This is a genomic window from Serratia sp. SA088 (genome assembly GCF_049065515.1).
Classification (GTDB): Bacteria; Pseudomonadota; Gammaproteobacteria; order Enterobacterales; family Enterobacteriaceae; genus Serratia; species Serratia nematodiphila.
Genome location: NZ_JBAKGW010000002.1, coordinates 554,513 through 669,855, shown reverse-complemented (window position 1 = coordinate 669,855; position 115,343 = coordinate 554,513). Strand labels below are relative to the sequence as shown.

The window sequence follows — 115,343 nt, the reverse complement described above, 5'->3', positions numbered from 1 at the left end:
AGCTACGCGCCTGAGCAACAAGATGACGAGAGCGCATTGCAGGAAGCCGAGCTGAGCAAGGCGTTTGCCGAGCAGCAGCACCAACGCTACGGCGAAGGCTATCAACAGGACGACAAAGAGGCGCAGCAAGAGGCCGCGCTGCGCCAGGCGTTCGCCGAGCAGCAGCAGGCGCGCTACGGCCAGCAAGCACCTGCTCCGCAGGCACCGGCCACCAGCCCGATCGATACCCGCAATGCTTTCAGCTTCTCGCCGATGGCGGATCTGGTGGACGATGGCCCGAGCGAGCCAATGTTCACGCTGTCCCCGCAGCTTGAAGAGCGCATTGAACAGCAAAGCGAGCAAGAGGACGATGTGCCGTTCGGTCAGTTTGAGCCTGTGGCGCCTGCGGCTCAACCTCAGCAATCGCATCAGCCGCCTCAACAATACCAACAGCCGCAGCAATACCAGCAGCCTCAGCAAGCTCAGGCCGAGCAACATCCGGCGATGGACAGCCTGATTCACCCGTTCCTGATGCGCAACGATCAGCCGCTGCAGAAGCCGACCACGCCGCTGCCGACGCTGGATCTGTTGACCGAAGCGCCGAAAGAGGTGGAGCCGGTCGATTCCTTCGCGCTGGAACAGAAGGCGCGCCTGGTGGAGGCCAGCCTGGCCGATTACCGCGTGAAAGCCGACGTGGTGGACATCCTGCCGGGGCCGGTCATCACCCGCTTCGAGCTGGATCTGGCGCCGGGCGTTAAAGCGGCGCGCATTTCCAACCTGTCGCGCGATCTGGCGCGCTCGCTGTCGACTTCGGCGGTGCGCGTGGTGGAAGTCATCCCCGGCAAGCCTTATGTCGGTCTGGAGCTGCCGAACGCCAAACGGCAAACGGTGTATCTGCGCGAAGTGCTGGATTGCCCGGCCTTCCGTGACAATCCGTCGCCGCTGTCCATCGTATTGGGTAAAGACATCTCCGGCGAACCGGTAGTGGCCGATCTGGGCAAAATGCCGCACTTGCTGGTCGCCGGTACCACCGGTTCCGGTAAGTCGGTCGGGGTCAACGCCATGATCCTGAGCATCTTGTATAAGGCCACGCCGAAAGAAGTGCGCTTTATCATGATCGACCCGAAAATGCTGGAGCTGTCGGTTTACGAAGGCATTCCGCACCTGTTGACCGACGTGGTCACCGACATGAAAGACGCCGCCAACGCGCTGCGCTGGTGCGTGGGTGAAATGGAACGCCGCTACAAGCTGATGTCAGCTCTGGGCGTGCGTAACCTGGCCGGCTACAACGAGCGCGTCGATCAGGCCGAAGCGATGGGGCGTCCGATCCCGGATCCATTCTGGAAGCCGACCGACAGCATGGACATCACGCCGCCGGTGCTGGAGAAAGAGCCGTACATCGTGGTGATGGTCGACGAATTCGCCGATCTGATCATGACGGTGGGCAAGAAGGTCGAAGAGTTGATCGCTCGCCTGGCGCAGAAAGCGCGTGCGGCGGGTATCCACCTGGTGCTGGCGACCCAGCGTCCGTCGGTGGATGTGATCACCGGCCTGATCAAGGCCAACATCCCGACGCGTATCGCCTTTACCGTGTCGAGCAAGATCGACTCTCGCACCATCCTCGATCAGGGGGGCGCCGAGTCCTTGCTGGGCATGGGTGATATGCTTTATCTGGCGCCGAACTCCTCGATCCCGGTGCGCGTACATGGCGCATTCGTGCGCGATCAGGAAGTGCACGCGGTGGTCAAGGATTGGAAAGCGCGCGAGCGGCCCCAATATAAAGAGGGCATTCTCAGCGGCGGTGAAGACGGCGAGGGCGGTGCCGGCGGCGGCATGGACGGCGACGAAGAGCTGGATCCGCTGTTTGACCAGGCGGTGGATTTCGTGGTGGATAAACGCCGCGCCTCCATCTCCGGCGTACAGCGCCAGTTCCGTATCGGCTACAACCGCGCGGCGCGCATCATCGAGCAGATGGAGGCGCAGGGCATCGTCAGTGAGCAGGGGCATAACGGCAACCGCGAGGTGCTGGCGCCGCCGCGGCATGACTGATGGTTTAGCCGTTGCAATTCAATAAGAAAGGGCCGCTTAAGCGGCCCTTGTGCAAAGAAGCGTAAACCCGTTTCTTCTCGGAACATTGGCCTACCGGCCGATCGCCGGCTTCAGGTAAAGTAACGGGAGTAAAGGGTTGATTGACCCGCATGGCGTCGCCCTGCGGTTAACGCATTTCATAAGGTATCTGGAATAATGAAAAAACTGTTAGTTGCCTGCTGTCTGCTTTCGGGATTCGCTGCTACCTCCGTGCTGGCCGACGCCGCACAGGATCTGCAAAGTCGCCTGGCGAAGGTGAACAGTTTCCACGCCAGCTTCTCGCAAACCGTGACCAGCGCCGAAGGCGCCGCGGTGCAACAGGGTGAAGGCGAGCTGTGGGTGAAGCGGCCGAACCTGTTCAACTGGCACATGACCTCACCCGATGAGAGCGTGCTGGTCTCCGATGGCCAAACCCTGTGGTTTTACAACCCGTTCGTCGAGCAGGTGACGGCGACCTGGTTGAAGAACGCCACCGGCAATACGCCGTTTATGCTGATCACCCGCAACAATGCCAGCGACTGGAAACAGTACAACGTGAAGCAAAAGGGCGATGATTTCGAGCTGACGCCGAAATCCGCCAGCGGCAACCTGAAGCAATTCGCCATCAGCGTGACCAACAGCGGCACCATCCGCAGCTTCGCCGCGGTGGAGCAGGACGGCCAGCGCAGCGCTTATACGCTGAAAAGCCAGCAGAACGTCACTGCCGATCCGGCCAAATTCAAATTTACCCCGCCGAAGGGGGTGACGCTGGACGACCAGCGCCAGTGAGGTGCAAGTGAGTAATAATCTGTCGCTCGATTTTTCCCAGAACGAGTTCCAGCCGTTGGCCGCGCGCATGCGGCCGACCACGCTGGCGCAGTATATCGGCCAGCAACACCTGCTGGCCGCCGGCAAGCCGCTGCCGCGCGCCATCGAGGCCGGGCAGCTGCACTCGATGATTTTATGGGGGCCGCCGGGCACCGGGAAGACGACGCTGGCAGAGCTGATCGGCCGTTATGGTCAGGCGGACGTCGAACGGATCTCCGCCGTGACCTCAGGGATCAAGGAGATCCGCGAGGCGATCGAACGGGCGCGGCAAAACCGCGACGCCGGCCGCCGCACTATTCTGTTCGTCGATGAAGTGCACCGCTTCAACAAAAGTCAGCAGGACGCCTTCCTGCCGCACATTGAAGACGGCACCATCACCTTTATCGGCGCCACTACCGAAAACCCGTCGTTCGAATTGAACTCGGCGCTGCTGTCGCGCGCCCGCGTGTATCTGCTTAAGGCGCTGACCGCCGAAGATATCGGCCAGGTGCTGGATCAGGCGATGAACGACAAGGCGCGCGGCTTTGGCGGCCAGAACGTCGAGCTGCCGGCGGAAACGCGCCGCCTGCTGTCGGAGTTGGTGGGCGGCGATGCGCGCCGGGCGCTGAACAGCCTGGAAATGATGGCGGACATGGCGGAGATCGACGCCAAAGGCGTGCGGGTGCTGACGCCGCAGCTGCTGAAAGAGGTGTCGGGCGAGCGCAGCGCGCGCTTCGACAACAAGGGCGACCGTTATTACGACCTGATTTCCGCGCTGCATAAATCGGTGCGCGGTTCGGCGCCGGACGCCGCGCTGTATTGGTATGCGCGCATCATTACCGCCGGCGGCGATCCGCTCTATGTGGCGCGCCGTCTGTTGGCGATCGCCTCTGAAGACGTGGGCAACGCCGATCCGCGCGGCATGCAGGTGGCGATCGCCGCCTGGGATTGCTTCACCCGCGTGGGGCCGGCGGAGGGCGAGCGCGCCATCGCGCAGGCGATCGTGTATCTGGCCTGCGCACCGAAAAGCAACGCGGTTTACACCGCGTTCAAGGCCGCCATGCGTGACGCCAAAGAGCAGGCCGATTATGACGTGCCGGAGCATTTGCGCAACGCGCCGACCAAGCTGATGAAGGAGATGGGGCTGGGGGCGGAGTACCGTTACGCCCACGACGAACCCAACGCCTACGCCGCCGGCGAGAACTACTTCCCGCCCGAAATGGCCCATACGCGCTACTACCAACCGACCTCGCGCGGGCTGGAAGGGAAAATCGGCGAAAAGTTGGCATGGCTGGCTGAGCAGGATCAAAATAGCCCGACAAAACGCTACCGCTAGCGTGGCCGTTGCGGTAAGGTTAGCGGGTATCACTCTTCTTTTATGCGGCTATAAATCAGCCGCATAGAACAACAACACTTCTTTCAATAACAACAAGCACAGGATTAGCATGCTCGATCCCAATCTGCTGCGTAATGAGCTAGACGCAGTCGCCGTCAAACTGGCTCGCCGAGGCTTTAAACTCGATCTGGATCTGCTGCGTTCGCAGGAAGAACGCCGCAAAGTTCTGCAGGTAGAAACTGAAACGCTGCAAGCGGAACGCAACTCCCGATCGAAATCCATCGGCGCGGCCAAAGCGCGTGGGGAAGACATCGAGCCGCTGCGTCGCGAAGTGAACGAGCTGGGTGACAAGCTGGATGCCGCCAAGGCGGCGCTGGATGCGCTGCAGAGCGAGATCCGCGATTACGCTCTGACGCTGCCTAACCTGCCGGACGACGCGGTGCCGGATGGTAAAGACGACAGCGAAAACCTGGAAGTCACCCGCTGGGGTGAACCGCGCCAATACGACTTCGCGGTGCGTGATCATGTCGATCTGGGCGAAATGGCCGGCGGGCTGGATTTTGCCGCCGCAGTTAAGCTGACCGGTTCACGCTTCGTGGTGATGAAAGGGCAAATCGCCCGCATGCACCGCGCGCTGTCCCAGTTCATGCTGGATCTGCACACCGAGCAGCATGGCTACCTGGAGGCCTACGTGCCTTATCTGGTCAACCACGCCACGCTGTATGGCACCGGCCAGCTGCCGAAGTTCGGCGAAGATCTGTTCCATACCCGCCCGCTGGAAGAAGAAGCCGACAGCAGCAACTACGCGTTGATCCCAACGGCGGAAGTGCCGCTGACCAACCTGGTGCGCGACGAGATCGTGGAAGAGGAATCTCTGCCGCTGAAGATGACCGCACACACGCCATGCTTCCGTGCGGAAGCCGGTTCTTACGGCCGCGACACCCGTGGTTTGATCCGTATGCACCAGTTCGACAAGGTTGAAATGGTGCAGATCGTCCGTCCGGAAGATTCGATGGATGCCCTGGAAGAACTGACCGGCCACGCGGAAAAAGTGCTGCAGCTGCTGAACTTGCCTTACCGCAAGGTGCTGCTGTGCACCGGCGACATGGGCTTCGGCGCGTGCAAGACTTACGATCTGGAAGTGTGGCTGCCGGCGCAGAACACCTACCGCGAGATCTCGTCCTGCTCCAACATGTGGGACTTCCAGGCGCGTCGCATGCAGGCGCGCTGCCGCAGCAAGGCCGACAAGAAACCGCGTCTGGTTCACACGCTGAACGGTTCCGGCCTGGCGGTCGGCCGTACGCTGGTGGCGGTGCTGGAAAACTACCAGCAGGCCGACGGCCGCATTCAGGTGCCTGAAGTGCTGCGTCCTTATATGGGCGGCCTGGAATATATCGGCTGAACAGCCAATCACTAGAAAAAAGCGCCTGCGGGCGCTTTTTTTATGTCGAGAATTCAGCCTTTCGCCAGCGCGTAGGCTTGTTTAATGTAGTCCGCCAGGTGCTTGCTTTTCACTTCGGCGGGCGAGTGAAGCTTGATGTGCCGCCGATATTGGCCGTTGCCTTCAAGTTGCTGATAGCGATCTTCCAGTCGGTGCCCTTGGCCGAATTCCACCGTGACGTGATTGCGGTAGGCGAAAACGCCGCAGAAAAATTGAGTATGCGAGAACATGATGCCGCCGTATTTGACCGATTCGCTGACGCCACTGCCGCTCACCGTGGCGATCCGGCGCACCTGTTGTACGATCTCCAGCAGCTCGCCGTGCGTGCTGCCGATGTCCGCCAGCAAGGTCTCGACCGCCGCATTATTTGCCTGACTCATCTCGCTTCTCCGTCGTTAAATCCGCTCTGCGCTGAGCATAGCGCTTTTTCACCCGCTTAGCCGGAAACAAATCGTGCGCTGGAATGATAAGAGGCGATTGACTTTTTTATCGCCAGTGGCATGATGCGCGCACTCTCATTGCGCGTTCGGTCACAATTTCACTATGTCCGCTTACTCCCGCCCAGTGCTCCTGTTGCTCTGCGGCCTGTTGTTGCTCACGGTATCCATTGCCGTTTTGAATACGTTAGTGCCTCTTTGGTTAACCCATGCTCAGCTGTCGACCTGGCAAGTGGGAATGGTCAGCTCCTCTTATTTCAGCGGCAACCTGTTGGGCACGTTGGTGGCGGGCAAACTGATCCAGCGCGTCGGCTTCACCCGCAGCTACCATCTCTCCTGTTTGTTGTTCGCCGCCGCGACCGCCGGCATGGTGCTGTCGATCGATTTCTGGAGCTGGCTGGGCTGGCGCTTCTTCGCCGGCGTCGGTTGCGCCTGGATCTGGGTGATTGTGGAAAGCGCGCTGCTGCGCAGCGGTAATCTCAGCAACCGCGGCCAACTGCTGGCGGCCTATATGATTGTCTATTACCTCGGTACGGTGACCGGCCAATTGCTGTTGAGCATGACCTCGACCGAATTGCTGCACGTGGTGCCGTGGGTGACCGCCATCGTGATCAGCGCCATGCTGCCGATGCTGTTCGCGCGGGTCAACCGCCATGAAGACGAGCCGCAGCAGGCGGCGGTGTGGTCTATGCTGAGACGCCGCAGCGCGCGCCTCGGCATCAACGGCTGCATCATCTCCGGCATCGTGCTCGGTTCGCTGTACGGCCTGATGCCGCTGTATCTCTCCCATCAGGGCATGAGCGACGCCAACGTCGGCTACTGGATGGCGCTGCTGGTCAGCTCCGGCATCGTCGGCCAATGGCCGGTCGGACGCCTGGCCGATCGTTACGGGCGCCTGCTGGTGCTGCGCATTCAGGTGTTCGTGGTGATCCTCGCCAGCGTGGCGATGCTCGGCAACTACGCCATGGCGCCTTCACTGTTCATCCTCGGCTGCGCCGGCTTTACCCTGTATCCGGTGGCGATGTCCTGGGCCTGTGAGAAGGCGCTGCCGCACGAGCTGGTGGCGATGAACCAGGCGCTGCTGATGAGCTACACCATCGGCAGCCTGCTGGGTCCGTCGATGACGGCGCTGCTGATGCAGAACTACTCTGACCGCGTACTGTTCGTGATGATCGCCGCCGTGGCGCTGGTTTACCTGCTGATGCTGCTGAAGAAGCAGAAGCCGGATCACCATCACACGCCGTTCGCCGCCGCCTGAGCATAAAAAAACCGGCTATGAGCCGGTTTTTCTTTGGCGCTGCGCCAATCAGTAAATCACTTTGTGGCCGTAGCTTTCCAGGATGCCTTTGACGCGATCCATGGTCTCGGCCTTCGGCGGATGAACGCCGTCCAGCTTGTACTCTTCCCCCATCGCCACCCATTTGTGCTTGCCCAGCTCGTGGTAGGGCAGCAGCTCGATTTTCTCGATGTTGGTCATGTCTTTGGTAAACTCGCCCAGCAAATGCGCCGATTTGTCGTCGTCTGACCAACCCGGCACCACCACGTAGCGGATCCAGGTGCGCTGGTTGCGTTTCGCCAGGTAGCGGGCGAATTCCAGCGTGCGATGGTTGGAGACGCCGACCAGATTCTGATGGATCTCATCGTTCATCTGTTTCAGATCCAGCATCACCAGATCGGTGGTGTCCAGCAGCTCGTCGATCACCGGATCGTAGCGGCGCACGAAGCCGTTGGTATCCAGGCAGGTATTGATGCCTTCGGCATGGCAGGCGCGGAACCAGTCGCGCACGAATTCAGCCTGCAGGATCGCTTCGCCGCCGGATGCGGTCACGCCGCCGCCGGAAGCGTTCATGAAGTGGCGGTAGGCCACCGCGTCTTTCATCAGCTCTTCGACGGTCACTTCTTTGCCGCCGTGGGTATCCCAGGTGTCGCGGTTATGGCAATAGAGGCAGCGCATCAGGCAGCCTTGGAAGAAGACGATAAAGCGGATCCCTGGCCCGTCGACGGTGCCGCAGGATTCGAAGGAGTGGATGCGACCAGTTACTGACATTGCGGGGTTTTCTCCAATATTGACTGTCAAACGCAGTCTAAAAATAGGCGCGTGGCCGCCGGCCAGGTATCTGCGATGCAGTGGCGGAGTGAGCCCGCCACCGGGGGTAATGATGCCTGTCGGCCGGTCAGTTGCCGGATAACTGTTTTGCCGGCTATCCATTCAGTATAGATGTCCGGCAAAACAGACTCGTACAGAGTCAGGGGAGAGCGGTGGGAGAAAAGGGCCGGCAGAACCGGCCCTGACGTTGCTACCGAGCGGTTTCCCGCCCGGCTGGCGCATTACATCGTTTGAGTGAAAGTACGAGTAATGACGTCCTGCTGTTGCTCTTTGGTCAGCGAGTTGAAGCGCACGGCGTAACCGGAGACGCGGATGGTCAGCTGAGGGTATTTCTCAGGGTTTTCCATCGCGTCCAGCAGCATTTCGCGGTTCATTACGTTGACGTTCAGGTGCTGGCCGCCTTCGATGGAGGCTTCATGGTGGAAGTAACCATCCATCAGGCCCGCCAGGTTGGCTTTACGCACGTCGTCGTCTTTACCCAGCGCGTTAGGCACGATGGAGAAGGTGTAGGAGATCCCGTCTTTCGCGTAGGCAAACGGCAGTTTGGCTACCGAGGTCAGGGAGGCTACTGCGCCTTTCTGGTCGCGGCCGTGCATCGGGTTGGCACCTGGGCCGAATGGTGCGCCGGCGCGGCGGCCATCCGGGGTGTTACCGGTTTTCTTACCGTACACCACGTTGGATGTGATGGTCAGTACGGACTGGGTCGGTACCGCGTTGCGGTAGGTGCGCAGTTTCTGAATTTTCTTCATGAAACGCTCAACCAGGTCGCAGGCGATGTCATCGACGCGGGCGTCGTTGTTACCGAACTGCGGATACTCGCCTTCCACTTTGAAGTCGATAGCCAGGCCGTCTTCGTCGCGAATGGTGGTGACTTTCGCGTACTTGATGGCGGACAGGGAGTCGGCCGCCACGGACAGACCGGCGATGCCGCAAGCCATGGTGCGATAAACGTCACGGTCATGCAGCGCCATCAGCGCAGCTTCGTAGCTGTACTTGTCGTGCATGTAGTGAATGATGTTCAGCGCGGTCACGTACTGCTTGGCCAGCCAATCCATAAAGTGGTCCATGCGCGCCATGACTTTGTCATAGTCCAGCACTTCGTCCATCATCGGCGCTTCTTTCGGGCCGACCTGCATTTTCAGTTTTTCGTCAACGCCGCCGTTGATGGCGTACAGCATGGTTTTCGCCAGGTTGGCGCGGGCGCCGAAGAACTGCATTTGTTTGCCGACGATCATCGGGCTGACGCAGCAAGCGATGGCGTAGTCATCGTTGTTGAAGTCAGGGCGCATCAGGTCGTCGTTTTCGTACTGAACGGAAGAGGTGTCGATGGACACTTTCGCCGCGAATTTCTTGAAGTTCAGCGGCAGCTTCTCAGACCACAGGATGGTCATGTTCGGTTCCGGAGACGGCCCCATGGTGTACAGGGTGTTCAGGAAGCGGAAGCTGTTTTTGGTGACCAGGGTACGGCCGTCGACGCCCATACCGGCCAGGGACTCAGTCGCCCAGATTGGGTCGCCGGAGAACAGCTCATCGTACTCAGGGGTACGCAGGAAGCGCACCATCCGCAGTTTCATCACCAGGTGGTCGATCAGCTCCTGCGCTTGCTCTTCGGTCAGTTTGCCCGCCTTGATGTCGCGCTCGATGAACACGTCGAGGAAGGTGGACACGCGGCCGAAGGACATGGCGGCGCCGTTCTGGGATTTCACCGCGGCCAGGTAGCCGAAGTAGGTCCACTGCACCGCTTCTTGCGCGCTGGTGGCTGGGCCGGAGATGTCGTAACCGTATTTGGCGGCCATCTCTTTGATCTGAGCCAGAGCGCGATGCTGTTCAGCGATCTCTTCGCGCAGCTGGATGGTCATTTCCAGGTCTTCGCCGTTTTCCAGTTTTTCCTGCAGCGATTTGAACTGGTTCAGCTTGTCGGCCATCAGGAAGTCGATACCGTACAGCGCAACGCGGCGGTAGTCGCCGATGATGCGGCCGCGGCCGTAGGCGTCCGGCAGACCGGTCAGCACGCCGGATTTACGGCAGTTCAGGATGTCTTTGGTGTAAACGTCGAATACGCCCTGGTTGTGGGTTTTGCGGTATTCGGTGAACACTTTTTTCAGCTGCGGATCCAGTTCGCGGCCGTACACTTTGCACGAACCTTCGACCATTTTGATGCCGCCGAACGGGATCAGCGCGCGTTTCAGCGGGGCGTCGGTCTGCAGACCCACGATGGTTTCCAGCTCTTTGGCGATGTAACCCGCGTCGTGAGAAACGATGGTTGAAGCAACGTTGGTGTCGAAATCAACCGGCGCATGAGTGCGGTTTTCCAGTTTGATCCCTTCCATAACCTTGTCCCACAAGGTGGTGGTGGCTTGAGTAGCGCCAGCCAGGAAGGATTCGTCACCCTCATAAGGCGTGTAGTTTTTCTGGATGAAGTCACGAACGTTGACTTCATTCTGCCAGTCACCCTTGCTGAAACCTTCCCAAGCGTTGGCTAATTTCTCGTTAAGTTCGGTCATTGTACACCTACCTTTGATTGTGGATTTCTAACTCTGCGCGCGGTTACTCACAGCTTAGTGCTGCTCGCGGCCCCCGCGCAGATAAATTACCCAGTAAGTCAACCCAACCAGCAGACCACCGCCGATGATGTTACCGAGGGTGACCGGAATCAGGTTGTCGATGATGAAGTTGCTTACTGTCAGATGAGCGAATTGCTCAGGTACCGCCCCTACGGCTTGCCAGAATTCCGGCGTGGCGAAGTGTTTGACCACGATGCCCATAGGGATCATAAACATGTTGGCGATGCTGTGCTCGAAGCCGCTGGCGACAAACATCCCGACCGGCAGCACCATGGCGAGCATCTTGTCGGTCAGGGTGCGGCCGGAGTAGCTCATCCAGACCGCCAGGCAGACCATCAGGTTGGCCAGAATGCCGAGGCACACGGCTTCGATGAAGGTGTGATGCAGCTTGTGGTCTGCGGTTTGCAGGACATTCAGGCCCCACTGGCCGTTGGCGACCATATACTCGCCGGAGAACCAGATCAGCGCCACGAAGAACAGCGCGCCGACCAGGTTGCCGAGATAAACGTTCAGCCAGTTGGCGCCCAGCTGGCCCCAGCTGATGCGGCCGCTGGCCTTGGCGATGACGATAAGCACGGTAGAGGTGAACAGGTCGGCGCCCGACACCACCACCAGCATTAACCCGAGAGAGAAGCAGATGCCGCCGACCAGTTTCGCCAGCCCGAAAGGCACGCCGGCGGTGCCGGTGGTCGCCGTGATGTAGAAGACGAAGGCGATGGAAATGAAGACACCGGCGGTGATCGCCAAATAAAACGTTTTCAGCGGATGTTTGGTGGCTTTATACACGCCGGCATCTTCAGCGATTTTCGCCGTTGCCGCAGGTAAAATCAGATCGAAGGGGCTGTCAGTTTTCAAACTAACTCTCGCTCTTAAGGGTTAAAACAACGCAATGAGATACTAGCAAAGCAGTATAGGGGAAAATTTGATTTGGATCATAAGGCGGGGAAGTAGAGCGGTGAAATGGCGTGTTTTTTGTGTGGTTTTTATGGTTAATTTATTGATTTTTAATAAAAAACAATTTTTTAATGTTTGCAAATTTTTTTGAATCCACCGAGTGGTCGGCGTGGAGTAAAGTTAAATTTTTAGGCGTTTTGTCGCCGCGCGGCGTTGAAAGTTTAATTATCGGTTAATTATTATTTCACCGTCCGGCAACAATTGACGGTTTATTTATTTTTATGGTCGTTTAACCACCTATTTCCCGGCGAAAAAATAAAACCGAATGCGTTGAAATAAACCGCAAAATTGAAAACGCCGCAACGGAGTGCGGCGTTTGGCAACAGGGGTACTCCCAAAATGGCAGTATCCCCTGATGATGCTTAGGCCTTGGCCCAGTGGCGGCGTTTGGCCGCCTGCAGCTTCTCGTAAGCCGCCAGCAGCGCCTGATGGGCCGGCAGCGCCTTCAGATCGGCATCGACGGCGAACAGCCCGTTGAAGCGCTCTTCACCGCTGATGGCGGCGGAGGCGGCGTCGACCGCTTCCTGGCCGTACATCTTCACGAACGCGGTATAGTACTGCGCCGCTTCGCGTTCAGGCTCCTGCGCCAGCAGCAGCAGCGTTTGCAGGCAGCGGTAGTAGTTGCTGCGCGCCGGGCTCAGCACCGAGGCGTTGAAGTCCTGCGTCCATTCGGTCCAGATCAGCGCCTGATCCAGATCGCCGCCCGCCAGCGCCAGCATCGATTTCAGCTCGCCCACGCGCAGGGTATACCAGGCGTTGTCTTTGCCGCTGGCAATGCCCAGCAGTTCGCGCACGCGGGTGAAATCGTCCAGCCCTTCGTCGTCCAACTGCTCGATCAGCGCCAGGTATTCTTCCGGATCCCACTCGCTGCCCGGCAGCGCCAGCAGCGTATCGCGCAGGTGCGCGCCCATGCTGTTGTTAGCCAGCAGCAGGTCTTCCGCCGGGTAGATATCGGACATGCCCGGCACGATGATGCGGCAAGCGTAGACGCCCAGGTGCTCGTAGTCGGCGATGTACACTTCCGCGTCTTCCTTGTCGAAGATGCTCATCAGGGTGGCGAACTCTTCCTGCGTGCTGCCGCTGAAGTTCCAGTCAACGAACGGGTAATCGGCATCCTGTTTGAACAGATCCCAGGAAATCAGGCCGCTCGAGTCGATGAAGTGCGTTTCCAGGTTGGTGTGTTCCGCCACTTCTTCGTCATCGAAGGTCGGCGCGGTGAACACGTCGAGATCTTTCAGGCTGCGGCCCTGCAGCAGTTCGGTTACCGTGCGCTCCAGCGCCACGCCGAAGTCCGGGTGCGCGCCGAATGAAGCGAAGCAGGTGCCGTTGGTCGGGTTGAACAGCACCACGCAGATCACCGGGTAGTTGCCGCCCAGCGAGGCGTCATAGGAGAGGATCGGGAAACCTTCCTCTTCCAGCTTGGCGATAGCTTCCACCACGCCCGGGTAGCGGTTCAGCACCTCGTCCGGGATCGCCGGCAGGCTGATGGATTCGGCGATGATGCGGTTTTTCACATAACGCTCGAACACTTCCGACAGGCCCTGCACGCGCGCTTCGTTGGCGGTGTTGCCGGCGGACATGCCGTTGGAAACATACAGGTTGCCGATGATATTCATCGGGATGTACACGGTTTGCTGGTCGGACTGACGGGTAAACGGCAGTGCACACACGCCACGATCGGCGTTGCCGGACTGCAGATCGACCAGATCGCTGGCGCTCAGCTCTTGCTGCGGATCGTAGAAGGCGTGCAGACGTTCGTCGAGGATGCCGGCCGGCAGCGCATCGTCTTCAGGGATCGGGAACCATTTCTCATTCGGATAGTGCACGAAGTCGCCTTCGGCGATCTGCTTGCCCAGATAGAAATCGGCGAAGAAGTAGTTGGTGGACAGGCGCTCGAAATATTCACCCAGCGCGGAGGCCAGCGCGGCTTTTTTGCTGGCGCCTTTGCCGTTGGTGAAGCACAGCGGGCAATCGCGATCGCGGATGTGCACCGACCACACGTGCGGCACCGGGTTCAGCCAGGAGGCTTCTTCGATGTTGAAACCGAGATCGCTCAGTTTCTGCTGGAAACGGGAGATGGAGTCTTCCAGGGCGGCGTCTTTACCGGGGATAAAAGTTTGCGTCATTGTCTTCACTTTTTGCGCGTACTAAAAACGCGCAATGATACGGGGTTTTACGCTGGAGCTCCATGTATTCCTAAAGCGGTGGCAAAGTCACAGTTTTTTTAAGGATAAAGGCCATAATTCAGCAAGTTATCTGTCACGGAGAAATCTAATGAAATCAGTGAAACTCAGCGCGTTAACCCTCTTGTTGACCGGTGTCAGCGCCTCGGCGCTGGCGCTGCCCAACATCACCCTGCTGGCGACCGGCGGCACTATCGCCGGCGGCGGCGATTCGGCGACGAAATCCAACTATACCGCGGGCAAACTGGGCGTCGAGGCGTTGGTCGATGCGGTGCCGGCGCTGAAAGATATCGCCAACGTGCAGGGGGAACAGGTGGTGAACATCGGCTCGCAGGACATGAACGATCAGGTCTGGCTGACGCTGGCGAAGAAAATTGACGCCGACTGCGGCAAAACCGACGGCTTCGTCATCACCCACGGCACCGATACGCTGGAAGAGACGGCCTATTTCCTTGATTTGACGGTGAAATGCGACAAGCCGGTGGTGTTGGTGGGGGCGATGCGGCCGGCGACGGCGATGAGCGCCGACGGCCCGTTCAACCTGTATAACGCGGTGGTGACGGCGGCAGATCCGCAATCGGCCAATCGCGGGGTGCTGGTGGCGATGAACGACACCGTGCTGGACGCGCGTGACGTCACCAAGACCAATACCACCGCCGTGCAGACCTTCCAGTCGCCAAACTACGGCCCACTGGGGTATATCCACAACGGCAAGATCGATTACCAGCGCTCGCCGCAGCGTAAGCATACCCGGGAGACGCCGTTCGACGTCAGCAAGCTGAACGAGCTGCCGAAGGTCGGCATCGTCTACAACTACGCCAACGCCTCCGATGCGCCGGCCAAGGCGCTGATCGCCGAAGGCTATCAGGGTATCGTCAGCGCCGGGGTCGGCAACGGCAACCTGTATAAAACCGTGTTCGACACCCTGGCGACGGCGGCGCACAACGGCGTGGCGGTGGTGCGTTCTTCGCGCGTGCCGACCGGCGCCACCACCGAGGATGCGGAAGTGGACGACGCCAAGTACGGCTTCGTGGCCGCCGGCACGCTGAATCCGCAAAAGGCGCGCATTCTGCTGCAGCTGGCGCTGACGCAAACCAAAGACGCGAAGCAGATCCAGCAGATGTTTAATCAGTACTGATCGTTTCCTCTCCTGCGGGGGCCATCCGGGCTCCCGCAGCCATGTTGGCTGAATACAGCATAAAACACCGCGTTAACCCGCTGAATTTCCCCATGTCACAGGGTTTTATCGTCCAAACAATCGCGACGGCCGCAGAGCCTGTCATCACCCGGCACGGCCGTTTGCCGCCGACGGGCGAATAAGCGTTGCAGCCATGGGGCGTGAGTGATAAAACCGATGGGTTGGTTAACGCGAGCGTTAACTTCGGGCGTCTTTTCGACAGGTCGCTTTTCTGCGGCGAACAGTGAATGTGGTGAGGGGAAATGACTCAGGTTTATAATTTTAGCTCTGGTCCGGCGATGCTGCCGGTGGAAGTGTTGCGTCGTGCGGAACAGGAACTGTGCAACTGGCACGGCCTGGGAACGTCTGTGATGGAGATCAGTCACCGCAGCAAAGAATTCATCGCCGTTGCCGAGCAGGCGGAACAGGATCTGCGCGATCTGCTGAAAGTCCCCTCCAACTATAAAGTGCTGTTTTGCCACGGCGGCGCCCGCGCGCAGTTCGCCGCGCTGCCGCTGAACCTGCTGGGCGACAAGGCCACCGCCGACTATATCGACGGCGGCTATTGGGCGCACAGCGCCATCAAGGAAGCGGAAAAGTATTGCGCCCCGAACGTCATCGACGTGAAAACCCGCATCGACGGCCTGAGCGGCATCACGCCGATGAAAGAGTGGCAACTGAGCAACGACGCGGCTTACGTGCACTATTGCCCGAATGAGACCATCGACGGCGTGGCCATCGATGAAACGCCGGACTTCGGCGACAAAGTGGTGATCGGCGATTACTCCTCGACCATCCTGTCCCGCCCGCTCGACGTCAGCCGTTTCGGCGTGATTTACGCCGGCGCGCAGAAAAATATCGGCCCGGCCGGCCTGACGCTGGTGATCGTGCGCGACGATCTGCTGGGCAAGGCGCGCAAAGAAGTGCCGTCTATCCTTGATTACACCGTGCTGGCCGAGAACGGCTCGATGTTCAACACCCCGCCGACCTTCGCCTGGTACTTGTCCGGGCTGGTGTTCAAATGGCTGAAAGAGCAGGGCGGCCTGGTGGAGATGCAAAAACGCAATCAGGCCAAGGCCGAGCTGCTGTACGCAACCATCGATAAATCCGACTTTTACCGCAGCCAGGTGGCGATCGCCAACCGTTCCTGGATGAACGTGCCGTTCCAGCTGGCCGATGCGGCGCTGGACAAGGTGTTCCTCAGCGAAGCCGAGGCCATCGGCCTGCAGGCGCTGAAAGGCCACCGGGTAGTTGGCGGCATGCGCGCTTCTATTTACAATGCCATGCCGCTGGCCGGCGTCCAGGCGCTGACCGACTTCATGGCCGACTTCGAACGTCGTCACGGTTGATTCCGGCAGCCCGCCAGGCGCGGGCGGCCTCAGGCTGTTGTCCTTTTGCATTAAAGCGGCTCCGGCATTATTCCGGAGCCGTTTCGTTTATCAGAATTGGAGAGTTTTGTTCACATGGTGGATTCCCTGACGTTACAACCGGTCGCCCTGGTCAATGGCACCGTCAACTTACCCGGCTCGAAGAGCGTTTCTAACCGCGCTCTGCTGCTGGCGGCGCTGGCGGAGGGAACGACCCGGCTGACCAACCTGCTGGACAGCGACGACGTGCGTCATATGCTGAATGCGCTGCAGGCGTTGGGTGTGAACTACCGGCTTTCCGCCGACCGCACCGTGTGTGAAGTGACCGGCGTGGCCGGGCCGTTGGTGGCCAACCAGCCGCTGGAACTGTTCCTCGGCAATGCCGGCACCGCGATGCGCCCACTGGCGGCGGCGCTGTGCCTCGGTGAAGGCGACGTGGTGCTGACCGGGGAACCCCGCATGAAAGAACGCCCGATCGGCCATCTGGTGGACGCGTTGCGCCAGGGCGGGGCGCAGATTGATTACCTCGAACAGACCGATTACCCGCCGATTCGCCTACGCGGCGGTTTCCAGGGCGGCGATGTCACCGTTGACGGCAGCGTCTCCAGCCAGTTCCTGACCGCGTTGCTGATGACCGCGCCCCTGGCGCCGCAGGATACGCAGATCCACATCAAGGGCGAGCTGGTTTCCAAGCCGTACATCGACATCACGCTGCACCTGATGCGCACCTTCGGCGTATCGGTGAGCCACGACAACTACCGGGTATTCCATATCCAGGGGCGCCAGACGTATATCGCGCCGGGCGATTACCTGGTTGAGGGCGACGCTTCTTCCGCCTCTTACTTCCTGGCGGCGGCGGCGATCAAGGGCGGCACCGTGCGCGTGACCGGCATCGGTCGCAAAAGCGTGCAGGGCGACACCAAGTTTGCCGACGTGCTGGAGAAAATGGGCGCGCGCATCACCTGGGGCGACGATTTCATCGAGTGCAGCCGCGGTGAACTGCGCGGCATCGACATGGACATGAACCACATTCCCGACGCGGCGATGACCATCGCCACCGCAGCGCTGTTCGCCGAGGGGCCGACCACCATCCGCAATATCTACAACTGGCGGGTGAAGGAGACCGACCGTCTGGCGGCGATGGCCACCGAGCTGCGTAAAGTGGGGGCGGAAGTGGACGAAGGCGAAGACTACATTCACGTCGTGCCGCCGGCCAAACTGCAGTTCGCCGAGATCGGCACCTACAACGATCACCGCATGGCAATGTGCTTCTCGCTGGTGGCGCTGTCGGATACGCCGGTCACCATTCTCGATCCGAAATGCACCGCGAAGACCTTCCCGGATTATTTCGAACAGCTGGCGCGCATCAGCCAGCCGGCGTAACCCGTCAAATCGTTTATTTTAAGGCCCCTTTGCGGGCCTTTATCGTTTTTAACCTTTGGCGACCGGCGTTTCTTCTATACTTTTTCGCGGTTATGCGCTTATTTTCAACAACCGGATAGTTCCAGGGTAACAGATCGCCGTAGGGCAGCGTATAATACGCCACCGTATTTGCCCCTGATTGGGCAGGTGACAGAGCTCACGGGCTTCGAGTCGAAGCACGCCGTGTCTCTGTGAGGTTTTCTACCTGAAGGAGAGAGAAATGACGGCTACAGCCCCGGTGATAACCGTTGATGGACCAAGTGGCGCGGGCAAAGGCACGCTGTGTAAAGCGTTGGCCGAGTCCCTTGGTTGGCGTTTGCTGGACTCCGGCGCGATCTATCGCGTGCTGGCGCTGGCGGCGTTGCATCATCAGGTGGATATCACTTCTGAGGAAGCGCTGGTTCCGCTGGCCGCACATCTCGATGTTCGCTTCGTTGCCCAGGACGGCAAGCTGCAGGTGATTTTGGAAGGTGAGGACGTCAGTAATGAGATCCGCACCGAAACCGTCGGCAACACCGCGTCGCAAGCGGCTGCGTTTCCGCGCGTGCGCGAGGCGTTGCTGCGCCGCCAGCGCGCATTCCGCGAGGCGCCCGGCCTGATTGCCGATGGCCGCGACATGGGCACGGTGGTGTTCCCTGACGCGCCGGTCAAGATTTTCCTCGACGCCAGCTCGGAGGAGCGCGCGCACCGCCGCATGCTGCAGTTGCAGGAGAAAGGCTTTAATGTTAACTTTGAACGTCTTTTAGCCGAGATAAAGGAACGGGACGACCGTGACCGTAATCGGCCTATCGCGCCTCTGGTGCCCGCTTCTGACGCCCTCGTGCTGGATTCTACCAGCATGTCGATCGAAGAAGTGATCCGGCAGGCGTTGACGTATGCACAGAAAGTGTTGGCGTTGCCGCAGCAATAAGCGCGGCGGCGCTATTGGCTTTTTGTCATATTTGTCATAGCGGTATCGCAATATATCGGGTAAAATTTTACCCCTGTAACCTTAAACCCTGTCGGCATGGAGCCAATGGCGGGGTATGTGAAACAACCCCATTCGGCGGGACGCTAAATGGACGTTAAACTAAAGAACCCTGAAGATTAACAACATGACTGAATCTTTCGCTCAACTCTTTGAAGAATCCTTAAAAGAAATCGAAACCCGCCCGGGTTCCATCGTTCGTGGCGTCGTTGTTGCTATCGACAAAGATATCGTACTGGTTGACGCCGGTCTGAAATCTGAGTCTGCCATCCCGGCTGAGCAATTCAAAAACGCCCAGGGCGAGCTGGAAATCCAGGTTGGTGACGAAGTTGACGTTGCTCTGGATGCTGTTGAAGACGGCTTCGGTGAAACCCTGCTGTCCCGTGAGAAAGCTAAGCGTCACGAAGCTTGGATCACGCTGGAAAAAGCCTACGAAGAAGCTGAGACTGTAACCGGTGTTATCAACGGCAAAGTGAAGGGTGGCTTCACCGTCGAGCTGAACGGCATCCGCGCGTTCCTGCCAGGTTCTCTGGTTGACGTGCGTCCGGTACGTGACACTCTGCACCTGGAAGGCAAAGAGCTTGAGTTCAAAGTCATCAAGCTGGATCAGAAGCGCAACAACGTTGTCGTTTCTCGCCGTGCGGTTATCGAATCCGAGAACAGCGCTGAGCGCGATCAACTGCTGGAAAACCTGCAGGAAGGCATGGAAGTTAAAGGTATCGTTAAGAACCTCACTGACTACGGTGCATTCGTTGATCTGGGCGGCGTAGACGGCCTGCTGCACATCACTGACATGGCTTGGAAACGCGTTAAGCACCCAAGCGAAATCGTCAATGTTGGCGATGAAATCACTGTTAAAGTGCTGAAGTTCGACCGCGAGCGTACTCGTGTATCCCTGGGCCTGAAACAGCTGGGCGAAGATCCATGGGTTGCTATCGCGAAACGTTACCCAGAAGGCACCAAGCTGACTGGCCGTGTAACCAACCTGACTGATTACGGCTGCTTCGTAGAAATCGAAGAAGGCGTTGAAGGTCTGGTACACGTTTCTGAAATGGATTGGACCAACAAAAACATCCATCCGTCCAAAGTTGTTAACGTGGGCGATGTAGTGGAAGTGATGGTTCTGGACATCGATGAAGAACGTCGTCGTATCTCCCTGGGCCTGAAGCAGTGCAAATCCAACCCATGGCAGCAGTTCGCAGAAACCCACAACAAGGGCGACCGCGTTGAAGGTAAAATCAAGTCTATCACTGACTTCGGTATCTTCATCGGCCTGGACGGCGGCATCGACGGCCTGGTTCACCTGTCTGACATCTCCTGGAACGTTGCAGGCGAAGAAGCAGTACGTGAATACAAGAAAGGCGACGAAATCGCTGCTGTTGTTCTGCAAGTTGACGCAGAGCGCGAGCGTATCTCCCTGGGCGTGAAACAACTGGCTGAAGACCCGTTCAATAACTACCTGTCTATGAACAAGAAAGGTGCTATTGTTACTGGTAAAGTCACTGCAGTTGACGCCAAAGGTGCTACAGTTGAATTGGCAGGCGGCGTAGAAGGTTACCTGCGTGCATCTGAAGCCTCTCGCGACCGCATTGAAGATGCAACTCTGGTTCTGAACGTAGGTGACGAAGTTGAAGCTAAATTCACCGGCGTTGACCGTAAGAACCGCGTTGTAAGCCTGTCCGTACGTGCTAAGGACGAAGCTGACGAGAAAGACGCCATCGCAACTGTTAACAACAAACAGGAAGAAGGCAACTTCTCTAACGCAATGGCTGAAGCTTTCAAAGCGGCTAAAGGCGAGTAATGACGGGGGGCGGTCGCTGACCGCCCCAATACGGTAGTTTAGCTGCAAAGCTTGGAGGTACTATGACCAAGTCTGAACTTATTGAAAGACTTGCTGGCCAGCAATCTCATATTCCGGCGAAGGCCGTTGAGGATGCAGTGAAAGAGATGCTTGAGCACATGGCCGCTACGCTGGCCGAGGGCGAACGCATTGAGATCCGCGGATTCGGCAGTTTTTCTCTTCACTACCGTGCCCCGCGTGTAGGCCGCAACCCGAAAACCGGTGACAAAGTCGAGCTGGACGGCAAGTACGTTCCTCACTTCAAACCAGGCAAAGAGTTGCGTGACCGCGCCAATATCTATGGCTAGTCGCTGACTGATCATAGCGTTGTTGCTTGTAAAGAATATAAAACGGTGCCTGTAAGGCGCCGTTTTTTTTCGCCTGCGATTCTCCACGATACGCTTGTGAATTGCGTACTGCGCCGCATTTGCGGTGTAGTTGCTGCATAAACCTCTCTTACCCTGGCGTGATCGCCGCATTCTCGCTAAAGCCCGCTGGTCGCGACATGCCGCTTGACTCATCCTGTTTGCCTGCCGTAACGCGCTTGTGCGCGTGGCGGGTGCGATGGGAGAAGAACGATCAAAATTTCGCTGAATCTGGCGATATTCGCCGTTATCTGCGGCATCCTGCCGCTGCTGATTTTACCGCAGTTGCCAGAACTATGGCTGCTGTGGCCGATGCTGTTTGTCGGCTGCTTGCTGTTGCGCGCGCGTTGGCCGTTCTGCCGCTATTTGGCCTGCCTGGGATTGGGATTCACATGGGCGGTTTTCAACGCCGGAAGCCTGCTCGGGCAAATGGAGCGCTTAACTCGCATGCCGGACGTGACGGCGGTGGTGCAGGTGAGCAGCGTCGCGCTGGAGCCCGCCGCCAGTAAACAGACGCTGATGCGCATCGAGCGGGTCGACGGTCATTGGTTGGCGCCTGCGCTGGCGTTTACCACGACGTGGGCTCCCGAACGGCAGCGGCTGTGCGCCGGGCAGCGTTGGCAATTGAAACTGCGCCTGCGGCCGGTACATGGCAAGCTCAATGAAGGCGGATTTGACAGCCAACGTTGGGCGATTGCCCAGCGCCAGCCGTTGACGGGGCGGGTCAGGCAGGCAAGTTTGCTGGATGGCGATTGCGGGCTGCGCCAGCGCATCATCAGCCATGCGGAAACCAACATCGGTGAATTGCGTTACAAGGCGGTATTGCTGGCGCTGGCGTTTGGGGAACGAACCGCGCTGGAGCAGGCTTTGCGCACGCTGATGCTGAAAACCGGCATCGCTCACCTGATGGCCATTTCAGGGTTGCATGTGGCGATGGTCGCCATTTTGTTCTGGGCCGCGTTGCGAGCGCTGCAGTTTTTTCTTCCCGCCCATTTGATTGGCTATCGCTTTCCATTGGTCGCAGGCTGGGTGGCGACGCTGATCTATGTTTGGTTGGTGGGCGCCCAACCGCCGGCGGTGCGTACCGCGTTGGCGATGACGCTGTGGATGCTGTTGCGCTTGCGCGGCGTTCATTGTTCTTCCTGGCAAGTGTGGCTGTGGTGTATCGGGCTGATTTTGCTGTGCGATCCGTTGGCGGTTTTGTCAGACAGTTTTTGGCTGTCGGTGCTGGCGGTGGGGTGTTTGATTTTTTGGTTTGAATGGGCACCGCTCAGCGAGCGATTTCGCTCGGCCTGGTATTGGGCGCCGGTACGCTGGCTGCATATTCAGTTGGGCATGACGTTGTTGCTGGTACCGATGCAGGTCGCGCTGTTTTTAGGTCTGACGCTGACCTCGCTGCCTGCCAACCTTTGGGCTGTGCCCATCGTCTCATTGGTGACGGTGCCGTTGATTTTGCTGGCGGTGATCGGCGGCGTCTTCCCCTCGCTAAGTTACGGGCTTTGGTGGTTGGCAGATTTCACGTTGAGCGGGGTGTTTGTGCCGCTGCATTACCTGCAACGCGGTTGGGTGGATTTGGGGGCCGCCTCGCTGCTGGCCAGCATAGCGGGATGGCTTATCGTTATCTGCTGGCGCTTTCATTGGTGGTGGCGCTATGCGCCGGGGCTGGCGGCGGTGGCGATATGCTGCGTGTTGTGGCGTGGCAAAGCGCCGGACTATCGCTGGCGCGTCGATATGCTTGATGTCGGGCACGGGTTGGCGGTGGTTATCGAGCAAAACGGCAAGGGGATACTGTACGATACCGGCGATCGTTGGCCCACGGGCAGCGCTGCCGAACGGCATATCTTACCGATGTTGAACTGGCGGAATATTGAACTGGAGCAGATCATTATCAGCCATATTCACCTCGATCATATCGGCGGGCTGCCGGTGATGCGGCGGGCGTTTCCGCAGGCGACGGTGCGCAGCCCGATACGCGGGGAAGGACACTTGCCCTGCATCGCCGGGGAGCGTTGGCGCTGGCAATCGCTGCAATTCGAGGTGCTGTGGCCACCGAAAACGCGCAAAAGGCCGGTCAATGACGACTCCTGCGTGATCCGCATCGACGATGGGCAATTCAGTTTGCTGCTCACCGGCGATGCGGAAAAGCAGGCGGAGGCGCAGCTGTTACGGTTGCGGCGCGATCGCTTGGCGGCAACGGTGTTGCAGGTGGGGCATCACGGCAGCAAGACGTCCTCGACGCCGCCGTTTCTGCGCGCGGTCAATCCCGAAGTGGCGCTGGCCTCCGCATCGCGTTACAACAAATGGCGATTGCCGGCGCGGAAAGTGGTCGCCAGATACCGGGCAAATGGCATCCAATGGCGCGATACGACGCGCTCCGGTCAGTTATCGGTACTTTTTTTCGACAACGATTGGCAAATTAAAGGCTTTCGCGAACAATTAATGCCCCGTTGGTACCATCAGCGGTTTGGCGTAGAGGGTGATAATGAGTAAAATAGGCCGCTATTTCTTCCGATGCTGGTATTTGCATGATGAATGATAAAGATCTCTCGACCTGGCAGACGTTCCGTCGACTCTGGCCGATGATCACTCCTTTTAAGACCGGGCTGATTGTGGCCGCCATTGCGTTGATTATGAACGCAGCGGGGGACACGCTGATGCTGTCTCTGCTTAAACCGCTATTGGACGATGGGTTTGGAAAAACCGACAGCAGCGTGCTGGTATGGATGCCGTTGGCGGTGATTGCGCTGATGTTGATGCGCGGCGTGACCAGTTTTGTTTCAAGCTACTGCATTTCCTGGGTTTCCGGCATGGTGGTGATGCAAATGCGCCGCCGCCTGTTTGGCCACATGATGAGAATGCCGGTAGCCTTCTTCGATCAGCAGTCCACCGGGACTTTGCTGTCGCGCATTACCTATGATTCCGAGCAGGTAGCTTCCTCCTCTTCCAGCGCGCTGGTGACCGTGGTGCGTGAAGGAGCCTCGATCATTGGCCTGTTCATCATGATGTTCTACTACAGCTGGCAGCTGTCGGTGATCCTGATCGTGCTGGCGCCGATCGTCTCCATCGCCATTCGCCTGGTGTCCAAGCGTTTCCGCAACATCAGCAAGAACATGCAGAACACCATGGGGCAGGTCACCACCAGCGCCGAGCAGATGCTGAAAGGCCATAAAGAAGTGCTGATCTTCGGCGGCCAGCAGGTGGAAACCGAGCGCTTTAACTCGGTGAGCAACCGCATGCGCCAACAGGGCATGAAACTGGTCTCCGCGTCTTCCATTTCCGATCCGATCATTCAGCTGATTGCTTCGCTGGCCCTGGCGTTCGTGCTGTTTGCCGCCAGCTTCCCAAGCGTGATGGAAACCCTGACTGCCGGCACCATTACCGTGGTGTTCTCGTCGATGATCGCGCTGATGCGTCCGCTGAAGTCGCTGACCAACGTCAATGCCCAGTTCCAGCGAGGGATGGCGGCCTGTCAGACGCTGTTCTCCATTTTGGATATGGAACAGGAAAAAGACACCGGCACCCGCGAAGTGAAGCGTGCGAAAGGCGATATCGAATTCCGCAACGTCACCTTCTACTACCCGGCCAAAGAAACGCCGGCGCTGCGTGATATCAACCTGAAAATCGCCGAAGGCAAGACCGTCGCGTTGGTGGGCCGTTCCGGTTCGGGTAAATCCACCATCGCCAACCTGCTGACGCGCTTCTACGATATTCAGGAAGGCGAAATCCTGATGGATGGCCACGATCTGCGTGAATATACCCTGGCCTCGCTGCGCAATCAGGTGGCCCTGGTTTCGCAAAACGTGCACCTGTTCAACGACACCATCGCCAACAACATCGCCTATGCGCGTGAGAGCGAATACAGCCGCGAGCAGATTGAGAAAGCGGCGGAAATGGCGTACGCGATGGACTTCATCAACAAGATGGAAAACGGTCTGGATACGGTGATCGGTGAAAACGGCGTGATGCTGTCCGGCGGCCAACGCCAGCGCATTGCCATCGCGCGTGCTTTGCTGCGCGATTGCCCGATCCTGATCCTGGATGAGGCGACGTCTGCGCTGGATACCGAATCCGAGCGTGCCATTCAGGCCGCGCTGGACGAGCTGCAGAAAGACCGCACTTCGCTGGTGATCGCGCACCGTCTGTCGACCATTGAGAAGGCGGACGAGATCCTGGTGGTGGAGGACGGCCGCATCGTCGAACGGGGTGAACACGCCGAGTTGCTTGAGCGCCAAGGCGCCTATGCGCAGCTGCACCGCATGCAGTTTGGTCAATAATGATTGAGCGCATCTGGTCCGGCGGTTCGTTGCTTTATCTGGCGCTATTGCCGCTCTCGTGGCTCTATGGCTTGTTCAGTTGGCTGATCCGTCTCAGTTACCGCTGCGGCCTGCGTAAAAGTTGGCGTTCGCCGGCGCCGGTAGTGGTGGTGGGTAACCTCACCGCCGGCGGCAACGGCAAAACGCCGATGGTGATTTGGCTGGTGGAACACCTGCAACAACGGGGTTATCGCGTTGGCGTGGTGTCACGCGGTTACGGCGGCAAGTCGGCGGTTTATCCGCTGGTGCTTGGTCAGAATACGTCGACCCGCGAGGCGGGCGATGAGCCGGTGCTGATTTATCAACGTACCGGTGCGCCTGTGGCGATCGCGCCCAAGCGAGCCGAGGCGGTGCAGGCCCTGCTGCAACAACAGCCGCTGGATGTGATCATCACCGACGACGGCTTGCAGCATTACGCTTTACAGCGTGACTTCGAGCTGGTGGTCATCGACGGTGTGCGTCGTTTCGGCAACGGCTGGTGGTTGCCGGCCGGGCCGATGCGCGAGCGCGCCGCGCGGCTTGGCAGCGTCGATGCGCGCGTCGCCAATGGCGGCGTGGCGCAGGCAGGGGAAATTGCCATGCGCCTGCAGGCGCGTGATGCGGTGAACCTGCTGAGCGGTGAACGTCGCCCGGCGGCCGAGCTGCCGCGCGTGGTGGCGATGGCGGGCATCGGCCATCCGCCGCGTTTCTTCGCGACGTTGGAAAAGTTGAACGTCGAAGTCGTGCAGGAAGTGGCGTTTGCCGATCATCAGGAATATCAGCAGGAACCGCTGGCGGCGTTGGTTGCAGCCGATCAAACGCTGTTGATGACGGAGAAGGACGCGGTGAAGTGTCGCGCCTTTGCCCAGCCCAATTGGTGGTATTTGCCGGTTGATGCGGTGCTACCGTCCGCTCAGGCTGAGCAACTGCTGCAGGATATCGAGTCCCTGCTGACTAAGTAATCTCAGGATGCCAGCGTGGCAAGCCCCAGGGCTTGCGCGCAGGCTTCCAGCGAACGCTGCTGGGTTTGCTGATACAGCGCCAACTCGTCGATCACCTCACTGCCCAACGCTTGTTCAAACGCTGCCCGGCTGGAAACCGCGTTGTACTGCGCGTGGCGGCTGTCCCCCAGATTCGACTGGAAAATCCCCGCCGCGCTGACCGGCAGAAAATCTTCATACACCAGAGGCTGGAAGCGAACGTGTTCTTTCTCGATCAATTGTTCCAGGGTGCTGTGCTTGTCCAGCGACTCTTTGGCCGCCAGGCCGCATTCGGTCGGGAAATAGCGGAACCAGGCCAACTGTTGCTCACGCAGCGTGGCGTAATCATCCGGAAACGCCCGGAAGTTTTCTTCCAGCAGTTGATAGTAGCGCTCGGCATTCTTCTCGCTCGGCGGCGCCTGTAACGCATCGTTGGTCGCCTGCAGCAAACGGTCATAAAGTTCGCGTCCTTTAGGCGTTAGCGCCACGCCGCGTTGTTCGATCTCGCCGAAGCGCGCGGTATGGTGACCGGCGATGGCGTGGCCGTCGTGCTCAACGAAATCGACGCTTTCTTCCAACGCTTTGAAGCTGGTTTGGCGCAGCAGGATCGCGCGGCGGCGGCGCGGCGGGCCCTCGATGACCGCTTTGGGCGTAATACCGCGGCCGGGCATCGCTTGCTGAACGAGATCGATATCCAGCGTACGTGGTGTCAGATGGTTGATATGCGGCCCTTTAAACGCCACCACGTCGGCGATCAGGCGATGCTGATCGTGCAGCTGCCGGTATTCTTCGGCGCTGACCGTCGCCTGGTTATGCCAGCGGAAGGTTTCCAGCGCTTGTTCGACAAATTCTTGCGCCTGCACTTCATTCAGCCCGCCTTGCGCTTCCTGCAGCGCCATCAGCTCCAGCGCGCGATCGGTAAAGATACGGCGGCGCGCCAGCAAGCGCTCGGCCAGCGCACGCAGCGCGGGATCTTCTATCAGTTCCAGGCGCAGCAGAGAGGTGAACACGCGGAAAGGACTGATCTGCAGCGCGTCTTCGTGTATGGCGCGAAAAGCGGTGGAGTGCACCGGAACGCCCGCCACCGACAGGTCATAGTAACCGACCGGCGCCATGCCCATCACCCGGAACAGGCGGCGCAGGGTGGCCAATTCGTCCGCGGTGCCGACCCGGATCGCGCCGTGGCGCTCCATGGCCAGGCGTTCGATCTCGCCGGTGATTTGCAGTTGATGAGCCAGTGCGGCATCTTCGCGTAGAACCTGCCGGTTGGTTTCCGCCACCAGCTCCAGCAGATCGCCGTACAGCGGTACCTCTTTTTGATACATGTCCGACATCGCGTGAGAGAATCTGGCGCGGATTTCATTAGGTGAAACGAACTGCTGGGCGGTCATGCGCATAGCTCCTTGATTCAGCATAATCTGAAAAATCGTGTTTTTAGCGGCAAAAGTGCTGGCGAAAAAGCCGTCTGCCTTGTTTTCCCCTCAAGTTTAGCCATCTGATTTGGGATTTGTTATAGCGGCGCCAAGCATATTAGAGTTTTATGCGTTAGCTCTCATTTGCAGCGCTCAGACGGGCAAATGATGCCCCGGTGAGGAGAGGAACGCGCTGGATCGGCTGCGGCGAGCGTTAAATTAAGTCATGTATATTCATGGGGATAAAAATAAATTCGGCGTAATGATGAATTTATTGCAATAAACCTCTTGTGCATTCACCATTTTTATGAGTTAATGCAAGTCGGCCTGTAATCCAGACCTATTTATGTTCGAGTTTAGAGTTAAGCAGTTCCTCCAAAAACGTTATCATCCGATTCCGCTTCAAAGACGAACCTTCTAAGTACCTCCCATAAGTAATGTTTCTGAAATGGCCGCAATTGCCTCTTATGGCAGGTTTTGTAAATATATTTAAAGGTAAAAGTAATGTCTAAGAAGACGGGTCAAGTTAAGTGGTTCAACGAAAGCAAAGGTTTTGGTTTCATTGAGCAGCACGACGGCGGCAAAGATGTATTCGTACACTTCTCCGCAATCATGACCGACGGTTTCAAGACCCTGGCTGAAGGCCAGCGCGTCGAGTACACCATCCAGGACAGCCCGCGCGGGCCGGCTGCCGCCAACGTAGTTGCTCTGTAAGAAGACAGGGAACGCGTATAAAGAGATCTTAATACAACCATGGTGACGCTTCAGCGCTGAGTCATGCGGAAGATATTAAGTTCAACAAGCCCGCCTTAGTGCGGGTTTTTTATTTTTTTGCTCACGAGAGGTTTGTTACGAAAAACTTTAGGATGGGCTGGTAGCGTCCAGACAATATAAAAAATGACGTTGTCAAGGATGCTCAAGTAAAAGGATATAAGTTATGTTTAAAAATACTGTGTTAAAAATGGGTCGTGTGAAATGGTTTAATCAGGCCGAAGGCTATGGTTTTATTTCACCGGTAGATGGCAGCGACGAAATCTATGTCAACCGCAACGCTATCGCCAACACCAAAAATAAGTCGTTGAACGAAGGTCAGAACGTTGAGTTCTCGATCTATCGCAGCTCGCATGGGCTGTCCGCGGCAGACGTTATCGCGTTCTGATCGCATCCTCCTTCCTCGCCAGTGCCGGTGTCGCCACCCGCAAGCACTGGCGAAGATAAATCCCGCGATATCCACTATTATCAGGCCATTGCCTACTCGCCACGGATATCAGGATGACCACCCCGACCATTTCCCTTACCGCCGCTCGCGCGCTGCACCTTGCCGCCCAGGGGCTGCTTTCTCCGCTTAAACGCCAGGCTCGGCCCGATGACGTCGTGAGCGCGATCCAGCGCATGGGGCTATTACAAATCGATACCATTAGCGTCGTCGCCCGCAGCCCGTATCTGGTGCTGTTCAGCCGTTTGGGGGCCTATCAGCCGGAGTGGCTGGAGCAGGCGCTCGCCGGCCGCAAGCTGTTCGAGTATTGGGCGCACGAGGCCTGTTTCCTGCCGATCGAGGATTTTGGTCTGTTGCGGCATCGCATGCTGGCGCCGCATGATATGGGCTGGAAATACTCGGCCGACTGGGTGCAGCAGCACCAGGCAGCGATGGACAACCTACTGCGGCACATCGAACAACAGGGGCCGGTGCGTTCCGCCGATTTCAGCGCCGAGAAGAAAGGCAACAGCGGGTGGTGGGACTGGAAACCGGAGAAACGGCACCTGGAGATCCTGTTTACCGCCGGCAAGCTGATGGTGGCCGAGCGTCGCAACTTCCACCGGGTTTACGATCTGACCGAAAGGCTGCTGCCGGCCTGGGACGATGCGCGTCATGCGCTGCCTGCGGAGCGGGCGCGCCGGCAGATGTTGCATCGCACCTGCCGCTATCTGGGCATTTTCCGCGCCGAGTGGTTGGCGGATTATTATCGGCTGAAACGCGTGGCGCCAAAAGCCTTGCTGGCAGAGCTGCAGGCGCAGGGGGAAATTTCACCGGTGCAGGTAGAGGGGCTGGAAGGGCAGTTCTATGTGCATGAATCACTGGCGGAACTGCTGCCGCTGGCGGAGCAGGGCAAACTGAAATCGACGGTCACCAGCCTGCTGTCGCCTTTTGATCCGGTGGTGTGGGATCGCCGCCGGGCGCTCGAACTGTTCAACTTTGACTATCGGCTGGAGTGTTACACGCCGAAAGAAAAACGTCGCTATGGTTACTTCACGTTGCCGGTGCTGCATCGGGGCGAGCTGGTGGGGCGGATTGACGCCAAGGCGCACCGTCGCCAGGGCATCTTCGAGATCATCAGTTTCCATGCGGAGCCGCAGGTGCGCTTCGGTAAACAGCGAACGCAGGACATCCGGCAGGCCATCGCGCGCACGGCCAAATGGCACGGTGCGCAACGCGTCGCGCTGGGCGACATTCCGGCCGCGTTGGCCGCGGAATGGGGTGCCGGCTGGGAAGTGGGATAACGAGCGACGCCGTCGGTGGGGTAAAACGAAGTGAAGCGTCGCTCGTTACAAAGGGGCTCAGTGGCTGAAGTTAGCGAACAGAGCGATGATTTTATGCAGACGTTTGATCATATATCACGGCTTTCTTTTGTGATTTGTGTCACAAAATTCTACGCCGGGATGCGCCGCAGTTCAAGCTGTCGCGCTGACGCAGTGAGGAAATATCGGCGGCTTGGCGCCGCCGATGATTAACCTGAGGCCGGGCGTTATGCTATCCTCACTGCCTTTCCCAGATGACCTATCCCCTAGCGGAGGATGCATGGACCACCGTTTACTCGAAATCGTTGCCTGCCCGGTATGCAACGGCAAACTCTATTTCAATAAAGAAAACCAGGAACTGGTGTGCAAAGCGGACGGGTTGGCTTACCCGCTGCGTGATGGCATTCCGGTGCTGTTGGAAAATGAAGCGCGTGCGCTGTCGCTGGATGAGAAGCACGCATGAGTTTTATCGCTATTATTCCCGCCCGCTATGCCTCAACCCGTTTGCCGGGCAAACCGCTGGCCGATATTCACGGCAAGCCGATGGTGGTGCATGTGATGGAGCGCGCCCGTGAGTCCGGCGCCAGCCGCGTCATCGTGGCGACCGATCATCCTGAAGTCGCCAAAGCGGTGGAAGCCGCCGGCGGCGAAGTGTGCATGACCAGCCCGGATCACCATTCCGGCACCGAGCGTCTGGCGGAAGTGATCGCGCACTACGGCTTTGCCGACGATCAGATCATCGTTAACGTGCAGGGCGACGAACCGCTGATCCCACCCGTTATCGTGCGGCAGGTGGCGGAAAACCTGGCGGGCAGCCAGGCCGGCATGGCGACGTTGGCGGTGCCGATAGAGAGCGCCGAAGAGGCTTTCAACCCCAATGCGGTGAAGGTGGTGATGGACGCGCAGGGCTACGCGCTCTATTTCTCACGCGCCACCATTCCGTGGGATCGCGAGCGTTTCGCCGCGTCGAAAGAGAGCATCGGCGACAGCCTGCTGCGTCATATCGGCATCTACGCATACCGCGCGGGCTTCGTGCGCCGCTACGTCAGCTGGGCGCCGAGCCAACTGGAGCAGATCGAGCTGTTGGAACAGCTGCGCGTGCTGTGGTACGGTGAAAAGATCCACGTGGCGGTCGCGAAAGCGATCCCGAGCGTGGGGGTCGATACGCCGGAAGACCTCCAGCGCGTGCGCGACAGCATTCAACCCTGAGCCTGATTTCGTCGGTGCGCCGCGCAACGCGCCGACGATGCAATACCCCCATTATTGATCCCCGTTTTGTTGATCTGCGTTGAAGAATTTTTCCGCTCGTCGTTCGATGATGTTACGCATCCCCCCTAATTAGCCTGAGGTGAATGCCTTATGGAGCAGTTACGCGCCGAACTGAGCATTGTGCTGGGTGAGTCCATCAGCCGGCTGGAGCGGGTGAGCGAACAGCCTTATGCGCATATGTATTCGCTGTACGATCGGCAGGGCAACGCGATCCCGCTGATGGCGAAAAGCTTTATCTGTCGGGGCATCGCCCAGCAGGAGGCGTACAAGCTGTCGATGCTGGCGCGCGACGGGGATATTCGCCTGCCTACGGTGTATGGTGTGGTGTGTACCCACCAGGCGCCGTATACGGAAATCCTGCTGATCGAGCGCCTGCGCGGCGTGTCGGCTGAGGCGCCGACGCGCTCGCCGGATCGCTGGAATATGCTGATGGAGCAGATCGTTGACGGGATATTGGCCTGGCACCGCATCGACAGCCACGGCAGCGTCGGCAGCGTTGACAGCACGCAGGAGAATGATTGGTTTTGCTGGTATCAACAGCGGGTCGAAGTGCTGTGGGCGACGGTGGTCAATCTCACCACCCCGCAGTTGACCATGGCGGATCGGCGTTTGCTGTACCGCACGCGCGAAGCGCTGACCCATTTCTTCGTCGGCTTCGATGATCCCTGTGTTCTGGTGCACGGTAACTTATCGCTGCGCAGCATGCTGAAAGATCCCAAAAGCGATCAACTGCTGGCGATGCTCAATCCCGGCGTAGTGCTGTGGGCGCCGCGCGAATACGATCTTTTCCGCCTCTGCGAGGCGGGCATGCCCAGCCAGCTGTTGTTCAGCTATCTGCAGCGGGCGCCGGTCGCCGACGCTTTCCTGGCGCGGCGCTGGCTATATGTGGTGTGGGAAGCGGTAGGGCGTTTGATCCATACCGGCAAGCTGGAGCGGCGGCCGTTCGACTATGCGTCTCAACAGCTGCTGCCCTGGCTGGCCGGTTGAACGAGCTTTACTCTGCGCCGGCGCTATCTGCGCCCTTCAGCCATTGCCACAGACTACCCAGCGTTTCATACCAGGCGCGCTCGGTATGGCCGAGGAACATTGACGACGGTGTGGCGCGATCCCAGATATTCAGCGGCGAGTCGATCGCCAACTGGTTGGCCGGCGCCGGGATCGGGTGCAGCCCCTTAGCCTTGAAGAAACGCATGGCGCGCGGCAGATGGTTGGCGGAGGTCACCAGAATGAACGGTTGCTCGCCGACCAATTTGGCGACCTGAGCGGCCTCTTGCTCGGTATCGCGCGGTTCCCCCAAGATCACCATATCACTGCGCGGCACGCCCAGGCTTTCGGCCACCAGCGCCGCAGTGGCGGCGTTGCTTTGCATGGGGCCGGCGGACGCGCCGGTGAACACCATCCTGGCACCGGGATGTGCAAGGTAGAGCCGCACGCCTTCCGTCACGCGCGGCAGACTGTTGCCGAGCAGGTTTGAACTGGGCGCCCAATCGGGATTGTAGGTATAACCCCCGCCCAACACGACGATGTAGCTGACCGGATCGTTACCGCGATAAGTCTGGTATTTGGCTTCGATCGGCCGCAGCAGCCGGTCGGCCACCGGTTGCAGGCTGAAAAGCAGTAAAAACAGCCAGCTCAGCGTGAAAATCGTCTTACCGCTTTTTTGCCAGCGGGTGAACCACAGCAGCAGCAGCGCCAGCCCCATCAGCAGCATCAACAGCGGCAATGGCATCAGCAGGGCGCCAAAGAACTTTTTCAGGTTGAACAGCATCGAAAATCAGATCCTTTTGGGTGAAAAAGCGGCATCCAGGTATAAACAGGCCGCAAGAAGATACATTCTAAGTCAGTCTGTGCCAAAATAGCAGGTTTGAATGGGCGTGCGCTTTGCCGCCGACAAGAATGAGATCAGCGGAGCCGTTGTCCATGCAGGATCGCAATTTTGACGATATTGCTGAAAAATTTGCGCGTAATATTTACGGCACCACGAAAGGAAAAATCCGCCAGGCGGTGGTTTGGCAGGATCTGACCGGGCTGCTGGCGCAGTTGCCGCAGCGGCCGCTGCGCATTCTCGACGCCGGGGGCGGTGAAGGCCATATGGCCTGCCAACTGGCAGAATTAGGACATCAGGTGTTGTTGTGCGATCTTTCTGGTGAGATGATCCAGCGCGCCGCGCTGCTGGCGGAGCAGAAAGGTGTGAGCCAGAACATGCAATTCGTACAAAGTTCTGCGCAGGATATCGCTCAACATTTGGAACAGCCGGTTGATCTGATATTGTTTCATGCAGTGCTTGAATGGATCGCCGAGCCCGAAGCGGCGCTGCAGGCGTTGTATGACTGCCTGACGCCGGGCGGCGCGCTGTCGCTGATGTTCTTCAACGCCAACGGCCTCTTGATGCGCAACGTGGTGTTGGGTAATTTCCAACTGGTGGATCCCGAGGTCAGACGGCGCCGCAAGCGTTCGCTGTCGCCGCAATATCCGCACGATCCGCTATTGGTCTACGGTTGGTTGGAACAGCTGGGCATGCGCATCGGCGGCAAAACCGGCGTGCGGGTGTTCCACGACTATCTGCAGAGCAGACAGCTGCAAACACAAAAATTTGAAGAGTTACTGGCGCTTGAACAGCACTATTGCCGGCAGGAGCCGTACGTGAGTTTGGGGCGCTATATTCACGTCATGGCGCATAAACCAAACCTGAAGGACGAACTATGAGTGAATTTTCCCAGACAGTACCCGAACTGGTCGCCTGGGCACGGAAAAATGATTTCTCTATTTCGCTCCCTACGGAGCGTCTCGCATTTCTGCTCGCCATCGCCACCCTGAACGGCGAACGACTGGACGGCGAGATGAGCGAAGGTGAGCTGGTTGATGCATTTCGCCATGTCAGCAAGGGTTTTGAACAGACGCATGAAACGGTGGCGATGCGCGCCAACAATGCGATTAACGACATGGTGCGCCAGCGCCTGTTGAACCGTTTTACCAGCGAGCTGGCGGACGGCAACGCGATTTACCGCCTGACGCCGCTGGGTATCGGCATTACCGATTACTATATTCGCCAACGCGAATTCTCCACGCTGCGTTTGTCGATGCAGCTGTCGATCGTGGCGCAGGAACTCAAACGCGCCGCCGATGCCGCCGACGAGGGCGGCGACGATTTCCATTGGCACCGCAACGTGTTCGCGCCGTTGAAATATTCGGTGGCGGAAATCTTCGACAGCATCGACATGACCCAACGCGTGATGGACGAGCAGCAGCAGAGCGTGAAGAACGACATCGCGGCGCTGCTGAGCAAAGATTGGCGGGCGGCGATCTCCAGCTGCGAGATGCTGCTGTCGGAAACCTCGGGCACCCTGCGCGAGCTGCAGGATACGCTGGATGCGGCGGGCGATAAGCTGCAGGCCAACCTGCTGCGCATCCAGGACGCAACCCTCGGCAACGTGGAACTGGGTTTCGTTGACAAGTTGGTGTTCGATCTGCAAAGCAAGCTGGATCGCATCATCAGCTGGGGTCAGCAGGCGATCGACCTGTGGATCGGCTACGATCGCCACGTGCATAAATTTATCCGTACCGCTATCGATATGGACAAAAACCGCGTGTTCGCCCAGCGCCTGCGCCAGTCGGTGCAAACCTATTTCGACCACCCGTGGGCGCTGACCCATGCCAATGCCGATCGTCTGCTGGACATGCGCGACGAAGAACTGGCGCTGCGCAGCGATGAAGTGACCGGGGAACTGCCGCCGGATCTGGAGTTCGAAGAGTTCAGCGAGATTCGCGAACAGCTGGCGGCGATGATCGAAGAGGCGCTGAAGGTGTACCAGGAACAGCAGATGCCGCTCAACCTTGCAGCGGTGATGCGCGATTATCTGGCGCAATATCCGCGTGCGCGTCATTTCGACGTGGCACGTTTAGTGGTCGACCAGGCTGTGCGCCTCGGTGTGGCTGAAGCAGATTTCTCAGGGTTGCCGGCGGAATGGCAGGCAATCAATGATTACGGAGCCAAGGTCCAGGCCCATGTCATCGACAAATATTGAACAAGTAATGCCAGTTAAGCTGGCCAAGGCGCTGTCCAACTCGCTGTTTCCGGCATTGGATAGCCAACTGCGCGCGGGTCGTCACATCGGTATCGATGAGCTGGACAACCACGCCTTTTTAATGGATTTCCAGGATGAGCTGGAAGAGTTTTACAACCGTTACAGCGTCGAGCTGATTCGGGCGCCGGAAGGTTTCTTCTATTTGCGCCCGCGCTCCACCACGCTGATCCCGCGTTCGGTGCTGTCCGAGCTGGATATGATGGTGGGTAAGATCTTGTGCTACCTGTATCTCAGCCCCGAGCGCCTGGCGCACGAGGGCATTTTCAGCCATCAGGAGCTGTACGACGAGCTGCTGAGCCTGGCCGATGAGAACAAGCTGCTGAAGTTCGTCAACCAGCGTTCTACCGGTTCGGATCTCGATCGGCAGAAGCTGCACGAAAAGGTGCGCACCTCGCTGAACCGTCTGCGCCGCCTCGGCATGGTCTATTTCATGGGCAATGACAGCAGCAAGTTCCGCATTACCGAGGCGGTGTTCCGCTTCGGCGCTGACGTGCGCAGCGGCGACGATCCGCGTGAAGCGCAGCTGCGCATGATTCGCGACGGCGAGGCGATGCCGGTTGAAACCAGCCTGTCGCTGAACGATGAGAATGACGCTGAGGATCAGCAGGTTGATAACGCTCCTGACGGTGCAGAGGATGAACAGGAATGATTGAACGCGGTAAATTTCGCTCGTTGACGCTAGTTAACTGGAACGGCTTCTTCGCCCGCACCTTTGATCTGGATGAGCTGGTGACCACGCTGTCCGGCGGTAACGGGGCGGGGAAATCCACCACCATGGCGGCCTTCGTCACCGCACTGATCCCCGACCTGACGCTGCTGCACTTCCGTAACACCACCGAAGCGGGCGCCACCAGCGGCTCGCGCGACAAGGGCCTGCACGGCAAGCTGCGCGCCGGCGTGTGTTACTCCACCCTCGACGTCGTCAATTCACGCCACCAGCGCGTGGTGGTTGGCGTGCGTCTGCAGCAGGTGGCGGGGCGCGATCGCAAGGTCGATATCAAACCGTTCACCATTCAGGGGCTGCCGACCGCGGTACAGCCGACTGAATTGCTGACCCAGACCGTGGGTGAGCGCCAGGCGCGCGTGCTGTCGCTGCAAGAGTTGAAAGAGCGCGTGGAAGAGATGGAGGGCGTGCAGTTCAAGCAGTTCAACTCCATCACCGATTACCACTCGCTGATGTTCGATCTGGGCGTGATCCCGAAACGCCTGCGTTCGTCCGCCGATCGCAGCAAGTTCTACCGTCTGATCGAAGCGTCGCTGTACGGCGGTATCTCCAGCGCCATCACCCGCTCGCTGCGTGATTACCTGCTGCCGGAAAACAGCGGCGTGCGCAAGGCGTTCCAGGACATGGAAGCGGCGCTGCGCGAAAACCGCATGACGCTGGAGGCAATCCGCGTCACCCAGTCGGATCGCGACCTGTTCAAGCATCTGATCTCCGAGGCCACCTCCTATGTGGCGGCGGACTATATGCGTCATGCCAATGAACGCCGCATCCATCTGGACGGCGCGCTGGCGCTGCGCAGCGATCTGTTGGGCAGCCGCAAGCAGCTGGCCGCCGAACAGTATCGCCATGTGGAAATGGCGCGTGAGCTGAGCGAGCAGAGCGGCGCCGAATCCGATCTGGAAACCGATTACCAGGCCGCCAGCGACCACCTGAATCTGGTGCAGACGGCGATGCGTCAGCAGGAGAAGATCGAACGCTATGAAGCCGATCTGGAAGAGCTGACCTACCGTCTGGAAGAGCAGAACGAAGTGGTGGCCGAGGCGAGCGAGCAGCAGGCCGAAAACGAAGCGCGCGCCGAAGCGGCCGAGCTGGAAGTGGATGAGCTGAAGAGCCAGCTGGCCGACTACCAGCAGGCGCTCGACGTGCAGCAGACCCGCGCCATTCAGTATCAGCAGGCGCTGCAGGCGTTGGAGCGCGCGCGCGCGCTGTGCCAACTGCCGGACCTGACCGCCGACAACGCCGAGCAGTGGCTGGACACCTTCCAGGCTCGCGAGCAGGAAGCGACCGAAGCGCTGCTGATGCTGGAACAGAAGCTGAGCGTGGCCGACGCCGCGCACGGCCAGTTCGAGCAGGCCTATCAGCTGGTGGGTAAAATCGCCGGTCAGGTCAGCCGCAGCGAAGCCTGGCAGTGCGCGCGCGAATTGCTGCGCGACTGGCCTTCGCAGCAACACCTTGCCGAGCGCGTTCAGCCGCTGCGCCTGCGCCTGAGCGAACTGGAACAGCGCCTGCGCTCGCAGCAGGACGCCGAGCGCTTGCTGCAAGAATTTTGCAAACGCCATGGTCAGGAGTACCAGCCGGACGATCTCGACATGCTGCAGCAGGAGCTGGAAGAACGCCTGGAAGCGCTGTCGCAGAACGTCAGCGAAGCCGGCGAACGCCGCATGGAGATGCGCCAGGAGCTGGAGCAGATCCAGCAGCGCATCCGTGAGCTGACGGCGCGCGCCCCGGTGTGGCTGGCGGCGCAGGACGCCCTGAGCCAGCTCAGCGATCAGAGCGGAGAGCCGCTGGAAAACAGCCAGCAGGTGACCGAATACATGCAGCAGCTGCTGGAGCGCGAGCGTGAAACCACCGTCGAGCGCGACGAGGTGGCGGCCCGCAAGCGCGAAGTAGAAGCGCAGATCGAACGTCTCAGCCAGCCGGGCGGCGCGGAAGATCAACGCCTGGTCACCTTGGCCGAACGTTTCGGCGGCGTGCTGCTGTCGGAAATTTACGATGACGTTACCATCGACGACGCGCCTTACTTCTCGGCGCTGTACGGCCCTTCGCGCCACGCCATCGTGGTGCCGGATCTGTCGCTGGTGCGCGAGATGCTGGAAGGGCTGGAAGATTGCCCGGAAGATCTCTACCTGATCGAAGGGGATCCGCAGTCGTTCGATGACAGCGTATTTGCCGTCGAAGAACAGGACAAAGCGGTGGTGGTGAAGATCGCCGATCGCCAGTGGCGTTATTCCCGCTACCCGGAAGTGCCGCTGTTCGGCCGCGCGGCGCGCGAAAACCGCCTGGAAGTGCTGCATGCCGAGCGTGAAACGCTGGCGGAACGTTATGCCACGCTGTCGTTCGACGTGCAGAAAACCCAGCGTTCGCATCAGGCCTTCAGCCGCTTTATCGGCACCCATCTGGCGGTGGCGTTCGACGCTGACCCGGAAGCGGAGATCCGCGGCCTGAACGCCCGTCGCGGCGAGATCGAGCGTGCGCTGAACAATCACGAAGCGCAGAATCAGCAGCAGCGTCAGCAGTACGACCAGGCCAAAGAGGGCATTTCCGCGCTCAACCGCCTGATGCCGCTGGTGTCGTTGCTGAACGATGAAACGCTGCAGGATCGCGTCGACGAGATCCGTGAAGAGCTGGAAGAAGCACAGGACGCCGCGCGCCACATTCAACAGCACGGGGTGTCGCTGACCAAACTGGAGCCGCTGCTGTCGGTGCTGCAGAGCGATCCGCAGCAGCATGAACAGCTGCAGCAGGACTACGCGCAGGCGCAAAGCGTGCAGCGTCAGGCCAAACAGCAGGCGTTCGCGTTGACAGAAGTGGTGCAGCGCCGCGCGCACTTCAGCTATACCGACTCCGCCGGCATGCAGAATGCCAACAACGATCTCAACGACAAGCTGCGCCAGCGTCTGGAACAGGCGGAAGCCGAACGCGCCCGCGCCCGTGAGCAGCTGCGTCAGTATCAAACCCAGTTCACCCAATACAGCCAGGTGCTGGCCTCGCTGAAAAGCTCGTATGACGCCAAGCGCGACATGCTGAAAGAGCTGAGCCAGGAGCTGGTGGATATCGGCGTGCAGGCCGACGCCAACGCCGAAGCGCGCGCGCGCGCGCGTCGCGACGAGCTGCATGCGGCGCTGAGCAACAACCGCGCTCGCCGCAATCAGCTGGAGAAACAGCTGACCTTCTGCGAAGCCGAAATGGACGGCCTGCAGAAGAAACTGCGCAAGCTGGAACGCGACTACCATCAGCTGCGCGAGCAGGTGGTGACCGCCAAGGCGGGCTGGTGCGCGGTGATGCGCCTGGTGAAAGACAACGGCGTGGAACGCCGTCTGCATCGCCGCGAGCTGGCGTACATGGATGGCGACGAGTTGCGCTCGATGTCGGATAAGGCGCTCGGCGCGCTGCGTCTGGCGGTAGCGGACAACGAACACCTGCGCGACGTGCTGCGCCTGTCGGAAGATCCGAAGCGGCCGGAGCGTAAAATTCAGTTCTATATCGCGGTGTACCAACACCTGCGCGAGCGTATCCGTCAGGATATCATCCGTACCGACGATCCGGTCGAGGCCATCGAGCAGATGGAGATTGAGCTGGGCCGTCTGACCGAAGAACTGACCGCGCGCGAGCAGAAGCTGGCGATCAGTTCGAAAAGCGTGGCCAACATCATTCGCAAAACCATTCAGCGCGAACAGAACCGTATTCGCATGCTGAACCAGGGTCTGCAGGCCGTTGCCTTCGGCCAGGTGAAGAGCGTCCGTCTGAACGTCAATGTGCGCGAAGCACATGCCACTCTGCTGGACGTGCTCTCCGAGCAGCAGGAACAGCATCAGGATCTGTTCAACAGCAACCGCCTGACCTTCTCCGAAGCGCTGGCCAAGCTGTATCAGCGCCTGAATCCGCAGATCGACATGGGGCAGCGCACGCCACAGACCATTGGCGAGGAGTTGCTGGACTACCGCAACTACCTGGAAATGGAAGTTGAGGTGTACCGTGGTTCCGACGGCTGGCTGCGTGCGGAAAGCGGCGCGTTGTCTACCGGTGAAGCCATCGGTACCGGGATGTCAATCCTGGTGATGGTGGTGCAGAGCTGGGAAGAAGAGTCCCGCCGCCTGCGCGGTAAAGATATCTCGCCGTGTCGCCTGCTGTTCCTCGATGAAGCGGCGCGTCTGGATGCCAAGTCGATCGCCACGCTGTTCGAACTGTGCGATCGTCTGGAGATGCAGCTGATCATCGCGGCGCCGGAAAACATCAGTCCGGAGAAGGGCACCACCTATAAACTGGTGCGTAAGGTGTTCCAGAACCACGAGCATGTGCACGTGGTGGGGCTGCGCGGTTTCGCCGGCGAGCCGCCGGCGCTGGGCACTGCGCCGGTCGAAACGCCGTAACGCAGAAAAACGCCCTAAAAATCCGAAAATAGCCGCCGCAGGGTGGCTATTTTTTTGTGCGCGTGGATGATAGTCCTGCTTTTTTATCCGTTGAAAAGCGGTTAGTTTAATCACATAAACAGTTATTCGACGCCCGCAGGGCGAAACGGCCTTTCTGTTTGTATACTGAAACTATATGCAGTTTTTGACGTTTTTTTTTGTGAGCATACAGGGGGCAAGGGATGTTGCTTAAAAAGGGAAACTCTCTACGACGTTTGGCGCTGAGTGGCGCTATCGCCTGTAGTCTTGTGTCGTCGTTTTCCGCCTTGGCCACCGTAACGGCGTTACCGGTGGCAACAGCAGGCATGTCCGTTGCGCAGAGTCGTTCTGAACTGCTGGCCGCGTTGCCGCGCGGTATGGATCTGCACTACCTTTCCACGCTGGCGCCGCTGTATGCGGCGAATCATATGCAGCCGATGTGGCAGGATCGCGAGGCTGTTCAGCAATTTCAACAGCAGCTGGCCGAACTGGCGATGTCCGGCGTACAGCCGCAGTTCACCCAGTGGGTGAAGATGTTGACCGATCCGGCGCTCAGTGAAGCGGGCCGCGATGCGGTGTTGTCCGATGCGATGCTGGGCTATTTGCAGTTTGTATCCGCCATCGGCGCCAACGGCAACAACTGGCTGTACAGCAATATTCCTTACAAGCTTGGTTTGCCGCCCACGGCGGTGATCAATCAATGGCAGCTGGCGGTGCGCCAGGCGCGAACCCTGAGCTACGTGAATTCGCTTGCGCCGCAGCATCCGCAATACGCCAAGATGCATCAGGCGCTGCGTGACATGCTGGCGGACAACCGCCCCTGGCCGCAGGTGGGCAGTGGCCCGAGCCTGCGCCCAGGCCAAATGAGCAACGATATCCCGGCGCTGCGTGAGATCCTGACGCGCACCGGCATGCTGGCCGCCTCGGCGCCGGAAGCGGAGCCGGAACCGGCGGTGGTTTCGGCGAAGAGCAATGAACCCGACGACGGCGGGCTGACGGTAGACGAAGAGAAAAGCCGTGTGACGGTCAGCCCATCGGCGGCGCCGGTGACGGAGTTGACCGCGGAACAGACGCCGCCGCAGATCGGCAGCGTGGTGAGCGACAACCTCTATACCAACGAGCTGGTGGAGGGCGTCAAGCGTTTCCAGAAATGGCAGGGGTTGACGGCGGACGGCGTGATCGGCGTGCGCACCCGCGAGTGGCTCAACGTGTCACCGAAAACCCGCGCCGCGCTGTTGGCGCTGAATATCCAGCGCTTGCGCATCTTGCCGGGGCATGTCGGCACCGGCATTATGGTGAACATTCCCAACTACTCGCTGACCTACTATCAGAACGGCAACGAAGTGTTGTCCTCCCGCGTTATCGTCGGGCGGCCAAGCCGCAAGACGCCGTTGATGAGCAGCGCATTGAATAACGTGGTGGTCAACCCGCCTTGGAACGTGCCAACCACGCTGGTGCGTGAGGATATCGTGCCGAAGGCGATGCGCGACGGTAACTATTTCCAGAAACACGGCTATACCGTGCTGTCAGGCTGGAGCAACGATGCGGAAGTGATCAACCCGGCGATGATCGACTGGAGCATGGTTTCTGCGCGCAACTTCCCGTATCGCGTGCGCCAGGCGCCGGGCGCCACCAACTCGCTGGGGCGTTTCAAGTTCAATATGCCGAGCTCGGATGCCATTTACCTGCACGATACCCCGAACCACAGCCTGTTCCAGAAAGACATCCGCGCGCTCAGCTCCGGCTGCGTGCGGGTGAACAAGGCTTCCGATTTGGCGAATATGCTGCTGCAGGATGCCGGCTGGAACAATAGCCGCGTTTCCTCCACGCTGAAAGAAGGCAATACCACTTATGTGAATATTCGCCAGCGTATTCCCGTAAAACTGTATTATCTGACCGCCTGGGTTTCGGATGATGGCCAACCGCAATTCCGTACAGATATTTACAATTATGATAATACGGTGAGATCGGGCGCACAAATTTTGGCTCAGGCCAAAAAATTAATGCAGTAAATGCAGTAATTATAAATAAATAACGGTCAGAATGTTTGGCTATACCACAGGCCCTCGTAGCCGGGGGCCTGTAAACCTAGGCGTATCGCGGGTTGACTCAGCATACGCAGGCGGTTATGGTTCGGACAGTGCGCTGCTTTGTGCATTTATTTTGACATTCTTGCCGGGTTTAACAGAGTCATGGACAAAATTGATCATCATCGCCGTAAATGGCTGGCGCTAGGTGGCGCCGCTATGGGCATAGCGCTGCTTCCAGGGCAGGCATTTGCCAGTCTTTCCACCGCTCGACCGCGTATTTTAGTGCTGAATAACCTGAATACCGGTGAATCTATTAAAGCCGAGTTCTTTGACGGCAAAGGCTACAATAAAGAAGAGTTGGTTCGGCTAAATCATCTGTTCCGCGATTATCGCGCCAACAAGGTTAAATCGATCGATCCCAGCTTGTTTGATCACCTCTATCGCCTGCAGGGGCTGCTGGGTACCAGCAAGCCGGTGCAGCTGATCTCCGGTTACCGTTCCGTAGATACCAATAACGAATTGCGCGCGCACAGCCGCGGTGTGGCCAAGCACAGCTACCATACCAAGGGCCAGGCGATGGATTTCCATATTGAAGGTATCCAATTGAGTAATATCCGTAAAGCGGCGTTAAAAATGCGCGCTGGTGGTGTAGGATATTACCCACGTAGCAACTTCGTGCACATCGATACCGGCCCGGTTCGGAGCTGGTAATCGCGGTGCCCTCAGTGAATAACGCCGCTCCTTGCGGAGGCGGCGTTATTGTCGTTGGAGCCTTATGAAATACCATCTTATTCCCGTTACCGCCTTTAGCCAGAATTGCAGCCTGATCTGGTGTGAAAACACGCAGCAGGCGGCGTTGGTCGATCCCGGCGGCGAAGCGGAAAAAATCAAAGCGGAAGTGGCGAAACAGGGTGTGACAATCACGCAGATTTTGCTGACGCACGGCCATTTGGATCACGTCGGCGCGGCGGCGGAGCTGGCGGAACATTATCAGGTGCCGATTTACGGCCCGGATAAAGAGGACGCTTTTTGGCTGGATGGTTTGCCGGCGCAGAGCCGGATGTTCGGGCTGGAAGAGTGTGCGCCGCTGACCCCGACCCGTTGGTTGTCGGAAGGCGATGAGATGCAGGTGGGTGAGATGACGCTCAAGGTGTTGCATTGCCCTGGGCACACGCCGGGCCACATCGTCTTTATCAATGAGCAGGCGCGTTTGGCGCTGGTGGGTGACGTGCTGTTTAACGGCGGCGTGGGGCGCAGCGACTTCCCGCGCGGTGATCATCAGGCGCTGATCGCCTCTATTCGCACCAAGCTGCTGCCATTGGGCGACGATATGCGCTTTATTCCCGGCCACGGCCCGATGTCGACCTTTGGCCACGAGCGCCAGACCAATCCGTTCCTGCGCGAAGAGCCGGCGGTGTGGTAACGATTATTTCCCGGCCGAAATAATCAAGGGCGCATAGAGCGCCCTTTTTTTATGATTTATGACCTGCGTCGATGCTTTAGAGCACGGCGACGATGGCTTCACACAGCGGTGCCATGTTGTCCGGCGTCATGCCGGCCACGTTCACCCGGCCCGAGTTTACGGCGTATACGCCGAACTCTTCACGCAGACGCAGCACCTGTTCTTTGGTCAGGCCGCTGAATGAGAACATGCCGTTCTGCTGGATGATAAAGCTGAAGTCCTGTTGTGCGCCTTTCTCCTGCAGGGTGTTCACGAACAGCTGACGCATGCGGTGAATGCGCTGGCGCATGTCGGTCAGCTCCTGCTCCCACATCGCGCGCAGGGCGTCGTTGCCCAGAATGGTGGCGACAACGGCCGCGCCGTGCGACGGCGGGTTAGAGTAGTTGGCACGAATGGCCGCCTTCACCTGGCTGAAGGCGCGATCGGCGGTTTCGGCATCGGCAGCTACAAGGGTGCAAGCGCCGACGCGCTCATTGTACAGGCCGAAGTTTTTCGAGTAGGAGCTGGCGACGATCAGCTCTTGATGTTTGGCGGCGAAAATACGCAGACCCTGCGCATCCTCTTCCAGACCGTTGGCGAAGCCCTGGTAGGCGAAGTCGAATAGCGGCAGCCAGCCATTGGCGGCGGAAAGCTCAGCCAGCTGCGCCCACTGTTCCGCCGTTGGATCGATACCGGTCGGGTTATGGCAGCAGCCGTGGAACAGCACGACATCACCGGCCTGAGCCTGTTTCAGGCTGTTCAGCAGGCCGTCAAAATCCAGCGCGTGGTTGGCTGCGTCGTAGTAGGCGTACTCCAGCACTTCCAGGCCAACGGCGCTAAAGACGTTCTTGTGGTTCGGCCAGCTTGGGTTGCTGATCCAGATGCGCTTGGCGCTGGTCTGGTTGGCGATAAAGTCTGCCGCTACGCGCAAGCCGCCGGTGCCGCCTGGTGTCTGTGCGGTGCGCGCGCGACGATCGGTGACGATCTGGCTCTCTTTACCGAACAGCAGCTCTTGCGTGCAGCTGGCAAACGCCGGGATGCCTTCAATGCCGAGATAGTTTTTGGTGGTCTCGTTTTCCAGCAGATACTGTTCAGCTTTTTTTACGCTGGTCAGCACCGGGGTTTTGCCGGTTTCATCTTTATAAACGCCAATGCCTAAATTGATTTTATTCGGGCGGGCGTCGGCGCGGAAAATGTCGGTCAGGCCCAGGATCGGGTCGGCGGGTGCGGCGGTGATTTTTTCAAACATGTCAGGTGCTTCCAAATCTCGGAGTTAAGCAGACAGAAGCATCAGGGTAGCGCCAGTTATCGGCTTTGCCAACCGTTTGCGATAAAAACACCGCGATCTTGTGAACGGGAAGGATTCGACAGAAAAAATGAGGGATAAGGGGAAATCTGCAGGATAAAACGTTACCGGCAGACACAAATAAAAACAGGGCCGAAGCCCTGTTTTTTTAACTTAGCCGACGGTGAACCGCCGTTAAGCGAGACAACTTAGAACTGGTACACCAGACCAACAGCTACGATATCGTCGGTAGCGGTGCCGGTTGCTTTGGTGAACTCGTTGTCATCCAGCAGGTTGATTTTGTAATCAACGTAGGTGGACATGTTCTTGTTGAAGTAATAGGTGGTACCAACAGAAACATATTTAACCAGATCCTGGTCAGAACCCACGCCTGGGACGTTCAGGTTTTTACCTTTAGACTGCAGGTAAGACACTTCTGGACGCAGACCGAAGTCGAACTGGTACTGAGCGGTCACTTCGAAGTTCTGAGTTTTGCTCGCGAAGCCGCCGCACTTGTCATCGGTAGCTGCACAGCCAGCACCGAAGTTACCGCCGCCGAACGGAGTCATGTTACGGGTTTCTGCGTACATCGCCGCCAGGTAAACGTTGTTGGCGTCGTATTTCGCGCCCACGGTCCATGCGTCAGCCTTGTCGCCACGCTCGTTGGAACGCAGTTTTTGGTCGTCGGTACGGTTAGAAGATGCGTATGCAGCGCCGAAGCTTACGCCTTCGCCGATGTCATAAGTAGAGGAGATGCCCCAGCCGTCGCCGTTTTGTTTCTTGACGTTACGGCCGTCGTTCTGGTTTTTGCCCTGGTACTGAACGGCGAAGTTCAGACCGTCAACCAGACCGAAGAAGTTGTTGTTACGATAGGTCGCAACGCCGTTGGTACGGCCGGTCATGAAGTTGTCGGTGTAGGTGTAAGTATCGCCACCGAACTCTGGCAGCATATCGGTCCAGCCTTCCACGTCGTACAGTACGCCGTAGTTACGGCCGTAGTCGAAGGAGCCGTAGTCAGCGAATTTCAGACCCGCGAAGCCCAGACGGGTTTTGGTGCCTTCGGTGCCCTGAGATTCGGAGTGGTTAGCCTGGACGTTGTATTCCCACTGGCCGTAACCGGTCAGTTGGTCAGTAATCTGAGTTTCACCTTTGAAGCCGAAACGAACATAGGTCTGATCGCCGTCATTACCTTTGTCGTCGGAGAAGTAGTGCAGACCGTCAACTTTGCCGTACAGATCCAGCTTGTTGCCGTCTTTGTTGTAGATTTCAGCTGCGTTTGCTGCACCAGCAGCCAACAGAGCCGGGATAACCACTGCAAGAATGTTGCGCTTCATCATTATTACCCTCATTGGTGTTATTCGGACACCTTTGCCACTGCCGCCAATAATTCCTTGGGAACTATTGTTGATAGATTGGTGTCGTCCTGTGTCTGAACGCAGTGTTCCATTCACAGGCGGGTTAATCTAGGACGAAAATGATACCAATGTCGCAATGAGGTTGCAAAAGGAAAGTATGTGTAACCAAATGTAATTTTTCGGGAACTTTGTGACGTGCGTCAATATTAAAAAATGCGAAAGGCCAGCGAGGCTGGCCTTTGTTTTGTAACGAAATCGTTTAAAAAACGTGTGATCGTATAAATTAGAAGCTTGCGTTACGTGGGGTGCGTGGGAACGGGATCACATCGCGCACGTTTTGCACGCCGGTGACATAGGCGATTAAACGTTCAAAGCCCAGGCCGAAACCGGAATGCGGCACGGTGCCGTAACGACGCAGATCGCGATACCACCAGTAGTCTTCCTTATTCAGGCCCATCTCTTCCAGACGCTGATCGAGCACGTCGAGACGTTCTTCACGCTGAGAACCCCCGATGATTTCACCGATGCCCGGCGCCAGCACGTCCATGGCCGCGACGGTTTTGCCGTCTTCGTTCATGCGCATATAGAACGCTTTGATGTCTTTCGGGTAGTTTTTCACCACTACCGGCGCCTGGAAGTGTTTCTCCGCCAGATAACGCTCATGTTCGGAAGAGAGATCGATACCCCAGGAGACCGGGTTTTCGAAGGTTTGGCCAGAGGCCAGCAGGATCTCAATGGCGTCGGTGTAGTCTACCTGGGCGAAATCGGAAGAGACGAAGCGCTCCAGACGCGCGATAGCGTCTTTATCCACGCGCTCGGCGAAGAATTTCAGATCGTCTGCACGCTCATCCAGCACCGCCTGGAACACATACTTCAGCATGCTTTCGGCCAGGCCGGCGACATCGTCCAGCGTCGCGAAGGCCACTTCCGGCTCGATCATCCAGAATTCAGCCAGATGGCGGCTGGTGTTGGAGTTTTCAGCGCGGAAAGTTGGGCCGAAGGTGTATACCTTGGACAGCGCACAGGCGTAGGTTTCGCCGTTCAGCTGGCCGGAAACGGTGAGGAAGGCTTCCTTACCGAAGAAGTCCTGGCTGAAATCGATGGCGCCCTTGTCGGTGCGCGGCAGGTTTTCCAGATCCAGCGTGGATACGCGGAACATCTCGCCGGCGCCTTCGGTGTCGGAGGCGGTGATCAGCGGGGTAGATACCCAGAAATAGCCATTTTCATGGAAGAAGCGGTGGATCGCCTGCGCCAGGGTATGACGCACGCGCGCCACGGCGCCGATCAGGTTGGTGCGCGGGCGCAGGTGGGCCACTTCGCGCAGGTATTCGATGCTGTGACGTTTGGCCGCCATCGGGTAAGTATCCGGATCGTCGACCCAGCCGACCACTTTGATCGCGGTGGCCTGCAGCTCGAAGCTCTGGCCTTCGCCCGGTGAGGCGACGACCTTGCCGGTAACTTCAACCGAACAGCCGGTGGTCAGGTGCAGCACTTCATCTTGATAATTCGGCAGAGAATTATTAACGACGGCCTGTAACGGATCAAAGCAGGAACCGTCATAGACGGCCAGGAAGGAGATACCAGCTTTTGAATCTCTCCGGGTACGTACCCAGCCGCGTACGGTGACTTCACTGTCAACCGCAGCACGACCTTGCAGTACGTCGACTACAGGCACTACGCTCATAGATTTCTCTCTTTAATAATTTGGTTTAGAAATAGCTTACAACCCAAGAATATGGGGGTAATGGCTATGTTACTTGCCGCGGTGCAGAGCACAAGCAGAAATCATCGGATTGGCGCAACATTTATCGCGGCTGACTGAAAAGAGGGCGTTCGGGATAAAAACAAAAAAGCCGGCGCGTGAACCGGGCCGGCTTTCTCTCTTTATATAAAGAAGGCTCAGCTGGCTTTCTTCACCAGCGGCAGATCGAAGGCCTTGCGCAGGGCCCTGACGAACGCCTGGTCCTGGCAGATGGTCTTGCCGGGGCTGTCGGAGAGTTTGGCCACCGGCTTGCCTTTGCACTCGACCAGCTTGATCACGATATTTAACGGCTTAACGCCGGGAATATCGCAGGTCAGGCGCGTGCCGATGCCGAAGCCGAGATTAATGCGCTGATAGAAATGGCGATAGAGCGCCAGCGCTTTTTCCAGATCCAGATTGTCCGAGAACACCAGCGTTTTGCTCAGTGGGTCGATGCCCAGTTTCTCATAGTGGGCAATGGCCTTTTCACCCCACTCGACGGGATCGCCCGAATCGTGGCGAAGCCCCTGATAACGCTCGGCGAACTGCGGGCCGAAGTCGCGCAGGAAGGCATCCATGGTGATGCAGTCGGTGAGCGCGATGCCAAGCTGGTCCGGATATTCATCCAGCCAGGCCTGCAATGCGGCGCGCTGGCTGTTGGCCAGCACAGGGCTTATCTGCTGATGCGCCTGGAACCACTCATGCGCCTGCGTGCCGACCGGCGCCAGACCCAGCTGGTGCGCCAGATCGTAATTGCTGGTGCCCGACAGGTACGGGAATTCGGCCTGCAAGGTGCTGACGATGGCCTGTTGCACGCCCTGAGAGAAACGACGGCGGGTGCCGAAGTCCATCAACTTGAAGCGCGAAAGATCCAGATCGCCCGCCAACGTCTTGAACTGCGCCAGCTTGGTTTGCAGATGTGCCACCGCCTGTTCCGGCGTCGCCAGCGGCGAGCGCCGGCGGTGCACCACTTCGCTGATCACCGCCAGCAATGGGACTTCCCACATGATCACTTCACGCCAGGGGCCGGCGATGCGGATTTGCAGCTTGCCGTCGCGGTTGTCGATGGTGACCTGCTGCGGATCGTAGCGGAACGTTCGCAGCCAGTTCAGGTAATCTTGACGGAAGAAGGGCAGGCCCGAAAGATAAGCGAATTCGGCGTCGGTTAGCGCCAGCCGGCTCATCAGCGCCACCTGCGCGCGGATCTCGTCGGCATATTCGCCCAGCAGTTCGTCGCCGCGGCAGCGGAATTCCGCCGCCACGCTGATCGCGGGATAGCGATGGAACACTGCTTGCTGCATATGAAGCTTATAAGCATCGGTATCAAGCAGTGATGTCAAAATCGGGGAAGCGTATTGAGTCATAGCGCGTTACAGCATCCTCGTCAGGCGCGTGTCCAAATCCGGATAATCATAAAAGTGGGGGTGGAGTATACCCGGATTATCCTGTTATTGAAGCTGCATCACACCATAAATCACCGAAGCGGGTCGAGGATTAAACGTGCCTTTATGGCAGCCGGATAGCGGCGGGGTGGAAAAAAAGCCAGATATGCCTGTAAGGTGAATGACTTAGCCTAATTAGTCATAAAAATTATAATGTTAATTATTTTAAACAGCGAATCAGATAAAGCCGGCCTGGGTATGCACGCTGACCCGATCCTTGCCGTTCTTTTTGCAAAAGTAGAGCGATTCGTCCGCCTGTTTGATCGCCGCCTGCAGCGCGGTGAACGCGCTGACTGGCGCAATGCCGCAGCTGGTGGTGAAACGCACTTGCCGTCCGTCGGCCAGATTTAGCGTCAGGCGATGAGTACGGGCGCGCAATTGCTCCATGATGTCCCGCGCGTTGTCCAACGAACAGTTGCCCAGCAGCACCGCGAACTCTTCGCCGCCATAGCGGCAGAAGATGTCGCTGGCGCGGAACGCGCGTTGCAGCAGGTGGCCGAAGGCCACCAGCGCCCGGTCACCCACGTCGTGGCCGTAGCTGTCGTTGAGTTGTTTGAAATTGTCGATGTCGATCAGGCAAAAGGCCTGCGGGTAGCTGGCGTTGCCCAGCAGTTGACATTCAAGGAAGAATTTACGGCGGTTGTAGATATTGGTGAGCGGATCGAGGAAGGAAGAGGCCTCGAGCTCTTTAATCAGCAGTTGTTTCTCGTTCTCCAGCGAGACCTTGTCCAACTGGTATTGCCTGAGCTGCTGAATGGCGTCGCTGATGGCGATCAATTCCTGGCTGTAGAAGGCGTCGTTGCGATCGATATTCATCTCGCCGTGCGACAGTCGCACGATATTGTTGTGGGTCTTGGTCAGCCAGCGGTTGATGCTGGTGCAGAACACCAACGCCGGCAAAATGAACAGCAAAACCACCAGGCCGGCGAGTGCGATCATGCCGTAAATGGTCGTCTGGCTGTCGTAAATCTTGTGGCGCGAGGCGAGGGTTTCCAATTCGAAACTGCGTTGATACAGCGCCTGCGAAAGCTCGCTCACATCGTCGACATAGCGCGAAATAAGCGCTGTGGGGTAGGGCTTATGGGTATCGATAGCGGTATACAGCCCATTGGTAATCTGCTGGAGGCGCTCAGCGGACACTTGGGCGAGCAACGCATTGACGATGTTGGTGATTTGTCCATCGTCGTAGTTGATCTTCATGAAGATCAATCGGGTGCTCAGCGCGTTCAGCACGCCGGTTAGCTGAATGGACTTCAGATAGGCGTCTTTGCGAACGAGCTGGCTGACGTTGACGTCGATAATCTGATCGCTCAATTCCGTCAATGACATATTTAGCCGGTTATTGAGACGGATGGCCTCGAGAAACATAAAGGAGTCGGTATCCACCATCCGGGTATCGTAGGTGTAGCGGTAATAACTCTTGCTGGTTTGCGAGATGTAATAGGCGCTGTTGATGTTGAACAGATTGGCGTTGGTGTTATTGACCTGCGAAAGCTGCAGGTTGTCATTATCCAGCAGCTGTTCCATCAAAGCGATCATCGACAGCGCGGCGATTTTTTGCTGAACCCCAAGCTGTCTGGCGACCTCATCGTCCAGATGTTCGCGGATCCGGGTGATCCTCTCGCGCGCCATCCGATCGGCGGCCAAACATTGCGCACGGGTGATTTGCGGATCGATCAGGCTCAATCGTTTGAGGCGATGAGCCAGCAACGCAGCCTGAAAAGCTTCGGAAATTTCTTTGGCGCGATCAATTTTGTACAGGTTTAGCTGGTTGTCGCGGTAGTCGGTATGGGCTTCGAGCAGCTCATCGACGATGAACAGAGAGAAGGAAGTCATCAGGCACAGGGTGAAAAAATAGATTGCGTATTTAATCTTCATAATGCGAGCCATCCCTGAACCTGATTCGGCAATTATACCACCATGCCGCCGGTGTCGCCTCAACTATGCCGGCGCGCCGCGATGGCGGTTTTTTAGCATTAAATGCTGATTTTTATTTGGCCATTGGTCACCCGCACTGCCGCCTGCCGGGCGATTTATGATTTGCCTCTGATTTCTCTCTCCTGGTCGCCCTGCGGCTCTGGGCTTTTCGGCCAGCTGTGATACAGTTTATTCACAATTCAGGCTCACCGCGCGCCGCAGGGGAACATACCGGCTGCGGTACGAAGGAGAAGAGCGGCCTGGCACCTATAACTCACTGAGACGTTTAAGGGTTTTTATGACACAACAGCCACAGGCAAAATACCGCCACGATTATCGCGCGCCCGATTACACCACGACCGATATCGATTTGGACTTCAGTCTGGACGCGGAAACCACGCGCGTGACCGCCGTCAGTAAAATCAAACGTCAGGGTGCGGCCGGCGCACCGCTGGTGCTGGATGGCGAAGATTTGACGCTGGTGAGCATTCAGGTGGACGGCCAACCGTGGAGCGCCTACCGTCAGCAGGATAACCAGCTGATCATCGAAGAGTTGCCGGCACAATTCACTCTTACCATTGTCAACGATATTCACCCGGCGAAGAACACCGCGCTGGAAGGGCTGTACCTGTCCGGCGATGCGCTGTGTACGCAATGCGAAGCCGAAGGCTTCCACCACATTACTTATTACCAGGATCGCCCGGACGTGCTGGCGCGCTTTACCACCCGCATCGTGGCCGACAAGACGCGCTATCCGTTCCTGCTGTCGAACGGCAACCGCATCGGCCAGGGCGAATTGGCCGATGGCCGCCACTGGGTGCAATGGCAGGATCCGTTCCCGAAACCTTGCTACCTGTTCGCGCTGGTGGCGGGGGATTTCGACGTGCTGCGCGACAGCTTCACCACCCGTTCCGGCCGTAAGGTCGCACTGGAGCTGTTCGTCGATCGCGGCAACCTGGATCGCGCCGACTGGGCGATGACTTCGTTGAAGAACTCGATGAAATGGGATGAGACCCGCTTCGGCCTGGAATATGATCTCGACATTTATATGATTGTGGCGGTCGATTTCTTCAATATGGGCGCGATGGAGAACAAAGGGTTAAATATCTTTAACTCCAAATATGTGCTGGCGAAGGCGGAAACCGCGACCGACAAGGATTACCTGAACATCGAAGCGGTGATCGGCCACGAATACTTCCACAACTGGACCGGTAACCGCGTGACCTGCCGCGACTGGTTCCAGCTCAGTCTGAAAGAGGGGCTGACGGTGTTCCGCGATCAGGAATTCAGTTCCGATCTGGGATCGCGTTCGGTTAACCGCATCGACAATGTGCGCGTGATGCGCGGCGCGCAGTTTGCCGAAGACGCCAGCCCGATGGCGCACGCCATCCGCCCGGACAAAGTCATCGAGATGAACAACTTCTACACCCTCACGGTGTATGAAAAGGGTTCCGAGGTGATCCGCATGATGCATACCCTGTTGGGGGAGGAGAACTTCCAGAAAGGGATGCAGCTCTATTTCGAACGTCACGACGGCAGCGCCGCTACCTGCGACGATTTCGTTCAGGCGATGGAGGATGCGTCTAACGTCGATCTGTCGCGCTTCCGCCGTTGGTATAGCCAGTCCGGTACGCCGCTGTTGACGGTGCGCGACGAGTACGATGCGGAAACTCAGCAATATCGCCTGCATGTCAGCCAGAAAACCGCGCCGACCGCCGATCAGCCGGAGAAGTTGCCGCTGCATATTCCGCTGGATATCGAACTGTACGACAGCGAAGGCAATGTCATTCCATTGCAGAAAGGCGGCCTGCCGGTCAACAACGTGCTGAACGTCACCGAAGCGGAGCAGACCTTCGTGTTCGACGGCGTGGCGCACAAGCCGGTGCCGTCGCTGCTGCGCGAATTCTCCGCGCCGGTGAAACTGGACTATCCGTACAGCGATCAGCAACTGACCTTCCTGATGCAGCATGCGCGCAATGAGTTTGCGCGTTGGGATGCGGCGCAGAGCCTGCTGGCGACCTATATCAAGCTGAACGTGGCGCGGCACCAGCAGAAGCAGCCGCTGTCGCTGCCGCTGCACGTGGCCGATGCGTTCCGTGCGGTGCTGCTGGACGAAAAACTGGATCCGGCGCTGGCGGCGCAGATCCTGACGCTGCCGTCGGAGAACGAAATCGCCGAGCTGTTCGCCACTATCGATCCGGAAGCGATCGCCGCGGTGCACGAAGCGATCGTACGCTGCCTGGCGCGGGAACTGGCCGATGAGTGGCTGGCGGTGTATCACGCCAACAAGACCGACGGCTACCGCGTGGAGCACGCCGAGATCGCCAAGCGCGCCTTGCGCAATGTGTGCCTGGGCTATCTGGCGTTCGGCGAAGATGTGGCGCTGGCGGACCAACTGGTGAACGAACAGTATCGCCAGGCGGACAACATGACCGACTCGCTGGCGGCGCTGTCTGCTGCGGTCGCGGCCCAGCTGCCGTGCCGCGATGCGCTGCTGGCGGCGTTCGACGAGCGCTGGCATCAGGATGGCCTGGTGATGGACAAATGGTTCGTGCTGCAGGGCGGCAGCCCGGCGGCAGACGTGTTGAGCAAGGTGCGCGCGCTGCTGCAACACCGCTCGTTCAGCCTGAGCAACCCGAACCGCACCCGTTCGCTGATCGGCGGCTTCGCTTCCGGCAACCCGGCGGCGTTCCACGCTGCGGACGGCAGCGGCTATCAGTTCCTGGCGGAGATCCTCAGCGATCTCAACCAGCGCAACCCGCAGATCGCCGCGCGCCTGATTGAACCGCTGATTCGCCTGAAGCGTTACGACGCCGGTCGCCAGGCGCTGATGCGCAAGGCGTTGGAACAGCTGAAAGGGTTGGAAAACCTGTCCGGCGATCTGTACGAGAAGATCAGCAAGGCGCTCGACGCCTGATTTTTTCGCGCTAGAGACATCAAGGGACGGCCTGGGCCGTCCCTTTTTCATTCAATTCGCCGCCCGGCGGGGACTGGCCGCTGCGGCCGGCGGCGATAACACCCGTTCCAGCACTTCGGCCTCCAGTTCCGCCAGCCTGGCCGAGCCTTTGCGGCGCGGCCGCGGCAGATCGATGCTCAGATCCAGCCCGATATGCCCCTCTTCAATCAGGATCACCCGATCCGCCAGCGCGATGGCTTCGCTGACGTCATGTGTGACCAGCAGTACGGTAAAACCGTGTTGTAGCCACAGCGTTTCTATCAGCCCTTGCATCTCGATGCGCGTCAGGGCATCCAGCGCCCCGAGCGGTTCGTCCAGCAGCAGCAGGCGGGGGCGGTGGATCAGCGCGCGCGCCAGGGCGACCCGCTGTTTTTGTCCGCCGGACAGCGCCGCCGGCCAATCGCGGGCGCGATCCGCCAAACCGACCGCTTCCAGGGCTTGCAACGCCGCGTCGCGCCACTGGCCGCGCAGCCCCAGACCCACGTTATCGATCACCGTTTTCCACGGCAACAGGCGCGCATCCTGAAACATCAACCGGGTATCCTCTTTAGCGGCGGCGAGCGGCGCGTTGCCGCTGAGCAAAGCGCCGCTGCTGGCCTGTTCCAGGCCGGCCAACAGGCGCAGCAGGGTGCTCTTGCCGCAGCCGCTGCGGCCAACCACCGCCACGAACTGCCCGGCGGAAATGCGCAGCTGAATATTGTCCAGCACCGTGCGGTTGCCGTAACGTTTGCCGATAGACTCCAGCGTCACCGGCGTGCCTTGCGCAAGGCGAGCGGGAAGGGTCATAGCGCTTCTCCCTGTTTCAGTTGATAGGCCGGATGCCAGCGCAACCAGACGCGCTCCAGCAGCTGCGCGCCCACGTCCGCCAGCTTGCCGAGCAGGGCGTACAGCACGATCGCCACCACCACCACGTCGGTTTGCAGAAATTCACGCGCGTTCATCGCCAGGTAGCCGATGCCCGAATTGGCCGAGATGGTTTCGGCGACGATCAGCGTCAGCCACATGAAGCCGAGAGCGAAACGCACGCCGACCATAATCGACGGCAGCGCGCCCGGCAGCACCACCTGTGTAAACAGGCGAAAACCGCTCAGGCCGTAGCTGCGGGCCATCTCCAACAGGCCGCGATCGATGTTTTTGATGCCGTGATAGGTATTGAGATAAATCGGGAACAGCGTACCGAGCGCCACCAGAAAGATCTTGGCGGATTCATCGATGCCGAACCACAGGATCACCAACGGGATCAGCGCCAGATGCGGCACGTTGCGGATCATTTGCACCGAGCTGTCCAGCAGGCGTTCGCCCCAGCGCGACAGCCCGGTAATAAAGCCGAGTATCAGTCCGATGCTGCCGCCGATGGCGAAGCCTAACAACGCGCGCTGGCTGCTGATGCTCAGGTGCTGCCACAGTTCGCCGCTTTGGCTCAGGCGCCAGAAGGCGGCCAGCACCGCACTCGGCGCCGGCAAAATGCGGTTGGACAGCCAGCCGGTTTCGACGGCGATTTGCCAGATGATCACCAGCGCCAGCGGCAGCGCCCAGGGGGCCAGCCGATACAGGATGCGTTGTACGTTATTTGCCATCGGGGCGCTCCTCAGCTCTGCGATACTTTTTGCGGAACATAGATGTTGGCCACCACTTCGCCCTGCGGACGCACCGGCTGAAGGCGAGCGGGCGTTTCCTCCTGCGCCAGATCGAGGTGCGGGAACAGCAGTTCGCCGACGCGGTAGGCCTCTTCCAGATGCGGATAGCCGGAGAGAATAAAGGTGTCGATGCCCAGATCGGCATATTCCTGCATGCGCGCCGCGACCGTCGGGCCATCGCCCACCAGCGCGGTGCCGGCGCCGCCGCGCACCAGGCCGATGCCGGCCCACAGGTTCGGGCTGATCTCCAGGTTATCCTTTTTGCCGCCGTGCAGCGCCGCCATGCGCCGTTGGCCGACGGAGTCGAAGCGCGCAAAGGCCTGCTGCGCGTTGGCGATGGTTTCCTCATCGAGGTGGGCGATCAGCCGGTCAGCGGCGCGCCAGGCTTCTTCGGTGGTTTCCCGCACGATGACGTGCAGCCGGATGCCGAAACGCACCTGGCGGCCTTTCGCCGCCGCTTTGGCGCGCACCTCTTCGATCTTCGCCTTAACCTGCGCCGGCGGCTCTCCCCAGGTGAGATACATTTCTACCTGCTCGGCGGCCAGATCCTGCGCGGCGGCGGAGGATCCGCCGAAATAGAGCGGCGGGCGCGGCTGTTGCACCGGCGGGAACAGCAGTTTGGCGCCTTTCACCTGAATATGCTTGCCGTGGAAATCGACGGTTTCCCCTTCCAGCACCCGGCGCCAGATGTGGGTGAACTCGGTTGAGGCTTCGTAGCGTTCTTCATGGCTAAGGTGCAGCCCCTCGGCCGCCAGCTCTTCCGGATCGCCGCCGGTGACCAGATTGAACAGGGCGCGCCCGTTGGACAGGCGATCCAGCGTCGCCGCCTGGCGCGCCGCCAGCGTAGGGGAGATGATGCCCGGCCGCAGCGCGACCAAAAATTTCAGCCGCTGGGTGACCGGGATCAGCGAGGCGGCCACCAGCCAGGAGTCTTCGCAGGAGCGGCCGGTGGGGATCAGTACCCCGCCGAATCCCAGCCGATCCGCCGCCTGGGCGATCTGCTGCAAGTAACCGTGATCGACGCTGCGAGCACCCTGTGCGCTGCCAAGATAGTGGCCGTCGCCGTGGGTGGGTAAAAACCAGAAAACGTTCAGGCTCATCGTCAATGCTCTCCCGTATTTATTGCGCGCTTGGGCGCCAGATGCGTTGCGAGATGTCGACCTTCACCGGCACCAGCCGGTTGGCGTAAAACAGGTCGGCGGTTTGCTGCTGCGCGGCGATGGTATGCGCATCGAGCGGTGTGATGGCGGTCGGGGGGCGGTGATCCAGATAGCTGGCGATCACCGGTTCCGGCAGCCCCATGGCGTTGGCCAGCAAGGTCACGCTTTGCGCCCGGTCGCTGCGGGTGAGCGCATCGGCCTGGGTCAGCACCGTCAGGACCTGGCTGATAAAGGCGCCGTTGGCTTTGACATAAGGGCGTGCCGCCAGATAGAAGGAGCCGGTCTGGTTCAGATCGGTGCCGTCGCCGAGCACCCGAACGCCGCCCTGCAGCAGCGCGGCGGAATAATAAGGATCCCAGATCGCCCAGGCATCGACGTTGCCCTGTTGGAATGCGGCGCGCGCATCGGCGGGCGTCAGATAGGCGGGCTGGATATCCGTAAATTTCAGTCCGGCTTTTTGCAGCGATCGCAGTAGCAGGTTATGTGAGCTGGATCCTTTCTGGAACGCGACCTTATGGCCTTTCAGATCGGCGACGGTTTTGATCGGGCTGTTTTCCGGCACCAGGATCACTTCCGCCTTCGGTTTGGGCGGCTCAACGCCGACATACAGCAGATCGGCCCCGGCGGCCTGCGCGAAGATCGGCGGAATATCGCCGGTGCTGCCCAGATCGATGCTGCCGACGTTCAGGGCCTCCAGCATTTGCGGGCCGGCGGGAAACTCGATCCAACTGATGCGGGTGGCGGGGAAACGTTCCTCCAGCAGCCGGTGGCTCTTCGCCAGCACCAGACTGACCGATCCTTTTTGGTAGCCGATGCGGAACTGCGCCGGATCCTGAGCGACGGCGGCGTTGGCCCAAACCAGCGACAGCAGGCCGGTGAAGGCGGCGGCGCTCAGCCAACGCCGCAAAGCGATGCGTTGTTTCATTCAGGCTCTCCTTTTCCAGGCGTTTCAGGCGGTTTGACGCGCCGCCAGTGGCGAGGCGACGCGCAGCGCCGGCGGTTTGCGGCGGCCAAGCGCCAGATAGAAACTGGCCAGTGCCTCTTCCAGCCGGGCGGCCACGGCGTCGGTGAGCGTGGCGCCTTCGTCGGTCAGCTGGATCTGGCTGTCGTCGGCGAACACGCCGTGCAGCACCTCTTGCGCTTTCAGCGCCGCCAGTACCGGTTTCAACGCATAGTCCACCGCCAGCATGTGGCCGATCGAACCACCGGTCGCCAGCGGCAACACCACCTTATGATCCAGAGCGCGTTCCGGCAGCAGATCCAGCAGGGTTTTCAGCGCGCCGGAGAACGACGCTTTATAAACCGGCGTGGAAATCAGCAGGCCGTCGGCCTGCGCCAGCTGCTCGGCAAACGCCTTGATCGCCGGACTGTTGAAGTTGGCGTACAGCAGATCTTCGGCGTCAAAGTCGTGCAGGGTATAGGCCGTCACTTCCACCCCTTGCTGCCGCAGCCAGTTCTGACTCAGCGAGAGCAGCGCGGCGGAACGTGATGGGATGCGTGGGCTACCGGCCAGTGATATAACGCGCATTGCCACTCCTTATAACTAAAAGTTAGGTTTAATTAGAAAATCAATAGGAAGTGTTTTAAACCTACCAGCAACCGGGCGCGTTTTTTAAATCTCATTTTTTGATTTGGATATGCGCAAAAGCGGATTAGCGCCGATTTGGCGGTGAAGAGGGAAAACGATTGCGTAAAAACGGCTTTTTTTGCCTTTAATCAATTCCAATTAGGCGGGGGATACCGGATAATACGCCCCCGGTTTGCAACCGGGAAATCAGGAGAGTCCATGTACTACCCCCTCATCAGGAAAGCGTTGTTCCAGCTCGATCCGGAGCGCGCGCACGAAGTGACCTTTCGTCAGCTCAGCCGTATTACCGGCACCCCATTAGCGTTTCTTGTCCGTCAGTCCGTGCCGACCAAACCGGTCAACTGCATGGGGCTGTCGTTTAAAAACCCGCTGGGATTGGCCGCCGGTCTGGATAAAAACGGCGAATGCATCGATGCGTTCGGCGCGATGGGCTTCGGCCATGTGGAAGTCGGCACCGTGACGCCGCGTCCGCAACCGGGCAACGACAAGCCGCGCTTGTTCCGCGTGGTTGAGGCGGAAGGCCTGATTAACCGCATGGGGTTCAATAACCATGGCGTGGACAATCTGGTTGAAAACGTTAAGAAATCCCATTTCGGCGGCATTCTTGGGATCAATATCGGCAAGAATAAAGACACGCCGGTCGAGCAGGGCAAAGACGATTATTTGATCTGCATGGATAAAGTTTATCCGTATGCCGGATATATCGCGATTAACATCTCTTCACCGAATACGCCGGGGTTACGATCCTTACAGTATGGCGAAGCGCTGGACGATCTTTTGGCTGCGATTAAAAATAAGCAGCAGGAATTACATGCGCGTCATCACAAATATGTGCCGGTGGCGGTAAAGATCGCGCCGGATCTTTCAGAAGAAGAATTGATCCAAATTGCCGATAGCCTGGTGCGGCATAATATCGATGGCGTGATCGCCACCAATACCACGTTGGATCGAAAATTGATCCAGGGGTTGAATTACTGCGAACAAGCGGGCGGGTTAAGCGGGCGTCCATTGCAATCACGCAGCACCGAAGTTATCCGTCGTCTCTCCACCGAACTGCAGGGGCGCCTGCCGATTATCGGCGTAGGCGGCATCGATTCGCTGACGGCGGCGCGCGAAAAAATGGAGGCCGGCGCGAACCTGCTGCAAATTTATTCCGGATTTATCTATCACGGCCCGCGTTTGATTAAAGATATCGTTACCCATATCTAATATTTTTCCTCTCATTTTATTCCGGGGGTTTATTTCTGCCCCCGGCTCGTCTATATTTTGTTCGTTAGCTTAAATATCGTTCGCGGAATTATCCGATGTTTAAGCGATTTCATCGGTGATAAAATCGCCTTTTAAGGTGAGTGCGGCGTTGGCATAGGCAGCGAGAAGGATACGAAATGAAGATAAAACCTGACGATAATTGGCGTTGGTATTTTGATGCCGAACACGATCGGCTAATGCTGGATTTAGCTAATGGTATGATCTTTCGTTCACGTTTTCCGGCCAAAATGTTAACGCCGGACGCCTTTGATGAATGTGCTTTTTGCGTGGATGACGCCGCCCTTTATTTCACCTATGAAGAACAGTGCAAGCAGGTCAAGCTTAGCCATGAACAGCGCGCCGAGCTGGTGCTGAATGCGCTGGTCGCCTATCGCTTCCTGAAACCGCTGATGCCAAAGAGCTGGCATTTCTCGCAGCAGCATTACCCGCTGCAGCCGAAAAACGGCGAGCTGGCGGCGGTGAAAGTGATGGAGAGCGGCGCGGAAGCGCGCTTGCTGGTGGTGGAGGCCGGGGATAACGCCAGCCTGTGCCTGCTGGCGCAAAATCAGCTGACGGTCGCCGGCCGTACCATGGTCTTGGGCGACGCCATCAAGGTGATGCACGATCGGCTGAAGCCCTGCGCGCAGGATGAAAGCGCCGCCCCGGCTTACGACAGGGCGGTATAAGGCGGTTTACGCCAGGGTCAAATCACTTTTCGGGATGCAGCTGCAGCACAGGATGGTGCCGTTGTCGCCCAGCGCGCTTTTCTTCAGGGGCGCGACCTCACCGCTCAGCAACGTAATGCGGCAACTGCCGCAAATCCCGGCGCGGCAGGAGTAAGGCACGCGGATGCCTTGCTGTTCCAACTGTTCGAGCAAGATCTGCTGGTTGTTGCCGGTAAACACCTTTCCTTCATATTCGATCGTGACGCTGTGCGCGCTGTCTTGCGGCGCCTGCACGCTCTCCACCACTTTGCCTGCGCCATAAGGGCGCGGCGGCTTGGTCGACAGCACTTCCACCGTATCGCCCACGCGGATGATGCCGCTGTTGCGGGCGATCATATTCTGGCCGAAATCGATATCGCCGTTGTCGGCGGAGCGGAATTTTTGCAGCGTGCTGAGCGGCTCGCCGCTCGGGTGCTTGCGGCCGCGCTCGGTGCTGACGGTGGTGAGTACGCAGCGGCTGCAGGGTTTCACCAGATCGAACATCACGTCGCCGACGCGGATCACCTGCCAGCCGTCCTCGGCCCAGGCGGTGGCGCCACTCACCACCAGATTGGGGCGGAACTGCTCCAGCTTGATGCTGCCGGGGCAACGCTGCTGCAGATCGTTAAACGAAGCCTGGTTAATCAGCAGATAAGGATAGCCGTCGGCAAACGTCAGTGGGATTTCGGGGTGCTTCTTCACCCGGCGGGTCAGCTCCGGCCCCAGCCAGCGCAGCTGTACGTCGCGCTGGAAATAGCCGCTCAGCCAGCGGTTGATCTCATCTGGCGCGGTCAGCGCGGTGAAATGGTTGCCCCACACCTCGGTCGGCTGCGGCGCGGCCGCGAAGTCGCTGAAGCGAATGGCGGCGCTTTCGCCATCCGGCGCGGTCAGAAACAACCCGTCCGGCAACAGCGCCGGTGTGAACAGCACCATCTGCGGGTATTGGCGTGCGGTAATAAAGGTGCCGTCCGGTTCGGTGATCATAAAGTTGCGGTCGAAGGCCAGACCGCTGCTGCCGACCTGGGCGTAGGAAAGCTGCAGGCCGCGCAGTGATTTAACCGGATGGACGTAGAGTCTGGAAAGCGTGATCACCCTTATCTCCGTGCGATGATTAAATAGAAGGGAGCAACTTTATGACAAGCGGTGCGGATTAGCTATAATGCGCAACAATTTTCTTTTTGGTGATAAGTACGATATGAACTCTCTGTTTGCCAGCACGGCGCGTGGATTGGAAGAACTGTTAAAAAGCGAGCTGGAAGCGCTTGGCGCTCACGACTGCAAAGTGGTGCAGGGCGGGGTACATTTTCAGGGTGACGATCGTCTTCTGTACCAAAGCCTGCTGTGGAGCCGCCTGGCTTCGCGCATTCTGTTGCCGCTGAACGAATTCCGCGTGCACAGCGATCTGGATCTGTACCTCGGGGTGCAGGCGATCGACTGGCCGAGCATTTTTGGCGTGGATAAAACCTTTGCCGTGCATTTCAGCGGCGTGAACGAAGAGATCCGCAACAGCCAGTATGGCGCGCTGAAGGTGAAAGACGCCATCGTCGACAGCTTTACCCGTAAACTCGACCAACGCCCGACGGTCGCCAAACAGCAGCCGGACATTCGCGTTAACGTCTTCCTGCAACGCGATATGGCCAGCGTGGCGCTCGATCTGAGCGGCGAAGGCCTGCACCAGCGCGGCTACCGCGATCTCACCGGCCAGGCGCCGCTGAAGGAAAACCTGGCGGCCGCCATCGTGTTGCGTTCCGGTTGGCAGCCGGGCACGCCGATGCTCGATCCGATGTGCGGCTCCGGCACGTTGTTGATCGAAGCGGCGATGATCGCCGCCGATCGCGCGCCGGGCCTGCACCGTCAACACTGGGGCTTCAGCGCCTGGAATGGCCACAACGCCGAACTGTGGCGTGAAGTCACCACCGAAGCGCAGGTGCGCGCGCGCCGCGGCCTGCAGGAAACCGCCTCTCGCTTCTTCGGCTCCGATATCGATCGCCGGGTGATTGAGATGGCGCGCGGCAACGCCCGCCGCGCCGGCGTCGCCGAGCTGATTACCTTCAACGTCGGCGACGTCGCGCGCTTGACCAACCCGCTGCCGGAAGGCCCGCACGGCACGGTGATCAGCAACCCGCCGTACGGCGAGCGTCTGGAAAGCGAACCGGCGCTGATCGCGCTGCACAACATGCTGGGCCGCGTGATGAAAAGCGCCTTCGGCGGCTGGCAGCTTTCGCTGTTCAGCGCCTCGCCGGAGCTGTTGAGCTGCCTGCAGCTGCGCGCCGAGCGCCAGTTCAAGGCGAAGAACGGCCCGCTGGAGTGCGTGCAGAAAAACTATCAGCTGGCGGCAAGCCCGGCCGGCACCGCTACCGGCGGCGTGCAGGTGGCGGAAGATTTCGCCAACCGTCTGCGCAAGAATTTGAAGAAGCTCGACAAGTGGGCGAAGCAGCAGGGCATTGAATGCTACCGCCTGTACGATGCCGATCTGCCAGAATATAACGTCGCGGTGGACCGTTACGGCAGCAAGGTGGTGGTGCAGGAGTATGCGCCGCCGAAAACCGTCGATGCGCAGAAGGCGCGTCAGCGCCTGTTCGATGTGATCAACGCGACGCTGGCGGTGCTGGAATTGCCGTCGAATCAGCTGATTCTGAAAACCCGCGAGCGGCAGAAGGGCAAAAACCAGTACGAGAAGCTGGCGCAGAAGGGCGAGTTCTTGCTGGTGGAAGAGTATAACGCCAAGCTGTGGGTCAACCTGACCGACTATCTCGATACCGGCCTGTTCCTCGATCACCGCATCGCGCGCCGTATGCTGGGCGAGATGAGCGGCGGCAAGGACTTCCTCAACCTGTTCGCCTATACCGGCACCGCCAGCGTGCACGCCGGGCTGGGCGGCGCGCGCAGCACCACCACGGTGGACATGTCGCGCACTTACCTGGAATGGGCGGAGAAGAACCTGCGCGCCAACGGCCTGAGCGGCCGTCAGCATCGGCTGATCCAGGCCGATTGCCTGTCTTGGCTGAGCAACGCCAATGAACAGTTCGACGTGATCTTCATCGATCCGCCGACGTTCTCCAACTCCAAGCGGATGGAGAACACCTTTGACGTGCAGCGCGATCATCTGGCGCTGATGAAAGATTTGAAACGGTTGCTGCGCCGCAACGGGACCATCATGTTCTCGAACAACAAGCGCGGTTTCCAAATGGATATGGCAGGGCTGAGCGCGTTGGGTCTGGAGGCGAAAGAGATCACCGCCAAGACGCTGTCGCAGGATTTTGCCCGTAACCGTCAGATCCACAACTGCTGGCTGGTGACTCACGCCGGCGAAGGAAAATAATTACTATGTCGTTAATCAGCATGTCCGGCGCCTGGCTCTCTTTCAGCGATGCGCCACTGTTAGACAACACCGAAATTCATATTGAAGACAACGAGCGCGTGTGTCTGGTCGGGCGCAATGGCGCCGGCAAATCCACGCTGCTGAAGATCCTCGGCAAAGAGATCCCGCTGGACGACGGCCGGGTGATCTACGAACAGGATCTGATCGTGGCGCGTCTGCAACAGGATCCGCCGCGCAATATCGGCGGCAGCGTGTTCGACTTCGTGGCGGAAGGCGTTGCGGAGCAGGCGGAACACCTGAAGGCCTATCACGCGATCTCCCACCTGGTGGAAAGCGACCCGAGCGAGAAAAACCTGGCGCGCATGGCGCAAATCATGGAGATCCTCGATCACCAGGGGCTGTGGCAGCTCGACAGCCGCATCAGCGAAGTGCTGCTGCAGCTGGGGCTGAACGGCGACGCCGAGCTTTCCTCACTGTCCGGCGGCTGGCTGCGTAAAGCGGCGCTGGGCCGCGCGCTGGTGAGCTCGCCGCGCGTGTTGTTGCTCGACGAACCGACCAACCACCTGGATATCGAAACCATCGACTGGCTGGAAGGTTTCCTGAAAGAGTTCGACGGCAGCATCGTCTTCATCTCGCACGACCGTTCGTTTATCCGCAACATGGCGACGCGCATCGTCGATCTGGATCGCGGCAAGCTGGTTTCCTGGCCGGGCAACTACGATCTGTATCTGCAGAGCAAAGAAGAAGCGCTGCGGGTGGAAGAGCTGCAAAACGCCGAGTTCGACCGCAAGCTGGCGCAGGAAGAGGTCTGGATCCGTCAGGGCATCAAGGCGCGCCGCACCCGCAATGAAGGCCGCGTGCGCGCGCTGAAGGCGCTGCGCGTCGAGCGCTCGCAGCGCCGCGAAGTGATGGGCACCGCCAAAATGCAGGTGGAAGAGGCGACCCGCTCCGGCAAAATCGTGTTCGAGCTGGAAGACGTCAATTATCAGGTTGGCGAAAAGGTGCTGGTGCGCGGTTTCTCCGCCCAGGTGCAGCGTGGCGACAAGATTGCGCTGGTGGGGCCGAACGGCTGCGGCAAAACCACGCTGCTGAAACTGATGCTCGGTCAGCTGAAAGCCGACAGCGGCCGCGTGCACTGCGGCACCAAGCTGGAAGTGGCCTATTTCGACCAGCACCGCGCCGATCTCGATCCTGAGCGCACGGTGATGGACAACCTGGCGGAAGGCAAGCAGGAAGTGATGGTCAACGGCCGTCCTCGCCACGTATTGGGCTATCTGCAGGACTTCCTGTTCCACCCGAAACGCGCGATGACGCCGGTGAAGGCGCTGTCGGGCGGTGAGCGTAACCGCCTGCTGTTGGCTAAGCTGTTTCTGAAACCGAGCAATCTGCTGATCCTCGATGAACCAACCAACGATCTCGACGTCGAAACGCTGGAGCTGCTGGAAGAGCTGATCGACGGCTATCAGGGCACCGTGCTGCTGGTCAGCCACGATCGTCAGTTCGTTGACAACTCGGTGACCGAGTGCTGGATCTTCGAAGGCAACGGCGTGATCAATGCCTTCGTCGGCGGTTACTACGATGCGCATCATCAGCGCGCGACGGCGAAACCGATTCGTCAGGCGGCGCCGAGCGCGAGCAAACCGGCGGCGGAGAAAAAGGCCGAACAGCCGAAGAAAACGGCGGCCAAGCTGAGTTACAACCTGCTGCGTGAGCTGGAACAGTTGCCGCAGCGGCTCGAACAGCTGGAAGCGGAAATCGAAGCGCTGCAGGCGCAGATGAGCGACGCCGACTTCTTCACGCGGCCGCATAGCGAAACGCAAGAAGTGCTGACGGCGCTGGCTGATGCCGAGCAAGCGCTGGAACAGGCTTTCGCCCGTTGGGAAGAGCTGGAAGCGATGAAAAACGGCTGACCGTTGCGATGCCGCCCGCGCGCTGCTGCGGGCGGCATCGACGTGCCGGTGAGCGACGTTATTTAGGAGGAATATGGTGTGTTCCCACAACAATCATCAGCAGCATAGTCATTCCGCACCCTCGGCGGCGCAGCAGGATAACCTGATGCTGTGTCCGCAGTGCGACATGCTGGTGGCGCTGCCGCCGCTGGCCTATGGCAGCAAAGCGGTATGCCCGCGCTGCAAAACCACGCTCAGCGCCCGCTGGGACGAGCCGCGCAAGCGGCCGATCGGTTACGCGCTCAGCGCCTTGTTCATGCTGGTGCTGGCCAACATTTTCCCGTTTATCAACATGCGCGTCGCCGGCCTCGGCAACGAAATCCGGCTGATCCAAATCCCGGAAGTGATGGTGGCGGAAGACTACGCCAGCATGGCCACCTTGTTTATGGTGTTCGTGCAGCTGATCCCGGCGTTTTGCATGGTGGCGATTATCCTGCTGTGCGCCAGAGTGCGCTTGCCGCTGGGGCTCAAAGAGTGGATGGCTCGGGTGCTGTTCCAGTTCAAGACCTGGTGCATGGTGGAAATTTTCCTCGCCGGGGTGCTGGTCAGCTTCGTCAAGCTGATGGCCTACGGCGATATCGGCATCGGCAGTAGCTTCGTGCCTTACTGCCTGTTCTGCCTGCTGCAGGTGCGCGCCTTCCAGTGCGTGGATCGGCGCTGGCTGTGGCAGGATATCGAACCGGCGCCGCGACTTCATCGCCCGCTGACGGTGGGGCGCACCGGCATGCGCCAGGGCGTGCGATCTTGCGCGTGCTGCACGGCGATCCTGCCGGCCGACCAGGTGCGCTGTCCGCGCTGTCACACCAAGGGCTACGTGCGGCGTCGTCACAGCCTGCAGTGGACGCTGGCGCTGCTGGTGACCTCTGTCATGCTGTATATTCCGGCCAACCTGATGCCGATCATGGTGACCGAGGCGCTGGGCAACAAGATGAACTCCACCATCATGGCGGGGGTGATCCTGCTGTGGGGGGACGGCTCTTATCCGGTGGCGATGGTGATTTTCATCGCCAGTATCATGGTGCCGTCGCTGAAAATGTTGGCGATCGGCTGGCTGTGCTGGGATGCGAACGGCAGGAAGAAACCGCGTGCCGACAGCGAGCGTATGCATCTGATTTATGAAGTGGTCGAATTCGTTGGCCGTTGGTCAATGATCGACGTGTTTGTGATCGCCGTGCTGTCGGCGCTGGTGCGAATGGGGCAGTTGATGAGCATTTATCCCGCGACGGGCGCCGTGCTGTTCGCGCTGGTGGTGATCCTCACCATGTTCGCCGCCATGACATTTGATCCCCGGCTGACCTGGGATCGCGCAAGTGAAACAATCAACAAGGAGCCGCAAGGTGACGGAAAATAATCATAGCGTCGCGGACGTCGAGAAGATCAAACGCTGGTCGCCGGTGTGGATCATTCCCATCGTGACCGCGCTGATCGGCGCCTGGATCCTGTTTTACCACTTCAGCCATCAGGGGCCGGTGGTGACGCTGGTGACCTCGACGGCGGAAGGGCTGGAAGCGGGTAAAACCAAAATCAAAAGCCGCAGTGTTGACGTCGGCGTGGTGGAAACCGTCACGTTGAGCGATGACCTGAGCAAGGTGATGGTGCAGGCGCGCCTCAATTCCGGCATGGAAAAATTGCTGCGCCAGGATTCCGCTTTCTGGGTGGTGAAGCCGCAGATCGGCCGTGAAGGCGTCTCCGGGCTGGGCACGCTGCTCTCCGGCGCCTATATCGAACTGCAGCCGGGCAACAAAGGCAAAGACGGCAAAGACAACTATCAGCTGCTCGATGCGCCGCCGCTGGCCTCCCCGGATGCCAAAGGGTTGCGCATCGTGCTGGACAGCGAGAAGTCAGGCCAGCTCAACGCCGGCGATCCGGTGCTGTTCCGCGGTTATCGCGTCGGGTCGGTGGAAACCAGCTACTTCGATCCTAAAGAACGCGCTATGCGCTATCAGCTGTTCATCACCGCGCCTTACGATCAGTTGGTCACCACCAACGTGCGTTTCTGGAAAGACAGCGGCGTGGCGTTTGACATGTCGGCGCAGGGCATGCGGGTGGAGATGGGCTCGTTGACCACGCTGTTCAGCGGCGGGGTCAGTTTTGACGTGCCGGACGGCTGGGATCGCGGCGATCAGGCGAAAGAGAAGGCGGAATATCAGCTGTTCGACAACCAGCGCAGCACGCAGGATTCGCTGTATACCGTGCATAAGGATTACCTGCTGTTCTTCTCCGACTCGGTACGCGGCCTGCAGCCGGGCGCGCCGGTCGAGTTCCGCGGCATCCGTCTGGGTACGGTGGCGCAGGTGCCGTTCTATAAAGACGGCATGGCGCAGCGTCTGGATAACGATTACCGCATTCCGGTGCTGATCCGCATCGAGCCGGATCGCTTCCAGAAACAGCTGGGCGGCAACTTCGATATTGAAGGGCACCTGAAAGATGCGGAGTCTCGCGGCATGCGCGCCTCGATGAAGTCCGCCAACCTGCTGACCGGTTCGCTGTACATCGATCTCGACTTCTATCCGCAGGAAAAACCGTGGAAAGGGCCGCGCGAGCTGTTCGGTTATCCGCTGATGCCGACCACCAGCGGCGGTCTGGCGCAGATCCAGCAGAAATTGATGCAGACGTTGGATAAGATTAATTCGATGCCGATCAATCCGATGATCAACGAAGCGACCAAGACGCTGGCGGAAAGTCAGAAAACCATGAAGTCGACGCAGCAGACCATGAAGTCGCTGAACGACATCATCGCCAGCAAAGAGATGCAGGCGCTGCCGCAGGACATGCAGAAAACGCTGCTGGAGCTGAACCGCAGCATGAAAGGGCTCCAGCCTGGTTCACCGGCTTACAACAAGATGGTGGGCGACATGCAGCGCCTCGATCAGGTGTTGCGTGAGCTGCAACCGGTGTTGCGCACCCTGAATGAGAAGAGCAACGCGCTGGTGTTTGAAGCCGCCGGCAGTACTGACCCTCAGCCGAAGAAGGCCACGAAATGATGAAATGGATCCCGGTAGCCCTGGCGCTGTTGCTCAGCGCCTGCAGCAGTTCGCCACAGAAGACTTACTATCAGTTGCCGGCGCTGGGGGCGCCTGCTGCGGCCAGCAGCAGCGGCGCTTCCACGCGCCAGCTGTGGCTGGAACACGTGAGCGTGGCGGATTATCTGGCGCAGAGCGGCGTGGTGTATCAGACCAACGACGTACAGTATGTGATAGCCCAGAACAACCTGTGGGCCAGCCCGCTCGACCAGCAGCTGCAGCAAACGCTGGTCACCAACCTGAGCAGCGCGCTGCCGGGCTGGGTGGTCTCTTCGCAGCCGATGAGCAGCGATCAGGATGTGCTGAACGTGACCATCAGCGGCTTCCACGGCCGTTTTGACGGCAAGGCGATCATTCGCGGCGAGTGGGTGCTGAACCGCCAGGGACATTTGATCAAAAGGCCTTTCAACCTGGAGCTGAAACAGGGTGAAGACGGCTATGATGCCCTGGTGCGCACTCTGGCGCAGGGATGGCAGCAGGAAGCTCAGGCTATCGCAGCACAGATGGGCGGCATTTAGTCACAATTTGGTCTAAAATCGTCTAATCCCTGTCGGCGTGAAAATCCGTTTTTTCTCGCTGGCAGGGATTTATATTTCATTTCAAACAGTTAACCCCTTTCCCAGCAGATCAGCCACTTAGCACTTTCCTCGGGCGTAGCTCACAAATATGACATTGGCGTGAATTTTGCGCATTGATCTTCTCTTCTTTTAGCGCTATTGATTACTCGTGGCTGCGCAAAAAGCAGCCATTGTTTTCTTTCCACCAGACCAAAATGAGGGAAACGAGGCATGAAGAGACAGAAACGCGATCGTCTGGAAAGGGCGCATTCGAGAGGGTATCAGGCAGGTATTTTAGGGCGTTCCAGGGAACATTGTCCCTACCAATCATCGGTGGACGCCCGGTCTCAATGGCTGGGAGGTTGGCGAGAAGCCATGGAAGACAGGGCTGTGACCGCTTAAGCGGCTCCCTGTCAAATAAAAGGAATAACCTCCGCCCTTGGCGGAGGTTTTTGTTTGTGCCGTTTACTCGTCCTGCCAGCGTTTCAGTAGAATACTCGCATTCACGCCGCCAAAGCCGAAGCCGTTCGATAAGGCGTAGGTTATGCTCATCGGTTCAGCCCGTTTCGCGACCAGGTGTAAACCTGCCGCCGCCGGATCGGGATTGTCCAGATTCAGCGTTGCGGGGGCGATCTGATCGCGCAGCGCCAAGGCGGTAAAGATGGTTTCCAGCCCCCCGGCGGCGCCGAGCAGGTGCCCGGTGGCGGATTTTGTCGAGGTTACCGCGACGCTCCCTGTCGTGCCAAACAGGTGTTTGATGGCATTGATTTCGCCCAGATCGCCCACGGGCGTTGAGGTCGCGTGTGCGTTTAAATGCTGAACCTCTTCTGGGGCGACGTTCGCCTGCCTCAACGCGATTTTCATCGCCCGATAAGCACCGTTGCCGTCTTCGGCACCGGAGGTCATGTGGTAGGCGTCGGCGCTGGTGCCATAACCGACGATTTCCGCGAGCGGTGTGGCACCGCGCGCCCGCGCGTGTTCCAGCGTTTCAATCACCAGCATGCCGGCACCTTCCCCCATGACAAATCCGTCCCGTGCACTGTCGAAAGGCCGGGAAGCCTGCCTTGCCAACTCGGCCGGTGCGGTGGACATAGCGCGCGCGGCGGCGAACCCGCCCAGGCTGACGGTGTCGATAGCGGCTTCGGTACCGCCGCACAGCGCGATATCGGCCTCATCATTGCGGATCAGACGCACAGCGTCGCCAATGGCTTGCACGCCGGCCGCACAGGCGGTGACCGGCGCGCCAATCGGCCCCTTGAAGTGGTGTTTGATTGAAACGTGGCCGGCCGCCAGATTGACCAGGAATGAGGGGATGGTGAACGGCGACAGCCGCTTGGCGCCGCGGCTGTCGGTGGTGCGCACCGCCTGGGCAATCGCCGGGAAGCCGCCAATGCCCGAGGCGATGACGGTGGCGGTGCGCTCTTGTTTTTCCTCCGTATCGGCTATCCAGCCGGCCTGACGAACGGCTTCATCCGCCGCCGCCATAGCAAACAGGATAAAGCGGTCCATTTTCTTTTGGTCCTTGGGGGCGACGGAGGCGTCGGGGTTGAAGCCCGCTTCAGCATCTTGCGCCAGCGCCGGGACCTGTCCTCCGACCTTGACCGGTAAATCTGCAACGATCTCGTCAGGCAACGCTCGAATGCCGGATTCTCCTTTTAACAAACGTTGCCAGATGGCTTCAACACCGCACCCTAGCGGTGAAACGGCGCCCATGCCGGTAATGACGATACGACGATTGCTCATGACTACTCCTTGGTAAGTTCGGGTAAATCGGCGAGGCGCCGTTGCCGCATCAGTGCGGCGCGTTGATGTATGCCTTCATTTGCCGCAGGCCCTGGTGCCAACGTAATAAACTGCGGCGGCACCTGCTGTTGGGTATCGACATTGACCAATTGGACCTGGATCGGCCGATCGGTGCGGCCGTCGACTAACAAGGCGCTGATGTCACCATCGATCAAATGGCGATTGCCCCATTCTGAGAGAGCTGCCAGCACGGGGAGAAAATCGTTGCCGCGTTCGGTGAGCAGATACTGATAGCGAACCGGCCGCGTTTGATAACGTTGCTTATGCAGAATGCCGTGGGCTACCAAATCCTTCAGTCGCCGAGCCAGGAGAGTCGGTGACATCCCCAGACTTTGTTGGAATTCGTCGAATTTGGATAACCCCTGAAAGGCATCACGCAGGATCAGGATGCTCCACCATTCTCCGACACGATCTAATGAACGTGCGACGGGGCAAGGTGCATCGCTAAAGCGGGTTTTTTGCATATCGGCCCTTAGTTGGTACATTTATTGTAGTTACATGGGTGGCTATACTAGGTGATTTTAAGGGGCAAGAAAATAACCGGATGCAAAAAACGCTATCGTGTCGATAGCTGGCTGTGGGAGGGGGGCGCTCAAACTGGCCTGTGGCTTTGACCGTTTCGGGCAGGAAAAGGGTAGAGACAGGAGGGATAAGTCGGTTCGGTAACGGGCGATTAAAGGAGGTAGGTAGTGTTTAAACGGTAAGAGAAAGAAATGCCATCACGCTGGGCGTGATGGCATGCGAAGAGCATTAGCAAAGAAGACGATGGCCGCCCTCTCGTCTGCGTGATTAGAACGCTGTGGTATCCTTGAACAGACCCACTTTCAGATCGGTGGCGGTATAGATCACTTCGCCGTCAACCAGCACTTCGCCATCGGCGACGCCCATGATCAGCTTACGGGTGATGACGCGTTTGAAGTTAATACGGTAGGTCACTTTTTTCGCGGTTGGCAGCACCTGGCCGGTAAACTTGACTTCACCAACGCCCAGCGCGCGGCCTTTGCCTTCGCCACCCAGCCAACCGAGGTAGAAACCGACCAACTGCCACATCGCATCCAGGCCCAGACAGCCTGGCATGACCGGATCGCCGATAAAGTGGCAACCGAAGAACCATAGGTCCGGATTAATATCCAGCTCCGCTTCCACATAACCTTTGTTGTGCGTCCCGCCGTCTTCGGTCATCTTGACCACGCGGTCCATCATCAACATGTTACCTGCCGGCAACGGTGGGCCACCGGCGCCGAACAGCTCGCCACGGCCGGATGCTTCGAGGTCTTCTTTCGTATAGGAATCGCGTTTATCTACCATGTTCTCAGTAAGCCTTATTTTAATGAAGGACGCAGGTTAGCTAACACGTGTACGCTGAACAAGTCCGATCAGCCGTGGTTGAACCAGTTGAGCCAGCGCAGCGGCCACGGACGACGGCGTTCCTGCAGGCTCACCTGCGCAATCCGTTCCTGAATGGCCGCCAACAAATTCGGCTGTTGTTCGTCAGAGTAGAGGCAACCTGTGAGCAAAGGCAAGGCTTCCGCCGCGCTCTCTACCGCCCACAGATGGAACTGCCCCTCTCGCACCGCGTCGACGATATCTTGACGCAGACACAGATGGCGCACGTTGGTCACGGGCAATACGACACCCTGTTTGCCCGTCAGGCCGCGGCGTACGCAAACCTCGAAGAAACCTTCGATCTTTTCGTTAACGCCACCTATCGGCTGTACGTTGCCGAATTGGTCGACGGAGCCGGTGACGGCGATCTGCTGGGTGATCGGTTGCTGTGACAGGGCGCTGACCAATGCGCATAGCTCAGCCAGCGAGGCGCTGTCACCATCCACTTCACCATAAGATTGCTCAAAGACGATGGAAGCGGAGAAGGGCAGTTGCTGATCAAGATCCAGTTCGGCGATCAGAAACGCCTGCATGATCATCATGCCTTTAGCGTGCAGGTTGCCGCCCAGTTCGGCTTTGCGCTCGACGTCGGTGAACTCGCCGTCGCCGAGATGCACAACGCAACTGATCCGTGACGGTTCGCCAAAGCTGCGTGGATGGCCGGGATAATCCAGGACTGACAGACCGTTGATCTGTCCGACCACTTCACCCTCGGTTTCAATCAGGATCTGACCCAACTCAATCTCATCCTGCATACGCTCGGCCAGATAGCTTTCGCGCCATTCTCGGGCATTTAACGCCGCCTCGAACGCTTTGGCCGTAATGCGATCTTCTTCGGCATACAGTGCGGCTTCGGATAGCTGCTGGGCAAGCCAAACCGGCGAGAGTGGCAGAATGCCCTGATCGCCACTGTAACGCACAGCCTGGACGATCAGCGGTGGCCAGGCGTCGTTCGCCAGCATCGGCAATTGCTGGTCGGCAATCACGCCGTTGACGTAACCGCACCACTGCGCCATATCATCAACTTCAGTCAGCTGCAGATCGTCTTCGAATTCACCGTAGATCGCTTGTTCACTCAGTTCCGGCTCGATATCGTGAAAATCGGCCAGGCCGTGACGGTCGCCGACTACAATCAGCCGCAGATCCAGCGGCATCGGTGGAATAGCTATCGGCAGCGGGCGGGTTTCGTCAGGCGAAACCCAGTGGAACTGGCGCTGGCCGATCATTTGCTTCAGCCGCAGCCACAGCAACGGCTGAGCAAGCAGCGCCCGCGCCGACAGAATCAGAATGCCGCCGTTGGCCTGGTGCACCAGACCCGGCTGCAGGGTAATGTCGCCATTGTGGATCCGTACGCAGCCAAACAGCTGTTCCGGTTCAATCCACTCCTGGAACAGACAAGCGCCGCCGGCGGCAAAAGGTTCATCGCCACGGCTGGCAGGCTCGACGCTGACCTTGCCATCCTGAATGACATAGTGGCTACCGCGGCATGCCGTATTTTTCGGCAGTAGTGGTTTGACGGCGTGAGCGATCAGTTCCAGATACTCTCGCGTTTCTTGCGCTTTCAACAGCATGAAACGCGGTGGCGATTGGGGGTGGCAAAATAGCGTCAGGGCATTTTCCAGCCGAGGCTGAATGGCGGAAAAGGGCACGGGTGCCAACTGAGCGGCGGTATCAAATATCGCCTGATAAGGCGTTACGTCCGGCAATAAAGATTGCCATTCAAGTCGGTTATTGGTCAAAGTGTTAGATGCAATCGTTAAAAAGGGAAAGGGCGATTATACAAGAATAACGGCGGCTTGATACATGCGGAGTGCCAGTTGGCATCAGGGAGTTTGACATCGCACGGTGACTGTGCAAAAAACAGTCTAAAAGACGGTTTAATTGCCGGGGAAATTCGGCGCAAAGCTGTTATGCTTATTTGAAGTTACGCGGTCACTGAAGAGCTCAAGATGAAATATCAGCAACTGGAAAATCTGGAGAGCGGTTGGAAATGGAAGTACCTGGTGAAGAAGCATCGGGAAGGGGAACTCATTACCCGCTACATTGAAAACAGCGCTGCTCAGGAGGCGGTTAACGAGCTGCTGAAGCTGGAAAATGAGCCGGTAAAGGTACTTGCATGGATTGCCGCTCATATGAATCCGGAACTGGATAACCGGATGAAACAAACGATCCGCGCCCGCCGCAAACGTCATTTTAACGCAGAACATCAGCATACGCGTAAAAAATCTATCGATCTGGAGTTTTTGGTTTGGCAACGATTGGCTGCCCTGGCGCGCCGCCGTGGCGTTACGCTGTCGGAAACCGTCGTGCAGCTTATCGAAGACGCTGAACGCAAAGAAAAGTATGCGAACCAGATGTCGTCGTTGAAAGAAGACTTGAAGGCGATTCTTGGCAAAGATCCCAAGTAAGCGCGTGAGAACGCCCCTATGGAGCCAGGCATTGAATGTTCTGGCAACAAGAGGACGAAAAAAAACCCCGCATTGGCGGGGTTTTTTATTAGGCGAGTAAACTTAGCCCTGAGGCTGAGTTACAACGTCTTTGATACCTTTAACTTCGATCTCTACGCGACGATCTGGTGCCAGGCAAGCGATCTGAGCTTTGGTAGCGCGGCCAGATTTGTAGCCACAGGTGTTGCCAGTAACTGGCTCTGCTTCACCCATACCACGTGCAGAGATTTTGTCTGACGGGATGCCTTTGGAGACCAGGTAGTCAACAACGCTCTGTGCGCGTTGTTCAGACAGTTTCTGGTTGTACTGGTCAGAACCAACGGCGTCGGTGTAACCCAGAACAACTACAGAGCCGTCTTTAGGATCCATAGAGCTCAGCTGGGTGTACAGCTGATCCAGAGCCTGCTGGCCTTCTGCTTTCAGAGTAGATTTGTTGAAGTTGAACAGCACGTCAGACTTCAGAGTGAAACGCTTGGTTTCAACAACTGGAGCTGGAGCCGGAGCTGGTGCTGGAGCAACTACGTCATCCTGACCGAAGCGGTAAGAAACGCCCAGGCTCAGCATAGTGTTGTCTGGACGTGCGCCAACGGTACCTGCGTCACCGATGTTGCTTACGAACTGGTAATCCAGGCGAGTAGCCCAGTTTTTGGTCAGTGCGTATTCAACACCAACAGCAGCCAGCGGAGAAACGCCGGTGTCGTGGTCGCTCAGACGCTGACCAGTACGGCCGTAGTTAGCTTTGGAGTCTGCACGCCATACCATACCACCCAGACGAGTGTAGATGTCCAGATCGTCAGCAATTGGGTAGCTCAGTTTAGCGGCCAGTTGAACGCCCTGCGCTTTGAAAGCACCGTTGTTCACGCTGCCTTTGTAAGGCATGCGGCCGAGCCAGTCATAGCCCAGCTCGAAGCCCAGGTATTGGTTTGCCTGGTAGCCCAGGAACGCGCCGGCACCCAGCTGATCTTTGTGGGTTGGGCCGTTGCCGATACCGTTCTGGTAACCGTTACCGTAGAAACCAGTGTCGTGGTACTGGGACCAGCCCAGTTTAGCACCGGTGTACCAGGTGTTATCTTTTGGAGCGGCTTGCGCTACGGTAGCGAAACCTGCCAGTGCCACTGCTAATGCGATAGCTGTCTTTTTCATTTTGCGCCTCGTTATCATCCAAATAGGCAATGAGCTTTAAAGCTGTTTAAGCCCTTGGTTAAATTCCTTCGCCAAGGTTTAAGCCCTCGTTTGTTACTCGCCAGTTTTTCTGACGTTATAGAGCAACCTTGGCGATGTAAAGTCTACAACGTGGCGCGAAAGTTACAAGTGTGATGTGATAAGGCTCTAAAAAAAAACGCGGAATCGTACATATTTGCTAACATTCTTAGCCTAAAAAAGCGGCGATCCATCGAGCGTTTTTGCCTGCCAAACCGCAGCCGGACTCGCTTTTTGCCTTCCCACGCAAAGGTTCCGCTTAGGGGGTGCGAAAATGATGGGAAAAATCCTAAATTTACTTAATGATACAAAGAAGAGTGAATTTTTAGGGTGGAACAGTGTCCGTGAGTCGGGCTAATGTCACGCTGAGGGCGCATGATAAACCCATAGGCATTACCCAATTCTGCCGCACGTCTTAATTTTAGACGATCCTCCTCCGTTAGCTCGGGCAACCAGCCGAGAACTACGCTGTAATTTCCCGTTTGCAGCGCTTTTTCCATCGCCTCGACCGTATTCACCGGGCTGATCTGGCTCAATTGCACCATTTTATCTACAGGCAGGCCGGATTGCTGCAGCCATTGCTTGCTTAATTTTTGCTGCGGCGTCAGCCACAGAAGCCAGCGAGGCTGCCTGCCCAATTGCAGCAGCAGGGGCAACAGTAATTGGGCCACTGCGGGCTGGCGCTCGTTGTAAACAAGTTCACTGATCAAGCCATTCTCTTTGCCGATATCCGTGTTCTTCGCAACATTGCGCGTTGTATAAGAGCCATGGCCGAAATGAGGTTGGTAGAGTGATTGAGTACGCATAAAGTTCCCGCCCGTCGTGTTACTGTATGTTTATACAGTATCCCTGATTTAGGATAAGATCAACCCAAATTTTCGTAGCGGCTCGCATAATTGCGATCATTTTTTGTACTGGCGGTTTTTGTGATTGGCAGGCGGGCGGATAGTGCGTATTTTTCTAATTAGTTGTTCACGTTACTTTTTTCATTGATGAGAGAAATAATACGGCCAGAACCTAAAAAGGAGGAACGCTATGAAAAGGATGTCGACGAGAAGGATCGCGCAGGCTAAAAATTGCTTTGCGGCGCTGGGCGCTATCACAACACGATCACAGTTTGGCGGCTATGGGCTGCTGGCTGAAGGGATAATGTTTGCGGTAGTAGCGGAAGGGGAATTGTACTTGCGGGCTACGGCGAGCATGGAACCGGCCTTTCGCGCCCGGGGCATGGTCAATATGGTCTATTCCAAGCGCGGTGTGCCCATCACCTTGCGCTATTACTGGGTTGACGAGTCGCTGTGGCGGGAACGCAACGAGCTGGTAGGGTTGGCCTGGCAGGCCATCAGGGAAGCGCGCCGAGAGCAGCGGCTCAAGGCCGGCGATCACGGCAGATTGAAGGCGTTGCCAAATATAGATGTCAACATGGAGCGCTTGCTATGGCGAGCGGGTATTCGCAATGCCTATGACCTGCGGCTGCATGGCGCCAAACGTAGCTATCTTCGCCTGCTGCAACAGCAGACCAATCTGGGGTTGCGCGTGCTGCTGTCGCTGGGCGGCGCGATAGCCGGCTATCATCAGGCGGCATTGCCGACCGAATTGCGCAACGAACTGGTGCGCTGGTTCGATCATACGATGGCTATGCGCCGCCATGGGCATGAGCCAGTAGTTCAGGGCCCATCGAGCGGGCCCTGAATAATTAGGTTGCCTTATTGATTTGGGTATGGAGTGCGGTGAGTTCCGGCAGCAGCTCGAGCATTAGCCCCACCTGCTGCAAAACCAACTGTTCTTTGCTTTCAGGTTCCGGAACGGCTGTGCGAATGCGCTCCGCCAGTTGTTCCAGCGCTTGCGCAATACGCTGGCTGTTCCGTTCTTCCTGATGCAAGGCGCCGTCCACGTAACACACGGCATCATTGAGCAGATCGAGTGTGGCAGGGGTATTCAACCGCTCGCGGTGCGCCCCCAACGCCGAGATATAACTCAGGAGAGTGTGGTTCAGGCAGAGCAGACGGAAGGCGGCTTCCTGCAACGCCTTGTCGGCCTTGGGATCGGCGGACATGTTGGAGATGACCGAAGCCAGTTCGGCATCGCTGTTGTGGGCATCTCGCCGCGCGATGCGGTAAGCGAGCCCGTTATCCTTACCCTGATGATATTGCACCAGAATGGCGTCCAGATAGCGACAGTTGGCATTCAGCGTTTTATCCACCACCGCCGGCAGCTGGCGGAACTTCCAGTCCGGCCAGATAAAGCTGACCGCCGCCCAGGCGATGGCGCAACCCAACAAGGTATCGTAAACGCGCGGGGCTGCTACTTCGAAACCTTCACCCAACAGGTTAAAGCACAGCAACACAAGCAGCGTGATGAACATCGTTGCATGGGCATACTGTACGGTGCGAAAAGCGAAGAACAGGACACCGGTGATGACGATCAACACCAGTTGTCCTTCTACGGAAGGCACGAAATAGAGGATTGGCAGGCCAATCAGGATACCGGCCAGAGTGCCGATGATGCGCAGCGCCAGGCGCCGGCGGGTCGCGTTGTAGTTCGGTTGGCAGACGAACAGGCTGGTCAACAGGATCCAGTAACCGTGTTGCATGCCGGTGAACTGGATGAAGGCGTAACCCACGCACAGCACTACCGACATGCGGATCGCATGGCGGAACAGGGCAGACTGCGGCGTCAAATGGCGGCTGATGCGCAGTCGGATGTCGCTCCAGCCGGTTAAGCGATCGTCGGCCAGGCTGTTCTCTTCCGCCTGCCCGCTGGCCAGCGTCTGCTCTGACTCGATATTGGCCAGCTGCGCATCGATCGCATGCAGATTTTTCAGCAGGTGCGCCAGCGCTTTGGTTTGCTCTGAATTGCCCTGGGTTTCGGTTATGCGTGCCAAGGCCTCCTGAATGCGGCTGAAGGCTGGCTCAAAACGCGGGTTGTGCTGGTATTTTTGCCGCAGCAGGATCGATTGTGCCAGCTGGCGGCAGGCGCGCGCCTGCATGCTCAGCAAACGCTGGAAGCGGAATAAAATATCGCTGTGACGGAATTGCCGGCTGAGCGCGTGGTACTGAACATGGGAAGAGCTGGCGCGTTCGTGGATATCCTGCGCGACAAAATAGTAGTGCAAGGTGCGGCGGGTGCCGCGTTGGCCGCGATCGCCTTTCAGGCGCGTCAGTAGCGAGGCTTTGGTCTGGTTCAGCAACGCGACCAACGCGCTGTTGGCCATCGCGACATCCATCCATGGCAGGTCGGCGTCGCGTTCGGCGTCGGGATCGAACAGGTTGGCCTTGGCATCCAGATAGTTGGCCAGCTGCTCGTAGCAGCGCGCCAGGTTCTCTTGCAGCGGCCGGATAGGGAACAGCAGGTGGCCCGCCAGCGTCAGCAGGTTATACCACAGCGCGCCGATCACCAGCAGCAGCGGTTGCTGATACCAGGCATCGTACATGGCGGTGCCGAGCATGGTGTAAACCGCGATCAGCAGCGCGCCGAAGGCGATGGTGGCGTAACGTTGCCCTAAGGCGCCCAGCAGGATAAAACCGCAGGTTGAGGTGGTTAAGCCAAGGGCGAACAACCAGGGATAGGGGAACAGCAGTTCGATTGAAGCGGAGGCGACAAAGAAGCACACCAACGTGATCAGCAGGTTACGTAACCTGCCGGCCAGGCGGTCGTCCAAATCGGTCAGTGCCGCTGCCACCACGCCCAGCGTCAGCGGGATAGTCAGCTTGGGAATGCCCAGCCACCAGGGAACGGCGGTGGTGCCGATCAGCGCAATAAGAATGCGCAGGTGGTACAGCAGATTGCTGTTGTAGGTATAACGACGTACTGCGGGTGCAAAAGAGAGCACAAAAAACTCCTCAAACGGAGAAAAAATTAACGCTGATGATAGTGGCGGCGAGCATTCTCAATACGCGCTTGCTGAGCCATTTCTACCGAGACGACGCGGCGCCCCACCGGCCACAGCGCGATGGCGGCTATTTTGAAATTGGCGATACCGACCGGAATGCCGATGATTGAAACGCATTGCACGATACCGGCGGCGATGTGTGACAGGCACAGCCACCAGCCGAACAGAACCAGCCAGATAATGTTGAGCAGTGAGCCGCCGGCGGAGAGCAGCGCATTGCTTTTCTCCGGGTACAGTTCATCGACATGTATCGCCTCGTTGCCAAACGGCACCAGCGACAGCTTGGTGATTTCCCAGCAGGAGCGAGTGAGCGGCAGCGTGATGACCAGCAGCACGCTGAACACTGTCGCAATGAGCCAGCCTAGCGTGGTGAAGAAACCGCCCAACACAAAATTAAGAATATTCAGTACAGTACGCATAGACGTCATTCTGCTCTAATGATAGCCAAACCGCGATGCGGGCGTATTCACGATAAAAACGCAAAATCTATTCTACCCTTTTTTTAGCGCTAGAGTGCCACTGCTTATCGCAGGTAAACTGGCAGATATCCGTTATTTACTCTCAACATAGTCATGGCGCGACGATATGGAACTTAAAGCGACATCGCTGGGGAAACACCTGGCTCAGCACCCTTATAACCGTGTGCGGTTGCTGCACGCCGGCGTTGAGGTGAGCGGGGAAAAACATGAATACCTGATCCCCTTCAATCAACTGATTCAGGTCAGGTGCAAGCGCGGCATCGTCTGGGGCGAGCTGGAATTTGAATTGCCGGACGAAAAAGTGGTGCGGCTGCACGGCACCGAATGGCAGGAAACGCAGCGTTTTTATCACTATCTGCAGCAGGCGTGGCAGCACTGGAGCGCCGAAATGAGTGAGGTCAGCGCCGGCGTGCTGCAACAGCAGGTGGCGCAGATTCAGCGCATTGAGCAGCAAGATAAATGGTTCAAAAAGTCTGAGCTGGGCAAGCTGCAGCAGCAAATTCGTGAGGCTTTCTCCGCGCTGCCGATGCCGGTAGCGCGCCTGGATGAATTCGATAACTGCCGGGCCGATTACCATCTGTGTCTGCAATGGCTGCAGCAGGGGCAACGCAGCGTTGAACAACGCAACCGGCAGTGGACCGATCGCATGCTGGAGCAACATCACGACTTCTTCCAGACCGTCGAGAGCTCGCCGCTCAACGACGCCCAGAGCCGGGCGGTGGTCAATGGCGAGGATTCCGTGCTGGTGTTGGCCGGCGCCGGCAGCGGCAAAACGTCGGTGCTGGTGGCGCGCGCCGGCTGGCTGCTGCGCCGTCAGGAGGCGGAGCCGGGGCAAATCTTGCTGTTGGCGTTCGGCCGCCAGGCCGCCGGCGAGATGAACGACCGCATCAAAGAACGTTTGGGCGATGTCGGCATTCAGGCCAAGACCTTCCATGCCTTGGCGCTGCAAATCATTCAACAAGGCAGCCGCAAAGCGCCGGCCATCAGCCGGTTGGAAACCGATGCCAACGCGCGCAAAGCGCTGCTGATTACCCATTGGCGCCAACAGTGCGCGGAGAAGAAAGCCCAGGCCAAGGGGTGGCGTCAATGGTTGACTGAGGAGCTGGAATGGGAAGTGCCGGAAGGCGACTTCTGGCAAGATAAACGCCTCGCGGATCGCCTGGCGGGCCGGCTCGAGCGGTGGCTGGGGTTGATGCGCATGCACGGCGGCAGCCAGGCGGAAATGATTGAGCAGGCGGATGAAGAAATCCGCGATCTGTTTTCAAAACGCATCCGGCTGATGGCGCCGCTGCTGAAAGCCTGGAAAAGCGCCTTGAAAGAGGAAGGGGCGGTAGACTTCTCCGGCCTGATCCATCAGGCAGTCAACATTCTCGACAAGGGGCGCTTCGTCAGCCCGTGGAAACATATTCTGGTCGACGAATTTCAGGATATCTCACCGCAGCGTGCGTTATTGCTGGCGGCATTGCGCCGACAGAACAAGCAGACCTGCCTGTTTGCGGTGGGGGATGACTGGCAGGCGATTTATCGCTTCAGTGGCGCAGAGTTGACGTTAACCACGGCTTTTGCCACCCACTTCGGCGAAGGGGCGCAGTGCGCGCTGGACACGACTTATCGCTTCAACGAACGTATCGGCGAGGTGGCCAACCGGTTCGTGCAGCAGAATCCGCACCAGCTGAAAAAACCGCTCAACAGCCTGAGCAAGGGCAATAAAAAGTCGGTGGCGATCCTGCCGCACGAGCAGTTGGAACCCTTACTGGACAAGCTGAGCGGCTACGCCAAGCCGGATGAACGCATTCTGGTGCTGGCGCGTTACCATCATTTGAAACCGGAAGCGTTGGCGAAAGCGGCCACCCGCTGGCCTAAACTGAATCTGGAGTTTATGACCATCCACGCCAGCAAGGGGCAGCAGGCGGAATACGTCATCATTGCCGGTTTGCATGAGGGGCGTGACGGTTTCCCCGCCGTGGCGCGCGAGTCGGTGTTGGAAGAGGTGCTACTGCCGCGGCCGGAGGATTTCCCGGATGCCGAAGAACGCCGTCTGCTGTATGTCGCGTTAACTCGCGCTAAACATCAGGTATGGCTGTTGCAGGATCGTGAGCACCCTTCGGTATTCGTTGAACACCTGCAGGATCTTGGCGTACCGGTGCAGAAAAAACCGTAAGCTCGGGCCTGGCGGCAGCCAGGCCGTGAGGAACTACTTCAGGCGGTCTTGCAGGTAGCGCTGATAGTCGGGGATAGCGATCTCCACCTCGCTTTTGAACAGCGGAGAGTCGATCAGAAAGTCCGCGGTCGAGCGGTTGGTGGCCACCGGAATATTCCATACGGTCGCCAGCCGTAGCAGCGCCTTCACGTCCGGATCGTGCGGCACCGCGTTCAACGGATCCCAGAAGAAGATCAGCATGTCTATCTTGCCTTCCGCAATCAGTGCGCCAACCTGCTGATCGCCGCCCATCGGGCCACTCAGCATGCTGGTGACGGGAATGCCGCTGGCGCGTTGTATCAGGTTGCCGGTCGTACCGGTGGCGTACAGCTGATGCTGCGCCAGAATAGTCTTGTGGCTTTCTACCCACTCCAACAGGGCCTGTTTACGGTGATCGTGCGCCACCAGCGCAATGTGTTTGCGCGCGGCGATAGTGCGGGTAGTCAATTCCATCTCAGTGTCCTTCGCTAATCGGGGGGATGTGCGACAGATTACTGAAACTGTTTTTCACTGCCTAGCGTTTGCGCCTGAAAATGCGAAGAAAAGGCGCCTTTGCGGGGAAAGACGCCGGGAGGGATCAGCGAATCGGTTGTTTATTGGCCCAGCGCAGGAAGCGCTTCTGTGTTTCCTTGTCGGCCTGTTGGAACCAGTATTGCAACATCTGTTCCGACACGTTTTCACCTTTCAACGTCACCGTCGGGGCATTCAGCGGTGCGCCGGCCAACGCGGGGATTGAGGGATTGCCTGCGTTCGCCTGCACAAAGGTCGGAACGGAGGCTGGGCGGTTCTGGCGGTTGTAATCGGTCATCACCTTTTCCAAATCGGTATTGAAGGTGACGCTGTCGGGATGCAGCGCATCATGCCGGAATGGCAAGGCGTTGCCGTCTTTATCGACCACCAGATAATTTAACGTTCTGTCAAAGCGTTGCGCATCACGATCGTTCTCGATGCGCGGCAGTTCGATCGCCACTTGGCTGATCTTTTGCGTATTGAAGCTGGCAACCAGCGGCAGGGAGGTATAGGCCTGTGTATGCTGGCCGGAACGTACGGTTTTGGTCACTTTAAACAGCAACTGGTGCTGCCCGCCATCCAGTTCAAGGCTGTCGGCACCTTTTAACAACGAACCTGTCATTTTCTTGCCGTCGACCACCAGCAGGTCGATGTCCGGGGAGAGTTTCAGGGTCGTAGCCGCGGCAGGCATACTGATGCTGAGCAACGCCGCAACCACCAGACCAAATTTCATCATTATCTCCTTATAAAGTGACGTAGCTCTAAGTGTTGAACACGGCATAGGTTGTGTCAAAATTTTTCAATCGGGTGTTTTGTTTACATTTTTACATATTTTATCGCGATTAGACACGACCGTGCGCAGCTGAACCGCGACAGCCTCTGACCATAAGATTGCGGTGAAGTTTCCTTCGCATTAGCGTTTAACCGAGCGAATGCCGATCGGTTACACTCGAAATGGAAAGTGACGCAGTGATAAACGGGAGTTGAAGATGCAAGATCAAGAGATTGTTGAGTTGTTGCAGCAGGTGAAAACCATCGCGCTGGTCGGCGCCAGCGATAACCCGTCGCGGCCCAGTTATGGTGTGATGGCATATCTGTTGGCACAAGGGTATCAGGTGATCCCGGTCAGCCCAAAACTGGCGGGGCAGACGCTGCTGGGGCAGCAGGTTTACCCTACGCTGGCCGCTATCCCACAGCCGGTGGATATGGTTGACGTGTTTCGCAATTCGGAGGCGGCTTACGGCGTGGCGCAAGAGGCGATAGCGATCGGCGCCAGGGCGCTGTGGTTGCAGATAGGGGTGATCAACGATCAGGCGGCAGCGCTGGCGCAACAGGCTGGGCTGCGCGTAGTGATGGATCGCTGCCCGAAAATAGAAATCCCGCGTTTAGGGCTGGAGCGCTAAATAAAAAAAGGGCCTGGCACGATGCCGGGCCCTCTCGGGGTTTCTCAGGTCTTGGCGCGGTCAATTGCGCAAACGTGGCGCCTGTAACTGGTGACGGATGGATTCCGCCAGTTCATCCAGCGATGGTTGTTCGGGATGCGCTTCCTGGGGCTCGCCATCCAGCTGCGCTTCCGCCAGATAGGTGTGCACCGGTTGGCCTTCCTCGTCTTCCATCACCACGTGGTACCAAGGGGCGGAACGCAGTTCGTCGTTCGCCGCTATCTCGTCAGCTTTGGGTTGTTCTAAAGAGTATTCCGGGTCGATATCGATAACGACCCCCAAATACCCCAGCAGTTTATGCCTAACCTGTTGTCCGATACCGAATTTGCTGGCAATCATGATGACCTCCTGAGAAACAATGCCTTGCTCATATATGGGGGCAAGGCAGCGCATTTCAAGTTACATCACCCGACAAGCGAAGCCTTTCAGATACAGCCCCTCAGGATACGTGGCGATCACCGGGTGATCGGCAGCCTGGCGGAACTGCTCTATAAATTGTACATCACGTCCGGCATCTACAGCGGCATCGGCCAAAATTTTCTGGAACAGGTCGGTCGGCATCAGGCCGGAGCAGGAGAAGCTGAGCAGAATGCCGCCTGGATTCAGCAACTGCAGCGCCAGCATGTTGATGTCTTTGTAGCCGCGGCAGGCGCTGGCCAGCTGATTCTTGTTCTCGACGAATTTCGGCGGATCCATGATGATCAGATCGAATTTTTCGCCTTGAGCGCGGTAGTTGCGCAGCAGCTGGAACACGTCATCGCGAACGAACTCCGCCTTGTTCAGATCCAGCCTGTTGAGTTCGACGTTCTGTTTGGCGATGTCCAGCGCCGCCTGCGAGGTATCCACGCTGATCACCTGCGCGCAGCCGCCCATCAGAGCGGAAACGGCGAAGGCGCCGGTGTAGGAGAAGCAGTTCAGCACTCGGCGGCCGGCAGAGTAGTTCCGCGCCGCCAGGCGGCTGTCGCGTTGGTCGAGGTAGAAACCGGTCTTGTGCCCTTGCTGAATGTCCACCAGCAGCTTCATGCCGTGTTCAGCGATCGGCAGCAGTTCCGGCGGCAAATCGCCCAGCACCAGGCCCTGCGCCAGCGGCAGGCCTTCTTTTTTACGCACCGCAACGTCGGAGCGATCGTAAATCGAACATTCCGGGTAGCAATGCTGCAGGGCGGAAAGCAGGGCCGGGCGCTGGTATTCGGCACCGGCGGACAGCAGCTGCAGCACCAGGAAATTCTGGAAGCGATCGATAGTGATGCCCGGCAGGCCGTCGGACTCGCCGGCGATCAGGCGGTATCCGTCCAGACCGTCACGCTGCGCGACCCAGTCGCGCCAGCTTTGCGCTTGCTGCAGGCGGCGAATGAAGAAATCGATGTTAATCTCTTCATCCTGCTGGAAAGTCCAGACGCGTGCGCGGATCTGCGACTCGGGCGAATAGGCGCCGCGCGCCAGCCACTTGCCCTGGCTGTCGAGGATATCGATGGTTTCACCGGAGAGGGCTTTACCCTCAACACGTTGAACGGCGCCGGAGAACACCCAAGGGTGGCGACGGAGTAAGGACTTTTCACGTCCTTTGGCGAGAAACAGGCGTACGGTCATAATTAATAATGCTGCCAGCTAGGATAGAAAGAGTGACATGGCGGTGCAAAGGCACGGCAATGCCATAATGAAAACTGAATTAAGGGGGCGATTATGACACAAGTTTGCATTGCTGCGTATGTGTATGGCGTGGTGCAGGGGGTAGGGTTCCGCTATTCCACTCAGCGGCAGGCCGAGGCGTTGGGGGTGACCGGCTATGCGCGCAATCTCGATGACGGCAGCGTTCAGGTGGTGGCCTGCGGCACACAGGCGCAGGTGGATAAGCTGGTGGAGTGGTTGAAACAGGGCGGCCCGCGCAGCGCGCGCGTTGAACGCGTGCTGGTGGAACCGCAGGGGGGGGCCGATTACGCCGGGTTTGGCATTCGCTATTAAATGCTCGCCTGCAGCGGCGCTGCGGGCGGCGCGGTCAGATGCATTTCACCGGTTTCGGCAAGCCGGCGATTTTGGTGGCTTGTTTGGCCGGCCCTTTCGGGAACAGGCGATACAGATAGCGGCTGTTGCCTTTTTCTTCGCCGTATTTCTGCGCCATGGCTTTGACCAGCATGCGAATAGCCGGCGACGTATTGAATTCCTGATAGAAGTCGCGCACGAAGCGCACCACTTCCCAGTGTGCTTCGGTGAGCACGATCTCTTCCTGCGCGGCCAGCAGCGGCGCCAGGCCCTCATGCCAGTCGGCGCTGTTTTTCAGATAGCCCTGCGCGTCAGTGTCGATAACCTGACCTTCAAACTCCAACATACTGCCTCGATAACGGATAATTCGGAACGGCCGCCAGTTTAGCAAATTTTTTCGGCCGCAAAAAACAAAGCCCCGCCGGAGCGGGGCCTGGAAGACATGCGTAACGCGCGATCAGTTGCTGCGGGCGAAGCCCAGAATGCTCAACAGGCTGATGAACATGTTGTAGAGCGACACGTACAGGCTAACGGTGGCGCGAATGTAGTTGGTCTCGCCGCCGTGAATGATGTTGCTGGTTTCCCACAGGATCGCGCCGGCGGAGAACAGGATGAACAGCGCGCTGATAGCAAGGTGCAGAGCAGGGATCTGCAGGAACAGGTTGGCGATCACCGCCACCAGCAGCACCACAAAACCGGCCATCATCATGCCGGACAGGAACGACATGTCTTTACGGGTGGTCAGCACATACGCCGAGCAGCAGAAGAACACCGCGGCGGTGCCGCCCAGCGCCAGCATGATCAGATCGCCCGCGCCCGCGTTCAGGAACGAACTGAGGATCGGGCCGAGGGCGTATCCCATGAAACCGGTCAGCGCGAAAGCCGCCAGAATGCCCGCCGGGCTGTTGGCCAGTTTATGGGTCAGGAACATCAGGCCGTAGAAACCGACCAGCATCAGCAGCAAGCCTGGCGCAGGCAGACCCAACATTGTACTGGCGGTCGCGGTCAGGGCTGAGAAAGCCAGGGTCAGGGATAACAGGAAATAGGTGTTGCGCAGGACTTTATGCGTGCTGAGCAGCGAGTCGCGCGAAGAAGATGATGAGACGACAATGCGGTCCATAATGCTCTCTCTTATCAGGCCATCACAAAATAATCCCGATGATAGGCAGCGCAAGGGCTTGATTAAAGTTTGTTTACCAATCTTTACCCTTAGTTATCATTATGGCAACAGCGGGGTGGGTGTTCGTTTGATCGCCGCTTGCTTTGCCTGCGGCGATTTTTCGCGCGGTTGAACGCGTTCGGGCTTTACAAGCGAATAAGCTCTGTTTATAGTGCGCGTCGTTGCGGAGGGGTGGCCGAGTGGCTGAAGGCAACGGTCTTGAAAACCGTCGACGGGAAACCGTTCCAGAGTTCGAATCTCTGCTCCTCCGCCATACATTCTGACCCCGTGCTCTCTGAGCACGGGGTTTTTTGCTTTTGCGTGCGGATAAACCGGGGCGCTTCTGCAGGAAACGCGATCGGCTATTGATAAGGGCCATGCGTCGGTGAGATTATGCACCTATCAAGGCCGGCCGCTCGGATGCCTGCTGTTGCCAGGCGTGACCGCTGCGACAAGCAACGCCGCCTTATCAATTTTGCTTAATGCTCTTATGGAGACAGAGATGAACTGGTATCAAGTCGCCTTATGGACCATGATCTTTTTGAAGTCCGGCGCTTTCCTGGTGTTCGTATGGTGGTGGATGTTCAAACGCGCGACCAAACCTTATGTCCGCCCGCAAGACGTTGTGGTGGACGACACGCCGTACGATGAGAACCTCACCATGGAAGAGGTGATGAAAAACCATGGCATCGTCCGCACGGATATGTCGGTAAAATAGTCCTCCCGCCTCCCCAACCGTTATCTGGGGCGTGTTTGCCAAGAGCGCGCCCCCTTGTGTTTCTTCGCTGCCTCTCTGCTCACCCTCAACGCCGGCCTGACGGTCAGGTTGCCCAAAATGGGCGTGGCGCAGGTGGTGAATGACAACCAACCCGGCTACACGCCGTTCTCGCTGAACATCAGCTGCCAGAACATGCAGCAGGAAGACATTGCCGACCGCGCCACCTCACTGTTTCACGTCGCCGCCGGCGGCAGCCTGAACAGTCATTTCATCATCGGCATGGGCGCTTATTATTACCCTTATCAGCGTGATGGCGTGACGCAGGGGGAAATTAACACCTCGGCCACGTTGAACATCATCTATCCCTGAGAGGAATGGGCTGGGAAGCTCCAGTGAGCCGCCGTCTCGCTCATCGGTCCTTTCCGGCGCCATGTTCGAGAATCTGTGCGCCGGCGCCCTGTTGGCCCAAAATATCGTTTGGGTTGCGCAGCGGGCAGTCGGTGAGCGACAGGCAGCCGCAGCCGATGCAGCTGTCGAGATGGTCGCGCAGCACCGTTAGCCGTTGAATGCGCTCATCGAGCGTTTTGCGCCAGGCGCAGGACAACACGCCCCATTGCTCCGAGGTCAGCTTGCTGCCGGCGGGAAAGCGGCCCAGCGTGGCGCGGATTTCCTCCAGCGGAATGCCCGCGCTTTGCGCGATCTTGATCACCGCGATGTAGCGCAACACCACCGGCGTGTAGCGGCGCTGGTTGCCGGCGTTGCGCGTCGCCTGAATCAGCCCCTTGCTCTCGTAAAAGTGCAACGCGGATACCGCCACGCCGCTGCGCTTCGCCACTTCCCCAACGGTCAATAGCCGATAGGTGTTAATCGGTTCATTTCTTGCCATTCCACGTTCCTCGGCTTGACCTAAAGTTAACCTGAGGTTTTATAGTGCAGCCAGCCGGACTTGGCAACCGGCATCTTTCGTCACCCGCCTGCGCTGCGTCGGGGGAAGGGTGGCTTTGGCTGTAAAATCAGGAAGAAACCGTTACATGATGAAACGATACCTCATTATTGCCGCGCTGCTGGCGGCGCTCGCCGTCGCTGCGGTAGCGATGCGATCCACCGCCCGGCAAAGCGAAGGCGCGCCGGCCTATCCGCCGGTGAAAGTGGCGCTGGCGCCCGCCCTGCGTGAACAGGCGGCGCGCAGTTACGCCGGCGTAGGCGAGCTGGAGGCGGCCAGTCAGGTGGAAGTGGCGGCAGAGACCAGCGGCCGCATCACGCGCATCCTGTTCGAATCCGGCCAAACGGTACGGCAGGGGCAACTGCTGGTGCAGCTCAACGATGCGGTCGAGCAGGCTGAGCTGGTGCGCCTGCAGGCGCAGCTGCGCAATGCCGATCTGCTGCTGGCGCGCATGCGCAAGCTGATGAACCTCAACGCCACCGCGCGGCAGCAGTTGGACGATGCGCTGGCCGAACGGGATATGGCGTTCGGGGCGGTGCAGGAAACGCAGGCCAAAATCGCGCAAAAGGCGATCCGCGCGCCGTTCTCCGGCGTCATCGGCATTCGTCGCGTGCATGAAGGGCAATACCTCAACGCCGCCGAGGCGGTGGCCAACCTGGTGGATGCCGATACGCTGCGCGTCAATTTCTCGCTGGACGAACAAAGCAGCGCCGGACTGGCGTTGGGGCAGGCGGTGTCGGTGCAGGTCGGTGCCTATCCCGAGCGCGCTTTCCCCGCCGCTATTACCGCTATCGACCCGATGATCGGCAAATCCCGCACCGTGCAGGTGCAGGCGACGTTGACTAACCGCCAGGGATTGCTGAAGGCCGGCATGTACGCCGGCATTCGCGTCACGCAGCAACAGCGCGTGGCGGTGCTGACGGTGCCGGAAACGGCGCTGACCTATACGGCGTACGGCGATACCGTGTTCGTCGCGCAACAGGGTGAAAAGGGCATGACGGTCAAGCGCGTCTCGGTCACCGTGGGCGAACGCAATGACGGGCGCGTCGAGATCGTCAGCGGCCTGCAGGAAGGCGAGCGGGTGGTGACCTCGGGCCAGCTCAAGCTGAGCGACGGCATGGCGGCCGAGCCGGTGGCGCAGGATGCTCTGAGCGCCGCCCAGGCCGGTTCCTGAGGAGAGACCGATGACATTTACCGATCTGTTCGTGCGCCGGCCGGTGCTGGCGCTGGTGGTCAGCACCTTGATTCTGCTGTTCGGCGCGCTGGCGCTCAGCAAACTGCCGATCCGCCAATACCCGCTGCTGGAAAACTCTACCATCACCATCAGCACCGACTATCCCGGCGCGTCGTCCGAGCTGATGCAGGGCTTTGTTACGCAGCCGATCGCCCAGGCGGTGTCCTCCGTCGAGGGCGTTGACTACCTTTCTTCCTCCTCGGTGCAGGGGCGCAGCGTGGTGACGGTGCGCATGGCGCTGAACCGCGACTCCACCCAGGCGCTGACCGAAGTGATGGCCAAGGTCAACCAGGTGCGCTATAAGCTGCCGGAGCAGGCTTACGATCCGGTGATTGAGCGTTCCGCCGGTGAAGCCACCGCCGTGGCCTATGTCGGTTTTTCCAGTAAAACGCTGTCCACGCCGGCGCTGAGCGAATACCTGACGCGGGTGGTGGAACCGATGTTCACCACCATCGACGGCGTCGCCAAGGTTGAAGTGTTCGGCGGGCAAAAAATGGCGATGCGCCTGTGGCTGGACAGCGATCGGCTGGCCGGCCGCGGTCTGACCGCGGCCGACGTGGCCGATGCGGTGCGGCGCAACAACTACCAGGCGGCGCCGGGCAAGGTGAAAGGGCAGTATGTGGTTGCCAACGTGCGGGTGAATACCGATCTCACCAGCGTAGAGGAGTTTCGCAATCTGGTGGTGCGCAACGACGGCAACGGTCTGGTGCGCTTGAAAGACGTCGGCACCGTGGAGCTGGGCGCCGCAGCCACGGAAACCAGCGCCTTGATGGATGGCGAACCGGCGGTGTTCCTTGGCGTCTTCCCTACGCCGACCGGCAACCCGCTGGTGATCGTCGACGGCATCCGCCACCTGATGCCGGCGATCGACAAGATGCAGCCGCCGGGCGTGAAGATGGCGCTGGCGTTCGAGACCGCGCGCTTTATTCAGGCCTCGATCGATGAAGTGGTGCATACCCTGCTCGAAGCGCTGGCGATCGTTGTGGCGGTGATCTACCTGTGTCTGGGGTCGCTGCGCACCGTGTTGATCCCGGTGGTGACCATTCCGCTGTCGATACTTGGCGCTGCCGGGCTGATGCTGGCCTTCGGCTTCAGCGTCAATTTGCTGACGCTGCTGGCGATGGTCCTGGCGATCGGTTTGGTGGTGGACGACGCCATCGTGGTGGTGGAAAACGTGCATCGCCATATCGAAGAGGGGAAAACGCCGCTGGCGGCGGCGATGATCGGCGCACGCGAGGTGGCCGGGCCGGTGATCGCCATGACCCTGACGCTGGCCGCGGTCTATGCGCCGATCGGCCTGATGGGCGGGCTGACCGGCGCGCTGTTTCGCGAATTCGCGCTGACGCTGGCCGGGGCGGTGGTGGTGTCCGGCGTGGTGGCGCTGACGCTGTCGCCGGTGATGAGCTCGCTCCTGCTGCCGGCCAAACAGAGCGAAGGGCGCGTGGCGCACGCCGCCGAGTGGTTCTTCGGCGGCCTGACGCGGCGCTATGCGCGCGCGCTGGATTTCTCGCTGCACCACCGTTGGCTGACCGGCACGCTGGCGTTGCTGGTGATGATCAGCCTGCCGCTATTGTACCTGATGCCGCAGCGCGAGCTGGCGCCGACCGAGGATCAGGCCATCGTACTGACCGCCATCAAGGCGCCGCAGCAGGCCAACCTGAACTATGTCGAACGCTTTGCCTACAAGCTGGACGAGGTTTACAACCGCATGCCGGAAACCGAAAGCCGCTGGATCATCAACGGCAGCGACGGCACGGCGTCCGGCATCGGCGGTATCAACCTGACGCTGTGGCAGGCGCGCCAGCGCTCGGCGTCGGCGGTGCAGGCCGATCTGCAACGGGCGGTGAACGATGTTGAAGGCACCAGCATTTTCGCCTTCCAGCTGCCCGCCTTGCCAGGCTCCACCGGGGGGCTGCCGGTGCAGATGGTGCTGCGTACGCCGCAGGACTACCCGCAGCTGTACCGCACCCTGGAGGAGGTGAAACAGAACGCCAGAAACAGCGGCCTGTTTATGGTGGTGGACAGCGATTTGGACTACAACAACCCGCTGGCGGAGGTGCACATCGATCGCGCCAAGGCCAACAGTCTGGGGATACGCATGAGCGACATCGGTGAATCGTTGGCGGTGCTGGTGGGAGAGAACTACCTCAACCGCTTCGGGATGGACGGGCGCGCTTATGACGTTATCCCGCAAAGCCTGCGCGAACAACGGCTGACGCCGCAGGCGCTGGCGCGGCAATATGTTCGCGCCCAGGACAATACGCTGGTGCCGCTCTCCACCGTGGTATCGGTGGCCGTTAAGGTCGAACCGAACAAGCTGACCCAGTTCAACCAGCAGAACGCCGCCACCCTGCAGGCGATTCCCGCGCCCGGCGTTTCGATGGGCGAAGCGGTGGCTTTCCTCGAACGGCAGGCCAATGCGCTGCCGGCCGAATTTAGCCACGACTGGCAGGGGGATTCGCGCCAATACACCCAGGAGGGCAGCGCGCTGGCGTTCGCGTTCCTGGCGGCGTTGGTGATCATTTACCTGGTGCTGGCGGCGCAGTACGAGAGCCTGAAAGATCCGCTGATTATCCTCATCACCGTGCCGCTGTCGATCTGCGGCGCCTTGCTGCCGCTGGCGCTGGGCTACGCCACGATGAATATCTATACCCAGGTCGGTCTGGTGACCCTGATCGGGCTCATCAGCAAGCACGGCATTCTGATGGTGGAGTTCGCCAACGAGCTGCAGTTGCATCAGGCGCTGACGCGGCGCGCCGCGATTTTGCAGGCGGCGCAAATTCGTCTGCGGCCGGTTCTGATGACCACCGGGGCGATGGTGTTCGGTTTGATCCCGCTGCTGTTCGCCAGCGGCGCCGGGGCTGCCAGTCGCTTCGGCCTGGGGCTGGTGATCGTCTCCGGCATGCTGGTGGGCACGCTGTTTACCCTGTTTGTGTTGCCGACGGTGTATACGCTGTTGGCGCGCGATCACGCGGTAGCCTCACCCCGTCAGCGTGAGTTGGCCGCCGCGCAAAAGGCGCTGACGGAATAATCCGCCGGCGCCCGCGTGAAGAATAAACCCGCTTCGGCGGGTTTTTTCGTCAGTTTTTGCAGCCCATCAACTCCGGCAGAACGCCGGGTTTGCCCTTCAGCGAAGCCTGCACGTCGTCCGGCAGACCGGCCCAGATGATCAGGCCGGTGCGTTTCTCGATCTCGTCCACCGTCACGCGGAATTGGCAGAAATCGGCGCCCTTCGGCGTGTTCTGGTCGAACAGGAAGGCGGCATAGTGGTTCACTGCCGGGCTGTTGTTGATGAAAATCACCTTCCAGTAGGCGCTGGGGATGGTGTGCGCTTTCTGGGTGCCCGGCAGTTTGCCCATATCGCGCTCATACAGCGGCCCGGTCACGGTATAGACCGAGGAGATATCGGCGCGATCGATCAGCTTGCGTTCCTGATCTTCCAGCCGCGCCCAGGCGCCCTGGTTCAGATCGGACTTTTGCGGCGTGATGTTGGACAGGTAGTTCAACGATTCCCAGTCGGAGACGCCCGCCAGCGAGGCCAGCGGCGCCTGATGACCGCGATCGACCTTCAGCGCGGCGTTGGCGCCGGTGTAATCGGCGGGCGCCAACGTGTCCGCCGGGTTGAGCGCCGGATCGGTTTTCCAGTTGCGCGTCTTGCCGCTGGCCGGCGTGTCTTTGGTGATGTGATAGGCCACCCAGTTGGCGAACTTGGTGGTGCTGTTGTTGTTCAACGTATAAGCATGACGCACGATAGACACGTTGCTACTGCCGCCGGTCGGGCAGCCGACCGCGCAGTTGTCGATGGATTCGAGCGTGTCGGCCGACGCCTGCGCGGCGAACAGCAGGGCGGCCAAGGCCAACATCTTGTTGTTAAAGCGCATATTCATATCCTCAATAAGTTAAAAAACACTGTATATATTTACAGTAAATTAAACTTATCGCAGTGAAACGAATACAACAATGCAACATATTCATGTTGTGAATGTGTCAGTCATGGTACAGCCAGGCCACACGTTAAATACGGCGGAAATAAAAACGGCGTCCAACAGACGCCGTTTCAAAGGGGGTTATTCCAGCAGGTCGTTGACCGTGCGGCGAACGTAGTGCGTCATCTGCGCCAGATCGCCCGGTGACACCGGGCCGCCGCCGGCGCGTACCACTTGCTGTTCGATCTGGGCGATTTCCTGTTCGACCTTGTTGGCGATCTGCACTTTGACTATCTTGTCCACCGAAGACAGCAGCACCTTCAAGACGACTTTCAGCGCGATGTTTTCGCAGAACGAGTCGTAGTGATGAACCGGCGGCGGCGGGGCCGGCTCGGGCGCGCGCGGAGCCAGAGCCTTGAAGCTGTCTACATTTTCAATAATAAGATCCATGTCTCTTATTAGTTCATCAAAATCTTTAGACACTGACTTATTCCCTTCGCTGTGCGCAAAAAACAGAACGCCCGTCCTCGGGCTGAAAGCGGATGAGCGACGGGCAGAACGAATTCGGGCCTGGCCTTCAGACGTTGAATGGCCGGGGGAGGGGCATTCTAACCTTGCGGCGGGTCGGCAACAAGATGGGGCCGTGCGAATGCGCGGCCCTTTGGATCACGAGGCTGGAGGGCGCTTAACTTTTCAGCTTGGCGGTGATTTTGGCCACGTGTTCGCCCTGATAACGGGCAATGGTCAGCTCTTCGTTGCTCGGCTGCCGCGAACCGTCGGCGCCGGCGATGGTGGTGGCGCCATACGGGGTGCCGCCGCGCACCTGTGAAACGTCAAACAGCTCCTGCGTCGCATAGCCGATCGGCACGATGATGAAACCGTGGTGTGCCAGCGTGGTCCAGGTCGAACTGATGGTCTGTTCCTGGCCACCGCCGGTGCCGGTGGAGGAGAAGACGCTGCCTACCTTGCCGTACAGCGCGCCGGAAGCCCACAGGCCGCCGGTCTGATCGAGGAAGGTGCGCATTTGCCCGGCCATGTTGCCGAAGCGGGTCGGCGTGCCGAAAATAATGCCGTCATAGTCCGCCAGCTCTTGCGGGGTGGCGACCGGCGCCTGCTGGTGTTGCTTGCCCCCGGCCTTGGCGAAGGCTTCCGGCGTCATGGTTTCCGGCACGCGTTTGACCGTCACGTCCACGTTATCGACCCGATTCGCCCCTTCGGCCACCGCCTGCGCCAGGCGTTCGATGTGGCCGTACATTGAGTAATAAAGCACCAACAGTTTCGTCATGTTCCGTACTCCCGCTCAGATGATTAACAAAAACCCCTGATAAGCATAGAAGCGAATGACGAACTTGGCGTTACGACGTTACCTGATGCCGGCGATCGCCAGCAGGGCGCCAAAGGCGATCAGCAGCCCGCCAAAGGTACGATCGATGCCGCGGCGCAAACGCAAAAAGCGCGCATTGACGCCCGGTGCGGAAAATAGCAGCGCGACGGCGGCAAACCAGAAGATATGGACGGCGGCGATAAAAAGACCATAGCCGATTTGCACGCCGAGCGGGGTGTGCGGAGAAACCACCTGCATGAACAGGCTGACGATGAAGATGGTGGTTTTCGGGTTTAACGCGTTGGTGAGAAAGCCGGTTTTCAAGGCGGCGAAATCGCTGATGGCGGCCGGCGCTGTTGTGGGGGCTGCATCATGGTGCGCCGCGTTGCGCAGCAGCGTAACGCCGAAGTAGATCAGGTAGGCGGCGCCGATGGCTTTAAGCAGGTTAAACAACCAGGGCGACTGTTGAATCAATACGCCGACGCCAATCAGCGTATAGCTGACATGGACCAGCACCCCGGCGCCAATGCCGCAGGCGGTCAAGACGCCGGCGCGGCGCGAAAGCAACAGGCTATTGCGCGAGACCATGGCAAAGTCCGGCCCCGGGCTTATCACGGCGAGTAAAGTAATGGTGACGACAGCGATGAGTTCAGTCATAGTTATCCTTGCGATGTTTATCAATAGAGTGACTGATTTATAAGAGTAATTTTTCTCGGTGACAAACGATGAATAGTGACAGTATCGGTGAGAAAAACTCACGCAAAACCGGCAGGCCGTTGCCGTTGGGCGGGCTGCGTTGCTTCGAGGCCGCCGCGCGGCTGGAAAGTTTTACGCAGGCGGCGCAGGGGCTGAATTTGACGCACGGCGCCGTCAGCCGGGCGGTGCGGGCGCTGGAAGAGGAGCTGGGCGTGGCGTTGTTTGAGCGCCGCCATCGGCGGGTTCTGCTCACGGCGGCGGGGCGCAAGCTGTTTCAGGCGACGCAGCAGGCATTCGGCATTCTGGATCATACCGCGCTGGAACTGCGCCAGCAGGCGCTCGACGCGCCGCTGGTCTTGTCCTGTGAACCGACCTTGTTGATGCGTTGGCTGATCCCGCGCCTGCCGGCTTTTCAGCAGGCGCCCCCGGATATCAACTTACAGCTGGTGGCCGGTGGCGGGCCGTTTTCGTTCCATGACGGCATTACGGCGGCGATCAGGCGCAATGACTTCGATTGGGGAAAGCAGGTGCATAGCCTGGCGCTGTTCAGTGAAAAGGTTGGGCCGGTGTGCCAACCCGAGGCGTTGGCAAGGATGACGATTGCCGAGGGCAGCCTGCGGAGTTTGCGGCCCGGCACTAAACTGCTGCATTCCGCCACCCGGCCGGATGCCTGGCGGCACTGGGCGCAGCAGCAGGGGATGACGTTGGCAGGACATTCGGAGCAGCGCTTTGATCATTTCTATTTCAGCCTGCAGGCGGCGGTTGCCGGTCTTGGCATCGCGATCGGCCCGTGGTTGCAAGTGCGAGACGATCTGGCCGCCGGTTTGTTGAGTGCGCCGTTCGGTTTTACGCCCGACGGCAGCGGCTATTACCTGCTGTCGCCGCAGGCGATCGTGCCGGGCAGCGCGTTGGCCCGGCTGGCCGAGTGGCTAACGCTCACGGCAGACGCCTGAGTTTTTGCGCCAGCCGCTGTTCCTGCCAGCGGCTGAAGACGTTGCGCAGCAGCAGAGTGCGCACCGCCCGCATGACCAGCGCGATGCTCATGCCGCCGATCGCCCACAGCGACCAGAGATAGTGCGGGTGGGTAAACCAATTAATGGCGAACAACATCACGCCAATCACGGCGAAACGCACCGCCATGCTCAGCAGTTTGCCTTCTGCCGCGACCTGGCTACGAAGGCGCTGTTCGTCAGGCTCCTCCTCCTCCATTGTCTGTTGCGGCTGTGCGTTGAGATCGCGGACCTGCACGCCCAGCGCGGCGGCGATTGCGGTCAAGGTTTCCAGGCTGGCCTGTTCGCCGTTTTCAATCCGCTGTACGGTGCGGGTGCTGAGGCCGGCGATGGTCGCCAGCTGCTCCTGCGACCAGCCTTTTTCCAGACGTAACGGCCTGATGCGGTACTTTTGCATGATGCACTCCCGAGTTCGCTGTCACTGTCATCCAGTGTAGGAGGCGCGGGGTGGCGGCGCCACGACAGCGGCACGACAGCGACACGACATCCGCCGCCGGCGCGGGCTGGCGGGCAGTCAGAAGGCGACGTTGCGAATAAAGCGCAGCGGGAGATCGCCGTGGTTGGCGTAAGCGTAACGTTGATCGCTGTTGAAAGTTTGCGCAGCGCCGGCGCTGAGCGTCAACCTGCCTTGTTCCAGTTCCAACGTCAGGGTGCCGGCAATCACATAGATCATCTCGCTCCAGCCTTCGGCGTCCGGCGCCGAGTCATAGCGCTCGCCCGGCATCAGCGTCCATTCCCACAGCTCGGCCCGTTGGCGCGCCGGCACGCTGGCGGCGAACAGCGCCTGGCTGCCCGGCTGTGCGCCTTGCCAGGCCAACTCTCCCACCAGGTGGCTGCCGCGCGCTTCCGGCGCCTGGATCAGATCGGTAAAGGAAATCGCCAGGGCGGCGGCAATCTTGTCGAGCACCGCCAGGCTGACGTTGCGATCGCCGGCCTCGATGCCCGCCAGCATGCGGCGGCTGACGCCGGAAAGTTCGGCCAGCGCCATCTGGCTCAGGCCCGCCTGTTGGCGGTAGCCGCGCAGATTACTGCTCAGGTACTGCAGCACTTTGGGGGGATCGGTTTTCGCGTTATGCGCCGTATTGCTCATCGCCGGACTTTATCTCATACTGGCAGGATTTGTGCATTATATTGCACTCAGCAGGAAGGGCAAGCCGGTGTCAGCAGCAAAAAAATCCTTTATTTCCGCCGTGGTTCCGCAGATCAGGCTGCCGGAAGCGGTGTTGATTTTCATCACCATGATCTGGGGTGGCACCTTTTTGGCGGTGCACCACGCGATGCAAGTCAGCGGGCCGTTCTTTTTTGTCGGCCTGCGTTTCGCCACCGCCACGCTGGCGTTGACGCTGTTTTCGCTGCGCGTGCTGCGCGGCCTGACCCTGTATGAACTGAAGGCGGGTGTGCTGATCGGGCTGGCGATCATGTTCGGCTATAGCATGCAAACCGTCGGCCTGCAGACCATCACCAGCAGCCAGTCGGCGTTCATCACCGCCATGTATGTGCCGATCGTGCCGCTGTTGCAATGGCTGGTGCTGGGGCGGTTCCCCGGCATCATGTCGTGGATCGGTATTCTGCTGGCCTTTACCGGCCTGATGCTGCTGGCGGCGCCGAGCAGCACCGACATGACGCTGAGCCTCGGCGAAATTCTGACGCTGGCCGGCACGCTGGGCATGGCGGCAGAGATCATCCTCATCGGCGCTTTCGCCGGCAAGGTGAATATCCGCCGGGTGACCATAGTACAGCTGGCGACCGCCTCGCTGGCCTCATTTTTGATGATGGCGCCGACCGGCGAGTCGCCGCCGCCGTATTCGGATTACCTGCTGTACAGCGCCATAGGGCTGGGGCTGGCCAGCGCGTTGATTCAGCTGACCATGAACTGGGCGCAGCGCAGCGTTTCACCCACGCGCGCTACGGTGATCTACGCCGGTGAACCGGTCTGGGCGGGCATCGTCGGGCGGCTCGCCGGTGAGCGTTTACCGGGCGTGGCGCTATTGGGGGGCGCGTTGATCGTGATTGGGGTGGTGGTCAGCGAGCTGCGCGTGCGACGCAAGGATAAAGCGGCGGTGGCGACGGAAGCGGATTAGCGCAGAGGCGTAAAAAGAAAGGGGCGGAGAGATCCGCCCCTTTTTGCATCACGCGGTTTTCTTCTTGCGCAGGAACACGTAAGACAGGCCGAGCACGATGAACCACAGCGGGGTGACGATCAGCGCCTGGCGGGTGTCTTCGCGCAGCGACAGCAGCACCAGCACGAACACGAAGAACGCCATGCACACCCAGCACATCAGTTTGCCGGCAGGCATTTTGTAGATCGATTTCTGGTGCAGCGCCGGGCGTCGTTTACGGTAGACCAGGTATGAGCACAAAATGATGGTCCAGACGAACATGAACAGAATCGCCGATACGGTGGTCACCAGAGTGAAGACCGTCATCACGTTCGGGATCAGGTAAATCAGCACCACGCCGCCCAGCAGGCAGATACAGGAGAAGGTGAGGCCGTTGGCCGGCACCGCGCGCTTGGACAGGTTAGCGAACGATTTCGGCGCGTCGCCTTCCTGCGCCAGCCCGAACAGCATGCGGCTGGTGGAGAACACGCCGCTGTTGGCGGAAGAGGCGGCGGAGGTCAGCACCACGAAGTTGATTACGCTGGCCGCGGCCGGCAGGCCAATCAGCACGAACAGCTCAACGAACGGGCTCTTGTCAGGCACCACGGAGTTCCACGGCGTTACCGACATGATGACGATCAGGGCGAACACGTAGAACATGATGATGCGGATCGGAATCGAGTTGATGGCGCGCGGCAGCGACTTCTCCGGATCCTTGGTTTCCGCGGCGGTGGTGCCCACCAGCTCAATGCCGACGAAGGCGAATACCGCGATCTGGAAGCCGGCGAAGAAGCCGCTGATGCCTTTCGGGAACATGCCGCCGTCATTCCACAGATGGGTGAATGAGGCCACGGTGCCGGTCGGCGACTGGAACTGCATGGCGATCATCACCAGCCCGGCGACAATCAGCCCAACGATGGCGACGATTTTGATCATCGCAAACCAAAACTCCATTTCGCCGAACATTTTCACCGTCGCCAGATTAAGGCCGAGCAGCAACAGCACGCACAGCAGTGAAGCGATCCACTGTGACAGCTCGGGGAACCAGAACTGGGCGTAGGCGGTGATCGCCACGACGTCGGCGATGCCGGTGACCACCCAGCAGAACCAGTAGGTCCAGCCGGTGAAGAAACCGGCCCACGGGCCGAGCAGATCCGCGGCGAAATCGCTGAACGATTTGTATTCCAGATTGGACAGCAGCAGCTCGCCCATGGCGCGCATCACGAAGAACAGCATAAAGCCGATGATCATGTACACGAAGATGATCGAGGGGCCGGCCAGGCTGATGGTTTTACCGGAACCCATAAACAGGCCGGTGCCGATGGCGCCGCCGATGGCGATCAGTTGAATATGTCGGTTAGTGAGGTTTCGCCGTAGATGATCTTCTGAAGCGGGCGTCGCGTCAGTCGCTATTTTAGAGTGATCTACCATCTGATGATGTCCTGTTTTACCTGTCATTAGTGAAGTCGCGAGCTCTGAAGTGGCTCTTTTTTATACATTTATCCGGTTGGTCCGGCTTTAGTAAGGTAGTGCAATAACGCCACCTTTGTGCAACATGTTTACAACATTTATACGCGGGATAAAAGTCGATCAATCTTTACACGAGAGGAGGCAAATCGGACGTTCAGGGAGCGGAAGATTACTCTTCAAACGGTGGGATTAACAGACCTTATGCGGCTTATCTCGTTGATTAAACAAAGGGTTGTAAAATTCGCATGAGAAAAAGTAATGGGTGTAAGCGTTTGACAGCGCCTCCGACGAGGAGGACAATTTACCGCGTTGGGTCGTTAGCTCAGTCGGTAGAGCAGTTGACTCTTAATCAATTGGTCACAGGTTCGAACCCTGTACGACCCACCAACCAAATCAGCGTGTTACGCTCAGACTTTTCTTCGTTTCTTCCCGCATTGCGCCGTTTTAAGCGCGCATTCTGCAAAAAAATTCGCATTTTTCGACTGATGTTCAGAAAGGTGATCTGGCGCAAACTGCAATGTTGCACCGTACTTTATACGGCAAGGGAGGCTGTGCGCTGGCGCAACGTCGGCGTAGGGGCGGGCCATTTGCCCAAGAATCTTTCAGGTCAGGAAACGGGGAATAAATGCGCCGTCGACATCAAAAGCAGCGCCCAGACGGCGGCCGAGAGCGCGGCGGTGGCATAGACGCGCCGCGCCGGCAGTTGCAGCATGCCGGCCATCAGCGGCACGGTGTAACGCATCACCGCCAGAAAACGCGAGGCGAACAGCAGCGGCAGCCCGCGCTTTTGCAAGGAACGTTGCGCTTTGCGCAGCGGGGCGTGAAAGCGTGCCGGCAGCCGGCGGCCAAGATCGCGACGGCATAGCAGCGCGCCGAAGTGGAAAGACAGGATCGAGCCCAACGCGGCGCCGAGGGCGATGGCCGCCCAAACTGCGCCGAAGGGCAGCGCGTGCTTGCCCGCCACGATGCCCATCAGCAGCGTCACCGAGGCGGGCGGCAGGGCGGAAGACACCACGATCACCGATTTTCCCAGCGCGAACAGGAAAATCAGCAGCAGCAACATCTCCGGTTCCGGACTGTATTTGGCGATAATGTGCGTCAATTCATCCATTTAACACCTGCGAGCGAGAGGGCTGAGTGCCAGTGTCCCATCCGCAGGTTCAATAAGGGTTAAATAACGCGCCGCTATCCGGCGATCTCCGCGTCTTGCTTGCTCACGTCGGTGTGCCGGTTTCTGAGCGCCCACAACAGCGTGGCGCACAGCAGCGAAAAGGCGGCCAGCACCAACGGCCCGGCATGCGGGCTGTGAAAACGCTGTTCCGCCTCGGTGCGGATCAGCGGGGCTAAAAAGCTGAATGCGGCGCCAAGCGTGGTGCAAAAACCGATGCCGGCCGCCAGCGCCGGGCCGGTCAGCACCTGGGCGGGAAACGTCCAGAAAATCGGCTGTACCGCCAGGAAACTCACTGCGCAACAGCTCAGGGCGACGATGGCGAGCAGAGGGCCGGCATAGGAAGACACCACCAAACCCAGCGCCGCCGCGACCATGCCCCCGACGGCGATCGGTAATCTTCTGGCGGTGTTTCTGTCGGCATAGCGCGGCAGGAAATAGACGCCCAGCGCGGAGAACGCCCAGGGAATGGCGGCCACCAGCGAGGCCTTGAAGCCAAGATGGGTGCCCATCAGCGAGGCGACCTGCGACGGCAGGAAAAACATCAGGCCGTATACGCCGATCTGCAGGGTGCCGTAGATCAACGCCAGATGCCAAACTTTGCCGCTGCTCATCGCCGCTTTGACGCTGCTGGTTTCGGTCTGCTGCTGTTCATCGGCCAATTGTGCCACCAGCGCCGTGCGTTCTTCCTCGGTCAGAAAGCGGGCCTGCCGTGGGCTATCGTCGAGATAGAAAAAGGCGAAGACGCCGAGGGCGACGGCCGGCAATCCTTCCAGCACGAACATCCAGAACCAGCCGGGCTTGCCCAACACGCCGTGCATCTCCAGCAATGCCCCCGATAGCGGTGAACCGAGCGTCAGCGCCGCCGGCACGCCGAGCACGAAAATGCCAATCACCGAGGCGCGCACCTTATTGGGAAAATAGATCGACGCCAGCAGCAGGATGCCGGGGTAAAAGCCGGCTTCGGCGATCCCCAGCAGAAACCGCAGGACGATAAATTGCTGTTCATTGGTCACCAGCCCGGTGCAGGCCGACAGCGCCCCCCACAGCGCGGTGGTGGCGCTGAGCCAGCGTTTGGCGCCCCAGCGGTTCATCAGCAGGTTGGCCGGGATGCCGAACAGCGCATAGGCGGCAAAAAATATCCCGGCGCCCAGTGCAAAGGCGGATTGCGACAGCGCGATATCGATGGCCATTGCGTCCTTGGCAAAGCCGACGTTAACCCTGTCGATAAAGGCGATGAAGTACATGGCGAACATCAAGGGCACCAGTCTGCGCCAGGTTTTGCGAATGGCGGCGTTGAGCGCAGGAGCGGCATAGGTGGCGTGATTCACTGGCGGTAACCTCTCTTCTGAGAATGACAAGCGTCGGTCATAAGGACCGTCCTGGCGCCGTTGCCCTCAACACGACGGTAACAGCGGACTTTTTTCGCAAACCCCAAAGGTCTAATGGTCAGGCCTTTTGGGGTGAAAAAAAATGCCGCGTATCGGGTCGGCAGATTGATGCAGACATCACCATGGTGAATGGTGTGTTGCTTTTTTGTTAATTGAAAGTTCACACAGGGCCAGGGCGCGTTCAAGCGCTTTGATCGAGATCTGTGTGCGCTATCACCGAATTGGCAACCCGGTGACAGACACTGGAGAGTGGCGCTTTCATCTCGCGAGGGAGGACGATAAGGTGAGGCACGGCAAAACAGAATGCAGGAGCGCAACATGCTGAAGGTCATCGCTGAAGATTTTATCCACCCGGAACACATTGACACCGTTATGCCGTGGTATCGCGAACTGGTGGAGAAAACCCGTCAAGAGCCGCTGTGCATCAGCTATGAACTGTGCATCGACCAGCAGGATCCCGGGCATTTTATTTTTATCGAAAGCTGGCCGGATCGCGCCGCTCTGGATGTGCATTGTCAGACCGAGCATTTCACCCGGCTGGTGCCGCAGATCAACCACTATCAGCGCAAGCCTTGTACCTTCCTGTTTATGCAGGTATTTCCTGAAACAGGCGATAAATAGGCGAAAAAATCCCCGCAGGGGGCGGGGTCAATGGCTTCTCATTACTATCTTGTTGTGTTTAAAAAATAGGCTGATAATGATTTTCATTCTCTAAGAATGCTCTTAAATAAATCAGCTTGGTGAATGATTCACTGCCTGCTTTTCGCTGGCGGTTTTAATGGCGCGCAACATACGGCGCCGTATCAACCCGCTTACCAGGCGAATCGCATACCAATAGGGGGTAAACCGCCGCCGGCTGGCGTCGTCGGGGCAGAAGATGCGCGTTTCCGTCACCAGACGACAGCGCCCACCCTCGGAGGAGCTCACGACATAACCCAGCGCCAGTTTGGCGACGCCGGGCTGCGCGAAAGCCAGAAACCCCGCCCCGTCGGCGACCTGCTCCAGGCCGTATTCAGCCTGCCAAAATCGGCCGATCAGGCCATAGACCAACGCGCTTTCATCCTGCTCAAGCAGGCAAAAGTTATGCAGGCCAAACGGCGGCGGGCTGGGTTTATCGCGTGGCATCAGGCGCGCGGGCAATTCGCGTAGCGCTATCATGCTGCGGAAAAAGCGATCGTGCCTGGGATCATAAGCGGCCACGGCCTCCAGGATCCGCGCCTGCGGTGCGGTGATGGCGATCGCATGCCGCTCCGAGAACTGGTATTGCCCAAGGTATTTATTCAGTAGCGTCATGCTTTGCATTCTCCCGCCATTCGCTTTGCAGCAGGGCGAAACCGAATTCGTCGCCCCACGCGCCTTTGAAAAACACGTTTTGCCGCCAACAGGCCTCACGGCGAAAGCCCAGCTTACTGAACAACGCGGCGGCGCGAAGATTACGCGCGTCCACCACGGCGGTAATGCGGTGTTTCGCCAGCGGCCCGAACAGCAGGGCGATGACGGCGCTTAGCGCCTCGCGCGCTTGTCCTTGCCGCTGATGAACCGGATCGAAGGTCACGCCCAGTTCAGCCTGACGCCCTTCATCGAAAAAATGCACCGCGACATCGCCCAGCAACGCGCCGTCTTCGCGGCGCTCGACCGCCAGTTGAAACCAGCTGTCGTCACGGTTGAATTCGAGCTGCCGTTGCTGTGCGAAAAAGGCCTGTGCCTCGGCGGCGCTGTAGTCGCTCCAGCTTTGATAGCGCGCCACGTCTGGGTGGCTGCGGTAGGCGGTAAAGTGGGGCAGATCGTCGGCGGTGAACGGGCGCAGGATCAGTCTGGGGGTCTGTAGAGGCAAATGGCGCATTGTTTTTCCTTATCAGCGCATTAGGGCTACCGGCAGTGTAGCCCAGCGCCGACAGGCAGGCTGTGTAAAATGAGCGGTGGAGGACAAACGGGAAATGCCGGTTCAGGCGAACCGGCAGGGGCATTATCGGCGGGCGGCAGCCTGACGCAAGCGCTCGACCGGGCCTTGTTGAAAATCGAATGAGGGGGCTTCTTGCCGCGCCAGCCCCTGACGCACGATGGCCTTAACCGCCTGGCTGGCGGCAAGATCTTTTCCGGCGATCTGTTCGGCGATGCGCAACGCTTCTTCCCGGGCCGAACTTGCGCTGATGCGGGAAATGGCGCCGTGTGACAAGGCTTCCTGTGCGCCGACGGTTCTGCCGGTCAGCAGCCAGTCGAGCGCGACATAGGGGGAAATACGCGCCGGCAAGCGCGCGCACCCGCCTTGTGCGGCGACTAACCCGAGCCCGGTTTCGGGGAAGCTGAAGCGTGCGTTCTGGCCGGCGACGATCAGATCGCACGCCAGGGCCAGCTCAAATCCGCCCCCGTACGCGATGCCGTCAACGGCGGCGATGATCACCTTGGCGATCTGTGCATGGATCAGCCCGCCAAACCCCTCCGGCGTAACGATGGGCAGTTCACCCTGATGAAAGGCGTTGATATCCATGCCGGCGGAAAATACCGCCGGTTGACCGGCCAGGACGATCGCTCGCACTGAGTTATCGTTATCTGCCTGCCGCAGGTAGGTGCGGATCAGCTCGGCCATCTGCAGGTTGATGGCGTTCTTTTTTTCCGGCCGATTGAGGGTGATGACCGCAACCTGCGCGCCATAACGTTCGTAAAGCACCGGCGGTGATTCACTCATCGCTGGCCTCCCCGCGGAAAAAGATCAGCGTCAGCAATAGGGCGATGGCGCCGAGCGGCAGCGAAAACAGCGGCAGGTAATAGGCCGGCAGCGCATAGAGCGCCAGGCCGCCCAGCATGCCGCCTGCCGCGATGCCGGCGTACAGCACCGAGCTGTTGAGCGATACGGTCAGCGCGCCAAAGCGTTTCGATAGCGACAACAGGTGATGCTGGATCGGCACCAGATACATCCAGCCGGTGATACCCCAGACCAGAAAGATGGCCAGCACCCACCAGGGGGAAGTGACATAGAAGGCCAGCAGAAACAGGGACAGCGTCTGGATCGCCACGGAAAACAGCAGCACGAACTTGCTGCCGAGGGCATCGGTTAACGCGCCGGAGGCAAAATTGCCGATCACCGCGCCAATGCCGAATACCAGCAGCGCGAGGGGCAGGATCGCCTGCGGGCCGAACTGGGTGTTTTTCAGCAACACGCTGACGTAGCTATAGACGATGTGTTCCGAGCAAACGGCAAAAAAGGTGATCAGTAGCGTGGTCAGCACCGCCTTTTGTCTCAGCGGGGCGAGCCGCTCTTTCAGCGAATGCTTGCCCGGTGGCGCAATGGCCCGCAGCGCCAGCGACAGGCCCAGCAGCGCAATTGCCCCCAGCAGGGCGATGAACAGGAAGATTTCTCGCCAGCCGATCAGTTTGGCGAGAAAGGTGCCGAACGGAATACCGAGCGCAATAGCCAACGTCATGCCCCCATAGACGATGGAAATGGCCAGGCCGCGGCGTTTTTCCGCCACCAGCCCTACCGCGGCGGCGGCGGCCTGCGGCGTGTAACAGGCCGCCCCCAATGCCGCCAGCACTCTGCCGAACGAGATCTGCAGGTAGCTGGTGGCCCAGGCGCAGGCCAGGTTGCCGGCGATGAACAGCACCAGCGCCAACTGCAGGATATGCTTGCGGTTGACGTTGCCCAGCAGCCAGGCGGTGAGAGGGGCGAACAGCATATAAGCCAGCGCGAATACCGATATCAACTGCCCCGCTTGCGCGGGGCTGACGGCAAAGGTATCGGAAATGTCGCTGAGCACGCCGGCGACGATAAAGGCGTCGGTGCCGATGGCGAACGTGCCGGTCGCCATCAGACAGAGCGTGATCAGATGGCCGTTATAATCCGCTAACTTCATCCCGCCCTCCGCAGATCGTTCGCCGTCCAGACTCGTCCCAGCGCCGCCAGGAAGGTCTCCACGTCGGCATGGGAGTGCGCCGAGGTCGGCGTCACCCGCAGCCGCTCGCTGCCTGCGGGCACCGTCGGTGCATTGACCGGTTGCACGTAAATATCGTGTTCATCGAGCAGCACTTTACTGATGTGTTTGTTGCGGTGCGGATCGCCGACCAGCAGCGGCAGGATATGGCTGTCCGCCGACACCAGCGGGATGCCGGCGGCGCGCAGGCCGGTTTTCAGGTGATCGACGATCGCCAGCAGGTGTTTGCGTTGGGTGTCATGCTCGAGGTTGTATTTAAAACTGGCCAGCGCGGCGGCCACCACCGGCGCCGGCGACGAGGTGCTGAAGACGAATGCCGGGGCCCAACTGCGCACTGCCTCCACCACCGAGCGGGGCGCGGCGATATAGCCGCCCGCCGCACCGTAAGATTTGCCGAACCCGCCCTGAATAATGGTGATTTTATCCAGCAGGCCCAGTTGTTCGGCGTAGCCCAGCCCCCGTTCGCCATAGACGCCGGCGGAGTGGATCTCGTCGAGATAGGTCAGCGCCTGATACTGCTCCGCCAACGCCACGATCTGCGCCAGGGGGGCGAAGTCACCGTCCATGGAATACAGCGACTCGAAAGCGATCAGCTTTGGCCGCGCCGGATCGGCGGCCTGCAGCAGCTCGGCGAGGTGTGCCACATCGTTGTGGCGGAAGATTTTTTTCTCCGCTTTGCTGTAGCGGATACCGTAAATCATCGAGGCGTGATTCAGCTCGTCGGAGAACACGATCAGATCGGGAATGGCGTCGCACAGGGTGGATAAGGTGGCGTCGTTGGCGCCGAAACCGGTGGTGAACAGCAGCGCCGACTCTTTGCCATAGGCGCTGGCCAGCAGCGTTTCCAGCTCGCTGTGGTAGACCGAGGTGCCGGAAATGCTGCGGGCGCCGCAGGTGCCCAGCCCGACCCGATTAACCGCATCGGTGGTGGCCAGCAGCACTTTGGGGTGGTGGCTCATCGCCAGATAGTCGTTCGAGCACCAGACGTTGAGACGGCGCTCACCGTGATGGCCGTGGCTGGTGGCCCAGGGTTTGTCCTGCACGCCGCGTTCAAGGTTGAGGAACTCGCGAAAACGCCCCTGTTTTTTGGTTTCCGCCAGCTTTTCTTCAAGAATGTTCAGTACGCTCATCGTATGTTCCTTGTGTTAAACGGCTTTAAGGTTTAATGACAGCCCCTGACCGACGCCGACGCACATCGTCACCAATGCGTTGTTCGCCTGTTGGTCGCGTAATTCCAGCGCTGCCGACAGCACCAGGCGCGCGCCGGACATCCCCAGCGGATGACCGAGCGCGATGGCGCCGCCGTTCGGGTTGACCCGCGCGTCGTTGGCGCCGATACGCCAGTGTTTCAGCGCCGCCAGAACCTGTGAGGCGAACGCTTCGTTAATCTCGATGATGTCGAAGTCGTTCAAGGTGAAGCCGCCGCGCTGCAGCAAGCGCTCGGTGGAGGCGATCGGCCCCAGCCCCATCAGCGCCGGTTCAACGCCGGCGGCCGCGCTGTCGCCGATCTCCGCCAGCGGTTGCCACCCCTGGCGCTTCACGTAGCGACCGGAAGCCAATAGCAGCGCGGCGGCGCCGTCGTTGATGCCGGAAGCGTTGCCTGCCGTGACCGAACCGCCGGCGGAGAACGCCGGTTTCAGCGCCTGTAGCTGTTGCAGCGTGCTGAGCCGGGGAAATTCATCCTGCGCGAATGTGCGGGTCGTTTTACGATCGGCCGGCACGTCCACGGGCGTGATTTCCCGCGCCAGCCGGCCGCTGTCGATCGCCCGGCGGGCCTTCTGCTGCGAGGCCAGCGCGAACAGGTCCTGTTCCTCGCGTGAGATATGTTGCCGTTGGGCTACGTTTTCCGCCGTAATGCCCAGCGGATCGCTGCCGTAGCGCTCCGCCAGCCGCGGGTTAACAAAGCGCCACCCCAGCGTGGTGTCGTACAGCTTCACGCCTTTGTCGAACGGCGTTTCGCCTTTGCTCAGCACATAGGGCGCGCGGCTCATGCTTTCCACACCGCCGGCCAGAATCAGTTCGCTGAGGCCGCTGCGGATTTTCGCCGCGGCGTAGATCACCGCATCCAACCCGGAGGCGCAAAGGCGGTTGAGGGTGATGGCAGGCACCGACGGATCCAACCCGGAAAGCAGCGCCGCCATGCGGGCGACGTTGCGGTTGTCTTCGCCGGACTGGTTGGCGCAGCCCAGGACCACTTCGTCCAGATCTGCTTCCGCCGCCGGATGGCGCTGCAGCAGGCCGCGAATGATCGTCGCCGCCATGTCGTCGGGGCGGGTATGCGCCAGGCTGCCGCCATAGGCGCCGATCGCCGTGCGCGTGCCGTCGATCAGATAAACGCCGTCATCTTTAATGCTCATCATGGATCCTTAAGGCGTGGTCGTCAGCGCCGGTTGCGCGGCGTGCAGAAGGGTGTAATGCGGCGCATAGCGCGCCGCGTGCAGCAGCTGCGCCAGATTGCTCAGCGTCGTCCTGACGTTTTTCTCCCCCAGTTTGCCGAGCCAGTCGAAAATGCCGCCGGCGTAGTTAACGCCCGCGACGGCGGCGACATCGATGTCTTCCCGGCTGCAGACGCCGCTTTCCACCATGATCACCGACTCATTGATCAGGCTGCTGAGGACGCGGGCGACGATAAGCGCCGGAGAGTCCTTGATAAATTCAACCTGCGGGATTGCCGTGTGCAGCAGGCGTAAAAACAGCGCCTTATTGGCCGCAGAAGCGTGGCGGCTGTGCGCCGCCACCAGATAGGTGGTGTCGGCGTAGTTCAGGGCGACATCGACCACAAAGGCATCCGCTGCCGTCTGCTCGGCCAGTTGGCTCGCCGTGCGGCCATCGGTGATGCTGACGGTGAAAGCGTCATTGATCCGGACGGCCGCTCCCAGCCCCGGTAATGCCGGCCGTTGTTCCACGCGCAGCTGTGGCCACTGAAGCGCGGCTCGCTGCTGCAACAGGGTAAAAAAAGGGTGCTCGCCGTAAACGCGCAGCGTCTCGACGTCTGCATTGTTGGCGGCCGTCACCGGCGGGGCGGTTTCTTCGGCGGCAAAATAGGAGCGGCCGTTCTTTTTCCCCAACAGACCGGCATCGACCAGTGAACGCTGCAGATGACCAGGGGTATAGCGCGGGTCGTATTGCATGTCCTGCCAGATTTGCCGGCTGACCTGATAGTTGATGTCTTGGCCGATAAAATCGGTCAGCTCGAGCGGCCCCATGCGGAAGCGCCCGCCGGCCTTGAGGGCGCGGTCGATCTGCGCCGCGCGCGCCACATGTTCTTCCAACAGGCGGAACCCTTCCAGGTAGTAGGGGCGGGCCATGCGATTGACGATGAACCCCGGCGTGGCCTGGCAGACGACATCGCGTTTCCCCAACGCCGCCACCAGTTGGCGGCAGCGTTCCGTGGTGGCGTGCGCGGTAAAGTAGGCCGGAATGATTTCAATCAGCTTCATCAGCGGCGCGGGGTTGAAAAAATGCAAACCGATAAAGCGTTCGTTGTGCGTTACCGCAGTTGACAGCTTGTTAAGCGACAGTGAGGAGGTATTGGTGGCGATCAGCGTGTCGGGCTTGACCACTGCGGCGATGGCCGCCAGCACCTCAAGTTTGGTTTGTTCTTGCTCGGCGATGGTTTCTATCACCAGCTCGCTGTCGGCGATGGCCTCAAACACGGAAGTGAACATCAGATTGGCCAGCACCGCGTCTTTATCCCGCAGCGCGATCTTGCCCTGTTCGACTTTCTTGTTCAGGTCTTGCGCGATATATTCGCGAGCTTGATTTAGGGTATTGCCGTTGCGATTATAAAGCATCGTGGGAATGCCTTTTTGCGCGAAAAGATAAGCGATGCCTCTGCCCATCGTTCCCGCGCCGATAATCGCAGCCGATTGAATTGCCGCATTACTTTCTGCCATAGAAAATCCCCGTCACTGTATGCCATGCGAAATTCGCAAATGCTTATTATCTCTTTGGATTTACGGCGGCACTGGGTGCCTGTCTGGAAAGTAATTGGTGGTGTCCTGGCTGTCTAACGGTAGAAATGACAGGTTTACGTGTCGAGGAGAGTATGCTATTCGCGTAGTTTTCCTGTTCGGCGCAATAAAAAGGCTTATTTTAAGGGGAATAGCTGTTTTCGTTATAGCGTTGGTATTTTTTATTATATGAAACGGCTACTGGCGCCGGGCGGCGATATTCTATAGTGAATCTGACCTATCGATAAATCGGCATCGCTATCTGGAGAACCTGCGTTATGGATACCCGCACTCAACGGCTCATGGCGGAGGTGATTGGCAGCCTGGCCGATCGCGAATGCTTTCTGACGCAGCTGGGGCCCTGCGCCGAGGCGTTGGGGTTTGATTATTTCTCCTACATCGTGTTTTCCTGTTATCCGGCCAGCAGCCCCAAGATGCTGATCGAAGGGAATATTTCAACGAACTATCTCGAGGATTATCGGCGGCAGCGGGTATATTTGCAGGATCCGGTTATTGAGCGTGCTCACCATTCCACGCTGCAGTTTCAGTGGGACGAAAGCTTTTATCATGAGCGGCCGACGCTTTGGCGGCGTATGGCGCAATTCGGCTTGTGCGCCGGTTGGTCGCAGTCGGTCAAGGATTGCTATGGCAGGTTGGGGATCCTGACGTTTGCCGGTAAAGCGCTACCTGAGCAAACGCCGCAAGCGCGTGCGGCAAATGAAACTTTTTTCCTTTGGCTGGCGCAGACCGCCCATAAAACGCTGCGGGAGGCCTTGATATCGGTGAATGATGACGCGATAAAAGATGTGTTGACGCTGCGCGAAAAAGACATTTTACGCTGGAGCAGCGAAGGGAAAACGGCGGAAGAGATCGCGTTGTTGATGGGGGTGAGCGAGCGCACGATCAATTTTCACATCGGCAACTCGATTAAAAAGCTTTCTGTCGCCAATAAGACCGCCGCTACCGCCAAAGCGGTTTATTTACAGCTAATTTAATCTCGAGTAATAAATAATTAATCGCCTATCCGTTATCGGTGTGATGTTTATATTTTGTTAAATTAAAAACTATCCTTGTCAGTATTTACCCCTCGATCACAAAAGCGTGATAAAGCGATTCACCGCGCCCGTGCGCGGCAGTATTCTGTTGGCACCCGGTTTACATAGAAAGGACGTGATATGTACAAGACTATTTTAGTGCCGATCGATATTGAAGAGGATCTGTTGACCGAGCATGCGCTGAAGCATGTGGAATATTTGGCGAAGATGTCCGGCGCTAAAGTGCATTTCTTCCATGCGCTGCCGGATGCCTCGGCTTTTGTTACTGCCTATTCGTTCGGCCTCAAGGAGTTTGAGAATCAGGCGGAGGTGAAGGCGGTGGATAGACTGAAGAAAATCATGTCGGAAATCGATCTGCCGTTGGATCGCCTCAATTACACCGTCAGCTTCGGTTCTGCACGCGATCAGGTGTTGGAACTGGCGGAAGAGATCGACGCCGATCTGATCATCATCGGTTCGCGTCGCCCGAGCGTGAAAACCTATCTGCTGGGGTCCAACGCCGCCGCTATCGTTCGACATGCCAATATTTCGGTGATGGTGGTCAGATAATTCATCTTAAACTCACCGTTTTCGGGCACGTTCTGCGGTTACCGGCCGGCTGCAGAGCGTGTTTTGCGTTTTATTGCCATCCCAGTCTGAACTGCTACGATTTTAGCTGACGTTTTTATGCCAACCGGGCCACCGGCCTTGCGCATATTTTTCATTTCAGCCAGAAGAGGGGCAGCTATGCCATTAGAAATCGATGGGATTATCAGAGGCGATCGGGGCAGTGAACCGAGCCGTTGGCAACATGCGTCAACCAAACCGCTTATCACGCTGACCTGGCATCACACCATTCCCTGGAACTGTTTGCGTAATGTCTGGAATGGTTTGGTGGCGGGGCAGCATTGGAACGCGCTGGACGAATTTATGAATCTGATCGGTGTGCCAAACCGCGCCGCGGTGCTCAAACAGATCCAGAATAAAAACCTGCAGGATCGCGATGGATTACACACTTTGGTGACCTGGCAAGGATGGAATATCGTCGAGGGGCCAGGTAATGAGTATCGCGCGCAGGGGGACGATCCCGGTGAAAACTTCGACGGTTGGTCGGGTAAGGGGATGAGCACTAATCAGCAAGCGACGCTGCAGCAGGTCAACGTGTTGTATCAGGTGATGGCGCCGCTGGGAAGCCGTGCGCTGGACGCCGCCAGACAGGCGCCGCCCATTACTGCGGAAGAAGCAGACGTCTTGCAACGGACGATTAAACAGACCCGCCCAACGTTGCGAGGAAAGGAACCGATCCGGTGGCAAGAAGACATGTGGCATCAGGTGCAGCCGGGTAAAGAGGCGAAACACTTCGCACGCTGGGACACCAAACCTGTGTGGCGCAAGCGCCTGCACAGCGACATGGCTCAGGCTGGATAAGCCTCTCCCCGCGCCGGGTTGCCGGCGCGGGGCATAAATCCAGCGTTAATCGCACAGCGCCACTATTTCGTCGTACAACGCCTTGGGGATTTCCACGCCGTATTGCTCGCTCTGGCGCCGTTGCCGATAACGGCGTTCGCCGGGGATGCGGGCGCCTTGCGCCTGCATATCGGCAAACATCGCCTCCGCTCCGGCGAAATATTTCGCCTTATCCGCACCGAGAAAACGCTCGGGATCCAACGCGATGACCAGCTCACCACCGTAAGGCGACGAACCGGTGCCATCGTCATAGGCCAGCGATTCCTTGCTGGTCATATCGCCGATCAGCGGCCCTGCCAGCAATTCAACCATTGCCGCCAGCGCCGAGCCCTTATGCCCGCCGAAGGTCAGCATCGCGCCCTCCAACACGCTGACGGCATCGGTGGACGGATTGCCTGCCTTATCAATGCCCCAGCCTTCAGGCAGCGGGGTGCCGGCGCGGCGGTGT

The 115,343-nt window shown here is 58.9% G+C and carries 101 protein-coding genes and 2 tRNA genes (2 of these 103 running past the window's edge); 53 read left to right on the top strand and 50 right to left on the bottom strand.

Features of this window, described 5'->3' with window-relative positions; translation table 11 throughout:
- From ACOWVD_RS08290 to serS, 4 genes are all read left to right on the top strand, one after another.
- Nucleotides 1-2,028 carry the 3' portion of a DNA translocase FtsK 4TM domain-containing protein gene (locus ACOWVD_RS08290; RefSeq protein ID WP_306377322.1) on the top strand. The gene continues 1,557 nt to the left of window position 1, outside the view, so 2,028 of the gene's 3,585 nt are visible here — the last part of the coding sequence; its start codon lies beyond the left edge, outside the window; the stop codon is at nt 2,026-2,028.
- 195 nt (nt 2,029-2,223) lie between these two features.
- Nucleotides 2,224-2,835 carry an outer membrane lipoprotein chaperone LolA gene (lolA, locus tag ACOWVD_RS08285; RefSeq protein ID WP_421105576.1) on the top strand — a complete coding sequence of 204 codons (612 nt, stop codon included), beginning with the start codon at nt 2,224-2,226 and terminating at the stop codon, nt 2,833-2,835.
- Between the two features lie 67 nt (nt 2,836-2,902).
- Nucleotides 2,903-4,189, top strand: coding sequence for a replication-associated recombination protein A (locus ACOWVD_RS08280; RefSeq protein ID WP_049241167.1), 1,287 nt, complete (start codon nt 2,903-2,905; stop codon nt 4,187-4,189).
- Between the two features lie 109 nt (nt 4,190-4,298).
- A complete protein-coding gene (gene serS, locus ACOWVD_RS08275; RefSeq protein WP_004928296.1) occupies nt 4,299-5,591 on the top strand; it encodes a serine--tRNA ligase in 1,293 nt (430 codons plus the stop codon).
- A gap of 53 nt (nt 5,592-5,644) precedes the next feature.
- Here the strand turns inward: serS and ACOWVD_RS08270 are convergent, their stop codons facing one another.
- On the bottom strand, nt 5,645-6,010 hold the full coding sequence (locus ACOWVD_RS08270; RefSeq protein WP_049241133.1) for a DUF1801 domain-containing protein: 366 nt from the start codon (nt 6,008-6,010) through the stop codon (nt 5,645-5,647).
- Between the two features lie 163 nt (nt 6,011-6,173).
- Here ACOWVD_RS08270 and ACOWVD_RS08265 point away from each other — a divergent pair, with 163 nt between their 5' ends.
- On the top strand, nt 6,174-7,325 hold the full coding sequence (locus ACOWVD_RS08265; protein WP_049187487.1) for an MFS transporter: 1,152 nt from the start codon (nt 6,174-6,176) through the stop codon (nt 7,323-7,325).
- A 48-nt stretch (nt 7,326-7,373) separates the two neighbouring features.
- Here ACOWVD_RS08265 and pflA read toward each other — a convergent pair whose 3' ends face one another.
- The 4 genes from pflA to ycaO form a co-directional block, all read right to left on the bottom strand.
- Nucleotides 7,374-8,114, bottom strand: a complete 741-nt coding sequence (gene pflA, locus ACOWVD_RS08260) for a pyruvate formate lyase 1-activating protein (RefSeq protein ID WP_015377324.1) — start codon at nt 8,112-8,114, stop codon at nt 7,374-7,376.
- 281 nt (nt 8,115-8,395) lie between these two features.
- Nucleotides 8,396-10,678, bottom strand: coding sequence for a formate C-acetyltransferase (gene pflB, locus ACOWVD_RS08255; RefSeq protein ID WP_004928286.1), 2,283 nt, complete (start codon nt 10,676-10,678; stop codon nt 8,396-8,398).
- 54 nt (nt 10,679-10,732) lie between these two features.
- A complete protein-coding gene (gene focA / locus ACOWVD_RS08250) occupies nt 10,733-11,593 on the bottom strand; it encodes a formate transporter FocA (RefSeq protein ID WP_004928284.1) in 861 nt (286 codons plus the stop codon).
- Nucleotides 11,594-12,054: 461 nt separating this feature from the next.
- Complete coding sequence (ycaO, locus tag ACOWVD_RS08245) at nt 12,055-13,818, bottom strand: 30S ribosomal protein S12 methylthiotransferase accessory factor YcaO (protein ID WP_421105575.1); 1,764 nt, start codon at nt 13,816-13,818, stop codon at nt 12,055-12,057.
- Between the two features lie 148 nt (nt 13,819-13,966).
- Between ycaO and ansB the strand changes: the two genes are divergently transcribed.
- The 9 genes from ansB to lpxK all read left to right on the top strand — a co-directional run bounded on the left by ansB (nt 13,967) and on the right by lpxK (nt 26,267).
- Entirely contained in the window at nt 13,967-15,013 is a 1,047-nt protein-coding gene (gene ansB / locus ACOWVD_RS08240; protein WP_021504333.1) for an L-asparaginase 2, read from the top strand.
- Nucleotides 15,014-15,315: 302 nt separating this feature from the next.
- A complete protein-coding gene (gene serC, locus ACOWVD_RS08235; protein WP_004928275.1) occupies nt 15,316-16,401 on the top strand; it encodes a 3-phosphoserine/phosphohydroxythreonine transaminase in 1,086 nt (361 codons plus the stop codon).
- Nucleotides 16,402-16,515: 114 nt separating this feature from the next.
- Nucleotides 16,516-17,802, top strand: coding sequence for a 3-phosphoshikimate 1-carboxyvinyltransferase (gene aroA / locus ACOWVD_RS08230; protein WP_016928320.1), 1,287 nt, complete (start codon nt 16,516-16,518; stop codon nt 17,800-17,802).
- Between the two features lie 259 nt (nt 17,803-18,061).
- On the top strand, nt 18,062-18,751 hold the full coding sequence (gene cmk, locus ACOWVD_RS08225) for a (d)CMP kinase (RefSeq protein WP_004928270.1): 690 nt from the start codon (nt 18,062-18,064) through the stop codon (nt 18,749-18,751).
- Nucleotides 18,752-18,935: 184 nt separating this feature from the next.
- Nucleotides 18,936-20,609 (top strand): 30S ribosomal protein S1, encoded by a 1,674-nt coding sequence (gene rpsA, locus ACOWVD_RS08220; protein WP_004928267.1) that lies wholly within the window; start codon nt 18,936-18,938, stop codon nt 20,607-20,609.
- 62 nt (nt 20,610-20,671) lie between these two features.
- Nucleotides 20,672-20,956, top strand: coding sequence for an integration host factor subunit beta (ihfB, locus tag ACOWVD_RS08215; RefSeq protein WP_004928264.1), 285 nt, complete (start codon nt 20,672-20,674; stop codon nt 20,954-20,956).
- A gap of 270 nt (nt 20,957-21,226) precedes the next feature.
- Nucleotides 21,227-23,503 (top strand): ComEC family protein, encoded by a 2,277-nt coding sequence (locus tag ACOWVD_RS08210; protein ID WP_405050889.1) that lies wholly within the window; start codon nt 21,227-21,229, stop codon nt 23,501-23,503.
- Nucleotides 23,504-23,538: 35 nt separating this feature from the next.
- Nucleotides 23,539-25,287, top strand: coding sequence for a lipid A ABC transporter ATP-binding protein/permease MsbA (gene msbA, locus ACOWVD_RS08205; protein ID WP_021504329.1), 1,749 nt, complete (start codon nt 23,539-23,541; stop codon nt 25,285-25,287).
- On the top strand, nt 25,287-26,267 hold the full coding sequence (gene lpxK, locus ACOWVD_RS08200; protein ID WP_164095251.1) for a tetraacyldisaccharide 4'-kinase: 981 nt from the start codon (nt 25,287-25,289) through the stop codon (nt 26,265-26,267). Before msbA ends, lpxK begins: the two co-directional genes overlap by 1 nt.
- A 2-nt stretch (nt 26,268-26,269) precedes the next feature.
- Here lpxK and ACOWVD_RS08195 read toward each other — a convergent pair whose 3' ends face one another.
- Nucleotides 26,270-27,676, bottom strand: coding sequence for a 2-oxoadipate dioxygenase/decarboxylase HglS (locus tag ACOWVD_RS08195; RefSeq protein WP_049241138.1), 1,407 nt, complete (start codon nt 27,674-27,676; stop codon nt 26,270-26,272).
- Between the two features lie 525 nt (nt 27,677-28,201).
- Between ACOWVD_RS08195 and cspE the strand changes: the two genes are divergently transcribed.
- The 6 genes from cspE (at nt 28,202) to ACOWVD_RS08165 (ending at nt 32,470) form a co-directional block, all read left to right on the top strand.
- Nucleotides 28,202-28,411 (top strand): transcription antiterminator/RNA stability regulator CspE, encoded by a 210-nt coding sequence (cspE, locus tag ACOWVD_RS08190; protein WP_004928244.1) that lies wholly within the window; start codon nt 28,202-28,204, stop codon nt 28,409-28,411.
- Nucleotides 28,412-28,634: 223 nt separating this feature from the next.
- The gene (locus ACOWVD_RS08185) at nt 28,635-28,856 is read left to right on the top strand and encodes a cold-shock protein (protein ID WP_004928241.1); all 222 of its coding nucleotides are present in this window, start codon (nt 28,635-28,637) and stop codon (nt 28,854-28,856) included.
- Nucleotides 28,857-28,969: 113 nt separating this feature from the next.
- Nucleotides 28,970-30,196 (top strand): winged helix-turn-helix domain-containing protein, encoded by a 1,227-nt coding sequence (locus ACOWVD_RS08180; protein WP_049241142.1) that lies wholly within the window; start codon nt 28,970-28,972, stop codon nt 30,194-30,196.
- A gap of 298 nt (nt 30,197-30,494) precedes the next feature.
- Nucleotides 30,495-30,677 (top strand): Trm112 family protein, encoded by a 183-nt coding sequence (locus ACOWVD_RS08175; protein WP_004928237.1) that lies wholly within the window; start codon nt 30,495-30,497, stop codon nt 30,675-30,677.
- Nucleotides 30,674-31,423: a 3-deoxy-manno-octulosonate cytidylyltransferase gene (gene kdsB / locus ACOWVD_RS08170; RefSeq protein ID WP_004928235.1), complete on the top strand. Its 750-nt coding sequence runs from the start codon at nt 30,674-30,676 to the stop codon at nt 31,421-31,423. Before ACOWVD_RS08175 ends, kdsB begins: the two co-directional genes overlap by 4 nt.
- 150 nt (nt 31,424-31,573) lie before the next feature.
- Nucleotides 31,574-32,470, top strand: a complete 897-nt coding sequence (locus tag ACOWVD_RS08165; protein ID WP_015377332.1) for a YcbJ family phosphotransferase — start codon at nt 31,574-31,576, stop codon at nt 32,468-32,470.
- 7 nt (nt 32,471-32,477) lie between these two features.
- Here the strand turns inward: ACOWVD_RS08165 and elyC are convergent, their stop codons facing one another.
- On the bottom strand, nt 32,478-33,251 hold the full coding sequence (elyC, locus tag ACOWVD_RS08160) for an envelope biogenesis factor ElyC (RefSeq protein WP_197800738.1): 774 nt from the start codon (nt 33,249-33,251) through the stop codon (nt 32,478-32,480).
- A 152-nt stretch (nt 33,252-33,403) separates the two neighbouring features.
- Here elyC and cmoM point away from each other — a divergent pair, with 152 nt between their 5' ends.
- The 7 genes from cmoM (at nt 33,404) to ACOWVD_RS08125 (ending at nt 44,133) form a co-directional block, all read left to right on the top strand.
- Entirely contained in the window at nt 33,404-34,189 is a 786-nt protein-coding gene (cmoM, locus tag ACOWVD_RS08155) for a tRNA uridine 5-oxyacetic acid(34) methyltransferase CmoM (protein ID WP_004928230.1), read from the top strand.
- Nucleotides 34,186-35,508, top strand: coding sequence for a chromosome partition protein MukF (gene mukF / locus ACOWVD_RS08150; protein WP_015377335.1), 1,323 nt, complete (start codon nt 34,186-34,188; stop codon nt 35,506-35,508). The genes cmoM and mukF overlap by 4 nt, the downstream gene beginning before the upstream one ends.
- Nucleotides 35,489-36,217, top strand: coding sequence for a chromosome partition protein MukE (gene mukE, locus ACOWVD_RS08145; protein ID WP_004928226.1), 729 nt, complete (start codon nt 35,489-35,491; stop codon nt 36,215-36,217). Before mukF ends, mukE begins: the two co-directional genes overlap by 20 nt.
- On the top strand, nt 36,214-40,662 hold the full coding sequence (gene mukB, locus ACOWVD_RS08140) for a chromosome partition protein MukB (RefSeq protein WP_016928310.1): 4,449 nt from the start codon (nt 36,214-36,216) through the stop codon (nt 40,660-40,662). The genes mukE and mukB overlap by 4 nt, the downstream gene beginning before the upstream one ends.
- A 221-nt stretch (nt 40,663-40,883) precedes the next feature.
- On the top strand, nt 40,884-42,692 hold the full coding sequence (gene ldtD, locus ACOWVD_RS08135; protein ID WP_028127364.1) for a L,D-transpeptidase: 1,809 nt from the start codon (nt 40,884-40,886) through the stop codon (nt 42,690-42,692).
- A gap of 180 nt (nt 42,693-42,872) precedes the next feature.
- Nucleotides 42,873-43,421, top strand: coding sequence for a YcbK family protein (locus ACOWVD_RS08130; RefSeq protein ID WP_004928217.1), 549 nt, complete (start codon nt 42,873-42,875; stop codon nt 43,419-43,421).
- Nucleotides 43,422-43,485: 64 nt separating this feature from the next.
- Complete coding sequence (locus ACOWVD_RS08125) at nt 43,486-44,133, top strand: MBL fold metallo-hydrolase (RefSeq protein ID WP_015377338.1); 648 nt, start codon at nt 43,486-43,488, stop codon at nt 44,131-44,133.
- 76 nt (nt 44,134-44,209) lie between these two features.
- Here the strand turns inward: ACOWVD_RS08125 and ACOWVD_RS08120 are convergent, their stop codons facing one another.
- From ACOWVD_RS08120 to ACOWVD_RS08100, 5 genes are all read right to left on the bottom strand, one after another.
- Nucleotides 44,210-45,400: an amino acid aminotransferase gene (locus ACOWVD_RS08120; protein WP_049241146.1), complete on the bottom strand. Its 1,191-nt coding sequence runs from the start codon at nt 45,398-45,400 to the stop codon at nt 44,210-44,212.
- A 245-nt stretch (nt 45,401-45,645) separates the two neighbouring features.
- A complete protein-coding gene (ompC, locus tag ACOWVD_RS08115) occupies nt 45,646-46,773 on the bottom strand; it encodes a porin OmpC (protein WP_015377340.1) in 1,128 nt (375 codons plus the stop codon).
- Between the two features lie 301 nt (nt 46,774-47,074).
- A complete protein-coding gene (asnS, locus tag ACOWVD_RS08110; protein WP_197800736.1) occupies nt 47,075-48,475 on the bottom strand; it encodes an asparagine--tRNA ligase in 1,401 nt (466 codons plus the stop codon).
- 215 nt (nt 48,476-48,690) lie between these two features.
- On the bottom strand, nt 48,691-49,896 hold the full coding sequence (gene pncB / locus ACOWVD_RS08105; protein ID WP_197799289.1) for a nicotinate phosphoribosyltransferase: 1,206 nt from the start codon (nt 49,894-49,896) through the stop codon (nt 48,691-48,693).
- Between the two features lie 255 nt (nt 49,897-50,151).
- Entirely contained in the window at nt 50,152-51,852 is a 1,701-nt protein-coding gene (locus ACOWVD_RS08100) for a GGDEF domain-containing protein (RefSeq protein WP_421105574.1), read from the bottom strand.
- 337 nt (nt 51,853-52,189) lie between these two features.
- On the opposite strand from ACOWVD_RS08100, the gene pepN reads away from it, so the two are divergent.
- Nucleotides 52,190-54,808 (top strand): aminopeptidase N, encoded by a 2,619-nt coding sequence (gene pepN, locus ACOWVD_RS08095; RefSeq protein WP_060559141.1) that lies wholly within the window; start codon nt 52,190-52,192, stop codon nt 54,806-54,808.
- A 51-nt stretch (nt 54,809-54,859) separates the two neighbouring features.
- Here the strand turns inward: pepN and ssuB are convergent, their stop codons facing one another.
- The 5 genes from ssuB to ssuE are packed head-to-tail and all read right to left on the bottom strand — an operon-like array spanning nt 54,860 to nt 59,172.
- The gene (gene ssuB / locus ACOWVD_RS08090) at nt 54,860-55,633 is read right to left on the bottom strand and encodes an aliphatic sulfonates ABC transporter ATP-binding protein (protein ID WP_049241152.1); all 774 of its coding nucleotides are present in this window, start codon (nt 55,631-55,633) and stop codon (nt 54,860-54,862) included.
- Nucleotides 55,630-56,424, bottom strand: coding sequence for an aliphatic sulfonate ABC transporter permease SsuC (gene ssuC, locus ACOWVD_RS08085; RefSeq protein ID WP_044031527.1), 795 nt, complete (start codon nt 56,422-56,424; stop codon nt 55,630-55,632). Before ssuC ends, ssuB begins: the two co-directional genes overlap by 4 nt.
- An 11-nt stretch (nt 56,425-56,435) precedes the next feature.
- On the bottom strand, nt 56,436-57,584 hold the full coding sequence (gene ssuD / locus ACOWVD_RS08080) for an FMNH2-dependent alkanesulfonate monooxygenase (protein WP_015377346.1): 1,149 nt from the start codon (nt 57,582-57,584) through the stop codon (nt 56,436-56,438).
- Between the two features lie 19 nt (nt 57,585-57,603).
- The gene (locus tag ACOWVD_RS08075) at nt 57,604-58,569 is read right to left on the bottom strand and encodes a sulfonate ABC transporter substrate-binding protein (RefSeq protein WP_053091208.1); all 966 of its coding nucleotides are present in this window, start codon (nt 58,567-58,569) and stop codon (nt 57,604-57,606) included.
- 24 nt (nt 58,570-58,593) lie between these two features.
- On the bottom strand, nt 58,594-59,172 hold the full coding sequence (gene ssuE, locus ACOWVD_RS08070) for an NADPH-dependent FMN reductase (protein ID WP_004928176.1): 579 nt from the start codon (nt 59,170-59,172) through the stop codon (nt 58,594-58,596).
- Nucleotides 59,173-59,430: 258 nt separating this feature from the next.
- Between ssuE and pyrD the strand changes: the two genes are divergently transcribed.
- Both pyrD and ACOWVD_RS08060 read left to right on the top strand, forming a co-directional pair.
- A complete protein-coding gene (gene pyrD / locus ACOWVD_RS08065) occupies nt 59,431-60,441 on the top strand; it encodes a quinone-dependent dihydroorotate dehydrogenase (protein ID WP_049241154.1) in 1,011 nt (336 codons plus the stop codon).
- A gap of 176 nt (nt 60,442-60,617) precedes the next feature.
- Nucleotides 60,618-61,166, top strand: coding sequence for a cell division protein ZapC (locus ACOWVD_RS08060; protein ID WP_004928171.1), 549 nt, complete (start codon nt 60,618-60,620; stop codon nt 61,164-61,166).
- Nucleotides 61,167-61,172: 6 nt separating this feature from the next.
- On the opposite strand, the gene ACOWVD_RS08055 is transcribed toward ACOWVD_RS08060, so the two are convergent.
- Nucleotides 61,173-62,276 carry a YcbX family protein gene (locus ACOWVD_RS08055; protein WP_015377349.1) on the bottom strand — a complete coding sequence of 368 codons (1,104 nt, stop codon included), beginning with the start codon at nt 62,274-62,276 and terminating at the stop codon, nt 61,173-61,175.
- Between the two features lie 103 nt (nt 62,277-62,379).
- Here ACOWVD_RS08055 and rlmKL point away from each other — a divergent pair, with 103 nt between their 5' ends.
- The 6 genes from rlmKL to rmf all read left to right on the top strand — a co-directional run bounded on the left by rlmKL (nt 62,380) and on the right by rmf (nt 70,437).
- The gene (gene rlmKL, locus ACOWVD_RS08050) at nt 62,380-64,506 is read left to right on the top strand and encodes a bifunctional 23S rRNA (guanine(2069)-N(7))-methyltransferase RlmK/23S rRNA (guanine(2445)-N(2))-methyltransferase RlmL (RefSeq protein WP_197799287.1); all 2,127 of its coding nucleotides are present in this window, start codon (nt 62,380-62,382) and stop codon (nt 64,504-64,506) included.
- 5 nt (nt 64,507-64,511) lie between these two features.
- Nucleotides 64,512-66,416 (top strand): ABC transporter ATP-binding protein, encoded by a 1,905-nt coding sequence (locus ACOWVD_RS08045; RefSeq protein ID WP_015377351.1) that lies wholly within the window; start codon nt 64,512-64,514, stop codon nt 66,414-66,416.
- Nucleotides 66,417-66,489: 73 nt separating this feature from the next.
- Nucleotides 66,490-67,806 (top strand): membrane integrity-associated transporter subunit PqiA, encoded by a 1,317-nt coding sequence (gene pqiA / locus ACOWVD_RS08040; RefSeq protein WP_015377352.1) that lies wholly within the window; start codon nt 66,490-66,492, stop codon nt 67,804-67,806.
- Nucleotides 67,793-69,439, top strand: a complete 1,647-nt coding sequence (gene pqiB / locus ACOWVD_RS08035; protein ID WP_049187516.1) for an intermembrane transport protein PqiB — start codon at nt 67,793-67,795, stop codon at nt 69,437-69,439. The genes pqiA and pqiB overlap by 14 nt, the downstream gene beginning before the upstream one ends.
- On the top strand, nt 69,436-69,996 hold the full coding sequence (gene pqiC, locus ACOWVD_RS08030) for a membrane integrity-associated transporter subunit PqiC (RefSeq protein ID WP_060559149.1): 561 nt from the start codon (nt 69,436-69,438) through the stop codon (nt 69,994-69,996). The genes pqiB and pqiC overlap by 4 nt, the downstream gene beginning before the upstream one ends.
- A gap of 270 nt (nt 69,997-70,266) precedes the next feature.
- Entirely contained in the window at nt 70,267-70,437 is a 171-nt protein-coding gene (gene rmf, locus ACOWVD_RS08025) for a ribosome modulation factor (protein WP_004928150.1), read from the top strand.
- Nucleotides 70,438-70,500: 63 nt separating this feature from the next.
- Here rmf and fabF read toward each other — a convergent pair whose 3' ends face one another.
- The 4 genes from fabF to ACOWVD_RS08005 all read right to left on the bottom strand — a co-directional run bounded on the left by fabF (nt 70,501) and on the right by ACOWVD_RS08005 (nt 74,963).
- Nucleotides 70,501-71,778 (bottom strand): beta-ketoacyl-ACP synthase II, encoded by a 1,278-nt coding sequence (gene fabF / locus ACOWVD_RS08020; RefSeq protein ID WP_049239721.1) that lies wholly within the window; start codon nt 71,776-71,778, stop codon nt 70,501-70,503.
- Nucleotides 71,779-71,780: 2 nt separating this feature from the next.
- Complete coding sequence (locus tag ACOWVD_RS08015; protein WP_049239725.1) at nt 71,781-72,302, bottom strand: winged helix-turn-helix transcriptional regulator; 522 nt, start codon at nt 72,300-72,302, stop codon at nt 71,781-71,783.
- A 325-nt stretch (nt 72,303-72,627) separates the two neighbouring features.
- Nucleotides 72,628-73,146 (bottom strand): bifunctional 3-hydroxydecanoyl-ACP dehydratase/trans-2-decenoyl-ACP isomerase, encoded by a 519-nt coding sequence (fabA, locus tag ACOWVD_RS08010; protein ID WP_004928144.1) that lies wholly within the window; start codon nt 73,144-73,146, stop codon nt 72,628-72,630.
- Between the two features lie 68 nt (nt 73,147-73,214).
- Nucleotides 73,215-74,963 carry an AAA family ATPase gene (locus ACOWVD_RS08005; protein ID WP_049239720.1) on the bottom strand — a complete coding sequence of 583 codons (1,749 nt, stop codon included), beginning with the start codon at nt 74,961-74,963 and terminating at the stop codon, nt 73,215-73,217.
- Between the two features lie 210 nt (nt 74,964-75,173).
- Between ACOWVD_RS08005 and matP the strand changes: the two genes are divergently transcribed.
- A complete protein-coding gene (matP, locus tag ACOWVD_RS08000) occupies nt 75,174-75,632 on the top strand; it encodes a macrodomain Ter protein MatP (RefSeq protein WP_004928138.1) in 459 nt (152 codons plus the stop codon).
- 102 nt (nt 75,633-75,734) lie between these two features.
- Here matP and ompA read toward each other — a convergent pair whose 3' ends face one another.
- Together ompA and sulA are read right to left on the bottom strand one after the other, a co-directional pair.
- Entirely contained in the window at nt 75,735-76,814 is a 1,080-nt protein-coding gene (gene ompA / locus ACOWVD_RS07995) for a porin OmpA (protein WP_049239724.1), read from the bottom strand.
- A gap of 356 nt (nt 76,815-77,170) precedes the next feature.
- Nucleotides 77,171-77,677, bottom strand: coding sequence for an SOS-induced cell division inhibitor SulA (sulA, locus tag ACOWVD_RS07990; RefSeq protein WP_164095244.1), 507 nt, complete (start codon nt 77,675-77,677; stop codon nt 77,171-77,173).
- A gap of 229 nt (nt 77,678-77,906) precedes the next feature.
- Between sulA and ACOWVD_RS07985 the strand changes: the two genes are divergently transcribed.
- Nucleotides 77,907-78,563 carry a TfoX/Sxy family DNA transformation protein gene (locus tag ACOWVD_RS07985; protein ID WP_049239718.1) on the top strand — a complete coding sequence of 219 codons (657 nt, stop codon included), beginning with the start codon at nt 77,907-77,909 and terminating at the stop codon, nt 78,561-78,563.
- 4 nt (nt 78,564-78,567) lie between these two features.
- Here the strand turns inward: ACOWVD_RS07985 and yccS are convergent, their stop codons facing one another.
- Nucleotides 78,568-80,703, bottom strand: a complete 2,136-nt coding sequence (yccS, locus tag ACOWVD_RS07980) for a YccS family putative transporter (protein ID WP_049239717.1) — start codon at nt 80,701-80,703, stop codon at nt 78,568-78,570.
- 26 nt (nt 80,704-80,729) lie between these two features.
- Entirely contained in the window at nt 80,730-81,182 is a 453-nt protein-coding gene (locus tag ACOWVD_RS07975) for a YccF domain-containing protein (protein ID WP_004928120.1), read from the bottom strand.
- Between the two features lie 166 nt (nt 81,183-81,348).
- On the opposite strand from ACOWVD_RS07975, the gene helD reads away from it, so the two are divergent.
- Complete coding sequence (gene helD, locus ACOWVD_RS07970) at nt 81,349-83,403, top strand: DNA helicase IV (RefSeq protein ID WP_131164400.1); 2,055 nt, start codon at nt 81,349-81,351, stop codon at nt 83,401-83,403.
- 33 nt (nt 83,404-83,436) lie between these two features.
- Here the strand turns inward: helD and ACOWVD_RS07965 are convergent, their stop codons facing one another.
- Together ACOWVD_RS07965 and ACOWVD_RS07960 are read right to left on the bottom strand one after the other, a co-directional pair.
- A complete protein-coding gene (locus tag ACOWVD_RS07965; RefSeq protein WP_015377363.1) occupies nt 83,437-83,895 on the bottom strand; it encodes a methylglyoxal synthase in 459 nt (152 codons plus the stop codon).
- Between the two features lie 124 nt (nt 83,896-84,019).
- Complete coding sequence (locus ACOWVD_RS07960) at nt 84,020-84,685, bottom strand: DUF2057 family protein (RefSeq protein ID WP_421105573.1); 666 nt, start codon at nt 84,683-84,685, stop codon at nt 84,020-84,022.
- A 256-nt stretch (nt 84,686-84,941) separates the two neighbouring features.
- On the opposite strand from ACOWVD_RS07960, the gene ACOWVD_RS07955 reads away from it, so the two are divergent.
- On the top strand, nt 84,942-85,355 hold the full coding sequence (locus tag ACOWVD_RS07955) for a CoA-binding protein (protein ID WP_033633420.1): 414 nt from the start codon (nt 84,942-84,944) through the stop codon (nt 85,353-85,355).
- 60 nt (nt 85,356-85,415) lie between these two features.
- On the opposite strand, the gene hspQ is transcribed toward ACOWVD_RS07955, so the two are convergent.
- Both hspQ and rlmI read right to left on the bottom strand, forming a co-directional pair.
- Nucleotides 85,416-85,733: a heat shock protein HspQ gene (gene hspQ / locus ACOWVD_RS07950; RefSeq protein ID WP_004928104.1), complete on the bottom strand. Its 318-nt coding sequence runs from the start codon at nt 85,731-85,733 to the stop codon at nt 85,416-85,418.
- A gap of 60 nt (nt 85,734-85,793) precedes the next feature.
- Nucleotides 85,794-86,984, bottom strand: coding sequence for a 23S rRNA (cytosine(1962)-C(5))-methyltransferase RlmI (gene rlmI / locus ACOWVD_RS07945; protein WP_049239715.1), 1,191 nt, complete (start codon nt 86,982-86,984; stop codon nt 85,794-85,796).
- Nucleotides 86,985-87,077: 93 nt separating this feature from the next.
- On the opposite strand from rlmI, the gene yccX reads away from it, so the two are divergent.
- Nucleotides 87,078-87,356: an acylphosphatase gene (gene yccX / locus ACOWVD_RS07940; protein WP_049239714.1), complete on the top strand. Its 279-nt coding sequence runs from the start codon at nt 87,078-87,080 to the stop codon at nt 87,354-87,356.
- A gap of 34 nt (nt 87,357-87,390) precedes the next feature.
- Here yccX and tusE read toward each other — a convergent pair whose 3' ends face one another.
- Nucleotides 87,391-87,720 (bottom strand): sulfurtransferase TusE, encoded by a 330-nt coding sequence (gene tusE / locus ACOWVD_RS07935; RefSeq protein WP_004928095.1) that lies wholly within the window; start codon nt 87,718-87,720, stop codon nt 87,391-87,393.
- A gap of 111 nt (nt 87,721-87,831) precedes the next feature.
- The gene (gene yccA / locus ACOWVD_RS07930; protein WP_049239713.1) at nt 87,832-88,494 is read right to left on the bottom strand and encodes an FtsH protease modulator YccA; all 663 of its coding nucleotides are present in this window, start codon (nt 88,492-88,494) and stop codon (nt 87,832-87,834) included.
- A 225-nt stretch (nt 88,495-88,719) separates the two neighbouring features.
- Between yccA and ACOWVD_RS07925 the strand changes: the two genes are divergently transcribed.
- The 3 genes from ACOWVD_RS07925 (at nt 88,720) to ACOWVD_RS07915 (ending at nt 89,620) form a co-directional block, all read left to right on the top strand.
- Nucleotides 88,720-88,807 (top strand) — tRNA-Ser (locus ACOWVD_RS07925).
- 228 nt (nt 88,808-89,035) lie between these two features.
- Nucleotides 89,036-89,251, top strand: a complete 216-nt coding sequence (locus ACOWVD_RS07920; RefSeq protein ID WP_016928277.1) for a hypothetical protein — start codon at nt 89,036-89,038, stop codon at nt 89,249-89,251.
- 54 nt (nt 89,252-89,305) lie between these two features.
- Entirely contained in the window at nt 89,306-89,620 is a 315-nt protein-coding gene (locus ACOWVD_RS07915; protein WP_241487032.1) for a hypothetical protein, read from the top strand.
- 40 nt (nt 89,621-89,660) lie between these two features.
- On the opposite strand, the gene soxR is transcribed toward ACOWVD_RS07915, so the two are convergent.
- A complete protein-coding gene (soxR, locus tag ACOWVD_RS07910; RefSeq protein WP_421105572.1) occupies nt 89,661-90,137 on the bottom strand; it encodes a redox-sensitive transcriptional activator SoxR in 477 nt (158 codons plus the stop codon).
- Between the two features lie 145 nt (nt 90,138-90,282).
- On the opposite strand from soxR, the gene ACOWVD_RS07905 reads away from it, so the two are divergent.
- The gene (locus ACOWVD_RS07905; RefSeq protein WP_421105571.1) at nt 90,283-91,368 is read left to right on the top strand and encodes an efflux RND transporter periplasmic adaptor subunit; all 1,086 of its coding nucleotides are present in this window, start codon (nt 90,283-90,285) and stop codon (nt 91,366-91,368) included.
- 10 nt (nt 91,369-91,378) lie between these two features.
- Complete coding sequence (locus ACOWVD_RS07900) at nt 91,379-94,459, top strand: MexW/MexI family multidrug efflux RND transporter permease subunit (RefSeq protein ID WP_164095242.1); 3,081 nt, start codon at nt 91,379-91,381, stop codon at nt 94,457-94,459.
- Between the two features lie 49 nt (nt 94,460-94,508).
- Here the strand turns inward: ACOWVD_RS07900 and ACOWVD_RS07895 are convergent, their stop codons facing one another.
- The 4 genes from ACOWVD_RS07895 to ACOWVD_RS07880 form a co-directional block, all read right to left on the bottom strand.
- Nucleotides 94,509-95,309, bottom strand: a complete 801-nt coding sequence (locus ACOWVD_RS07895) for a DNA/RNA non-specific endonuclease (protein WP_049239708.1) — start codon at nt 95,307-95,309, stop codon at nt 94,509-94,511.
- A gap of 186 nt (nt 95,310-95,495) precedes the next feature.
- Nucleotides 95,496-95,804, bottom strand: coding sequence for a hypothetical protein (locus tag ACOWVD_RS07890; protein ID WP_176326067.1), 309 nt, complete (start codon nt 95,802-95,804; stop codon nt 95,496-95,498).
- Nucleotides 95,805-96,039: 235 nt separating this feature from the next.
- Nucleotides 96,040-96,639 (bottom strand): NAD(P)H:quinone oxidoreductase, encoded by a 600-nt coding sequence (wrbA, locus tag ACOWVD_RS07885; protein WP_015377377.1) that lies wholly within the window; start codon nt 96,637-96,639, stop codon nt 96,040-96,042.
- A 78-nt stretch (nt 96,640-96,717) separates the two neighbouring features.
- Entirely contained in the window at nt 96,718-97,335 is a 618-nt protein-coding gene (locus ACOWVD_RS07880) for a LysE family translocator (protein WP_049239706.1), read from the bottom strand.
- Between the two features lie 68 nt (nt 97,336-97,403).
- Here ACOWVD_RS07880 and ACOWVD_RS07875 point away from each other — a divergent pair, with 68 nt between their 5' ends.
- Nucleotides 97,404-98,327, top strand: a complete 924-nt coding sequence (locus ACOWVD_RS07875) for a LysR family transcriptional regulator (protein ID WP_421105570.1) — start codon at nt 97,404-97,406, stop codon at nt 98,325-98,327.
- Here the strand turns inward: ACOWVD_RS07875 and ACOWVD_RS07870 are convergent.
- Complete coding sequence (locus ACOWVD_RS07870; RefSeq protein ID WP_197763607.1) at nt 98,311-98,781, bottom strand: helix-turn-helix domain-containing protein; 471 nt, start codon at nt 98,779-98,781, stop codon at nt 98,311-98,313. The genes ACOWVD_RS07875 and ACOWVD_RS07870 overlap by 17 nt on opposite strands.
- 117 nt (nt 98,782-98,898) lie before the next feature.
- The gene (locus tag ACOWVD_RS07865) at nt 98,899-99,474 is read right to left on the bottom strand and encodes a helix-turn-helix domain-containing protein (RefSeq protein ID WP_421105569.1); all 576 of its coding nucleotides are present in this window, start codon (nt 99,472-99,474) and stop codon (nt 98,899-98,901) included.
- Nucleotides 99,475-99,541: 67 nt separating this feature from the next.
- Between ACOWVD_RS07865 and ACOWVD_RS07860 the strand changes: the two genes are divergently transcribed.
- Nucleotides 99,542-100,465 (top strand): DMT family transporter, encoded by a 924-nt coding sequence (locus ACOWVD_RS07860; RefSeq protein ID WP_015377382.1) that lies wholly within the window; start codon nt 99,542-99,544, stop codon nt 100,463-100,465.
- A gap of 48 nt (nt 100,466-100,513) precedes the next feature.
- On the opposite strand, the gene cycA is transcribed toward ACOWVD_RS07860, so the two are convergent.
- Nucleotides 100,514-101,914: a D-serine/D-alanine/glycine transporter gene (cycA, locus tag ACOWVD_RS07855; RefSeq protein ID WP_028128006.1), complete on the bottom strand. Its 1,401-nt coding sequence runs from the start codon at nt 101,912-101,914 to the stop codon at nt 100,514-100,516.
- A 350-nt stretch (nt 101,915-102,264) separates the two neighbouring features.
- On the opposite strand from cycA, the gene ACOWVD_RS07850 reads away from it, so the two are divergent.
- Nucleotides 102,265-102,340, top strand: a tRNA-Lys gene (locus ACOWVD_RS07850).
- Between the two features lie 220 nt (nt 102,341-102,560).
- Here the strand turns inward: ACOWVD_RS07850 and ACOWVD_RS07845 are convergent.
- Both ACOWVD_RS07845 and ACOWVD_RS07840 read right to left on the bottom strand, forming a co-directional pair.
- A complete protein-coding gene (locus ACOWVD_RS07845; RefSeq protein WP_015377384.1) occupies nt 102,561-103,064 on the bottom strand; it encodes a DedA family protein in 504 nt (167 codons plus the stop codon).
- Nucleotides 103,065-103,138: 74 nt separating this feature from the next.
- Nucleotides 103,139-104,377 carry an MFS transporter gene (locus tag ACOWVD_RS07840; RefSeq protein ID WP_421105584.1) on the bottom strand — a complete coding sequence of 413 codons (1,239 nt, stop codon included), beginning with the start codon at nt 104,375-104,377 and terminating at the stop codon, nt 103,139-103,141.
- Between the two features lie 453 nt (nt 104,378-104,830).
- On the opposite strand from ACOWVD_RS07840, the gene ACOWVD_RS07835 reads away from it, so the two are divergent.
- Entirely contained in the window at nt 104,831-105,133 is a 303-nt protein-coding gene (locus tag ACOWVD_RS07835) for a putative quinol monooxygenase (RefSeq protein WP_049239723.1), read from the top strand.
- 111 nt (nt 105,134-105,244) lie between these two features.
- Here ACOWVD_RS07835 and ACOWVD_RS07830 read toward each other — a convergent pair whose 3' ends face one another.
- The 7 genes from ACOWVD_RS07830 to ACOWVD_RS07800 all read right to left on the bottom strand — a co-directional run bounded on the left by ACOWVD_RS07830 (nt 105,245) and on the right by ACOWVD_RS07800 (nt 112,337).
- Nucleotides 105,245-105,805 carry a hypothetical protein gene (locus ACOWVD_RS07830; RefSeq protein ID WP_273874617.1) on the bottom strand — a complete coding sequence of 187 codons (561 nt, stop codon included), beginning with the start codon at nt 105,803-105,805 and terminating at the stop codon, nt 105,245-105,247.
- Complete coding sequence (locus ACOWVD_RS07825) at nt 105,789-106,355, bottom strand: GNAT family N-acetyltransferase (RefSeq protein WP_004928012.1); 567 nt, start codon at nt 106,353-106,355, stop codon at nt 105,789-105,791. The genes ACOWVD_RS07830 and ACOWVD_RS07825 overlap by 17 nt, the downstream gene beginning before the upstream one ends.
- Before the next feature lie 123 nt (nt 106,356-106,478).
- Nucleotides 106,479-107,198, bottom strand: coding sequence for an enoyl-CoA hydratase/isomerase family protein (locus ACOWVD_RS07820; protein WP_049239702.1), 720 nt, complete (start codon nt 107,196-107,198; stop codon nt 106,479-106,481).
- Nucleotides 107,191-108,363: an MFS transporter gene (locus ACOWVD_RS07815; RefSeq protein ID WP_015377389.1), complete on the bottom strand. Its 1,173-nt coding sequence runs from the start codon at nt 108,361-108,363 to the stop codon at nt 107,191-107,193. Before ACOWVD_RS07815 ends, ACOWVD_RS07820 begins: the two co-directional genes overlap by 8 nt.
- Entirely contained in the window at nt 108,360-109,571 is a 1,212-nt protein-coding gene (gene hemA, locus ACOWVD_RS07810) for a 5-aminolevulinate synthase (RefSeq protein WP_049239701.1), read from the bottom strand. The genes ACOWVD_RS07815 and hemA overlap by 4 nt, the downstream gene beginning before the upstream one ends.
- 15 nt (nt 109,572-109,586) lie before the next feature.
- Nucleotides 109,587-110,798, bottom strand: coding sequence for an acetyl-CoA C-acyltransferase (locus ACOWVD_RS07805; RefSeq protein WP_021504868.1), 1,212 nt, complete (start codon nt 110,796-110,798; stop codon nt 109,587-109,589).
- 9 nt (nt 110,799-110,807) lie between these two features.
- Nucleotides 110,808-112,337: a 3-hydroxyacyl-CoA dehydrogenase NAD-binding domain-containing protein gene (locus ACOWVD_RS07800; RefSeq protein ID WP_049239700.1), complete on the bottom strand. Its 1,530-nt coding sequence runs from the start codon at nt 112,335-112,337 to the stop codon at nt 110,808-110,810.
- Between the two features lie 335 nt (nt 112,338-112,672).
- Here ACOWVD_RS07800 and ACOWVD_RS07795 point away from each other — a divergent pair, with 335 nt between their 5' ends.
- The 3 genes from ACOWVD_RS07795 (at nt 112,673) to ACOWVD_RS07785 (ending at nt 114,856) form a co-directional block, all read left to right on the top strand.
- A complete protein-coding gene (locus ACOWVD_RS07795) occupies nt 112,673-113,389 on the top strand; it encodes a LuxR family transcriptional regulator (protein WP_004927994.1) in 717 nt (238 codons plus the stop codon).
- A gap of 180 nt (nt 113,390-113,569) precedes the next feature.
- The gene (locus ACOWVD_RS07790) at nt 113,570-113,998 is read left to right on the top strand and encodes a universal stress protein (RefSeq protein ID WP_004927993.1); all 429 of its coding nucleotides are present in this window, start codon (nt 113,570-113,572) and stop codon (nt 113,996-113,998) included.
- 177 nt (nt 113,999-114,175) lie between these two features.
- Nucleotides 114,176-114,856 carry a hypothetical protein gene (locus ACOWVD_RS07785; RefSeq protein WP_049239699.1) on the top strand — a complete coding sequence of 227 codons (681 nt, stop codon included), beginning with the start codon at nt 114,176-114,178 and terminating at the stop codon, nt 114,854-114,856.
- Between the two features lie 45 nt (nt 114,857-114,901).
- Here the strand turns inward: ACOWVD_RS07785 and ACOWVD_RS07780 are convergent, their stop codons facing one another.
- On the bottom strand, nt 114,902-115,343 hold the 3' end of the coding sequence (locus ACOWVD_RS07780; protein WP_004927988.1) for an Ldh family oxidoreductase. Its footprint extends 572 nt past the window's final position; only the last 442 of its 1,014 coding nucleotides appear in the window; its start codon lies beyond the right edge, outside the window; its stop codon occupies nt 114,902-114,904.

Coding starts and splice junctions, on each gene's coding strand:
- lolA (WP_421105576.1), top strand. CDS start 2,224: ATGAAAAAACTGTTAGTTGCCTGCTGTCTGCTTTCGGGATTCGCTGCT.
- ACOWVD_RS08280 (WP_049241167.1), top strand. CDS start 2,903: ATGCGGCCGACCACGCTGGCGCAGTATATCGGCCAGCAACACCTGCTG.
- serS (WP_004928296.1), top strand. CDS start 4,299: ATGCTCGATCCCAATCTGCTGCGTAATGAGCTAGACGCAGTCGCCGTC.
- ACOWVD_RS08270 (WP_049241133.1), bottom strand. CDS start 6,010: ATGAGTCAGGCAAATAATGCGGCGGTCGAGACCTTGCTGGCGGACATC.
- ACOWVD_RS08265 (WP_049187487.1), top strand. CDS start 6,174: ATGTCCGCTTACTCCCGCCCAGTGCTCCTGTTGCTCTGCGGCCTGTTG.
- pflA (WP_015377324.1), bottom strand. CDS start 8,114: ATGTCAGTAACTGGTCGCATCCACTCCTTCGAATCCTGCGGCACCGTC.
- pflB (WP_004928286.1), bottom strand. CDS start 10,678: ATGACCGAACTTAACGAGAAATTAGCCAACGCTTGGGAAGGTTTCAGC.
- ycaO (WP_421105575.1), bottom strand. CDS start 13,818: ATGACGCAAACTTTTATCCCCGGTAAAGACGCCGCCCTGGAAGACTCC.
- ansB (WP_021504333.1), top strand. CDS start 13,967: ATGAAATCAGTGAAACTCAGCGCGTTAACCCTCTTGTTGACCGGTGTC.
- serC (WP_004928275.1), top strand. CDS start 15,316: ATGACTCAGGTTTATAATTTTAGCTCTGGTCCGGCGATGCTGCCGGTG.
- aroA (WP_016928320.1), top strand. CDS start 16,516: ATGGTGGATTCCCTGACGTTACAACCGGTCGCCCTGGTCAATGGCACC.
- cmk (WP_004928270.1), top strand. CDS start 18,062: ATGACGGCTACAGCCCCGGTGATAACCGTTGATGGACCAAGTGGCGCG.
- rpsA (WP_004928267.1), top strand. CDS start 18,936: ATGACTGAATCTTTCGCTCAACTCTTTGAAGAATCCTTAAAAGAAATC.
- ihfB (WP_004928264.1), top strand. CDS start 20,672: ATGACCAAGTCTGAACTTATTGAAAGACTTGCTGGCCAGCAATCTCAT.
- msbA (WP_021504329.1), top strand. CDS start 23,539: ATGATGAATGATAAAGATCTCTCGACCTGGCAGACGTTCCGTCGACTC.
- lpxK (WP_164095251.1), top strand. CDS start 25,287: ATGATTGAGCGCATCTGGTCCGGCGGTTCGTTGCTTTATCTGGCGCTA.
- ACOWVD_RS08195 (WP_049241138.1), bottom strand. CDS start 27,676: ATGACCGCCCAGCAGTTCGTTTCACCTAATGAAATCCGCGCCAGATTC.
- cspE (WP_004928244.1), top strand. CDS start 28,202: ATGTCTAAGAAGACGGGTCAAGTTAAGTGGTTCAACGAAAGCAAAGGT.
- ACOWVD_RS08185 (WP_004928241.1), top strand. CDS start 28,635: ATGTTTAAAAATACTGTGTTAAAAATGGGTCGTGTGAAATGGTTTAAT.
- ACOWVD_RS08180 (WP_049241142.1), top strand. CDS start 28,970: ATGACCACCCCGACCATTTCCCTTACCGCCGCTCGCGCGCTGCACCTT.
- ACOWVD_RS08175 (WP_004928237.1), top strand. CDS start 30,495: ATGGACCACCGTTTACTCGAAATCGTTGCCTGCCCGGTATGCAACGGC.
- kdsB (WP_004928235.1), top strand. CDS start 30,674: ATGAGTTTTATCGCTATTATTCCCGCCCGCTATGCCTCAACCCGTTTG.
- ACOWVD_RS08165 (WP_015377332.1), top strand. CDS start 31,574: ATGGAGCAGTTACGCGCCGAACTGAGCATTGTGCTGGGTGAGTCCATC.
- elyC (WP_197800738.1), bottom strand. CDS start 33,251: ATGCTGTTCAACCTGAAAAAGTTCTTTGGCGCCCTGCTGATGCCATTG.
- cmoM (WP_004928230.1), top strand. CDS start 33,404: ATGCAGGATCGCAATTTTGACGATATTGCTGAAAAATTTGCGCGTAAT.
- mukF (WP_015377335.1), top strand. CDS start 34,186: ATGAGTGAATTTTCCCAGACAGTACCCGAACTGGTCGCCTGGGCACGG.
- mukE (WP_004928226.1), top strand. CDS start 35,489: ATGTCATCGACAAATATTGAACAAGTAATGCCAGTTAAGCTGGCCAAG.
- mukB (WP_016928310.1), top strand. CDS start 36,214: ATGATTGAACGCGGTAAATTTCGCTCGTTGACGCTAGTTAACTGGAAC.
- ldtD (WP_028127364.1), top strand. CDS start 40,884: ATGTTGCTTAAAAAGGGAAACTCTCTACGACGTTTGGCGCTGAGTGGC.
- ACOWVD_RS08130 (WP_004928217.1), top strand. CDS start 42,873: ATGGACAAAATTGATCATCATCGCCGTAAATGGCTGGCGCTAGGTGGC.
- ACOWVD_RS08125 (WP_015377338.1), top strand. CDS start 43,486: ATGAAATACCATCTTATTCCCGTTACCGCCTTTAGCCAGAATTGCAGC.
- ACOWVD_RS08120 (WP_049241146.1), bottom strand. CDS start 45,400: ATGTTTGAAAAAATCACCGCCGCACCCGCCGACCCGATCCTGGGCCTG.
- ompC (WP_015377340.1), bottom strand. CDS start 46,773: ATGATGAAGCGCAACATTCTTGCAGTGGTTATCCCGGCTCTGTTGGCT.
- asnS (WP_197800736.1), bottom strand. CDS start 48,475: ATGAGCGTAGTGCCTGTAGTCGACGTACTGCAAGGTCGTGCTGCGGTT.
- pncB (WP_197799289.1), bottom strand. CDS start 49,896: ATGACTCAATACGCTTCCCCGATTTTGACATCACTGCTTGATACCGAT.
- ACOWVD_RS08100 (WP_421105574.1), bottom strand. CDS start 51,852: ATGAAGATTAAATACGCAATCTATTTTTTCACCCTGTGCCTGATGACT.
- pepN (WP_060559141.1), top strand. CDS start 52,190: ATGACACAACAGCCACAGGCAAAATACCGCCACGATTATCGCGCGCCC.
- ssuB (WP_049241152.1), bottom strand. CDS start 55,633: ATGACCCTTCCCGCTCGCCTTGCGCAAGGCACGCCGGTGACGCTGGAG.
- ssuC (WP_044031527.1), bottom strand. CDS start 56,424: ATGGCAAATAACGTACAACGCATCCTGTATCGGCTGGCCCCCTGGGCG.
- ssuD (WP_015377346.1), bottom strand. CDS start 57,584: ATGAGCCTGAACGTTTTCTGGTTTTTACCCACCCACGGCGACGGCCAC.
- ACOWVD_RS08075 (WP_053091208.1), bottom strand. CDS start 58,569: ATGAAACAACGCATCGCTTTGCGGCGTTGGCTGAGCGCCGCCGCCTTC.
- ssuE (WP_004928176.1), bottom strand. CDS start 59,172: ATGCGCGTTATATCACTGGCCGGTAGCCCACGCATCCCATCACGTTCC.
- pyrD (WP_049241154.1), top strand. CDS start 59,431: ATGTACTACCCCCTCATCAGGAAAGCGTTGTTCCAGCTCGATCCGGAG.
- ACOWVD_RS08060 (WP_004928171.1), top strand. CDS start 60,618: ATGAAGATAAAACCTGACGATAATTGGCGTTGGTATTTTGATGCCGAA.
- rlmKL (WP_197799287.1), top strand. CDS start 62,380: ATGAACTCTCTGTTTGCCAGCACGGCGCGTGGATTGGAAGAACTGTTA.
- ACOWVD_RS08045 (WP_015377351.1), top strand. CDS start 64,512: ATGTCGTTAATCAGCATGTCCGGCGCCTGGCTCTCTTTCAGCGATGCG.
- pqiA (WP_015377352.1), top strand. CDS start 66,490: ATGGTGTGTTCCCACAACAATCATCAGCAGCATAGTCATTCCGCACCC.
- pqiC (WP_060559149.1), top strand. CDS start 69,436: ATGATGAAATGGATCCCGGTAGCCCTGGCGCTGTTGCTCAGCGCCTGC.
- rmf (WP_004928150.1), top strand. CDS start 70,267: ATGAAGAGACAGAAACGCGATCGTCTGGAAAGGGCGCATTCGAGAGGG.
- fabF (WP_049239721.1), bottom strand. CDS start 71,778: ATGAGCAATCGTCGTATCGTCATTACCGGCATGGGCGCCGTTTCACCG.
- ACOWVD_RS08015 (WP_049239725.1), bottom strand. CDS start 72,302: ATGCAAAAAACCCGCTTTAGCGATGCACCTTGCCCCGTCGCACGTTCA.
- fabA (WP_004928144.1), bottom strand. CDS start 73,146: ATGGTAGATAAACGCGATTCCTATACGAAAGAAGACCTCGAAGCATCC.
- matP (WP_004928138.1), top strand. CDS start 75,174: ATGAAATATCAGCAACTGGAAAATCTGGAGAGCGGTTGGAAATGGAAG.
- ompA (WP_049239724.1), bottom strand. CDS start 76,814: ATGAAAAAGACAGCTATCGCATTAGCAGTGGCACTGGCAGGTTTCGCT.
- sulA (WP_164095244.1), bottom strand. CDS start 77,677: ATGCGTACTCAATCACTCTACCAACCTCATTTCGGCCATGGCTCTTAT.
- ACOWVD_RS07985 (WP_049239718.1), top strand. CDS start 77,907: ATGAAAAGGATGTCGACGAGAAGGATCGCGCAGGCTAAAAATTGCTTT.
- ACOWVD_RS07975 (WP_004928120.1), bottom strand. CDS start 81,182: ATGCGTACTGTACTGAATATTCTTAATTTTGTGTTGGGCGGTTTCTTC.
- helD (WP_131164400.1), top strand. CDS start 81,349: ATGGAACTTAAAGCGACATCGCTGGGGAAACACCTGGCTCAGCACCCT.
- ACOWVD_RS07965 (WP_015377363.1), bottom strand. CDS start 83,895: ATGGAATTGACTACCCGCACTATCGCCGCGCGCAAACACATTGCGCTG.
- ACOWVD_RS07960 (WP_421105573.1), bottom strand. CDS start 84,685: ATGAAATTTGGTCTGGTGGTTGCGGCGTTGCTCAGCATCAGTATGCCT.
- ACOWVD_RS07955 (WP_033633420.1), top strand. CDS start 84,942: ATGCAAGATCAAGAGATTGTTGAGTTGTTGCAGCAGGTGAAAACCATC.
- hspQ (WP_004928104.1), bottom strand. CDS start 85,733: ATGATTGCCAGCAAATTCGGTATCGGACAACAGGTTAGGCATAAACTG.
- rlmI (WP_049239715.1), bottom strand. CDS start 86,984: ATGACCGTACGCCTGTTTCTCGCCAAAGGACGTGAAAAGTCCTTACTC.
- yccX (WP_049239714.1), top strand. CDS start 87,078: ATGACACAAGTTTGCATTGCTGCGTATGTGTATGGCGTGGTGCAGGGG.
- tusE (WP_004928095.1), bottom strand. CDS start 87,720: ATGTTGGAGTTTGAAGGTCAGGTTATCGACACTGACGCGCAGGGCTAT.
- yccA (WP_049239713.1), bottom strand. CDS start 88,494: ATGGACCGCATTGTCGTCTCATCATCTTCTTCGCGCGACTCGCTGCTC.
- ACOWVD_RS07920 (WP_016928277.1), top strand. CDS start 89,036: ATGAACTGGTATCAAGTCGCCTTATGGACCATGATCTTTTTGAAGTCC.
- soxR (WP_421105572.1), bottom strand. CDS start 90,137: ATGGCAAGAAATGAACCGATTAACACCTATCGGCTATTGACCGTTGGG.
- ACOWVD_RS07905 (WP_421105571.1), top strand. CDS start 90,283: ATGATGAAACGATACCTCATTATTGCCGCGCTGCTGGCGGCGCTCGCC.
- ACOWVD_RS07900 (WP_164095242.1), top strand. CDS start 91,379: ATGACATTTACCGATCTGTTCGTGCGCCGGCCGGTGCTGGCGCTGGTG.
- ACOWVD_RS07895 (WP_049239708.1), bottom strand. CDS start 95,309: ATGCGCTTTAACAACAAGATGTTGGCCTTGGCCGCCCTGCTGTTCGCC.
- ACOWVD_RS07890 (WP_176326067.1), bottom strand. CDS start 95,804: ATGGATCTTATTATTGAAAATGTAGACAGCTTCAAGGCTCTGGCTCCG.
- wrbA (WP_015377377.1), bottom strand. CDS start 96,639: ATGACGAAACTGTTGGTGCTTTATTACTCAATGTACGGCCACATCGAA.
- ACOWVD_RS07880 (WP_049239706.1), bottom strand. CDS start 97,335: ATGACTGAACTCATCGCTGTCGTCACCATTACTTTACTCGCCGTGATA.
- ACOWVD_RS07875 (WP_421105570.1), top strand. CDS start 97,404: ATGAATAGTGACAGTATCGGTGAGAAAAACTCACGCAAAACCGGCAGG.
- ACOWVD_RS07870 (WP_197763607.1), bottom strand. CDS start 98,781: ATGCAAAAGTACCGCATCAGGCCGTTACGTCTGGAAAAAGGCTGGTCG.
- ACOWVD_RS07865 (WP_421105569.1), bottom strand. CDS start 99,474: ATGAGCAATACGGCGCATAACGCGAAAACCGATCCCCCCAAAGTGCTG.
- cycA (WP_028128006.1), bottom strand. CDS start 101,914: ATGGTAGATCACTCTAAAATAGCGACTGACGCGACGCCCGCTTCAGAA.
- ACOWVD_RS07845 (WP_015377384.1), bottom strand. CDS start 103,064: ATGGATGAATTGACGCACATTATCGCCAAATACAGTCCGGAACCGGAG.
- ACOWVD_RS07840 (WP_421105584.1), bottom strand. CDS start 104,377: ATGTTCGCCATGTACTTCATCGCCTTTATCGACAGGGTTAACGTCGGC.
- ACOWVD_RS07835 (WP_049239723.1), top strand. CDS start 104,831: ATGCTGAAGGTCATCGCTGAAGATTTTATCCACCCGGAACACATTGAC.
- ACOWVD_RS07830 (WP_273874617.1), bottom strand. CDS start 105,805: ATGACGCTACTGAATAAATACCTTGGGCAATACCAGTTCTCGGAGCGG.
- ACOWVD_RS07825 (WP_004928012.1), bottom strand. CDS start 106,355: ATGCGCCATTTGCCTCTACAGACCCCCAGACTGATCCTGCGCCCGTTC.
- ACOWVD_RS07820 (WP_049239702.1), bottom strand. CDS start 107,198: ATGAGTGAATCACCGCCGGTGCTTTACGAACGTTATGGCGCGCAGGTT.
- ACOWVD_RS07815 (WP_015377389.1), bottom strand. CDS start 108,363: ATGAAGTTAGCGGATTATAACGGCCATCTGATCACGCTCTGTCTGATG.
- hemA (WP_049239701.1), bottom strand. CDS start 109,571: ATGAGCGTACTGAACATTCTTGAAGAAAAGCTGGCGGAAACCAAAAAA.
- ACOWVD_RS07805 (WP_021504868.1), bottom strand. CDS start 110,798: ATGAGCATTAAAGATGACGGCGTTTATCTGATCGACGGCACGCGCACG.
- ACOWVD_RS07800 (WP_049239700.1), bottom strand. CDS start 112,337: ATGGCAGAAAGTAATGCGGCAATTCAATCGGCTGCGATTATCGGCGCG.
- ACOWVD_RS07795 (WP_004927994.1), top strand. CDS start 112,673: ATGGATACCCGCACTCAACGGCTCATGGCGGAGGTGATTGGCAGCCTG.
- ACOWVD_RS07790 (WP_004927993.1), top strand. CDS start 113,570: ATGTACAAGACTATTTTAGTGCCGATCGATATTGAAGAGGATCTGTTG.
- ACOWVD_RS07785 (WP_049239699.1), top strand. CDS start 114,176: ATGCCATTAGAAATCGATGGGATTATCAGAGGCGATCGGGGCAGTGAA.